Raw genomic sequence first — 84,151 nt, 5'->3', positions numbered from 1 at the left:
GCTCCATCTTAAGATTGGCGTTCTCGGCCCGAAGGCGGCTGATCTCGCTTTCCAGGTCGGTGGCTGGCCTGCGAGCCTCAGAGGTCAACGACCGGCCAGCACGGACCGCGTCAAGCCAGTTTGCCAGCGTCTTGACCGACATCTCCAACTGACGGGCCGCTGCGGCAGGCCCGAGCGACTCGGCCAACTCGACGGCTTGGTGCTTGAACTCATCGGTGTAGCTACGACGGGTGATACGGGACATAAGGGACCTCCAAGTGCGATCAAAGTATCGCTTCTTGGCGTCCGCTGACGGGGGGGCAGATCAGTGAGCCGCATGGATGCGGCGACCGAGCTTACAGGGATGTACTTGCAGCGCCCCCCGCAATCTCGCCCCTCCCCGCCAAACCCTCAGACCCGCTGTTGCCGTTGCCGTTGCTCCGGCTTCAAAGGCGGGTGCAGGGCCGCAGGCCCTGCAATCCCTTTACTTACCCCGCAGGCGGCTGTGCCTGAAACCGTAGCAGAAATAGATCACGAAACCGACGAACGTCCACACCCCCATCAGCATCCAGTTGTGCATCGTCATCGCCGACAGCAGGGCAAGGCAACTCAGCACGCCCAGGCTGCAGATCAGCCACGCCATCGGCATGCGGAACGGCCTCGGCAGGTCCGGTTGGGTACGGCGCAGGATCAGCACGCCGGCGCACACCGCCGCGAAGGCGATCAGCGTGCCCATCGAGGTCAGCTCGCCCAGGATGTCCAGCGGGAACAGCGCCGCCAGCAGCGCGATGCCGATGCCGGTGATCACGGTGTTGATGTGCGGGGTACGGTACTTCGGGTGGATCCTGGTGAACACCGGCGGCAGCAGGCCGTCGCGACCCATGATCATGAAGATGCGCGGCTGGCCGATGATCATCACCAGCACCACCGAGGACAGGCCGACCAGCGCGCCGACCTCGACCACCCAGCGCAGCCAGCCCAGCTGCGGATGCGCGGCCACGGCAGTCACCACCGGCTCGTCGGTGCCGAGCAGCTGGAACGGCACCAGGCCGGTCATCACCGCGGCCATCGCGATGTAGAGCACGGTGCAGATCACCAGCGACAACATCATGCCGAACGGCATGTCACGCTGCGGATTCTTCGATTCCTGCGCCGCCACCGACACCGCTTCGAAACCGATGTAGGCGAAGAACACCATCGCCGCGCCACGCAGCACGCCTTCCATGCCGTACTTGCCGGGGCCTTCGTTGGCCGGGATGAAGGGCGTCCAGTTGCTGGTGTCCACGTACTTCCAGCCGACCACGATGACCAGCAGGATCAGGCCGGTCTTCAGCACGACCATTGCCATGTTCATCGCCGAGGACTTGCTGATGCCGACGTAGCACAGCCAGGTCAGCAGCAGTACCAGCGCAGCGGCCGGCAGGTTGGCGATCGCGCCGGTGGGGCGCAGCTGTGCATCGAGTGGGGCGCTGACCAGCGCCGCCGGTAGATGGATGTCGAACTGGCTGAGCAGGCTGAGGAAATAGCCGGTCCAGCTGACCGCGACCGCCGAGGCGGAGACGCCGTACTCGAGCACCAGCATCCAGCCGATGAACCAGGCCGAGAGCTCGCCGAAGGTGGCGTAGGTGTAGGTGTAGGCGCTGCCGGAGACCGGCACCATCGAGGCGAACTCGGCATAGGCCAGTGCGCAGAAGGCGCAGCAGATGGCGGCCAGTACGAAGGACAGCATGATGGCCGGGCCGGCGTGGTTGGCGGCGGCCTGGCCGGTGATGACGAAGATGCCGCCGCCGATCACCGCGCCGATACCGAGGGCGGTCAGGCCCCAGGGGCCGAGGTGGCGGCGCAGGCTCAGGCCGTTGGCGTCTTCATGGGCGGCATGCGGGTGCTTGGTGGCCCACAGTTGCTTGAACATGTGTGGTGGTCTTGTCGAAGCGCGCCACGGGCGGCGCGCGGGGAAAACGGACGGGCCGGCGCGAGGCCGGCCCGTAGGCGGATCAGGGCGACTTGGCCAGCTTGCTGTTGCGGATGCCGTAGCCCAGGTAGATCAGCAGGCCGAGCAGGGTCCAGCCGACGAACAGGTGCCAGTGCACCACGAACGCCTGCCAGAACAGGAACAGGCAGGTGGCCGCGCCGAGCGGGCAGATGATCCACACCATCGGCACGCGGAACGGGCGGTGCAGGTCCGGCTTGGTATAGCGCAGCACCAGCACGCCGACGCAGACGGTGGCGAAGGCCAGCAGGGTCCCCATCGAGACGAGTTCGCCCAGCACGTTCAGTGGCACCAGGCCGGCCAGCGCGGCAGCGATCACGCCGACCACGATGGTGGCGACGTACGGGGTGCGGAAGCGGGCGTGGACCTTGCCGAAGAACTTCGGCAGCAGGCCGTCGCGGGAGATGGTGTAGGCGATGCGGGTCTGGCCCATCATCATCACCAGCACCACCGAGGACAGGCCGGCGATGGCGCCGATTTCCACGAACGTCTTCAGCCAGGACAGGGTCGGGTAGGGCTCCAGCGCGGTCGCCACCGGCTTGTCGGTGCCCAGCAGGTGGTACGGCATCATGCCGGTCAGCACCGCACAGACGATGATGTACACGATGGTGCACACCGCCAGCGAGCCGAGCAGGCCGATCGGCATGTTGCGCTGTGGGTCCTTGGTTTCGCCGGCGGCGGTGGAGACCGCGTCGAAGCCGATGTAGGCAAAGAACACGATGGTGGCGGCGCGGAAGATGCCGCTCCAGCCGAACTCACCCGGCACGCCGGTGTTTTCCGGGATGAACGGCTGCCAGTTGGCCGGGTCGATATGGGCCGCGCCGATGCCGATGAACAGGCAGATGACGGTGACCTTGATTGCCACGATGATGGCGTTGACGAAGGCCGACTGGGTCACGCCCACGTACAGCAGGCCGGACACCGCCGCCACGATCAGCACCGCCGGCAGGTTGAACAGCTTGCCGGAGGAGACGAACTCGCTGCCGGTCCAGGCGATGGGCGCGGCGCTGAGCAGGTCCGGGAACGGCATGTGCAAGGTGGTGGTGATGAAGCTGATCAGGTATGCCGACCAGCCCACCGCGACCGAGGCCGAGGCGAACAGGTATTCCAGCACCAGGCACCAGCCGATGAACCAGGCCATGCCTTCGCCCAGGGTGGCGTAGGAGTATGAATAGGCACTGCCGGAGACCGGCATCATCGCCGCGAATTCGGCGTAGCACAGGCCCGCCAGGGCACAGGCGAAACCGGCCAGCACGAACGAAAGCATCACCGCCGGGCCGGCATGGTTGGCCGCAGCCTGGCCGGTCAGCACGAAGATACCAGCGCCGATCACCGCACCCACGCCAAGCAGGATGAGGTGTTTAGCCGTGAGGGTCCGTTTCAACGTGGCTTCGCCGTCCAGGCTGCCTTCGATGGGTTCGCCGGCATCGACGTGCCCGGCCGGTTCAACCGGCTTGACCCTCAACAGAGCTTTCAGCATGCAGTACTTCCTAGTGATCGGATGGGGTGGGCCGCCGATACGTTGCCGGCAACCCTGGAATGGTGAAGGCCGCGCGAACGGCCCGCTGTACCTTAGCCAAAGCTGAAGCCAACGCACAAGCGCAATCGCAACAATGAACGGCGATAATGCGCGGTATTTTTCCAGACCGCCCCAATTCATGCGCCAGACCGCCGAAACCCTTGCCGTGCTTGACGATCGCCTGCGTGGCCTGCTGCGGGACTATGCCCGCCGTGAGCCTGCCCACGACGCACTGGCTGCCGAATTCGGCACATTGCTGGACGATCCGGAAGATCCGTTCCGCCGCGAGCGCCTGGCCGGCCACTTCACCGCCAGCTGCTGGCTGGTCAGTGCCGATGGCCAGCGCCTGCTGCTGACCCACCACCGCAAGCTGCAACGCTGGCTGCAGCTGGGCGGCCACGCCGACGGCGACCGTGACCTGGCCCAGGTCGCGCTGAAGGAGGCCGAAGAGGAGTCGGGCCTGAGCGGCCTGGTGCTGGAAGACCCGGCGATCTTCGATCTGGACAAGCACTGGATCCCGGAGCGCAAGGACGTGCCGGGGCACTGGCACTACGACGTGCGTTTCGTGATCCGCGCGCTGGGTGGCGAAGCCTTCGTGCTCAGCGAGGAGTCACTTGACCTGGCATGGCGGCCGGTGACCGAAGTCGCGTCCGATCCGGAATCGGACGAGTCCATGCAGCGCATGGCGCGACGCTGGCTGGCACGTTGAGGTAAAAAGGGGACGGAGGGGATTAAGTCGTTTATAGCGCATGTGCCGCAAACGACTTAATCCCCTCCGTCCCCTTTTTTCAATACAGGATGCGCGTCCGCAGCGTGCCCGGAATCGCGGCCAGTTCGTCGCGCACGGCGGCGGCCTGTGCCTCGCTGGCGGTGATGTCGATCACCACGTAACCCACCTTCGGGTCGGTGCGCAGGAACTGGCCGTCGATGTTGACGTTGTGTCGCGAGAAGATCTCGTTGACCTTGGACAGCACGCCCGGCACGTTCTGGTGGATGTGCAGCAGGCGCAGGCTGTCTTCGTGTTCGGGCAGGGTCACTTCCGGGAAGTTGACCGCCGACAGCGTGCTGCCGTTGTCGCTGTAGCGCACCAGCTTGGCCGCCACCTCCACGCCGATGTTGTCCTGCGCCTCCAGCGTGCTGCCGCCCACGTGCGGGGTCAGGATCACATTGTCGTGGCGGGTCAGCGGCGATTCGAAGATATCGCCATTGCCCTTCGGCTCGACCGGGAACACGTCCAGCGCGGCGCCACCGACGTGGCCGCTGGCCAGCGCCGCGTCCAGCGCATCGATGTCGACCACGGTGCCGCGCGCGGCGTTGATCAGGTGCGCGCCCTTGCGCATCTTCGCCAGCTCGGTGCTGCCGATCATCCACTGCGTGGCCGGGGTCTCCGGCACGTGCAGGGTGACGATGTCGGCGCGGGCCAGCAGGTCGTCCAGGCTGGCCGCAGCACGCGCATTGCCCAGCGCCAGCTTGGTTTCCACGTCGTGGAAGATCACCTGCATGCCCAGCGATTCGGCCAGCACGCCGACCTGGGTGCCGATGTGGCCATAGCCGATGATGCCCAGGGTCTTGCCACGCACCTCATGGCTGCCGCTGGCCGACTTCGACCAGCCGCCGCGATGGCACTCGGCATTCTTCTGCGGAATGCCACGGGTCAGCATGATGGCCTCGGCAATCACCAGCTCGGCCACGCTGCGGGTGTTGGAATAGGGCGCGTTGAACACCGGGATGCCGGCCAGCTCGGCCGCGTCCAGGTCGACCTGGTTGGTGCCGATGCAGAAGCAGCCCACCGCGATCAGGCGCTTGGCCTCGGCCAGCACCTCGGCGCTGAGCTGGGTGCGCGAACGGATGCCGACGATGTGCGCCTCGGCGATGCGCGCCTTCAGTTCGTCCTCGGGCAGTGCCTTGGTGTGCGCCTCGATCTGGCTGTAGCCGGCGGCGCTGAACACCTCCACGGCGGTCTGGCTGACCCCCTCCAGCAACAGCACGCGGATATCCTGCTTGGGGAACGAGGTCTTCTTCGGCGACATGGGGCGACACGGCCAGTGGGACAGGGGCTGACCACTATGCCAGATCGAAGCGCCCATGGTGCAGTGCGCAATTGGTTGCATCCGTAGCTATCTGCAGCGCGGCAGGGCTGGACGCTGGCGCGTACCGCTGGCACGCTTGCCCGTTCTTCACGCCCCGCGCTGGACCGTCATGACCGATTCCCGCATTGCCTCGCTGCAGCAGGCCTGTCCCGGCCTGAAGCTGAAGACCGACCCGGCCGACCTGGAGCATTACGGGCGCGACTGGACCCGGCGCTGGACGCCGGCGCCGTTGGCGATCGCACTGCCGGCCACGGTCGAGGAAGTGCAGGCGGTGATGCGCTGGAGTGCGGGCGAGGGCGTGGCCGTGGTGCCGTCCGGCGGCCGTACCGGCCTCTCCGGTGGCGCGGTGGCTGCCAACGGCGAGCTGGTGCTCAGCCTGGAACGGATGAACAAGGCGCTGGCCTACGACGCGGTCGATCGCACCCTGGTGGTGCAGGCCGGCATGCCGCTGGAAGCCGTGCACAACGCCGCGCTGGACCACGGCCTGATCTACCCGGTGGATTTCGCCGCGCGTGGTTCCTGCACGATCGGCGGCAACATCGCCACCAATGCCGGTGGCATCCGCGTGATCCGTTACGGCAACACCCGCGAGTGGATCGCCGGGCTGAAGGTGGTCACCGCCAGTGGCGAGTTGCTGGAGCTCAACAAGGGCCTGATCAAGAACTCCAGCGGCTATGACTTCCGCCAGCTGCTGATCGGTTCGGAAGGCACGCTGGGCGTGATCGTCGAAGCGACGGTGAAGCTGACCGATCCGCCGCCGGCCAGCAACGTGATGCTGCTGGCGCTGCCCAGCTTCGAAGTGCTGATGCAGGTATTCGCCGCGTTCCGCGCACGGCTGCAGCTGCAGGCCTTCGAATTCTTCACTGATCGCGCGCTGGAGCACGTGCTGGCGCATGGTGCGCAGGCACCGTTCGACGAGGTGCACCCGTATTACGTGGTCACCGAGTTCGCCGCCAACGACGAAGCGCAGGAAGCGGCGGCGATGGCGGCCTTCGAGGACTGCATGGGCAACGGCTGGGTCAGCGACGGCGTGATCAGTGCCAGCGATGCCCAGGCCGCCCAGTTGTGGCGCCTGCGCGAAGGCATCACCGAATCGCTGGCGCGCTACAAGCCCTACAAGAACGACGTCTCGGTGCGGATCTCGGCGATGCCGGCGTTCCTGGCCGAGACCCAGGCATTGATCGGGCAGGCCTACCCGCACTTCGATGTGGTGTGGTTCGGTCATATCGGTGACGGCAACCTGCACATCAACGTGCTCAAGCCCGATGACACCAGCGACGCCGATTTCGTGGCGCAGTGCGAGCATGTGACCAAGCTGCTGGCGCAGGTGCTGGCCCGGTTCGATGGCAGCATCTCGGCTGAACACGGCATCGGCCTGGTCAAGAAGGGCTACCTGGACAGCACCCGCGGCCCGGCCGAGATCGCGCTGATGAAGGCGGTCAAACGCGCGTTCGATCCCCAAGCGCGGCTGAATCCCGGCAAGCTGTTCGACGTTTGAGCCGGGCAAATCCTTCACGCACCCGTTACGCTCCACGCATCCTCACAACCGGCTTCGAACCGATGACCCGTCCGCTTCTGCTGCTCGCCCTGCTGTCCCTGCCGCTGGCCGGCTTCGCTTCCAGCTTCGCCGGCACCTCGGCCGGTTCCGCCACCGGTGCATCGTCGGGCTCTTCGGCCAGCAGCTCGGGCGACGACAAGGTGGTGCAGGCCGCACGCGACGATGCCGCCGCGTTCATCGCCAGCGACGGCCAGATCCGTGGCGCCCGCCTGCAGGCCGCGCTGGTCCACCTGCGTGAGCAGAGCGCTGCCGCGCAGCAGCAGAGCGACCTGGAACTGGCCCGCGCGCTGCTGGCGCGTTGATCCCGGGTAGTGCCGGCCGCTGGCTGGCAACGCCATGACATCTGCACGGAACGCAGCCAGGCATGGCCTGGCTCTACTGCTGGCCGTTCCGGCCGCACATGCCAGCAGCGACCTGCGCCTGGATCCGGAAGGGCTGAGCCCTGCACAGCAGCAGGTGGCGATGCAGACCCTGGCCGACGTGCAGTCCCTGCTGCCAGATGGCCTGCTGCGCTCACTGCCAGCACACGTGCAGGTGCGCTGGAGCGACCACCTGCCGGCCGATGTGCACGGTCGCGCTTTCGCCGGCCGCATCGACCTGCGTCGCGAGCTGCTGGATGATGCCGTGCCCGGCGCACGCCGTGCACGACGCAGCGCGCTGGTGCATGAACTGACCCATGTTGCAGACCGTAGCGGCGCGAACTGGTCGCGCAGTGCGCGCTGGCGCGACCTGGCCGGATGGCAGCGCAAGCCCTGGCATCTTGGCCGTGGTGGCAACGACTTGCGTGACCGTAGTCCGGATGCCTATGAGCTGAAGGACCCGGCCGAGTACCTGGCAGTGAACGCCGAGCATTTCGTGCTCGACAGCGAGTTTGCCTGCCGGCGCCCGGCGCTGGCGCAGTGGTACCAGGCCCATTTCGGAACCCCGCCATCGCTGCCGCAGTCGCACTGCGCGGCCACGTTGCCATTGCTGCAGGCCGAATCGGAAGAGGGTGCGGCATCGCTGCTGCAGCTCGATCCTTCGCGCGTCTACGCCGTGGACTACCTGTTCGCCGAAGGCAGTGCGCAGCCGATGAGCCGCTGGGGGCACAGCATGCTGCGGCTGGTGATCTGCCGGCCGGGCCGTGCGCCGGGGCCAGACTGCCGCCTGGACCTGGAGTACCACCGCGTGCTGTCGTTCCGCGCATTCGTAGGTGATGTGCAGATTTCCAACTGGCGTGGCCTGACCGGCGGCTATCCCTCGCGCCTGTTCGTGCTGCCGCTGCAGCAGGTGGTGGACGAGTACACCAAGGTGGAACTGCGTGGGTTGCAGTCGCTGCCGTTGCAGTTGTCGCCCGGCGAGATCGCCGGCCTGCTCGAGCGCACTGCACAGGTGCACTGGAGCTATGACGGGCGCTATTACTTCGTCAGCAACAACTGCGCGGTGGAAACTGCAAAGCTGCTGCAGGCGGGTGTGCCGCGCCTGGGGGCGGCCGGGCTGGCCCAGCTGAGTCCGCGCGGGTTGAAGCGTCGGCTGTCCCGGCTGCATGTGCTGGACGAGCAGGTGCTGACGGACCGCAATGCAGCGCAGGCGCAGGGCTACTACTTTGCCTCGGCGCGCGATCACTATCAGCAGTTGTTCGCGGTGGCGAGCTCACAGCTGGGGCTGCCGGTGCGCGATGTGCGCGCCTGGCTGAAGCTGCCCGCACAGCAGCGTGCGCCCTGGCTGCTGCAGGGTGACCTGCGTGCCAGCGCCGGGCTGCTGCTGCTGGAACAGGCTGCGCAACGCCGCGCTGAACTGCGCGCGCGCGATGTGCTGAAACGGCGCCTGCTGGCGGCACCGGACAGTGCCGAGACGCGCGGCCTGCGCCAGCTGCTGGAGCAGGGTGGGCAATGGCTGCGCCCGGGTACGCTGCTGGTCGACGATGGCTACGGGTTGCCGCTTGCCGATGAGCAGGCGGTGCTGGCCGAAGCGGTTGCCACTGCCAGCGCAGAGGCGGTGCCGGCCTGGCAGGCGCTGCGCGTACAGCTGCGCCAGCAGTTGCCGGCGGGCCAGCGCAACGAGATGGATGCGATCGATGCCAACCTCGCCGCGCTCGGCGCACGCCTGCGGGAACAGGCAGCCACGCCCGCTACTGGCGCGGAAGCTCGATGACGAAGCGGCTGCCGCCGGCGCTGCCGGGCGTGCAGTAGACGCGGCCGCCATGTGCATCGGCGATGGCCTTGACCACCGCCAGGCCCAGCCCGCTGCCGCCGCCCTGGCGCGAGCGCGAGCCGTCGGCGCGCATGAACGGAGTGAAGATGTCGGTGTGAAGTTCCGGGTCGATGCCCGGGCCTTCGTCCTCGATCGCCACCTGCACGTGCCCGGGCGTGTCGTGCACGGCAATCCGCACCTTGCCCGGGCTGGCGTAGCGGCGCGCGTTCTCCAGCAGTGCCAGCAGGGCCTGGCGCAAGCGTGTCGGGTCACAGTGCGCGTTGTGTTCCTCGCGGCTGGTTTCCAGCTCCAGCACGAAGCCGGCGGCGCGGAACTGCGGGTCGACCAGGGTCATCACCGAATGCACTTCGGCCACCACGTCGGTGCGTGCGCGGCGTACGTCCAACCGCGCGTTGTCGGACAGGCTCAACACGCGCAGATCCTCGATCAGGCGTGAGAGGCCTTCGACCTGTGCCAGCAGGCTGCGGAACTGGGATTCGTCTGGCTGGAACACGCCCTCGGCCAGCCCCTGCAGGCGACCACGCAGGATCGTCACCGGAGTCCGCAGTTCATGGGCAATGGCCGCATGCCACATCGCGCGCTCGCTCTCCATGTGCTGCAGGCGGCGCGCCATCGCATTGAAATCCTCGACCAGGGTGGCCACTTCGCCGGGCGAGTTTTCCTGGGCGCTGGCGCGCGCACCGAGGTCGCCGCCGGCAAGCGCGCGCACGCTGTCGACCAGCGAATTCAAGGGCGACAGGATGCGGTGGGCAAGGCGGAACGAGGCGGCGATGGCCAGTGCCAGGCCGGTCAGGATCACCCCGACCATCCATGCCAGCTCCGGCCCGGTCGGCAGCCAGCTTTCGGGCTCTTCGGCACTGCCGGGGAAGAACTCGACCAGCACCGCGTACAGCAGCCACGACGACAGGATCATCATCACGATGACGCCGATCACCATCAGCGACATCGAGACGATGATGTGGCGGCTGAGCCCGGAGCGGCGCAGGCGGGCCATCAGCGGTCGGCCATCAACCGGTAGCCGACACCGCGCACGCTGGCCGGAACATTGACCATGCCCACTTCATCCAGCTTGCGGCGCAGCTTGCTGACATGGCTGTCGACCGTGCGCTCCAGTGCCTCGCTTTCCGGCAGGCATTCGTGCATCAGTTCGCTGCGGCTGAAGATGCGGGTCGGCGCCAGCGCCATGCAGTGCAGCAGCTTGAACTCGGTGAGGGTGAGCAGCACTTCGTGGCTGTAGCCGTCGCCTTCCACATGCACGGCATGGGTGGCCGAGTCGATCAGCAACGGGCCCGCGCGCAGTGCGGTCGGTGCGTCCACGCGCGAGCCACGCAGCGTACGCCGCAGCACGGCGCGCACGCGCGCTGCCACTTCGGCCGGATTGAACGGCTTGACCACGTAGTCGTCGGCGCCCATGCGCAGCGCAGTCAGCTTGTCCAGGTCCTGGTCCAGCGCGGTCAGCATGATCACCGGCGTTTCGCCGCGCTGGCGTAGCTGGGTCAGTACGCTCCAGCCATCCAGCCGCGGCAGTTGTACGTCGAGCAGGACCAGGTCGGGGCGGGCGCTGCGGTGCAGGTCCAGTGCACTGTGGCCATCGGCGGCACGCAGGGTGCGTAGTCCTTCGCGTTCCAGGTAGGCGGTAAGAATATCGGCGATCTCGGCCTCATCCTCGACGATCAGGACGAGGGCGGCGAGGGCAGGGGAGGCATGCATGCAGGGGCGGGGCCTTAAGGTGCTTGCCTCCATCGTATCTCCACAGTTCCTCCATCGAAACCCCATCATCGCCCCGCAGACTGCACGCTTCAGAACCTATCAGCCGCCCGCGCGGCATTGTGCACAGCAATGAGAACCTTCAGGACTCCGGTCGCGTTGATCGCGGCCCTCGCCCTGGCCATGACGGCCTGCTCCGCCCCCGAAGCCACGCCCGAAGCGGCACCGCGCGTCAGCGTGGTCACCGTCGGCCCGCAGGTCGTGCAGCGCGATGACGAACTGCCTGGCCGCGTGGCCGCCGTACGCACCGCGCAGATCCGTGCCCAGGTGGGCGGCATCGTGCAGCGCCGGCTGTTTGAGCAGGGTGCGGAAGTGCGCGCCGGCCAGGCCCTGTTCCAGATCGATCCGGCGGCGTTCCGTGCCGATGTCGACTCGGCACTGGCCGCGCTGCAGCGCAGTGAGGCCGCCCTGGGCCGCAGCCGCGTGCAGTCGCAGCGCCTGCATGCGCTGGCGGCCGCGCAGGCGGTCAGCCAGCAGCACCGCGACGATGCCAGTGCCGAGTACGAACAGGCCCGTGCCGCGGTGAACGAGGCGCGCGCGATCCTGGCCCGCCGCCAGCTCGACCTGCGCTATGCAACGGTCAGTGCACCGATTGCCGGTCGCATCGACCAGGCCCTGGTGACCGAAGGTGCACTGGTCGGCGTGGCCGATGCCGAGCCGATGGCGGTGGTGCAGCAGATCGACCAGGTCTACGTCGATGTGCGCCAGCCAGCGGCGCAGCTCGAGTCGCTGCAACGCAGTGCCGGTGGCGGCGAGCTGCCGGTGACGATCATCGGTGCGGCCGGCAAGCCGCTGCCCGAACGTGGCCAGATGCTGTTCTCCGGTATCAATGTCGATGCGCGCACCGGCGATGTGATCCTGCGCATCCTGGTCGACAACCCGCAGCGCCAGCTGCTGCCCGGCATGTACGTGCGCGCGAAGGTGCCGCGGGGTGCGCCGGCCAGCGCACTGACCGTGCCGCAGCAGGCCGTGCTGCGCAGTGCCGGTGGCCAGGCCTATGCCTGGGTGATCGGTGGCGATGGCAAGGCGGTGATCCGCACGCTGGAAGTGGACGGTAGTGTCGATCGCCAATGGCTGGTGCGCACCGGCCTGAAGGCGGGCGAAAAGGTGGTGGTCGAAGGCCAGGAACGCCTGCAGGAAGGCGTGGTGGTCGATGCGCGCGACTGGCAGATGCCGGTCGCCAGCGCCGGCGCGGTGCAGGCCGGCAGCAAGGGCTGAGCCTCTACCGGGCCGGTCCCTCCAGGAAAATCCAACATGGCACGTTTCTTCATCGATCGCCCGGTGTTCGCCTGGGTGCTGGCGATCTTCATCATCCTGGCCGGTGTGCTGGCGATCCCGCGGCTGGCGGTGGAGCGCTATCCGGCGGTTGCCCCGCCCAGCGTCAGCATCTATGCCAGTTACCCGGGTGCGAGCCCGCAGACGCTGAATGACGCGGTGGTCGGCCTGATCGAGCGCGAGCTGTCCAGCGTCAAGCACCTGCTGTACTTCGAGTCGTCGGTGGACACCTCCGGCGAAGCCTCCATCACTGCGACCTTCAAGCCGGGTACCAACCCGGAGCTGGCGCAGGTGGACGTGCAGAACCGGATCAAGGCGATCGAGCCGCGCCTGCCGCGCAGCGTGCGCCAGAACGGCCTGTTCGTGGAGGCCGCCGATTCCGGCTTCCTGATGCTGGTCGGCCTGCGTTCGCCGGATGCCAGCGTCAGCGAGGCCGCACTGGGCGACTTCATGGCGCGCAACATCATCGAGGAGCTGCGCCGCATCGATGGCGTCGGCCGCGTGCAGCTGTTCGGTGCGGAGCAGGCGATGCGCGTGTGGCTGGACCCGACCCGGCTGACCGGTTACGGCCTGACCATGGGCGATGTGGCCACCGCCATCGAGCAGCAGAACCTGGAGATCTCGCCGGGACGCATTGGTGATTCGCCGGGTGTTCCAGGCCAGCGCATCACCGTGCCGCTGAGTGCCGATGGCCAGCTGTCCACGCCGGAGCAGTTCGCTGCCATCGTGCTGCGCGCCGGGGCCGACGGCTCGCGGGTGGTGCTGGGCGATGTCGCCCGCGTCGAGCTGGGCGCGCAGAGCTATGCCTGGGGCACCCGCGAGGATGGCCATCCGGCCACCGCCGCCGGCGTGCAGCTGCGTCCTGGCGCGAACGCGGTGCGTACCGCGTCGGCGGTGCGTGAGCGCATGGCCGAACTGGCGCCGCTGCTGCCGCGCGGCGTGGAATCGAGCATTCCGTTCGACACCGCGCCGTTCGTCAAGATCTCGATCCAGAAGGTGGTGCAGACGCTGCTGGAGGCGATGCTGCTGGTGTTCGCAGTGATGTACCTGTTTCTGCAGAACTGGCGCTACACGCTGATTCCGGCACTGGTCGCACCGATCGCGCTGCTGGGCACCTTCGCGGTGATGCTGGCGCTGGGCTTCTCGATCAACGTGCTGACCATGTTCGGCATGGTGCTGGCGATCGGCATCATCGTCGACGACGCCATCGTGGTGGTCGAGGGCGTGGAACGGATCATGGCCGAGGAAGGCCTGCCGCCGCGCGAGGCCACCATCAAGGCGATGCGCGAACTGACCGGTGCGGTGATCGGCATCACCCTGGTGCTGACCGCGGTGTTCATTCCGATGGCGCTGGCCAGCGGCTCGGTGGGCGCGATCTACCGCCAGTTCACCGTGGCGATGGCGGTGTCGATCCTGTTCTCGGCGCTGCTGGCATTGAGCCTGACGCCGGCGCTGTGCGCGACCCTGCTGCGCCCGAACACCCATGGCCACCATGGTCGGGGCGGTCTGTTCGGCGCATTCAACCGCGGCTTCGAGCGGATGACCGGGCGTTACCAGCGTGGCGTGGCGTCGGTGCTGCAGCGGAGCGGGCGGGTCATGGGCGTGTTCGCCGCGCTGGTGGCGGCGCTGCTGCTGGGCCTGCACTGGCTGCCGGGCGCCTTCCTGCCGGAAGAGGACCAGGGCTACTTCATGACCTCGATCCAGCTGCCGGCCGAAGCCACCGCCGAACGCACGCTGGCCGTGGTCGAAGCCTACGAACGGCACGTGGCGTCACGCCCGGGCATCGGCTCCAACCAGTCGATCCTCGGCTACAGCTTCTCCGGTTCCGGCCCGAGCGCGGCGCTGACCTACACCATGCTGAAGGATTGGGGCGAGCGTGCAGGGGCTACCGCGGCCGGCGAAGTGGAGGCCGCGCAGAAGGCGATGGCGACGATTGCCGAGGGCGAGGTGATGAGCGTGATGCCGCCGGCCATCGACAGCCTGGGGCGTTCGTCCGGTTTCTCGCTGGCCCTGCAGGCGCGCACCGGGCAGAGCCAGGCAGAGCTGCGTGCGGCCCTGCAGCAGCTGCTGAAGCTGGCCGAGGCCAGCCCGCTGCTGTCGGAGGTGCATGCCGATGGCCTGCCGGCAGGTACCAGCGTGCGGCTGGACATCGACCGCGCCAAGGCCGAGGCGATGGGCGTGGGGTTCGAGCAGATCAGCAGCACGCTGTCGGCGGCGATGGGCTCGCAGTACGTCAACGACTTCCCCAACAAGGGGCGGCTGCAGCAGGTGATCCTGCAGGCCGATGCACCCCACCGGATGGAGCTGGAGGACGTGCTGAGGCTGTACGTGCGCAACAGCGAAGGCGGCATGGTGGCGTTGTCGGAGCTGGTGACGCCGCACTGGACCGAGGCGCCGCTGCAGCTGCAGCGCTATCTCGGCTTCCCGGCGCTGAACCTGTCCGGCGCACCGGCCTCCGGCGTGTCGACCGGCCAGGCCATGGCGGAGATGGAGCGGTTGGCGGAGAAGCTGCCGTCCGGTTTTGCCCTGCAGTGGACCAGCCAGTCGCTGCAGGAGCGGGAGTCCGGTGCGCAGGCGCCGTGGTTGCTGCTGTTGTCGATGCTGGTGGTGTTCCTGGTGCTGGCGGCGCTGTACGAGAGCTGGTCGATCCCGCTGGCGGTGATGCTGGTGGTGCCGCTGGGCCTGCTCGGTGCGGTTGCTGCGGTGCTGTTGCGGGGCATGCCCAACGACGTGTTCTTCAAGGTCGGCATGATCACCGTGATCGGGCTGTCGGCGAAGAACGCGATCCTCATCGTCGAGTTCGCGCGCCAGCTGCAGCAGCAGGGTCGCGGCCTGGTTGAAGCGGCGCTGGAGGCGGCGCGGCTGCGCCTGCGGCCGATCGTGATGACCTCGTTGGCATTCGCGCTGGGCGTGGTGCCGCTGATGCTGGCGCAGGGCGCGTCGAAGGAAACCCAGCAGGCGATTGGAACCGGTGTGTTCGGCGGCATGGTCAGTGCGACGGTGCTGGCGGTGTTCTTCGTGCCGGTCTTCTATGTAGTGGTGCAGGGTACGCGGCAGTGGATCGCGCAACGCCTGCGCAGGCGCCGGCCGATGCCGGAAGGATCCGTGGATGGAACGGGACATCGTTGAAGACCTGCATGAGCGGCAGTTGGCAGCGCTGGAACAGCGCCTGCGGCAGGCATTGCTGGATGACGACCACGATGCGCTGACCGCGCTGGTATCGCCGGCATTGTTCATGATGGACGGGCAGGGCGGACGCTTGCTCGACCTGCCGTGGCTGGGCGACTGGCTGGCCGGAAACCTGCACGTGCGCAGCCTGCAGTCGTACGCGGTGGAAACGCTGCTGTGCGGACGCCTGGCATTGTTGTCCAGCGACGTGCGCTTGTCGGTGCGCGGGCAGGGCCAGGAGCGCGAGCTGAAACTGCGCCTGCTGCGGGTGTGGACCTGCAGTTCCGGCGAAAGCGGCGCGCAGCTGTTGTCGATGGCGGTACTGGCCGCATGAGTGCGGTCAGGCCGCTTTCAGGCCCCGCTCACCGACAGGTGGTAGGGTCGAGCCTCTCTGTAGTGTCGACAAGGAGTCGAGCCATGCGTGTAGTTCCCAGTCTGTTGGCAGCCTCCCTCGGGTTGGTGCTGGCCGCGTGCCAGCCGGCCCAGCCGCCCGCCGCAGGCGGCAATGACGCCCCGCCTGCCGCGCCGCAGCCGAGCGCCAGCACCGAAGGTGGCAGCGAGACCACGTACCAGTGTGGTGATCTGAGCGTGCGCGCGACCTTCAATGGCGAGGATGCGGCCACGGTGGTGATCGGCGAACGCACCTTCGCCATGACCTCCGAACGCGCGGCATCCGGCGCCAGGTATGGCGATGGCAAGGGCAACAGCTTCTGGACCAAGGGCAGCGATGACGGCCTGTTGAGCCTGAAGGGCGAAGCCGATCGCGAGTGCCATGCGGTCGAAGCCACTGAAGGCGATGGCAGTGCCGGCAATGCCGCATTCCGTGCCACCGGCAATGAGCCCGGCTGGCTGGCGGTTGTCGACGGCGACACGCCGGGCCTGCAGGTGGAAGTGGATTACGGTGAGCGTCGTTTCGATGTCGCCCAGCCCACCGCAGGTGCTGACGGCTGGAGTGGCAAGGCGTCCGATGGCACCGACGTCAAGCTCAGCTTCCAGCGCACGACCTGCCAGGACGACATGAGTGGCGAGGCGTTCGATGCCAAGGTGAACCTGACCATCGGCACCCGCCAGTACCACGGCTGCGGCAACTTCGGCGCGAAGCAGCCGTAAGCTACCTGTAGAGCCGAGCCACGCTCGGCTGCAGTCCCTGTCCAACGCACAGCAGCCGTGGGTGGGCTCGTTGCTACCCGACTGCTACATCCGATGGCCTGCCTGCGGCGAACGCGCCGCAGGCAGGGACAGGCAGCCGATCAGCGCGAGGCGCTTAGTCGGCACGGCCCGCGAATTCGCCGGTGGCGGTGTTCACCAGCACGCGTTCGCCGTTGACGATGTACTCCGGCACCATGATCTCGATGCCGGTGTTGAGCTTGGCCGGCTTCGGGCGCTTGGTGGCGGTGCCACCCTTCAGTTCCGGCGGCGTCTCGATCACTTCCAGCACCACCGAGGCCGGCAGCTGGATCGCCACCGGCTGCTCGTCGATCACCTGCACGTAGATGCCGGTCAGGCCGTCGGTGATGTAGCCGGCGTCATCGCCGATCACGTCCGCGTCCAGGGTGTAGGGGGTGTAGTCCTCGTCATCGAGGAACACGAACGCGTCGCCGTCCTTGTACGAATAGGTGGACTGGCGGCGCAGCAGTTCGACCTCGACCAGGTTGTCGTCGGCATCGAAGCTGGCATCGAGCTTGTTGCCGCCCGGCACGCTGTACATGATGAAGCGGAAGCGGACGTTGCCGCCGCGACCCTGCGGCGAGCTGCGCTCGATGTCGCGGATCTGGTACACGCCGTTGTTGTACTCGACGACGTTGCCCTTCTTGATGTCGTTGGCTTTCATGGTGATCTAGGTCGTTGGGGGAGGGCGCCGTCCCGGCGCCCGTGGGGAATCACTTCGGAGCGAGGCGGGTAGCGCCGTCCAGGCGGATGGTCTCGCCGTTGAGGTAGGTGTTGCCGAGGATGAAGCCGACCAGGCTGGCGAAGTCTTCCGGCTTGCCCAGGCGTGACGGGAACGGAATCGAGGCCGCCAGCGACTGCTGCACGGCTTCGGGCATGCCGTCGACCATCGGCGTCCAGAACACGCCGGGAGCAATCGTATTGACGCGGATGCCGAAGCGCGACAGTTCGCGTGCCATCGGCAGCGTCATCGAGACCACGCCGCCCTTGCTGGCGGCATACGCGGCCTGGCCGATCTGGCCTTCATAGGCGGCGATGCTGGCGGTGTTGATGATCACGCCGCGCTCGCCGTCAGTGCCGGCCTCGTTGTGCTGCATGCGGTTGGCCGCGGCCTTGGCCACGTTGAAGCTGCCGACCAGGTTCACCATCACCGTGCCCTGGAAGCCGGCCAGCGCCATCGGGCCTTCCTTGCCCAGCACGCGGCCGGCGCCGAGGATGCCGGCGCAGTTCATCGCCACGTTCAGGCCGCCGAGGAAATCGTGGGCCTGGTCGATGGCCGCGGTCACCGCCGCCTCATCGCTGACGTTGACGTTGAAATAGCGGGCCTTGTCGGCACCCAGCCCGGCAATGGCGGCAGCGCCCTTGTCGTCGTTGAGGTCGAACAGGGCCACCTTGCCGCCCTGGGCGACGAGGTGCTGGGCCACGGCCAGGCCGAGGCCGGAGACGCCGCCAGTGATCACGGCACGTACGGAAGACAGCTGCATTGAACGGTCCTGCAGGTTCGAGAACCGCCGATTCTAACGGAAGCCGCGACCGCCGCTGTTGTGCACTGCGCCGCCTTTGCGGGGCGGCGCAGTGCGGCGGTCAACCGGCGGCGGCCAGCGCTTGCCCGGTGCGGCTGGCGGTGGCGCGGCCGAGCAGGCCGGCCAACCAGCGGCCGGTCTCGGCCAGTGCCGGCAGGTCCACGCCGCTGTCCAGGCCGAGGCCCTGCAGCAGGTAGACCACGTCTTCGCTGGCGACGTTGCCGCTGGCGCCCTTGGCATACGGGCAGCCACCGGCACCCGACACCGCACTGTCGACCACGCGCACGCCTGCTTCCAGGCAGGTGGCGATGTTGGCGATGGCCTGGCCGTACGTATCGTGGAAGTGCACGGCCAGTGCTTCCATCGGAATCTCGGCAGCGACCGCCTGCAGCATCGCCCGTGCCTTGCGTGGGGTGCCGACGCCGATGGTGTCGCCCAGCGAGATTTCGTAACAGCCCATCTGGTGCAGGGCGCGAGCAACGCGCACCACATCAGCCAGCGGCACTTCGCCCTGGTAGGGGCAGCCGAGCACGGTGGAGACGTAGCCGCGCACGCGCACGCCATCGGCGGCGGCGCGGCGCAGGATCGGCTCAAAGCGGGCCAGCGACTCGTCGATGCCGGCATTGGTGTTGGTGCGGTTGAACGCCTCGGACGCGGCGGTGAACACCGCCACTTCCTCGACGCCCACCGCACGGGCGCGGTCGTAGCCCTGTTCGTTCGGCACCAGTACCGGGTAGTGGATGCCGGGCCGGCGCTGGATGCCGGCGTAGACCTCGGCGGCATCGGCCAGCTGCGGGATCCACTTCGGGCTGACGAAGCTGGTCGCCTCGATGCTGCGCAGGCCGGTGGCCGACAGGCGGTTGATCAGTTCGATCTTGTCGCCGGTGGAGACCGACTGCTTTTCGTTCTGCAGGCCGTCACGCGGCCCGACCTCGACGATGCGGACGTAGTCGCTCATGCGGTTGCCCCATTGGCAGGGCGGTGGCAGACCGCCTCGATGTTGTTGCCATCCGGGTCCAGCACGAAGGCGCCGTAATAGTCCGGGTGATACCACGGGCGCAGGCCCGGGGCGCCGTTGTCGCGGCCACCGGCGGCGAGGGCGGCAGCATGGAAGGCGTCCACCTGGTCGCGGCTGGCGCAGGCGAAGGCCACGTGCACGCCATGGCTGGCGGTGCCGCCATTGCCAAGCCAGAAGAACGGCTTGCCGTCGCTGCCGAAGCCGATGTGGTCGTGCGCGCCGGTCTGTTCGGCGGTCACTTCCATCACCACGCCGATCTGCAGCGGCGCCAGTGACTGCAGGAAGAAGGCCTTGCTGCGCGCCAGGTCGGCGCTGGTCAAACCAAGATGATCGAGCATGTTCAGGCTTCCGTGACCCAGTGGGGCGCGCGCTTGTCGAGGAAGGCGCCCAGGCCTTCCTGGCCCTCGGCCGACACCCGCAGGCGCGCGATCAGGGCGGCATTATCGCGATCCAGGGTGTCGCGGTCATGGCTGTCGCGGACCTGGCGGACCAGTTGCTTGGCGGTGGACGAGGCGATCGGGCCGGCCTTGTCCAGCAGGGCCAGCTGGCGTTGCACGGCCTCGTCCAGGCGTTCGGGCTCGACCAGCTGGTGGACCAGGCCGATGCGCAGCGCGGTGTCGGCGTCGAAATGCTCGCCGGTGGCGAACCAGCGACGGGCCTGGCGTGGGCCGATGGCTTCGATCACATAGGGCGAGATCACCGCCGGCAGCAGGCCGAGGCGGCTTTCGGTCAGGCCGAAACGGGCCGAGGTGCTGGCGATGGCAATGTCGCAGCAGGCGACCAGGCCGACGCCGCCACCGAAGGCCGCGCCGTGGACCCGGGCCAGGGTCGGCTTGGGCAGCTCGTCCAGGGTGCGCATCAGCCGGGCCAGGGCCAGCGAGTCCTCGCGGTTATCGGCTTCGCTGGCTGCCGCCATGCCGCGCATCCACTGCATGTCGGCACCGGCCGAGAAGGAGGCGCCGTGGCCGGCCAGCACCACCGCGCGCACCGAAGCATCGTGGCCGGCGGCCTCCAGTGCGGCGGTCAGCCGGGCGATAAGCCCGGCGTCAAAGGCGTTGTGCAGCTCCGGCCGGTTCAGCCAGAGGGTGAGGACGGCGCCGCTGCGCTCGATCTGCAAAGCATCGTTCATGGGATTCCAGGGTCACTCCATACCTGTATGGATCATAGCGGGCCATTGGTCATGGGCCATGACGCGACGCGGGAATGTTAGAATCGAGAACCATTTACATCCAGCAGAGAACACGCTAGATGACGCTGTCCGAACTGCCGCTGCACACCTCGGCCGTGGTCGAGTCCGTGCAGGACCTGCATGCCAACGATGCCGTCGCCCGTCGCCTGCGCGAGCTGGGTTTCGTGAAGGGCGAGGAAGTGCGCCTGGTGGCCAAGGGTCCGGTGGGGGGAGAGCCGCTGCTGGTGCAGGTCGGGTTCACCCGTTTCGCGCTGCGGATCAGTGAAGCCAAGCGGGTCGTGGTCGACGCCGCCAGCCAGGAACGACGCGCATGACTGCTACTGCCACTACCGCCCCCCTGCGCGTTGCGCTGGTTGGTAACCCCAACAGCGGCAAGACCGCACTGTTCAACCAGCTGACCGGCAGCCGGCAGAAGGTTGCCAACTACACTGGCGTCACCGTCGAGCGCAAGGAAGGCCGTCTGCGTGCGCCGTCCGGCCGCGAGTTCGCGGTACTCGACCTTCCGGGCGCCTACAGCCTGCATCCGGCCAGCCTGGACGAGGCGATCACCCGTGACCTGTGCCGGGGCTTCTACCCGGGCGAAGCCGCGCCGGATGTGCTGCTGTGCGTGATCGACGCCACCAACCTGCGCCTGCACCTGCGCTTCGCGCTGGAACTGCGCGAGCTGGGCAAGCCGATGGTGGTGGCGCTGAACATGGTTGATGCGGCCCAGCGCCGTGGCATCCAGGTGGACGTGGCCGCGCTGGAGCGCGAGCTGGGCGTGCCGGTAGTGGAGACCGTGGCGGTGCGCAAGCAGGGCGCCAAGGCCCTGGTCGAACGCCTGGATGCGATGGTCCCGCACCTGGATGCACCGGTGCCGGGCCCGGAAGGTGGCATCGATTACCACGCCAAGGTGCGCGAGATCCTGTCGGTGGCCGTGCGCATGCCGGCGCGGACCGCGAAGATCGACGACGCGCTGGACCGCTGGCTGCTGCACCCGGTGTTCGGCCTGGTCAGCCTGGCGGTGGTGATGTTCCTGATCTTCCAGGCGGTGTACGCCTGGGCGACGCCGCTGATGGACGCCATCGAGGCCGGTTTCGCCTGGCTCGGCGCCTTCGTCGGCAGCGTGCTGCCGGAAGGCCCGCTGGCCAGCCTGCTGACCGACGGCATCATCGCCGGTGTCGGTGGCGTGGTGGTGTTCCTGCCGCAGATCCTGATCCTGTTCTTCTTCATCCTGGTGCTGGAGGAATCCGGCTACCTGCCGCGTGCGGCGTTCCTGCTCGACCGCATGATGGCCGCCGCCGGGCTGTCCGGCCGCTCGTTCATCCCGCTGCTGTCCAGCTTCGCCTGCGCGGTGCCGGGCATCATGTCCACCCGCAGCATCCAGGACCCGCGTGACCGCCTGGCCACGATCCTGGTGGCGCCGCTGATGACCTGTTCCGCACGCCTGCCGGTGTACGCGCTGCTGATCGGTGCGTTCATTCCGCAGAAGACGGTGTGGGGCGTGTTCAACCAGCAGGGCCTGGTGCTGTTCGGCCTGTACGCGGCCGGCATCCTCAGCGCGCTGGCGATGTCGTGGATCATGAAGAAGTGGCGCCGCGACAAGAGCGAGCATCCGCTGATGCTGGAACTGCCGTCGTACCGCCTGCCGCACGTGCGTGACCTGGCGGTCGGCCTGTACGAGCGCGGCATGATCTTCCTCAAGCGCGTTGGCGGCATCATCCTGGCGCTGACCATCCTGCTGTGGGTGCTGTTGTCGTTCCCGGCAGCGCCGGCGGGGGCCACCATGCCCGCGATCGATTACAGCTACGCCGGCCAGATCGGCCATGCGATGGCGGCGTTCTTCGCGCCGCTGGGCTTCAACTGGCAGATCTGCATCGCGCTGATCCCGGGCCTGGCCGCGCGTGAAGTGGCGGTGTCTTCGCTGGCCACCGTGTATGCGCTGTCGGCAGCCGATGACGATGCCGCCAGCCAGGCACTGACCCCGCTGATCAGCGATGGCTGGTCGCTGGCCACCGCACTGTCGCTGCTGGTCTGGTACATCTACGCCCCGATGTGCATCTCGACGCTGGCCACCATCAAGCGCGAGACCAACTCGTGGAAGCAGATGGGCTTTGCTGCGTTCTACCTGTTCGCGGCGGCCTACGTGGCCGCGCTGATCACCTACCAGGTGACCAGGGCGCTGGGAGGCGGCTGATGGATGCCGGCCTGCTGGTCCAGTACCTGATCATCGCGGTGGCCGTGCTGGTCAGTGCCTGGGTGGTGTTGAAGAAGCAGTTCCCCGGTACCGTGCGCAAGCTGCGCGGTGCGTTGGCGCTGGCCCTGCTGAAGCCGGGCCGTGCTGCCTGGCTGCAGGCGCTGGGGCGGAAGGTCGCGCCGCCGGCAAGCGGAAGTGGCGGTGCCTGTGGCGGTTGCGACAGCTGCGGGCCGACTCCGCCGAAGCGGCACTGACGCTGCTTCTCCTGCGCTGGTGGGTGCGAACCTTGGTTCGCACGCTTCCGGGGTTCAGACCTCTCTGCGGATGATCGCCCGGAAGCGTCCATCCCGATTCAATCGCCGCACCGACTCCCGGTTCCCATGGGTTGCCGCGAAGCCGGCCACGTCGGCAAGGGCATCGAGCAGCAGGGCTTTCAGTCCGTCGCGATTACCAGCCTGCAGCAGGTCTTCAAGATCCTGCTGGATGAAGGCCCGGCGCAGGCCTGGTGTCTCTTCGATCCGCCAGTCGACATGGGGCGTGGGAATGCTGGAGCGGTACCTGAAAGCCGTTTCAAGATCGTCAGGTGCGAGGGGATGCTTGAGCAGCTCTGGAAAATAGAGTCCAGCATTCACATAGAAACCCCGGCTTTCGCTGGCACGCTGGTGATTCACGACAAGCAGGGCGTCATCCAGCAAGCGGTAGCGGGTAGTCGTGGTCCCGGCAAAGCCGGTCTTCCTGGCGCACTTGCTGAAGACAGTCGAGGATTTCATGGGCTTTGCCCGGGCCGGAACAGGGGGCCACAGCCTTGAGGCGCGGTGCCTGGCGGTCAATTGGCAAACGCGACACCCGCAACGAGCGCCCCAGGTGCGTGCGAACGCCCCGGGTGGGTGCGAACCTTGGTTCGCACGCTCTTCTGGCTAGTTGGCCCGTGAGCCCAGCTCCGCTGCCAGCGCCAGCCACCGGTTGCGTTGCTCCGGCGAGCTGTTGCGCACCGCGCCCACGCGGCTGACACGCACCGGGCGGATGCCGCAGAACTGCAGGATGGTGGCGCGGATCTGGGCGATGCCCGGGTCGCGGTAGATCCAGCGGTAGTACCAGGGCGGCGTATCCAGCGTGGTGATCACCCGCGCGCTGCGCCCGGCCAGCAGCCGGTCCCACCACACCGAATCGCGCCGGTAGCGGAAGGCGTACCCCGGCAGCAGCACGCGATCGAAGAAGCCCTTCAGCAGTGCCGGCATCGCGCCCCACCAGGTGGGGTAGACCAGCACCAGGTGATCGCAGGCCTCGATCGCTTCCGCGGCGTCCTGCAGGTCGGCTTCCAGCGGCTGGATCTGACGGTAGCCGTGGCGCAGTACCGGGTCGAACTGGAGGTCACCCAGCGCGATCAGACGCACCCGGTGGCCAGCATTCTCGGCGGCGGTGGCATAGCGCTGGGCGAGGGCGCCGCACAGGCTGTCACGGTCAGGATGGCCGAGCAGGATCAGGATGGAACGGGACACGGCAACCTCGCGCAATGGAAAGTGCGCGAGGTTGGGGTCTGCCCCAGGGGCAGAGTCAAACCGGGGTGGTGCAGCCGCTGGGTTGCAGGATGCAGTCGCCGCTGCCGGAGTGCAGCCACTGCTGCAGTTCGTCGCTGACCAGCTGCAGGTCGCGCTCGACCTGTGCCAGCCGCATCCGCTCGTCGGCAATGCGGCCGCGCTGCTGCTCCAGCAAGGCCAGTACCGCTGGCCAGTCGAGCCGTCCATCGCGGCCCTGCAGGCGTGAGATCGCGGCCAGGGTGATGCCCAGCCCCAGTGCCTGGCGGATCAGCTGCACCCAGGCCACGTCCTGTTCGCTGTAGTCGCGATAGCGGTTCAGGCGTGGCACCGGCGGCAGCAGTCCGCGCGCCTCGTACAGGCGGATGGCCTTGGCACTGGCGCCGGTCAGGCGGCTGACTTCGGAGATGCGCATCGACTCAGTCCCGCACCAGCCCGCCATCGACCACCAGGTTCTGACCGGTCACCGCGCGCGACCAGGGGCTGGCGAAGAACAGCGCGGCATCGGCGAACTCGGCCGGCGTGGTGACGCTACGCAGTGGCGTGTTGGCGGCGATGTAGTCGAACACTGCTTCCGGCGTGGCGGCGCTGGCATCGGTGGTGCGCAGCAGGCCCCCGGACAACATGTTCACGGTGATGCCATGCGGGCCGAGGTCGCCGGCCAGGGTGCGGGTCAGCGACAGCAGTGCGGCCTTGGCGGCGGTGTAGTCGTGATAGGGCACCACGGGATTCTGGAACAGGTTGGTGCCGATGTTGATCACCCGACCGAAGCGACGGGCCTGCATGCCGGGCAGGGCGGCCTGCACGGTGTTCAGCGCGCCGCGCACGCTGCCCTCGAACTGCGCCTGGAACGCCGGCCAGCCGATGCCGGCGGCGCCGTCGCGGGCATCACCATTGAACGAGAACGCTGCCAGTGCGTTGTTGACTACGGTGGTGACGCCCTGGCCGAAGTGGGTCAGGGCGTGCTGCAGCATTGCATCGACCTCGGCGCGCTCAGTGACATCGGCCGGCAGCGCGATCGCCTGTCCGCCCAGCTCGGCAGCCAGAGCACGCGCGGCGCCTTCGCTGCGGTGGTAGTTGATGATGACGCGCGCGCCCTGGGTGGCGAAGGCGCGGGCGATGTGCTGGCCAAGTCCGCGCCCGGCACCGGTGACCAGCACCAGCTGTTCGCTGATCTGCATGAGGGAACTGCCATCCATTGCATGAAAGGGCATGCAGCGTAGCAGCGATGGCGCTTGCCGGAGCGGGCGTGCTGCCGCTAGCCTGCAGGCATGAACCAGACTCCCCTGCGATTGCTCATCCACGGTGCCTCCGGGCGCATGGGCCAGGCCCTGCTGCGGCTGGCCGCCGAACATCCCGAAACCCTGCAGATCGCCGCTGCGGTGACGGGTCGTGCGCCGGCCCAGCGCGTGGTCGATGGCGTACCGTTCTTCGCGGCCAGCGAGCTGCCCGGTGCGCCGGCATTCGACGTGGCGATCGACTTCAGCCTGCCGGAGGGTTTCGACCCGATGCTGGCACTGTGCGTGGAACGTGGTGCGGGGCTGGTCTCGGGCACTACCGGCATCTCCAGCACGCAGCGGCAGGCGCTGGAGGCGGCGGCGGCGAGGATCCCGCTGGTCTGGGCCTCGAACTTCAGTCTGGGCGTGGCGGTGCTGGACGAGCTGGTCGAGCGCGCGGCGCAGGCGCTGGCCGGCTGGGACTGTGACATCGTCGAGTCTCACCACACCCGGAAGAAGGACGCGCCGTCGGGCACTGCACTGACCCTGGGTGCGGCTGCGCAGCGGGGCGGGGCGGAGCCGCACTATGCCAGCCTGCGAGCTGGTGACATCGTCGGCGAGCATCTGGTCCAGTTCACCGGGCTGGGCGAGCGTATCGAGCTGGTGCACCGGGCCACCAACCGCGACATCTTCGCCCGCGGCGCCCTGTTCGCCGCCCGCCAGCTGCAGGGCCGGGCCCCGGGCAGCTACCGGGTACGGGACCTGCTGCAGTAGGGCGGTAGTGCCGGTCGCTGGCCGGCAGCTTCCGGGCGCCCGAAGGCGTGGGGATTGCCGGCCAGCGGCCGGCACTACCAGGCGGCGGACCGCGCATACGCCGCCGGATTGAAATGAATGCGCAATCGCCCGTTCATGAAGCGCGATAACCGCTGGCGCGAGCGCCCCGGCAGCGCTACAATTCGCACTCGCCGAATCACGAAAGCCGGACCGGTCCCAGACCGCACGTCCGCGCTTTTTTGCAACCGGATTTCCGTGAAGCGCAGGCGTGACTTCGGCAGCCCCCTCGGTAGCCAAAGTGAGATTCCCGTGACCCAAGCCGCAATCCTCGTCCTCGAAGACGGCACCGTATTCGAGGGCGAATCCGTAGGCGCGCCCGGCCTGTCCGTCGGTGAGGTGGTGTTCAACACCGCCATGACCGGCTACCAGGAAGTGCTGACCGACCCGTCCTACGCCCGGCAGATGGTCACGCTGACCTATCCGCATATCGGCAACACCGGCATGACCGACCAGGACAATGAAGCGTCCAAGGTGTGGTCGGCCGGCCTGATCGTGCGCGATGTTCCGCGTCGCCCCAGCAACTGGCGCAGCCAGGTGTCGCTGCAGGACTGGCTGATCCAGCGTGGCGTGGTTGCCATCGCCGGCATCGACACCCGCAAGCTGACCCGCATCCTGCGCGAGAAGGGCGCGCAGAACGGTGCGCTGATGGCCGGCGACATCGACGTGGAAAAGGCACTGGAAGCCGCCCGCAAGTTCCCGGGGCTGAAGGGCATGGATCTGGCCAAGGTCGTCACTACCGAGAAGACCTACACCTGGACCGAGGGCCAGCTGGACCTGGATGCCAATGCCTTCGTCAGCGTGCCGGCCAAGTACAAGGTCGTGGCCTACGATTTCGGCGTGAAGACCAACATCCTGCGCATGCTGGCCGAGCGCGGCTGCGAAGTGACCGTGGTGCCGGCGCAGACCCCGGCCGCCGAAGTGCTGGCGCTGAAGCCGGATGGCGTGTTCCTGTCCAACGGCCCGGGTGACCCGGAGCCGTGCGACTACGCCATCGAAGCGATCAAGACCTTCATCGACGTGAAGATCCCGACCTTCGGCATCTGCCTGGGCCACCAGCTGCTGGGCCTGGCCTCGGGCGCGCAGACCATGAAGATGGGCCATGGCCACCACGGTGCCAACCACCCGGTGCAGGACCTGGACAGCGGCCGGGTGATGATCACCTCGCAGAACCACGGCTTCGCGATCGATGAAGCGACCCTGCCGCCGACCCTGCGCGTGACCCACCGCTCGCTGTTCGATGGCACCAACCAGGGCGTGGCCCGCACCGACGTGCCGGCGTTCTCGTTCCAGGGCCATCCGGAAGCGTCGCCGGGCCCGACCGATGTCGGCCCGCTGTTCGACCGCTTCGTGGTGCTGATGGAGCAGGCCAAGGCGTGATCAGTACGCCGCCGGCCCCCCGGTGGCGTCGCGATGGACCGTAAACCCCGCATCGCTGCTGCCCCTGGCGCGGCGCTGCGGATCAAGATTCCTGATCGACAGCGTGCGATCACCCCCCTTGTCACGCTGTACTGACTTAGAGAAGAAAATGCCCAAGCGCACTGACCTCAAGACCATCCTCATCATCGGTGCTGGCCCGATCGTCATCGGCCAGGCCTGCGAGTTCGACTACTCCGGCGCCCAGGCCTGCAAGGCCCTGCGTGACGAGGGTTACCGCGTGGTGCTGGTCAACAGCAACCCGGCCACGATCATGACCGACCCGGAGATGGCCGACGCCGTCTACATCGAGCCGATCAACTGGCAGACGGTCGAGAAGATCATCGCCAAGGAAAAGCCCGACGCGCTGCTGCCGACCATGGGTGGCCAGACCGCGCTGAACTGCGCGCTGGACCTGGCCGACAATGGCGTGCTGGAGAAGTACAACGTCGAACTGATCGGCGCCAAGCGCGAAGCGATCCGCATGGCCGAAGACCGCGAGCTGTTCCGCGTGGCCATGGGTGAGATCGGCCTGGAATGCCCGACCGCCGCCGTCGCCCACACCCTGGACGAAGCGCTGGAGATCCAGACCCGCGTCGGCTACCCGACCATCATCCGCCCCAGCTTCACCCTGGGCGGCAGCGGTGGCGGCATCGCCTACAACCGCGAAGAGCTGGTCGAGATCGTCAGCCGTGGCCTGGAACTGTCGCCGACCACCGAAGTGCTGGTGGAAGAGTCGGTGCTGGGCTGGAAGGAGTTCGAGATGGAAGTTGTCCGCGATACCGCGGACAACTGCATCATCGTCTGCTCGATCGAAAACCTCGACCCGATGGGCGTGCATACCGGTGACTCGATCACCGTGGCGCCTGCGCAGACCCTGACCGACAAGGAATACCAGCGCCTGCGCGATGCCTCCATCGCCGTGCTGCGCAAGATCGGCGTCGATACCGGTGGCTCGAACGTGCAGTTCGGCATCAACCCGAAGACCGGCCGCGTGGTCGTCATCGAGATGAACCCGCGCGTGTCGCGTTCCTCGGCGCTGGCGTCCAAGGCCACCGGCTTCCCGATCGCCAAGGTCGCCGCCAAGCTGGCCGTGGGTTACACCCTGGACGAACTGAAGAACGAGATCACCGGTGGCCTGACCCCGGCCTCGTTCGAGCCGTCGATCGACTACGTCGTCACCAAGATCCCGCGTTTCGCCTTCGAGAAGTTCCCGGCCGCCGACGCTCGCCTGACCACCCAGATGAAGTCGGTGGGCGAGGTGATGGCGATGGGCCGTACCTTCCAGGAGTCGGTGCAGAAGGCCCTGCGTGGCCTGGAAACCGGCAAGGTCGGCTTCGACCCGACCGGCCTGGACCTGGGCAACGAAGACGACCTGCAGACCCTGCGCCGCGAACTGAAGGCACCGGGTCCGGAGCGCCTGTTCTTCGTCGCCGATGCATTCCGCGCCGGCATGAGCGTGGACGAGATCTACGCGCTGTCGTTCATCGACCACTGGTTCCTGGACCAGATCGAGGAAATCATTGCTGCCGAAGCTGACGTCGCCGCCGGTGGCATCGACGCACTGGACGCCGCACGCCTGCGCAAGCTGAAGCGCGCTGGCTTCTCCGACGCACGCCTGGCGCAGCTGACCGGCACCAACGAAGCCGCCATCCGCGCGCTGCGTCGTGCGCACAAGGTGCGCCCGGTCTACAAGCGCGTGGACTCCTGTGCCGGTGAATTCTCCACCGGTACCGCCTACCTCTACTCGACCTACGAGGACGAGTGCGAGGCCGCGCCGAGCAACCGCGACAAGATCATGATCCTGGGCGGTGGCCCGAACCGCATCGGCCAGGGCATCGAGTTCGACTACTGCTGCGTGCACGCGGCACTGGCGCTGCGCGAGGATGGCTATGAAACCATCATGGTCAACTGCAACCCGGAAACCGTGTCGACCGACTATGACACCTCCGACCGCCTGTACTTCGAACCGCTGACCCTGGAAGACGTGCTGGAGATCGTCGAACTGGAACAGCCGAAGGGCGTGATCGTGCAGTACGGCGGCCAGACCCCGCTGAAGCTGGCGCGCGCGCTGGAAGCCAATGGCGTGCCGGTGATCGGCACCAGCCCGGACTCGATCGACCTGGCCGAAGACCGCGAGCGCTTCCAGCAGCTGGTCGACACGCTGGGCCTGAAGCAGCCGCCGAACCGCATCGCCCGCAACGACCAGGAAGCCCTGCTGCTGGCCCGCGAGATCGGCTACCCGCTGGTGGTGCGCCCGAGCTACGTGCTGGGCGGCCGTGCGATGGAAATCGTCTACGGCGAAGCCGACCTGGCCCGCTACGTGCGCGACGCGGTGAAGGTGTCCAACGATTCGCCGGTGCTGCTGGACCGCTTCCTCGACAACGCCGTGGAGTGCGACGTCGACATCATTGCCGATGCCCAGGGCAACGTCCTGATCGGTGGCGTGATGGAGCACATCGAAGAAGCCGGCGTGCACTCGGGCGATTCCTCGTGCTCGCTGCCGCCGTACTCGCTGTCGGCTGAAACCCAGGCCGAGCTGCGCCGCCAGGTGGTGGAGCTGGCCAAGGCCCTGAACGTGGTCGGCCTGATGAACACCCAGTTCGCGATCCAGACCAGCGACGAGGGTGCCGACACCATCTACCTGCTGGAAGTGAACCCGCGTGCCTCGCGCACCGTGCCGTTCGTGTCTAAGGCCACCGGCATGCCGCTGGCCAAGATCGCCGCCCGCTGCATGGCCGGCAAGACGCTGGCCGAGCAGGGCGCGACCAAGGAAATCGTGCCGGACTACTACTCGGTGAAGGAAGCGATCTTCCCGTTCGCCAAGTTCCAGGGCGTCGACCCGATCCTCGGGCCGGAGATGCGCTCCACCGGTGAGGTGATGGGCGTGGGCCGCACCTTCAACGCCGCCTTCGCGCGGGCGCAGGAAGCCGGCGGCATCAAGGCCCCGCCGGTTGGCAAGGCCTTCGTCTCGGTGCGTGATCCGGACAAGAAGCGCGTGCTGCCGGTGGCCAAGGCGCTGCTGGCGCGTGGCTACAGCCTGGTCGCCACCCGTGGCACCGCCGCCTGGCTGCAGCAGCACGGCATGGACTGCGAGATCATCAACAAGGTGGTCGAAGGCCGTCCGCACATCGTCGACTCGATCAAGAACGGCGAGATCGTCTACATCGTCAACACGACCGAAGGTCGTTCGGCGATCAACGACTCGTTCTCGATCCGTCGCGAGGCGCTGCAGCATCGCGTCACCTACTCGACCACCATTGCCGGCGCCAAGGCGCTGGTGGATTCACTGGAATTCCGCGGCACCGGCCCCGTCTGGTCGCTGCAGGAGCTGCACAAGGAGTTGAATGCATGAGAGCCCCCATCACCATGAAGGGCGCGCAGAAGCTGCGCGACGAACTGGATCACCTGAAGTCGGTCAAGCGCCCGAAGGTCATCGCCGCCATCGCCGAAGCGCGTGAGCATGGCGACCTGAAGGAGAATGCCGAGTACCACGCCGCGCGCGAGGAACAGGGCTTCATCGAAGGCCGCATCAAGCAGCTGGAAGGCGAGCTGTCGCACGCCGAGATCATCGACGTGAGCAAGCTCAACGCCGGCTCCAAGGTGGTGTTCGGCGCCAGCGTGACGCTGGCCGACGTGGAAACCGACGAAGAGAAGAAGTACCAGATCGTCGGTGACCTGGAAGCGGACATCAAGCTGGGCCTGATCGCGATTTCCTCGCCGGTGGCGCGCGCGATGATCGGCAAGCTGGAAGGTGATTCGATCGTGATCGACGCCCCGGCTGGCCAACGCGAGTACGAGATCGTCAGCGTCAGCTACGTGGACTGACACGGTGGCAACGGCGACCCTGCTGTTGCCGGCCCGCAGCCGCTTTGCCGCGGCTGCGTTGCCGGACGATGTGGCACGTGCGCTCGGCCGTGCCACGACCGTGCAGGTCGCGCCGGGCGAACGCGCGCAGCTGACGCGCCATTTTGCGGTTGCCGCGCCGCACTGGCCGGTGGCCGCGTTGACCCGCCAGCGCGACGTCGGCGATGCGGCCGGCGCCAGCTGGCTGCGTGCCGATCCAGCCTGCATGGTGCCGGACATGCACGGGGCGCGGATGATGGCCTACGGCGAAACGCTGCGGCCGACCCTGGCCGACAGCCTGGCGTTGCTGCCGGTGCTGCAGCCGTTGTTCGCCGATGCCGGATTCGTGCTCGACGCACCCGATCCCTCGCGTTGGTACCTGCGGCTTCCGATCGACCTGGCCCTGCCGGATTTCGACAGTCCGGACGAGGTCCTCGGCGATGACCTGTTCTCGCACCTGCCGGAAGGCGAGGGCGGCCGTCGCTGGCGGGCGCTGATGACCGAGGCGCAGGTGCTGCTGCACAACCATTCCTGGAACCAGCAGCGCGCCGCGCAGAGGCAACAGCCGATCAATTCGCTGTGGTTCTGGGGCGGTGGCGTGATGCCGGTTTCGGTCAGCACGCCGCACGCACAGGTGCGCAGCCGCGATGCCCTGCTGCAGGGCCTGGCCCTGGCGGCTGGCGTAGCCGTCGATGGCGAGCAGGCGGTGGATGCACTGGTCGACCTGCGCCAGCTGCGTTCCCTGCAGCAGCTCGGCAACGATGCGATCCGTCCGCTGCTGGCCGCGCTGAAGCGCGGCGAGCTGCAGCGGCTGGTGCTGGATTTCGAGGACGGCCTGCAGTTCCAGCTGGATCGCGGACAGCGCTGGCAGTTCTGGAAGAAGCCGCGCCAGCTTCACGACTGATCGGGGCTCGGCCGATCGGGGTCGGATCCGTTTTCCATCGGAAAACGGCTCTGACCCCATTTTGTCTATCGATATCTGAAAGATGTGTCGACCAAGGTCGACACCTACCAGCAGCGGCGTGAACCTGTCGAAGGTGGGGCGGTGTCGGATTGCGGGGTGTCAGCCGCATGGATGCGGCTGCCAAGCCTACAGGGACGTACTTGCGGCGTCCCCGCAATCCGACACCGCCCCGCCAACCCACGGACTCCCCGCTGTTGCTGTTGCTTCGGATGTTGCTTCGGCAGGTGCAGGGCGCAGCCCTGCAAACAATCACCTCACCGTGCTGACCACGGTCGGCAGCTGCCAATGCCCTCCCGCCACGCCGCGGCACTGCCCGGTGGTGAACTCGCCGCTCTTCACGAATCGCGCGCCATCCCAGGCCCAGTCGTGGCCGGAGAAGCAGTCACCGATGCCGCGTCCACGGAAGCGCCCGCGCAGCGTCGCGTCATCGCGATCAAAGTCCTCCGCGTTGGAGGTCACGAACTTCGCCTGGTACGGCGCCTTGTCCTGCACTACCCAGTAGCCGCTGCTGAAGTTGTAGGCACCCACGAAGCAACTGGTGCTTGCCAGTACATGCTGGGCGTCCAGTCGCTGGATCTCGATCTCATCTGTCCCGCCATCGCTCAGGCGGCCGCACTCATCCGGCTTCGGCAGGCTGGCGATCAGCGCCTTGCGCAGGCCCGGTGCCTTGGCCAGCGCCGCGTCCGAGGCGCGCGGTGCCATCAGCGTGCCGCGCACGATCACTGGTACCGGCAACGCCGCAGGCACGCTCGCTTCGGGCTTGTCGCCACGCCGCACCAGCGCACCGGGCGTGCCCAGCCGGCCCTGGGCCTCGTCCATCTTCAGCAGTACGGCCGCTGCGCCGCTGTCGGAGATCGGCCACGCCTTGCCCTTGCCGTCGATGATCTCGATGCGTGCCTGGCGCGGCAGTGCGGCGACCAGTGCATCGGTCTGTGCCTGCTGCAACAACACGTTGTCCCCGTCGCCGGTGTCGTGCACCGGGCCCAGGTCCTTGCCGTTCAGGCGCAGGCGCAGCGCCCCGGTCGGCGTCGGGCTTTCGCCATCCTCGCCATTGCGCAGCCGCGCGAGCACCTTCGTAGCCGGGCCGCCCGCGCGTTCCAGCATCAGGCTGAGCAGATTGCCGGGTTCTTCCGGGCTGTAGCCGGCGGCGCGGCAGGTGCGGGTGTTGTCACAGGCCAGCGACCAGTCGTTGTGCTGGAACTGCACGCCGGCCTTCGGTTCGGGTGTGGCGGCGTGGGCGGCCGGGGCCAGGGCGAGGCCCAGCAGCGCGGGAAGCAGCGTGCGATGCATGCGTTGAAGTCCATTTCAGGGCCGACAAGCATGGAAGATATGCTGGCAGATTCCAAATGCTCGCGATCAGGGGGGGGAGCCTCCTGCGGGCAGAGAGATCCGACCCCGCGCTATCATGGGGATGTCTTCCGCAACCCGGCGATGCCGATGTCCCTTGCCGCCGATGCTGTGCAGCCATTCCCTGATACGCCGACGATCCGCCGCCGCGATGCGGTTGCGCCCGGCAGCTGGCCGGAGGGCACGCTGCCGCTGCTGGCGCGTCTCTATGCCAACCGGGGCGCGGGTACACCGGAGTTGGCGCAGCCGAAACTGGGCAATCTGCACGCCCCCGAGCTGCTGACCGGCATCGATGATGCGGTGGGCCTGCTGATCGAGGCCATCGCCAATGACAAGCGCATCCTGGTGGTCGGCGATTTCGATTGCGATGGCGCCACCGCCTGTGCGGTCGGCGTGCGTGGCCTGCGCATGCTCGGCGCGCAGCATGTCTTCCACGCGGTGCCGAACCGAATGGTGCACGGCTACGGCCTGTCACCTTCTCTGGTGGAGGAGCTGGCCGAGCTGCAGCCGGACCTGCTGGTCACGGTCGACCACGGCATCGCCTGCCATGCGGGCGTGATCGCGGCCAAGGCGCGGGGCTGGCAGGTGCTGGTCACCGACCATCACCTACCCGGGCCGCAGTTGCCGCCGGCCGATGTCATCGTCGATCCCAATCTCGACGGTGATGCGTTCCCCAGCAAGTCGCTGGCCGGTGTCGGTGTGATCTTCTACGTGCTGATGGCGCTGCGCCGGCACATGCGCGAGGCCGGCGTCTTCGCCGATGGCAAGGGGCCGGACCTGACCACGCTGCTGGACCTGGTGGCGGTCGGCACTGTCGCCGACCTGGTGGCGCTGGATCCGAACAACCGGGCGCTGGTCAGTGCGGGCCTGCGCCGTCTGCGCGCAGGGCAGGGCTGTGTCGGCCTGCGTGCACTGATCGAAGCCAGCGGCCGTGACGCGGCGCGGCTGACCGCCACCGACATCGGCTTCGCACTCGGCCCGCGCCTGAATGCCGCGGGCCGGCTGGAAGACATGGCGCTGGGCATCGCGCTGTTGCTGACCGAAGACCCGCGCCAGGCGCGGGAGATCGCGCAGACGCTGGAGCAGATCAACTCGGAACGCCGCGCGGTGCAGCAGGCGATGACCGATGACGCCGAGCAGGCGTTGACCCGCGTGGTGCTGGACATGGCCGGTCAGCGACCGGTCGCGGCCTGCCTGTTCGATGCCGACTGGCATCCAGGCGTGGTCGGCCTGGTCGCATCGAAAATGAAGGATCGCCTGCATCGCCCGGTGATCGCCTTCGCCCCGGCCGAACCCGGCGCCGACACCCTGCGAGGCTCGGCGCGCTCCATTCCCGGCCTGCACATCCGTGACGCGCTGGCGTTGGTCGATGCACGCCATCCGGGCCTGATCGAGCGCTTCGGTGGGCATGCCATGGCGGCCGGCCTCAGCCTGCGGCTTGATCACGTTGATTCCTTCAAGGCCGCCTTCGTTGCCGTGGTGCTGGAAATGCTCGACCCGGCCGCATTGCAGCAGCAGGTGCTCAGTGACGGCGAACTGGCGGCGGACGAGCTGGACCATCGCCACGCCGATGCGCTGCGCCTGGCCGGGCCGTGGGGCCAGGGTTTCCCCGAGCCACTGTTCGACGGCCACTTCGAAGTGGCCAACTGGCGCGTGCTGAAGGAGCGTCACCTGAAGCTGGAACTGCGCCTGCCCGGCGTACCCGGCACCATCAACGCCATCCATTTCGGCGGCTGGCACGGCAACGCGCCCGGTCGCCATGTGCATCTCGCCTATCGCCTCGCCTGCGACGACTATCGCGGCGGCAGCGCCATCCAGCTGATCGTGGAGCACTGCCTGCCCGCATAGAAAAAGGGGACGGAGGGGATTAAGTCGCTTGTGCCTCGTTTGCCAATTGCGACTTAATCCCCTCCGTCCCCTTTTTGGGGGCGCCAACCCCGTTACGGTTGCTGGTGCGTTCAAAGGTTCACGATCCCACTGGAGTCCGGTCATGGTCTTCGCCCGTTGCTGCACCGTATTGCTGCTGGCCGTTGCGGCCTGGCCCGCTGGCGCGCAGTCGCCGCCGATCTCCCGGCCGCAGGCCAGCATGCCTCTGCTGATTGCCCCGGCCGCCGAGCAGGCGGTGCAGCTGCGACACGCCCGCATCGAAGGCGAAGTCCAGGCCGGCATCGCCCAGACCCGGATCACACTGGAATTCCACAACCCGAACCGGCGCGTGCTGGAGGGCGAGCTGCAGTTCCCGCTGGCCGACGGTCAGCAGATCAGCGGCTTCGCGCTGGACATCAACGGCGAGATGCGTGACGCGGTGCCGGTGCCCAAGGACCGCGGCCGCCAGGTGTTCGAGGAGATCGCCCGCCGCGGCGTCGACCCGGGCCTGCTGGAACAGACCGCTGGCAACCAGTTCCGGTTGCGCATCTACCCGCTGCCGGCCGGCGGTAGCCGGCGCGTGGAGCTGGTGATTCGCGAGCCGTTGGCCTTCGCCGGCCAAGGCTGGCAGTGGACGCTGCCGCTGCAGTTCGCCGCCGGTGCAGCCTCGGTTGAACTGAAACTGCAGGCCCCCGGCGCGACTACTGCGGGTACGGCACCCTTCCGCATCAGCGCGGGCCAGCTGCAGTGGCAGGGCAAGGGTGCGCAGCTGCCGAAGCAACTCCAGTGGAACCTGCCGGCAGCCCGCCACGCACAGTTGCAGGTGGCGCCCTGGCAGGATGGGCACTACCTGTTGGCACAGCTGCCGGTGGCGGCCAGCAGTACACCCCGCACGTTGCCCAGCGAGATCGGCCTGCTGTGGGACGGCTCCGGTTCGGCGGGGCAGCGCGATCGCACGCGTGAGTTCGCCCTGCTGGATCGCTATTTCGCCGCGCTGGGTGACGGCACCGTGGCCTTGACCGTACTGCGCGATCGCGCCGAGCCGGTGCGTCGATTCCGTATCCGCGCCGGCAACTGGAACGAGCTGCGCGCAGCGTTGCAGGCGGTGCGCCCTGACGGTGCCAGCGCGCTGGCGCAGTGGCAGCCGCAGCCGGGCGTGAAGGAGTACCTGCTGGTCAGCGATGGCCTGCTGACCTATGGGCCGGAACAGCTGCCGGCGATGGCGCCGGATCAACGCCTGTTTGCGGTAAGCAGCGCCGGTGCGCGCACCGATGCCGTGCGACTGCGTGGTTGGAGCGAAGCGCGTGGCGGCCGCTTCGTTGCGCTGGGCGAGGATGTCGATGCGGCGGCGCGCGAGCTGCTGTCGTCGTCGCTGGATGTGCAGGTCGATGCGGGGCGCGGCGTGCAGGACGTGGTGATCGATCGTCGCAGTGAAGCCCAGGGCTGGCTGTGGCTGCACGCACGACTGGCGGCCGATGGAGTGCCGATGCGGGTGCGCGTGGGTGGCGGCGAATGGCAGGCGCTGCCGGCCACGCAGAAGAGTGAAGACGGCGAGCTGCTGGCCGGCTTGTGGGCGCAGGCGCGCCTGCAGCAGCTGGCTGCCGACCGCCGTGGCAACCGCGAGGCGATGCAGCGGCTGTCGCAGCAGTTTGGCCTGGTCGGCCCGGACACCTCGCTGATCGTGCTGGAGACGTTGGAGGACTACCTGCGCTATGCGATTCGCCCTTCGGGCACGCTGCGCGCCGGGTACGACGCCAGGTTTGCAGTGCAGGTAAGAGATCGCGCCGCTGCTGATCGCCAGCGCCTGGATGAGGTGGCGGCACGCTGGAAGGAGCGCCAGCAGTGGTGGAGCCGCAGCTGGCCGAAGGGTGTGCCACCGCAGGCGAAGGGCGGGGCACTGGAAGTGGCCTCGGCGGACTACGCGATGGAATCGGCGCCGGTGGCAATGCTCGCCGCGCCGGCCCCTGCGGCACCGCCCGCCCCGGCACCGATGGCCGCCGCCGAGCAGCGCATGGAAGCCAGCAGCGCGCGTGCACGTCGCTCGGCGCCTGCATCGAACAAGGCCCTGGATTCAATTACGGTCACTGGTGGCCGTGTCGCTGCGCCCGCTGCCGCCAACGAGGGCGAGCTCGGCATCCAGCTGGCGGCCTGGCAGTCGGATTCGGCCATCGCCCGGCGCCTGCGCCAGGGCCCGGCGTCGCAACTGTATGACCGCTACCTGGCCGAGCGCGATGCGCATGCCGACAGCAGCGCGTTCTTCCTCGACGTGGCCGACCTGCTGCTGGAGCAGGGTCAGCGCGACCTGGCACTGCGTGTGCTGTCGAACCTGGCCGAGATGGATCTGGACAACCGCCACCTGCTGCGCGTGCTCGGTTACCGGCTGATGCAGGCTGATGCCCCCGCACTGGCGGTGCCGGTGTTCGAGCAGGTCCTGGCGATGGGCCAGGAAGAACCGCAGAGCTTCCGCGACCTGGGCCTGGCACTGGCCGCGGCCGGCAAGCCGCAGCAGGCGCTGGCGCCGCTGTACCAGGTGGTGGTGCGGCCGTGGGACAGCCGCTTCGATGGCATCGCCCTGATCGCACTGGATGAACTGACCAACCTGGTGGCCCGCAGCACGCCCCGGCTGGATACCACCAGTATCGACCCGCGCCTGCTGCAGGCGATGCCGCTGGACCTGCGCGTGGTGCTGTCGTGGGATGCCGACAACAGCGACATGGATCTGTGGGTGACCGACCCGAACGGCGAGCGCGCGTACTACGGCAACCGCCTGACGTACCAGGGTGGGCAGATGTCGCAGGACTTCACCGGCGGCTATGGCCCCGAGCAGTTCTCTCTGCGCAACGCCAAGCCAGGCAAGTACAAGGTGGAAGCGAACTACTTCGGAAGCCGCCAGCAGCTGGTGACCGGCGCGACGACCCTGATGCTGCACCTGACCACCCATTGGGGCACGGCCAAGCAGAAGGACCAGATGGTGACGATGCGCCTGAAGGACCGCGCCGAGACCGTGCTGGTGGGCGAGTTCGAGGTGCGTTGACCGCTCGGACGTCCGCGTAGCGTCGAGCTTGCTCGACTGCTTTGATGTAGAGCCGGGGCCATGCCCGGCTCACGGCACAGGCAGCCGAGCCTCGGCGCGGCGCTACAACGCCACGGTGCGCGCCTTTGACGCCGCTGGCGGATCGGCACGCAGGCCGAACAGGGGCCGCAGCCAACGCACGCGACGGATCAGCAACTCATGGATCAGCAGGCAGCCGCCGACAGTACCGGCCAGCAGCAGCGCCGGTTCCAGCCATGGGCCCAGCTGCAGCGGCCTGAGCCAGAACAGCAGGGCGATGATCAGGCTCTGGTGCAGCATGTACCACGGATAGATCGCCTCGGTGCAGTACGGCAGCCAGCGGAACGGGCGATCGAGGAAGACCTTTCCCCAGCCGAGGATGGCCAGCAGCGCGGTCCAGACGTAAAGCGACTGGCTGGCCCGGCCCTGCAGGTCCCAGAACGGTTCGGGCCATCGCCGCAGCGGGGAGTCGGCGGGCAGCACCTGGCCGAGGATGCGCAACCCCAGATACCAGCCAACGGCAGCAAGCGCCAGCCACAGCGTGGTGCGGCGCAGGGCGACCACGCGTTGCCAGAACACCGGCTCACGACCCAGCAGGTAGCCGGCCAGGAATACCGTTGCGTACTTCGCGTGCTGGTACCAGTCGCTGAGCAGGGCATTGGTGGACGGGTAGATCGGCTCCAGCCAGATCACCCAGGCCAGCAGCAGGGCGGACGGAAGGCCGATCAGCAGCATCGGCGATGCTGCGCAGAACGCCACCGCGCGGCGCACCACCGCCGTTCCCAGCAACGGCATCAACAGGGCCAGGGCCAGCGTGTAGTTCCAGAGATACGCCAGGTACCACAGATGGTTCCAGGTGATGCCGTACTGCCAACCGGCGAAGCTCCCTTCCGGCCACGGCCGCACCTGCCAATAGCGCAGCAGGAAGTGGCCGAAGCCGGGTGCCACGTGGCCGTTGGCCACGCCTTCGCAGTAGGGCTGGATCGGCACGATCACGAACATGCCGAACAGCAGCGGCAGCAGCAGCCGCCAGGTGCGCAGGCCGGCGAAGCGCAGCAACCTGCCTTCCGGCCGCATCAGCGCGATGGCGATACCCGAGATCAGGAACAGCAGCGACATCCGCCAGCGGTTGACGAACAGCATCGGCCACTGCAGCCATTCGGCGGTATGCACGCTCTTGAGGTGAAAGCCCCAGTCGTCCACGTAGGCCATGGCGGTGTGGTAGAGGATCAGCAGGGCGAAGGCGAACACGCGCAGGGCGTCGATGTCGTAGCGTCGGGTCATGGTGGTGGTGTGCCGGAGAGTCGAGCCAAGGTGACGCCGTCCGGTCCGTGCGGCGACCGGCAAGGGGCCGCTGGAACCGACGCAGTGACCAATGGCGGGGGTGGTGGGACCAATGGAGCCGCTACCCTTTGTCCCTTGAGGCAGGCTGGAGCACCGCAACGACATGGATGCAGCAATGACCCAGGGCCGACCATCGCGCTGGCGTACTTCAACCCGCCTGCTGGTATGGGCGGCGATCCTGTCGGCCTCGGCAGTGACCAATGCGCTGGTGGAAGTGATGGACGCCAGTCGCCGCGGCGCCGATCTCGGGCTGTGGGAGCCGATGATCTGGGAGTTCAGCAGCCTCGCCCTGATCCTGTTGACCCTGCCGTTGCTGTGGTGGGGCTGCGAGCGCTGGCCGCTGCATGCTGATACCTGGAGGCGGCGGTTGCCGCTGTATCTGCTGGCCAGCGTCGGCTGGTCGCTGCTGCACGTGGTGGGGATGATGCTGCTGCGGCATCTGGCCTACGCGTCGCTGGGCTACCGCTACCAGGACGATGCCGGCTGGCTGGAGCGTTTTGCCTACGAATACCTGAAGGATGTGCGCACGTTCGCGATGTTCGTGGCCCTCGAGCACTTTGCCAGCTGGTTCGGCAGGCGCAGGCAGGGCGAAGCGAGCCTGCTGGCCGAGCCCGACGTCGGCCCGCCGGTGGAGCCGGTCGAGCGCCCCCGGCATTTCCTCGTCCGCAAGCTGGGCAAGGAGTTCCTGGTTGCCACGGCCGACGTGGAGTACGCGCAGTCGGCGGGGAACTACGTGAACCTGCGGGTACGCGGCCACGACTACCCGCTGCGCATCACCATGGCGGTGCTGGAGCAGCGGCTGGACCCGGGCGAGTTCCTGCGCCCGCATCGCAGCTGGCTGATCAATCGCGGCCAGTTGCGCTCGATCGAGCCGCTGGACGGAGGCGAGGCCCTGCTGCACATGGCCGACGGGGCGAAAGTGCCGTGCAGCCGGCGCCAGCTGCCGCTGCTGCGGCAGGCGCTGGGGGCAGGGTGAGGCCCTCATTCCGGGCACCCGCCGCCTGCGGTATCATTACCAGTCATCTTTTGAATGCATAACCGCCGACATGATCGAACTGAATCCTGTCCGCCAGCGCATCACCGATCTGACCGATCGCGTGCTGTCGCTTCGGGGGTATCTTTGACTACGACGCCAAGAAAGAGCGTCTTGAAGAAGTAACGCGCGAGCTGGAAAGCCCCGACGTCTGGAACAACGCCGAGTACGCCCAGAACCTGGGCCGCGAACGTTCCAGCCTGGAAAAGACCGTGGGCGGCATCGCCTCGGTGCTCGATGGCCTGAACGATGCCACCGAGCTGCTGGAGCTGGCCGAGTCCGAGCAGGACGAGGACACCGCCCTGGCCGTGGTCGCCGACCTGGACAAGCACCAGGCCCACGTGGAGAAGCTGGAGTTCCAGCGCATGTTCTCCGGCGAGATGGACAATGCGGCGGCGTTCGTCGACATCCAGGCCGGTGCCGGCGGCACCGAAGCCCAGGACTGGGCCGAGATCCTGCTGCGCATGTACCTGCGCTGGTGCGAGTCGCGCGGCTGGAAGACCGAACTGATGGAAGTGTCCGGTGGCGACGTTGCCGGCATCAAGTCGGCCACGCTGCGCGTGGAAGGCGACTATGCCTATGGCTGGCTGAAGACCGAGACCGGCGTGCACCGCCTGGTGCGCAAGTCGCCGTTCGACTCGGACAACCGCCGCCACACCAGCTTCACCTCGGTGTTCGTGTCGCCGGAAATCGACGACAACATCGACATCACCATCAACCCGGCCGACCTGCGTACCGACGTGTACCGTTCGTCCGGTGCCGGTGGCCAGCACGTGAACAAGACCGAGTCGGCGGTGCGCATCACCCACATCCCGACCAACATCGTCGTGGCCTGCCAGACCGGCCGCAGCCAGCACCAGAACCGCGACAACGCGATGAAGATGCTGGCCGCCAAGCTGTATGAACTGGAGATCCAGAAGCGCAACGCCGAGAAGGACGCCGTGGAAGCCACCAAGTCCGACATCGGCTGGGGCAGCCAGATCCGCAACTACGTGCTCGACCAGAGCCGCATCAAGGACCTGCGCACCGGCATCGAACGGTCGGACACGCAGAAGGTGCTGGACGGCGACCTGGACGAGTTCGTCGAGGCCAGCCTGAAGGCCGGCCTGGCCGTGGGCTCCAAGCGCGTCGATGCCTGATCGGCGCGCCTGCGCGGATATCGTCACCCTCGTGCGCAACGCCGAGGGTGGCTGATCACGCTTCCGATGTGGGGCCGAGCCCATGCTCGGCTGCTGTTGGCGCAGTAGCAGATGCGTCGAGCATGGCTCGACGCTACAACGGGTACGGCGGTAGCGATGATGCGCAGCGAAAGTGAACGCAAGGAACTTGGCGGCTTCCTCAAGGCCTGCCGCGCCCGTGTCGACCCCGCCACGCTCGGCCTGCCGGCCGGGCGGCGGCGCACCCCGGGCCTGAAGCGCGAGGAAGTGGCGCTGGCGATCGGGGTCAGCGTGAGCTGGTACACCTGGATCGAGCAGGGCCGCGAAGTGCGTGCCTCGCCCGAGGTGCTCGAGCGCCTGGCACAGGTGCTGCGCATGAGCGACGACGAACGCGCCTATGCCTTCGCGCTGTCCGGCTACGGCGTGCCGCTGGAATCACCGGACGAGAGCGTGACCGACGGCCTGCGCCAGCTGGTGGAGGCGATGCAGCCGATCCCGGCGTACGTGCGCAACACCCGCTTCGACATCCTGGCCTGGAACCCGGCCATCGCCGAGCTGTTCGTGGACTACAGCCAGCTGGCACCGCATGAGCGCAACACGCTGCGGCTGATGTTCCTGTACCCGCCGTACCGCACGCTGATCCTCAACTGGGAAGAAATGACCCGCGGCCTGCTGGCAGGCTTCCGCGCGGCGATGGCGCAGGCGCCGGACAAGGCCCCGTTCCTGGCGCTGGTGGAGGACATCGCCGCGCACAGCGAGGAGTTCCGCCAGTGGTGGCCGGAGCACGATGTGCGCCGGTTCGATGAAGGTGCGAAGAAGTTGAACCACCCCACGCGCGGGTTGCTGGACCTGCAGTACGTGGCGCTGGTGCCGGAGAGCCGGCATGACCTTTCCTTGGTGACCTACCTGCCGCGGAAGTAGGGGGTGTTCGGCAGGGCTTGCAGCCCTGCACCTGCTCAATGCAACGGCCAAAGCCAGAGCCAGAGCCAGAGCTAGGTTCCGTGGTTTGGCGGGGCGGTGTCGGCGTGCGGGGACGCCGCAAGTACGTCCGTGTAGGCTTGGCAGCCGCATCCATGCGGCTGACACCCCGCACGCCGACACCGCCCCACCTTCGACAGGTTCACGCGGCTGTTGGCAACTGCGGCTTTGTTCCGCGCGGCTGTTGGTAGGTGTCGACCTTGGTCGACACGATTTTTCTTCAGATATCGAATGAGTCATCCACGCATGGCGTGGATCTACTGTGTCGACCAAGGTCGACACCCACCAACAGCAACGCACAGCGCCGTCCCGACAGATCGCGGGAAATTGTCGAAGGCGGGATGGGTCCGGTTGCGGGAGTGTCCGCGGCATGGATGCCGCGGCCAAGCCCCCAAGGACGGGTTTACGGCGTCTCCCGCAACCGGACCCACCCCGCCAACCCACGGAATGCCAGCTTCTGCCGTTGCCGTTGCCGTTGCCTTGGCTTGAAGCCTCTGCGGGTGCAGGGCGCAGCCCTGCCGATAACCCCATTCAGGCAGGTAAGTGCAGGTCACAGGATAAGCAGACGCCTTGTTGCCTCCGCCAATCGGGTCCACATTCCTGTGCAGGAGACGGGCCACCGCCCGTTGTCGAGACAACAGGAGCCCTGCATGTCCGCTGCCCCCACCACCGCCATTTCCCGCGATCCGGCCACCGGCCAGCAGATCGCCAGCCATCCCTTCGCCACCGACGCCGAGCTGGAAACAATCCTGGATCGCGGCCAGGTCGGCTTTGCAGCCTGGAGCGTCAAGAGCCTCGAACAGCGCGCAGACGTGCTGCGTGCGATGGCCGCGGTACTACGCCGTGACCGTGAAAAGCTGGCCGCGCTGGCTACCGCCGAAATGGGCAAGGTCCAGGCCGAAGCGCTGGCCGAAATCGAGAAGTGTGCTGTGCTGTGCGACTGGTACGCCGACAACGGTGCGCAGTTCCTGCGCGACGAACCGACCCAGGTGCCCGACGACAAGGCCTACGTGTCATACCTGCCGCTGGGCGTGGTGCTGGGCATCATGCCGTGGAACTTCCCGTACTGGCAGGTGATGCGTGCGGCGGTGCCGATCCTGATGGGCGGCAACGGCTTCCTGCTGAAGCCGGCCGAGAACATCGTCGGTACCGCGCAGCTGCTCGACGCCGCCTGGCGCGATGCCGGCTTGCCGGAGGGCACCTTCATCGCGGCCAACATCAGCCGCGAGGGCACCAGCCGCGCGATCGCCGATGACCGCATCGCGGCGGTGACCCTGACCGGCAGTGTGGCCGCCGGCCGCAGCATTGCTGCCCAGGCCGGGCAGGCGCTGAAGAAGGTGGTGCTGGAACTGGGCGGTTCCGATCCGTTCATCGTCCTGGCCGACGCCGATCTTGATGCGGCCGTCGATGCGGCGGTGGCCTCGCGCTTCCAGAACACCGGGCAGGTCTGCATCGCCGGCAAGCGCATCATCGTCGAAGACGCGGTCTACGATCGTTTCGTGGCGCAGTTCTGCCAGAAGGTGCAGGCACTGACCATTGGCGACGGCCGCGACCCGGCGAACCGCATCGGCCCGATGGCGCGCCAGGATCTGCTGGAGCAGCTCGACGCGCAGGTACGTGCTTCGGTCGACGCCGGTGCGCAGCTGCTGGTCGGCGGTCACCAGCTGGATCGTCCGGGTGCGTTCTATGCACCCACCGTGCTGGCCGGGGTTGAGCCGGGCATGCAGGCCTTCGACACCGAAACGTTCGGGCCGGTGGCCTCGATCAGCCGCGCCCGCGACGCCGACCATGCGGTGGAACTGGCCAACCAGAGCGAGTTCGGCCTCAGCGGCAACCTGTGGAGCGGCGACCGCGCCCGTGCAATGCAGCTGGCGCGCCGGCTGCAGACCGGCGGCGTGTTCGTCAACGGCTTCTCCGCGTCCGATCCGCGCGTGCCGATCGGCGGCGTGAAGAAGAGCGGCTTCGGCCGTGAGCTCTCGCACTTCGGCATCCGCGAATTCGTCAACGCGCAGACGGTGTGGTTCGACAAGCGTTGACGCGCAGCTTCCATCCTCCCTGCAACGATCCACCATCAGTCCAGCGAAAAGGACGGCATTCCAATGTCCAAGGGTTCAGATCTGCTTGTCGCCGCACTTGAGAACGAAGGCGTCGAGCGCATTTTCGGCATTCCCGGCGAAGAAAATCTCGACGTGGTCGAGTCGCTGCGCCATTCCAGCATCGAGCTGGTCATCACCCGCCACGAGCAGGCGGCGGTGTTCATGGCGGCTACCTATGGCCGCCTGACCGGCAAGCCGGGCGTGTGCCTGGCCACGCTCGGCCCCGGCGCGCTGAATTTCACCACCGGCGCCGCGTATGCGCTGCTTGGCGCATGGCCGGTCATCATGATCACCGGGCAGAAGGGCATCGTCGCCAGCAAGCAGGCGCGCTTCCAGATCGTCGACATCGTCAGCACGATGAAGCCGCTGACCAAGCTGGCGCGTCAGATCGTCTCGGCGCGCACCATCCCGACCATCGTCCGCGAGGCGTTCCGTGTCGCCCAGGAAGAGCGCCCGGGCCCGGTGCTGCTGGAGCTGCCCGAAGATATCGCGGCCGATGAGGTCGAGGGCGTGGCGCTGATTCCGCCGCACGCGGTGGATCGTCCCATTGCCAGTCCGGAGGCGCTGGATCGGGCGGCGGAGATCATCCGCAACGCCAAGCGCCCCCTGCTGATGATCGCCTCGGCGGCGTCGCGGCCGCAGTCCAGCGAAGCGCTGTCGGCGTTCGTGTTGCGCGCCGGCATTCCGTTCTTCACCACGCAGATGGGCAAGGGCGCGGTGGCCGGTGGTTCGGGCCTGTACATGGGCACCGCGGCGCTGACCGAGCGCGATTACGTGCACATGGCGATCGACCAGGCCGACGTGATCGTGACCATCGGCCACGAGGTCACCGAGAAGCCGCCGTTCGTGATGCGCCCGGGTGGGCCGACCGTGATCCATATCGGCTACTCGCAGGCGGCCGTGGAGCAGGTGTACTTCCCGCAGGTGGAAGTGATCGGTGACATCGGTCGTTCGCTGACCCAGTTGGCCGATCGTATCGAAGGCGCGGTGCCGAACGCTGACGCGCTGCTGCCGCTGCGCGCGACCATTCTGGAACACCTGGCTGACCGAGCCGAGGAGGCTGGATTCACGCCTCAGCGGCTGGTGCACGACGTGCGCCAGGTGATGCCGCCGGACGGCATCGTGGCGCTGGACAACGGCATGTACAAGATCTGGTTCGCGCGCAATTACCGCACCCAGGTGGCCAATACGCTGCTGCTGGACAATGCGCTGGCGACCATGGGCGCGGGCCTGCCGTCGGCGATCATGGCTTCGATCCTGTACCCGCAGCGGCGGGTGCTGGCGGTGTGCGGCGATGGCGGGTTCATGATGAACAGCCAGGAGCTGGAGACCGCGCGTCGGCTGGGCCTGAACCTGGTGGTGCTGATCCTCAACGACGGCGCCTACGGCATGATCCGCTGGAAGCAGGCGGTAGATGGCTTCACCGACTACGGCATGACCTTCAGCAACCCGGATTTCGTGAAGTACGCGGAAGCCTACGGCTGCAAGGGCCACGAGGTGACCGCCATCGAGCAGTTCATCCCGACGCTGGAGGCGGCCTTCAACGAGGGCGGGGTGCACCTGGTGTCGGTGCCGGTTGATTACTCGGAGAACCAGCGGGTGCTGGTGGACGAGCTGCGGCAGGCGTTCCCTGGGAACGGTTGACCGGGGCGTCGTTCCCCGGAATCCGGTAGGTGTCGACCTTGGTCGACACACGGACCGCCAACCAAGGTTGGCGGCCATCTGGGCGGGCCCGGCCCAAGGCCGGGGCAGGGCGGTTTTGGTATGCTGGGCAACCGGCTGTGCCGGGTGCAACATCCCCCCTCACTACACGATTCCCGCAGATCCATGAGCGAAGCTACCGATACCCCCCCCGTTGACGAAAACAAGTTGATCGCCGAGCGCCGCGAGAAACTCAAAACGCTGCGTGGGCAGGGCATCGCGTACCCGAACGACTTCCGTCGCGAGGACTTCGCCGGCCGCCTGCAGGAAGAATTCGCCGATGCCGATACCTGGACCGCCGAGGCGCTGGAAGGCAACGGTCGCCAGGTGAAGATGGCCGGCCGCCTGATGGCCAAGCGCATCATGGGCAAGGCCAGCTTCGCGCAGATCCAGGACGAGTCCGGCCGCATCCAGCTGTTCCTGCAGGGCGCGGTGCTGGGCGATGCCTACACGGCCTTCAAGGGCTGGGACGTGGGCGACATCATCGCCGTCGAAGGCGGCCTGACCCGTACCAAGACCGGCGAACTGTCGGTCAAGGCCGAGTCGATCCGCCTGCTGACCAAGTCGCTGCGCCCGCTGCCGGACAAGTGGCACGGCCTGGCCGACGTCGAGCAGCGCTACCGCCAGCGTTACGTCGACCTGATCGTGACCCCGGAGTCGCGCGCGGTGTTCATCAAGCGCTCGAAGATCATCCGCGCCATGCGCGCGTGGCTGGACAACCGCGACTTCCTGGAAGTCGAGACGCCGATGATGCATTACATCCCCGGCGGCGCGGCGGCCAAGCCGTTCACCACCCATCACAACGCGCTGGACCTGGACCTGTACCTGCGCGTGGCGCCGGAGCTGTACCTCAAGCGCCTGACCGTGGGTGGCCTGGAGCGCGTGTACGAGATCAACCGCAACTTCCGCAATGAAGGCGTCAGCACCCGCCACAATCCGGAATTCACCATGATGGAACTGTACGAGGCCTACGCCACGTACAACGAAATCATGGACCTGACCGAGGGTGTGATCCGTGATGTGGCCAAGGCCGTGAACGGTGGCACCGAAGTGGAATGGGACGGCGCGAAGATCGACCTGGGTCCGGCGTTCCGTCGTTGGCGCATGGATGAGGCAGTGCGCCACCACAACCCGGAAATCTCGGCCGCTGATTGCACTGACCGCGATGCGCTGCTGCGCCATTGCGAGCGCTTGAACATCCGCGTCAAGCCGTCCTACGGCTGGGGCAAGCTGTTGCTGGAAATCTTCGAGGCCACGGTCGAGCACACCCTGATCCAGCCGACCTTCATCACCGACCATCCGGTCGAGGTCTCGCCGCTGGCCCGTGCCAATGACAACGACCCGGGCTACACGGATCGCTTCGAGCTGTTCGTCAACGGCAAGGAGCTGGCCAACGGCTTCTCCGAACTGAACGACCCGGAAGACCAGGCCCAGCGTTTCCAGGCCCAGGTGGCCGCGAAGGAAGGCGGCGACGACGAGGCGATGCACTACGACGCCGACTACATCCGTGCGCTGGAGTACGGCATGGCCCCGACCGGCGGCCTCGGCATCGGCGTTGATCGCCTGGTGATGCTGCTGACCGGCAGCAGCTCGATCCGTGACGTGCTGCTGTTCCCGTACATGCGTCCGGAGCAGTAAGTCGTCTTTTTGACTCCCGTTTGTGCGCGCCGTCGCGAAATGAGACGGCGCGATTGACGCCTCCCGCGCTCGGCGTATCGTTAATGCACTACCTTGACGTCTGTTATGGCTTGATCGGCGCCAGGGGGAGTGCGCATTGTGGAGAGTCCGCTTCACAATGTGATGACGATCATGAACCGGGACGCATGACACGGGAGTCGGGCCGATGCAGGGTGCGAGCGTTCGCAGCAGCAGGGTATCCTCGCCTGCTGATGATCCAGCATGGTCGAGAAACCAGGCGGAGTACGCGTTGAACATCGTCATTGTTGACGACCAGACGTCCGCGCGGACGATGCTGCGTCACGTCATCGAAGACATCGCGCCGGAACTGAGCGTGTATGACTTCGGTGATCCGCTGACCGCATTGGCCTGGTGCGAGGCGCACCCGGTCGACCTGCTGCTGCTCGATTACCGCATGCCGGAGATGGACGGGCTGGAGTTCGCCCGTCGATTCCGTCGCCTGCCCAAGCACCGCGATATCCCGGTGATCCTGATCACCGTGGTCGGCGACGAGCCGATCCGCCAGGCGGCGCTGGAAGCGGGGGTCATCGACTTCCTGGTCAAGCCGATCCGCCCGCGTGAACTGCGCGCGCGCTGCTACAACCTGCTGCAACTGCGCCAGCAGACCGAGAACGTGAAGCAACGTGCGTTGTCGCTGGAGCAGCGCCTGCTGGCCAGCATGCACGAGGTCGAGGAACGCGAACGCGAGACCCTGTCGCGATTGGCGCGGGCGATCGAGTTCCGTGATGCCGGCACCAGTGCCTATCTCGAACGCATGGCGCGCGTTGCGGGGCTGATCGCCGAGCAGCTTGGCCTGCCCGAAGACGACGTGCGCCTGATCGAGATGGCGGCGCCGCTGCATGACATGGGCAAGATCGCCATTCCCGACGCGGTGCTGCTCAAGCAGGGCAAGCTCAATGACGAGGAGCTGGCGATCATGCGCCGGCACCCACGCATCGGCCACGAGCTGCTGAGTGGCAGCCAGAACCGTTTCATCCAGGTGGGCGCGCTCATCGCGCTGCGCCATCACGAACGTTACGACGGCAGCGGCTATCCCGACGGCCTGGTCGGCGAAGCGATCCCGCTGGAAGCGCGGATCGTTGCTGTCGCCGACGTCTTCGATGCGCTGATCTCGCCCCGTCCGTACAAGGAAGCATGGACCATGGAAGCCACACTGGCTTATCTGTACGCCCAGCGTGGGCGACTGTTCGATCCGCGTTGCGTGGATGCGCTGATGCGCGGCCACCAGCAGTTGATGGATATCTGCGCCCAGCACTCGACGGCATCGACGCGACCGGGTGGGTGACATGCAGGACCTGTTCGCACGCGTGAGGCGTCGGCTGGCGCAGCGTCCGGATTCGGAACATGGCCAGGCGATCGTGCGGGTGGTGCTGATCTCGCTGATCCTGGTCTATGTTCTGTTGTCCGGCGCCCGCCTGCACCGGCTGGATCAGTACCAGGGCGCGCTGGCAACGGCGGTGACCGGGCTGGGCCTGTCGCTGCTGTTGTTCGGCTGGCTGCTGTGGAAGCCGCAGCGCTCGGACCCGCGGCGGGTGGCCGGGATGCTGGCCGATTACGGCCTGATCGCGATCGGCATGATCCAGATGGGTGAGCCGCTGGCGTGGGTGTATGCGGTGGTGATGTGGGTCACGGTGGGCAACGGCCTGCGCTTCGGGCCGCGTTACCTGACCGCTGCCATCGTGCTGGCGATGATCAGTTTCGGCACTACCGTGCTGTTGACTCCCTATTGGCAGGCCAACCTGGGGCTGGCCATTTCCCTGTGGTTGGGGTTGCTGGCAGTACCGTTGTGCTGCTCCTCCCTGCTGCGCCGAAGGATGCGACATCCGACCATGGATACGACGCCCGCCGCTGGATCCGACAAGCGCTCGCTGTTGGCCCGCTTCAAGCAGCGCCTGTCCGGGCGCGAGGACAGCGAGCACGCGCAGAACCTGATCCGCATCATCATCACCGCACTGTTCATCAGCTATCTCGGCTGGCGCTCGCTGAGCGGCGGCGGTGAGGCGCTGACGGCGACGTGGCTGATCCTCGCCTTCGAGCTGACCATTTCCGCCGGCCTGCTGACCGCGATCCTGGTCAATCCGGGCGTGTCGCATGTGCGCCGGGTGATCGGCATGCTGACCGATTACACCTGCATGGCCTGGATCATGACCATCCAGGGCGAGCCGGCCGCACCGCTGTATGCGGTGATGCTGTGGGTGACGATCGGCAACGGCATGCGCTACGGCAGCACCTACCTGCGCGTGGCCACGGCCATGGGCTGCCTGGCCTTCCTGTGCACGGTGATGCTGTCGCCGTACTGGCGCGGTCACGATTATCTGGGCTGGGGCCTGTTGCTGGGCCTGGGCGCGATTCCGCTGTACTTCGATTCGCTGCTGCATGCCTTGACCCGGGCGGTGGCCGAGGCGCGGCAGGCCAACGAAGCCAAGAGCCGCTTCCTGGCCAACATGAGCCATGAGTTCCGCACGCCGTTGAACGGGCTGGCCGGCATGACCGAAGTGCTGGCCACCACCCGCCTGGACGACGAACAGCGCGAGTGCCTGAACACCATCCAGGCCTCGACCCGCAGCCTGCTGGCGCTGGTGGAAGAGGTGCTGGACATCTCCGCGATCGAAGCTGGCAAGGTGCGCGTGGAGTGGCACGAGTTCGCGCTGGCCGACGTGCTGCAGGCGATCAACCTGATCCTGACCCCGCAGACCCGCTCCAAATCGCTGGATTATCGCGTGCAGGTGGACGACAACGTGCCGCCGCGCCTGCTCGGGGATGCCGGGCACCTGCAGCAGATCCTGCTGAACCTGATGGGCAACGCGGTCAAGTTCACCGACAGTGGCTACGTGCATCTGCGCGTGTCCAGCCCCGATGCGCTGGGCAGCGAGCGGATGCGCCTGCGATTCGAGATCGTCGATACCGGCATCGGCGTGCCGGTGGCGTTGCGCGGACGCCTGTTCAATGCCTTCGAGCAGGGCGATGTCGGCCTGGCCCGTCGCCATGAAGGCACCGGTCTGGGCACCGCCATTGCCAAGGGCCTGGTCGAGTCGATGGGCGGGCAGGTCGGCTATGCGCCGAACAGCCCGCGCGGCAGCGTGTTCTGGGTCGAGATCACGCTGGACGTCGCAGACACCTCATCAGCCCCGGCGGTTCCGTCCGAGGTGGCTGAAGCCGGCAATGTCATCGCGTTTTCCAATCCCTTCCTGCGCCATCGCGCACGGGTGCGGAGCCTGCGGGTTCTGGTCGCCGACGACCACGAAGCCAACCGCATGGTGCTGCAGCGGTTGCTGGAGAAGGCCGGCCACAAGGTCACCTGCGTCAACGGCGGCGCCGAAGTGCTCGATGCGTTGGAGCAGGCCAGTTACGACGCAGCGATCGTCGACCTGCACATGCCTGGCATGAGCGGACTGGATCTGCTCAAGCAGTTGCGGGTGATGCAGGCCAGCGGCATGCCTTACGTTCCGGTCATGGTGCTGAGCGCAGACGTCACCCCCGAGTCCATCCTGCGTTGTGAGCAGGCCGGCGCCCGCGCCTTCCTTGCCAAGCCCGTGGTGGCCACCCGCCTGCTGGAAGTGCTGGCCGATGTCGCCGCCAACACCCGCTCAGAACCCGGCATCCAGTCGGTGCCTGCATTGCCGGTCGGCGATGGCGTGCTCGATACCGCGGTCCTGGACGAGTTGGCGTCGCTGGGCATGGGCGATGGCTTCGAACGCAAGTTCATCGACCAGTGCCTGGCGGACGTCGACGCGAGCATGGGCCAGCTCCAAGGCTGCGGCGAGCGCCAGGCCTGGGAGGATTTCCGCGAGCACGCCCACGCGCTGCGCGGCGTGGCAAGCAACCTGGGGCTTGTCCAGGTTGCCGCCTCCAGTGGCGAAATCATGCGCATGGCGGACTGGCAGCTGAAGGGTGAATGGAGCTCCCGCCTCGGCAACCTGGCGACCGCTCTGCGCAACGGCAGGAATGCGTTGGCTGCCCGTAGTGCGGGGGCACCGCACCGCGATGATAGCGAGCGCAGCCCGTCCTGACCCGCCAGACGATCAGGCCGGGTCGCCATTGCGCCGGGCCTGCGCCCGTACCAGCCGATCCATGGTGCGCAGGGACTTCTCGCCGAGCTGCATCGCAGTGTCTACCCAGATCTCGGTGATCCGCATCATTTCATGCAGCGGCACCATGGTGGCGATCTCGTTGACCTCACGCATCGCCGCCCAGGCGTGCGGGATGCGTCGGCTTTCCTTGATCACCTGTTCGACTGCGGCAACACCTTCGCCCACCGGCACCACGATGTCGACCAGGCCCATTTCCTTCAGCTGGCTGGCGGTGTAGAGGTTGCCTTCCAGCATGATCTTCTCCGCCAGCCGCGGACTGATCCGCTGGCACAGGAAGGAGTAGGCGCCCATGCCGGGGAACAGGTCGAACAGCACCTCCGGCAGGCCCATCAACACGCCTTCCTCGGCGACGATGGTGTGGCAGCTCAGTGCGGCCTCGAAGCCGCCCCCCAGTGCATTGCCCTGGACCAGGGCGATGCTGTGGGCACGGGTGCCCAGGCCGGCATGGAAGGCATGCACGCCGCGCACGCAGCGCTGGGCATAGTCGAGCAGGCGGGCGCGGTCGCCCTCGCGGATCAGGCGGCAGAACAGTTCGAGATCGCCGCCCAGGTTGAACACGTCGCTGTCCGAGGCAAGTACGACATGGGGTGACAGAGCGTGCGAGGCGCTGAGGCGATCGCCCAGTTCGCGCTGGTAGTCGACGATGTCATCGACCAGGCGCGAGGCGAAGCACGGCCGGCCTGGCTGGTTGACCAGGTTGGCGTGCATATGGATCCAGTAAACATCCCGCTCGGGTTCTTCGGTGATACGCAGGGTAGGGTGCTGCGAGGGACGGGTAATGATGGGGCGTACTGCAGACATGGGAGTTCTCCGTGTGACCGTCCGGCCAACCGCAGAGCGGACGGAGAGGAGTGGGGGGGCGAGCTGAACATGCGGCGGCGACTGATTCTATGCACCCGTCGTGAACCGCCCGCAAGGGCCGGGCCGGCCATGTTCCGGCAATAAAAAGACCCCGCCGTCTCCGGCGGGGTCCCCTGTACTGTCGTGTTGCCCGGAAACCCTTACTGGGTGGGCGTATCACGCAGCTCGCGACGGAGAATCTTGCCGACGTTGGTCTTCGGCAGCTCCTTTCGGAATTCTACGATTCTGGGGTGCTTGTAACCGGTCAGGTTGGCCCGGGCATGTTCCTTGACCATTTCCGCGGTCAGGTTCGGGTCCTTCTTCACGATCACGACCTTCACGACCTCGCCGGACTTCTCGTCCGGGACACCGACCGCAGCCACTTCCAACACGCCGGGCATCATCGCGATGACGTCCTCGACCTCGTTCGGGTACACGTTGAAGCCGGACACCAGGATCATGTCCTTCTTGCGGTCGACGATGTAGAAGAAGCCCTGTTCGTCCATCTTCGCCATGTCGCCGGTGTGCAGCCAGCCGTCGGCGTCGATGGCGGTGGCGGTTTCCTCCGGGCGCTGCCAGTAGCCCTTCATCACCTGCGGGCCCTTGATGCACAGCTCGCCCACTTCGCCCAGCGCCAGGATGTTGCCGTTGTCGTCCTTGATGCACGCATCGGTGGACGGGATCGGCAGGCCGATGGCGCCGTTGTACTCGGGCAGGGTGAGCGGGTTGATGCAGGCTGCCGGCGAGGTCTCGGTCAGGCCATAGGCTTCGACCAGGGTCACCCCGGTGACCTTCTTCCAGCGTTCGGCCACGGCACGTTGTACCGCCATGCCGCCGCCGAGGGTGAACTTGACCGAAGAGAAGTCGATCTCGTCGAAGCCGGGCGTGTTGAGCAGGCCGTTGAACAGCGTGTTGACGCCGGTGATGGCGGTGAAGCGGGTGCCCTTGAGCTCCTTGACGAAACCCTTCATGTCGCGCGGGTTGGTGATCAGGTGGTTGCAGCCACCGAACTTCATGAAGACCAGGCCGTTCGCGGTCAACGCGAAGATGTGGTACAGCGGCAGGGCAGTGATGATCACTTCCTTGCCCGGCTCGATGCCCGAGGTGGACAGCCACGCCGACGCCTGCTGCATGTTGGCGATCAGGTTGCGGTTGGTCAGCATCGCGCCCTTGGCCACGCCGGTGGTACCGCCGGTGTACTGCAGGAAAGCGATGTCGTCGTGGTCGATCTCGACAGGCGGAAGTGCGTGGTGGCTGCCCAGCTTGAGCGCCTGCCTGAAGCGGACGGCGCCCTTGATGTGGTAGTTGGGCACCATCTTCTTGACGTACTTCAGTACGAAGTTGACGATCGCGCCCTTGGCGCCGAGCAGGTCGCCCAGGCCGGTGGTGACCACGTGCTTGACCGGCGTATCGGCGATGACCTGTTCGACGGTGTCGCCGAAGTTGTCGACCACCACCAGCGCACTGACGCCCGCGTCGACCAGCTGGTGCTTGAGTTCGCGCGCGGTGTACAGCGGGTTGACGTTGACCACGGTCAGTCCGGCGCGCAGCACGCCGAAGGTGGCCACCGGGTACTGCAGGCAGTTGGGCATCATCAGGGCGACGCGGTCACCCTTCTTGAGCTTGAGCTCACCCAGCAGGTAGGCGGCGAACTGGGTGACCAGCGCATCGGTCTCACCGTAGGTGAGCACTTTGCCGAAGCTGGAGTAGGCCGGACGGTCGCGGAATTTCGCGACGGAAGCGTCGAAGACCGAAGCTACCGAATGGAACTCGTTGACGTCGATTTCGGCGGGAACGCCTTTCGGATAGCTCTGCAGCCAGGGACGATCCAGACTCATATTCCCCCTCCAGGAATCGTGATGTATTAGGTTCCGGCCCTGAGCGTAGCGACAATGGCCGTTCATTGCAGCATACCCCGCCGTAGGGAAAACGCGAAGAGGCCCCGAAGGGCCTCTTTGCTTGGTCGTGCCGGCCGCTGGCCGGCGTCTGCGCTCGATCGGGATTCCGGTGGATGCCGGCCAGCGGCCGGCACGACCGTGTCGCCAAGCGGGGCGCTTGCGTCAGTCCTGCTTGCGCACCGGTGCACCGTTGGCCTTGTAGTACGGCGCGGTGCTGCGGGCCAGCGGGGTGCGGCCGCGGATCACGTCGGCCAGCTTCTCGGCCATCATGATGGTCGGCGCGTTGAGGTTGCCGGTCACCACCTGCGGCATGATCGAGGCATCGACGATGCGCAGGCCTTCCAGCCCGTGCACGCGGCCCTGGCCGTCGACCACCGCCATCGGGTCATCGGCGTGGCCCATCTTGTTCGAGCACGACGGGTGGTAGGCGGTCTCGGCATGTTCGCGGACGAACGCATCGATCTGCGCATCGGTCTGCAGCGCGCTGCCCGGGGAAATCTCGCGGCCGCTGTACGGTGCCAGCGCCGGCTGCGCGAAGATCTCGCGGGTGATGCGGATCGCCGCGCGGAACTCGCGCCAGTCCTGCTCATGCGACATGTAGTTGAAGAGGATGCTCGGATGTTCGCGCGGATCCTTCGAACGCACGTGGATGCGGCCGCGGCTGGGCGAGCGCATCGAACCGACGTGCATCTGGAAGCTGTGCGCCTTGATCGGGTTGGAGCCGTTGTAATTGATCGCCACTGGCAGGAAGTGGTACTGCAGGTTCGGCCAGTCGAATTCGGCGTCGCTGCGGATGAAGCCGCCGGCCTCGAACTGGTTGCTGGCGCCGATGCCGGTGCCCAGGAACAGCCACTCGGCGCCGATGGCCGGCTGGTTGTACAGCTTCAGTGCCGGTGCCAGCGAGACCGGCTTCTTGCACTCGTACTGCAGGTACATCTCCAGGTGGTCCTGCAGGTTGGCGCCGACGCCCGGCAGGTGGTGCACCAGGTCGATGTCCAGGCTGCGCAGCAGGTCGGCCGGGCCGACGCCCGAACGCTGCAGGATCTGCGGCGAGGCGATGGCGCCGCCACACAGCAGCACTTCGCGGCGCGCGGTGGCACGCTGCGGCTGGTCGTTGTGCAGCCACTGCACGCCCACCGCACGCTTGCCCGAGAACAGGATGCGGTCGGTAAGCGCGTGGGTGACGATGGTCAGGTTCGGGCGCGGCTTGGCCAGGTCCAGGTAACCACGGGCGGTGCTGGAGCGACGGCCCTTCGGGGTCACCGTGCGGTCCATCGGGCCGAAGCCTTCCTGCTGGTAGCCGTTGAGGTCGTCGGTGCGCGGGTAGCCGGCCTGCACGCCGGCTTCGACCATCGCAGCGAACAGCTCGTTGTTACCGGCCTTCGGCGTGGTCACCCGCAGCGGGCCGTCGCCACCGTGGTAGTCGTTGGGGCCGATGTCACGGGTTTCCGCCTTGCGGAAGTACGGCAGGCAGTCCAGGTAGGTCCAGTCTTCCAGGCCCGGCATGCTGGCCCAGTTGTCGTAATCCATCGCGTTGCCGCGGATGTAGCACATGCCGTTGATCAGCGACGAGCCGCCCAGGCCCTTGCCGCGGCCGCAGTCCATGCGGCGGTTGTTCATGAAGGGCTCGGGATCGGTCTTGTACGCCCAGTTGTAGCGCTTGCCCTGCAGTGGGAAGGCCAGTGCCGCCGGCATCTGGGTACGGAAGTCGAGCCGGTAGTCCGGGCCACCGGCTTCCAGCAGCAGCACGCTGACATCGGCATCTTCGGTGAGGCGGGTAGCCAGCACGTTGCCGGCCGAACCGGCGCCGATGATGATGTAGTCGTACTCGTTATGGGTGCTCATGGGTGTCTCCTGCAGACCGGGGCGCGCTGCATGCAGGCGTCCCGGCGGAATGTCGGATCGGCGCGGTGGCCGGACGAGGGTGCGCGCTCGGGGCGCGCCGGTCAGAACACGCTGGCGTAGTCGCCCAGTTCCACCTGCACCGACTTGATGCGGGTGTAGTGGCCGAGGGTGGAGATGCCGTTCTCGCGGCCGACGCCGGATTCCTTGTAGCCACCGACCGGCATTTCGGCCGGCGACTCACCCCACGTATTGATCCAGCAGATGCCGGCTTCCAGGCGGTGGATGATGCGGTGGGCGCGGCTGATGTCCTTGCTGACCACGCCGGCGGCCAGACCGAAGGTGGTGTCGTTGGCGCGACGCACCACTTCGTCTTCGTCGTCGTAGGCGAGGATGCTCATGACCGGCCCGAAGATCTCTTCCCGGACAATCGTCATGTCATCGCGGCAGTCGGAGAACACGGTCGGCAGCACGTAGGCGCCATTGGCCAGCGCGCCTTCGGTGGCACGGCCACCGCCGGTCAGCAGGCGGGCGCCTTCGGCCTTGCCGCTTTCGATGTAGCGCAGCACGTTTTCCATGTGCGGGAAGCTGGTCAGCGGGCCGAAGTTGGTTTCGGCGGCCATCGGGTCGCCGATGCGGATGCGCTTGACACGCTCGACCACGGCGGCCTCGAATGCGGCGAGCATGCTGCGCGGCACGAACACGCGGGTGCCGTTGGTGCAGACCTGGCCGGAGCTGAAGAAGTTGGCCATCACCGCGATGTCGGCGGCGCGATCCAGGTCGGCGTCATCGCAGATCACCAGCGGCGACTTGCCGCCCAGCTCCATGGTCACTTCCTTCAGCGAGGAGGACGCGGCGCTGGCCATGACCTTCTTGCCGGTGGCGACGCCGCCGGTGAAGGAAATCTTCTCGATCACCGGGTGCTCGGTCAGCCACTGGCCGATCTCGCGGCCCGGGCCCTGCACGACGTTGAACACGCCGGCCGGCACGCCGGCTTCGGTGTAGATCTCGGCCAGCCGGATCGCGGTCAGCGGGGTCACTTCCGAAGGCTTGAACACCATCGCGTTGCCGGCAGCCAGCGCCGGGGCCGACTTCCACATGGCGATCTGGATCGGGTAGTTCCAGGCGCCGATGCCGGCGACCACGCCCAGCGGCTCGCGACGGGTGTAGAAGAAGCTCGATTCGCGCAGCGGAAGCTGGATGCCTTCGATGGCGGTGGCCAGGCCGGCGTAGTACTCGACCACGTCGGCGCCGGTGACGATGTCCACGGTGGTGGTTTCGGCCAGCGCCTTGCCGGTGTCCAGGGTTTCCAGGTGGGCCAGTTCGTCGTTGCGCTCACGCAGGATCTCGACGGCGCGGCGCAGGATGCGCGAGCGTTCCATCGCGGTCATCGCGGCCCACACCTTCTGGCCTTCGGACGCGCTCTGCACGGCACGCTCGACGTCGGCCTGGCTGGCAACCTGCACTTCGGCGATTACCTCACCGGTGGCCGGGTTGACGGTCTTGAAGGTCTTGCCGCTGGTGGCATCGACGCGCTGGCCGTGGATGTAGAGCTGTTGGACGGGCAGGGTGGTCATGGGGCGTACTCCTTGGAAGGGGGCGGGTGCTGAAGCGCTTATAGCGCGACAGCCTGCAACTGGAAGTCGATGTAGCCGTAAGCGATGCGCCGGGACTTCTCGGCGTTGAACTGGCCGCCGACCAGGCTGCCGCGCAGCCACAGGCCATCGATCATCGCGGCCAGCCCGCGGGCGGCCAGGCGGGCCTGCGGGTGGGGCAGCAGGCGGTTGAACTGGTGGCACAGGTTGGAGAACAGGCGCTGGTCGTTGGCGCGCTGCAGCCGGGCCAGTTCCGGCTGGTGCATGCTCGCGGCCCAGAAGGTGAGCCAGACGCGCATCGCGGTGCCGTTGATCTGGCTGTCGTCGAAGTTGCCGTCGACGATGGCGCGCAGCTGCTCGCGCGGGTCGTCGCTGGCGTCGGCGCGGTAGCGGGCGACCGCGTCCTTCAGCTCGCGCAGGATCTGCCGCATTGCAGCATTGAGCAGGCCGTCCTTGTCGCCGAAGTAGTGGGCGACGATGCCGCTGGACAGCCCTGCCTTCTTCGCGATGGTGGCGACGGTCGCATCGGCCATGCCGATCTCGTCGATGGTCTGGAAAGTGGCCCGGATCAGCTGTTCGCGCCGTACCGGTTCCACGCCTTTCTTCGGCATTGTCTCTCCACGGATTGCGACCCGAAGGATCGGGCTGCCCGCCATTATGCTTTTTATTGATTGAACGTTCAATCAATAAACCCTAGGATGCGCTCGCGCCCCACGCCATGGGCCCGGTTTACCGGTCCGGCCCCGCCCATGTGCTCCCTCGGACTTGATGAGACGACCCCATGTCTTCCCTGGCTCATCCCAAGCGTTCGCCCCTGCGCTTGAACCGTTTTGTCTTCTTCAGCTCCTCGGTGTCGATCGGCATCCTCGGGCTGCTCACCGTTCTCTATCCCGAAGGCAGCGAGCACTGGCTGCAATGGGCGCAGGCCGAGGTGTCGGCCGCGTTCGGCTGGTGGTACATGCTGCTGATCGTGCTGTGCCTGGGCTTCGTGCTGTGGCTGGCGTTCTCGCCGTATGGCCGCATCCGCCTGGGTCACAACGAGGAATCGCCGGCCTTCGGCTACGTCGCCTGGGTCTCGATGCTGTTCTCGGCCGGCATCGGCATCGCGCTGCTGTACTACGGCGCCTACGAGCCGCTGGACCACTTCCTGCATCCGCCCGGGCAACCCGGCGGCACCGTGGCCGCCGGCCGCGAGGCGATGGTGCTGACCTTCCTGCACTGGGGCCTGCACGGCTGGGCGCTGTATGCGCTGGTCGGCGTGGCACTGGGCTATTTCGCCTACCGCCGTGACCTGCCGCTGGCGCTGCGCTCGGCGCTGTACCCGATCTTCGGTGAGCGCATCCATGGTCGCATCGGCGACATGGTCGATGGCTTCGGCATCCTCGCCACGCTGATCTCGATGGTCACCAACCTCGGCATCGGCGCGCTGGTGGTGCAGTCCGGCCTGGTCTACCTGTTCCACATCCCGGATACGCCGCAGGTGCTGGTGGCGATCGTGCTGGTGATGATGGTGGTGGCCACCATCGGCGTGGTCGCCGGTGTGGAGAAGGGCATTGCCTGGTTGTCCAACCTCAACGTGCGCCTGCTGTGCGGCCTGCTGCTGTTCGTGCTGGTCACCGGCCCGACCCTGCACCTGTTCGATGGCCTGATCCAGAACACCGGCGATTACCTCGGTGCGTTCGTGCGCAAGAGTTTCGACATGTACCTCAACGACCCGAAGGGCCGTGAGTGGATGGGCTCGTGGACGCTGTTCTACTGGGCCTGGTGGATCGCCTGGGCGCCGTTCGTCGGCCTTTTCGTGGCACGCATCTCGCGTGGCCGCACCATCCGCGAAGTGATCATGGGCGTGCTGCTGATCCCGCTCGGCTTCACCCTGGCCTGGCTGTCGATCTTCGGCAACACCGCCATCGACCTGGTGCTCAACCATGGCCAGGCGATCCTGGGTGACGTGGCCCAGCACGATGCGGCGATGACGCTGTTCAAGCTGCTGGAATACCTGCCCGCCGCGCCGTACGTGGCCGGTGCCGCAGTGGTGATCGGCTTCGTGCTGTTCCTGACCCCAGTCGATTCGGGCACGCTGATGATCGCCAACCTGTGTACCCGTCGCGTTGACGATGGGGTGGAAGACGGCCATGACGCGCCGATCTGGCTGCGCGTGTTCTGGGCCGTCGGCATCACCGTGGCCAGCGTCGGGCTGCTGCTGGCCGGCAATTTCAGCGCGATGCAGACGGCGGTGGTGCTGTGCGGCCTGCCGTTCTCGTTCACCCTGGCGTTCTACATGTGGGGCCTGCTGAAGGCGCTGCGCACCGACCCGGACGCGCCGCGCCGCTGAGCGCGCACCTGGCGCCCATCCCGGTGCCGCCGGAGATGCGGTAGATCCAGGCCATGCCTGGCTGCAGAGAAACAGGAAGGGCCGGATCCGCGAGGATCCGGCCCTTTTGTCGGGTAGTCGACCAGCAGTCGACTCTACCGAGAGCGGAACGTTACTTGCTGGCCAACTGGCGCAGCACGTACTGCAGCAGGCCACCATGACGGAAGTACTCGACTTCCTTCGGGGTCAGCAGCATCACCGACACCTCGAAGGTCTTCTTCGTGCCGTCGGCCTTGGTCGCGGTGACCGTGGCGCGCTTGCTGGCACCGTCCTGCAGGCCGGTGATGTCGATCACTTCCGAGCCGTCCAGGCCCAGGCTCTGCGCGTTCTCGCCGTTGCGGAACTGCAGCGGCAGCACGCCCATGCCGACCAGGTTGGAGCGGTGGATGCGCTCGAAGCTTTCGGCGATGACCGCCTTCACCCCCAGCAGCAGGGTGCCCTTGGCAGCCCAGTCACGCGACGAACCGGTGCCGTATTCCTTGCCGGCCAGCACCACCAGCGGCACCTTGTCGGCCTTGTACTTCATGGCCGCATCGTAAATCGCCAGCTTTTCCGGCTGGCCGCCACCGGCCGGGTAGTACAGGGTGTTGCCGCCTTCCTCGCCACCGAACATCAGGTTCTTGATGCGGATGTTGGCGAAGGTGCCGCGGACCATCACGTCATCATTGCCGCGGCGGCTGCCGTAGCTGTTGAAGTCGGCCGGCTGCACGCCACGTTCCTGCAGGAAGCGGCCCGCCGGCGAGTCCTTCTTGATGTTGCCGGCCGGGGAGATGTGGTCGGTGGTGATCGAATCGCCGAACAGGCCCATCACGCGCGCGCCGTGCACGTCGTCGATGCTGCCGGTCTGCATGGTCATGCCATCGAAGTACGGCGGGTTCTTGATGTAGGTGGAGGCATCGCTCCACGCGTACAGGTTGCCGTCCGGCGAGGCGATGGTGTTCCAGCGGGTATCACCCTTGAACACGTCGGCGTAGTTCTGCTTGAACATCTCCGGGCCGATGGTGGCGGCGATGACGTCACCGATTTCCTTGTTGCTCGGCCAGATGTCGCGCAGGAACACCGGCTGGCCATCGCTGCCGGTACCCAGCGGCTGGGTGGTCAGGTCGATGTCGGTGGTGCCGGCGATGGCGTAGGCCACCACCAGCGGCGGGCTGGCCAGGTAGTTCATCTTCACTTCGGGGTGCACGCGGCCCTCGAAGTTGCGATTGCCCGACAGCACCGAGGTGACCACCAGGTCGCCGGTGGCGATGCCGGCGCTGACTTCGGTCGGCAGCGGGCCGGAGTTGCCGATGCAGGTGGTGCAGCCGTAGCCGACCACGTAGAAGCCGATCTTTTCCAGCTCCTTCAGCACACCGGCCTTTTCCAGGTAATCGGTGACCACGCGCGAGCCCGGCCCGAGCGAGGTCTTCACCCACGGCTGGCGGTTCAGGCCCTTGGCGGCCGCATTGCGGGCCAGCAGGCCGGCGCCGATCATCACCGCCGGGTTGGAGGTATTGGTGCACGAAGTAATGGCAGCGATGACCACCGCGCCGTCCTTCAGGCGGACCTTGCGGCCTTCGATCTCGATGTCGGCGAAGCCCTTGGCCAGCTGCTCGTTGCCGACCGCGGCGCCGCCGCCTTCGTTGACGAACGAGGAGACGTCGTCGCTGCGCTTGTCACGGTTGGCGGTCATGCCGACCAGGGCTTCACGGTAGTTCTTCTGCACGTCTTCCAGCAGCACGCGGTCCTGCGGGCGCTTCGGGCCGGCCAGCGACGGCTTCACCGTGCCCATGTCCAGTTCCAGCGTGGTGCTGTACTGGGCGTGCGGGCTGCCCGGCTCGTGCCACAGGCCCTGCGCCTTGGCGTAGGCCTCGACCAGGTTGATCTGCTCTTCGCTGCGGCCGGACAGGCGCAGGTAGTTCAGCGACTCGGCGTCGATCGGGAAGATGCCACAGGTGGCGCCGTATTCCGGGGCCATGTTGCCGATGGTGGCGCGGTCGGCCAGCGGCAGGTGCTGCAGGCCGTCACCGTAGAACTCGACGAACTTGCCGACCACGCCCAGCTTGCGCAGCATCTGGGTGACGGTCAGCACCAGGTCGGTGGCGGTGGCACCCTCGGGCAGCTTGCCGGTCAGCTTGAAGCCGACCACCTGCGGGATCAGCATCGACGATGGCTGGCCGAGCATGGCGGCCTCCGCTTCGATGCCGCCCACGCCCCAGCCCAGCACGCCGATGCCGTTGATCATCGTGGTGTGGCTGTCGGTACCGAACACGGTATCGGGATAGGCCACGGCCTTGCCATCCTTGTCCGCGGTCATCACCACGCGGGCGAGGTTTTCCAGGTTCACCTGGTGGACGATGCCGGTGTTCGGCGGCACCACCTTGAAGTTGTCGAAGGCCTTCTGGCCCCAGCGCAGGAAGCCGTAGCGTTCCTGGTTGCGCTGGAATTCGATCTTGCCGTTGAGGTCCAGTGCGTCCGGCTTGCCGAACACATCGACCTGCACCGAGTGGTCGATGACCAGCTCGGAAGGAATCTGCGGGTTGATCTGCTCCGGCGAGCCGCCGAGCTTGACCACCGCATCGCGCATCGCGGCCAGGTCGACCACGCAGGGCACGCCGGTGAAGTCCTGCAGGACCACGCGCGCCGGCATGAAGGCGATCTCGGTATCCGGTTCGGCCGCCGGATTCCAGCGGGCCACGGCTTCGATGTGGTCCTTGCCGACGGTGATGCCGCCGTCCTCGTGCCGGAGCAGGTTCTCCAGCAGGATCTTCATCGAGTAGGGCAGGTGGGAGATATCGAAGCGCTGGCCCAGCGTGGGCAGGCTGAAGTAGTCGTAGGTCTTGCCGCCGACGTTCAGCTGGCTGCGGGTGGAGAACGAATCGCTCATGCGGGGTAACTCCTTCTTGCGGATGGCTTGCTCTGGCCCGTGCGTGCAGGGGCCTGCTTGCGGTCGCCGGTGGCATTCCGGCCCCGGATCCTGCCCAGTATCGGCGATCCAGCGCCCGGCAATGACCCGGCTGGCTTGGAACGCAAGGTTACAGCGGTGTGTGTAGCCTTCGTGTCAGCGCGTGCGGTCGTCGCCCGCTGGCCCGAACGCAGACGGGACGCCCATGGGCGTCCCGTCCGGAAGTGCGTGTCGAGCAGGACTTACTTGCCGTTGGCGGCATCCAGCAGCGGATTGCCGGTCTTGCCAACAGCGTTGCTCTTGGACTTGGCCGTCAGCACACCCTGCTTGTTGAATTCCAGGACGGTCGCTTCCTGGATGTTCTTGCCGAAGGTCTTGATCTTCACGTAGTCGTAGTACCAGACCTGCGTGTCGCCCAGCTGTTCGCGGCGGCCGGGTGCGCCGAACTTCTCACGGACCTGGTCCTGGCTGGTCTTGCCGACTTCCAGGGTGTCCATCTGCTGTTGGGTGATCTCGACGCCGGTGGTGTAGGCGCCGAACGGATTGGCGTGGGCTGCCGTCGTCGAAAGGGCCAGCGGGGCAGCCAGCATCAGGGCAAGGGTCAAGGCGCGCATGGAACATCCTTTTATGGCGGGTAGGTGCGGGCGGCACGCGGTGCGTCCAGCCCGGGGCCGCAGCAGGTCGCTGCGGAGCCAGTCTAACCCCCGGATGCGACCAGCGCAGGATCGCGGTCACGGATTGGCCGGGTTTGTTCCAGATACTGCAAGTATGTATAATTCATGCATACTTTTTGAGGCGTACCCCATGGAAGCCACCGTTGCTGAACGCGGACAGATCACCCTGCCCAAGGCGGTGCGTGATGCCCTCGGCCTGACCAAGGGCACGCTGCTGAAGGTCGAGCTGGACGGCAGCCGCATCATCCTGCGCAAGAGTGTTGACGATGCCATCTCACGGGCGCGCGGCAAGTTCGCGCTGGACGGCTTCGAATCGTCCGACGCGGCGGTGCGCGCGGTGCGTGACGAGGAGTAAGCCGTGATGATCGCCGTCGATTCACCGGTGCTGGTCGAGCTGCTCAGCAATGGTCCGCAGGCCGATGCCGTGGAAGCCATCCTCAGGCAGAGCCTGGTCGGCGGCCGCGTGGTGGTCTGTGGCGCGACGTTGGCCGAAGTCTGCGCTTCGCTGCGCGGCGGTGCCGAAGTGCTCGAAGCGCTGGAAGAGATGGGCGTGCATTTCAACCCGATGGAAGCCAAGTCGGCACTGCGCGCCGGCGAGATGCACCGCCGTCATCGCCAGCGCGGCGGCAGCCGCCGCAGCCTGGACGAATTCATGGTCGGCGCCCACGCACTGCTGCAGTGCGACGGCCTGATCACCTGGAACGACACGTTTTACCGCGACTACTTCAAGGGCCTGAAGCTGATCGTGCCGCAAGCCTGAGCCCACTTTGTTTTTTCAACCTACGCATTACCCGGGAGTTGTCATGTTGGAAGCCTACCGCCACCACGTCGCCGAGCGCGCTGCGCTTGGCATCCCGCCGCTGCCGCTGAGCGCGCAGCAGACGGCCGATGTCATCGAACTGCTGAAGAACCCGCCGCAGGGCGAGGCCGAGTTCCTGCTCGACCTGCTGACCCACCGCGTGCCGGCCGGCGTCGATGACGCAGCCAAGGTCAAGGCCTCGTACTTGGCCGCGATCGCGCTGGGCAGCGAGCAGAACCCGCTGATCAGCCGCGAGCGCGCCACCGAACTGCTGGGCACCATGCTCGGCGGTTACAACGTTGCGCCGCTGGTGCAGCTGCTGGACGACACCAGCGTCGGCACCATTGCCGCCAATGGCCTGAAGAAGACCCTGCTGGTGTTCGACGCGTTCCACGACGTGCAGGAAAAGGCCAAGGCCGGCAACGCCAACGCCCAGGCCGTGCTGCAGAGCTGGGCCGATGCCGAGTGGTTCACCAGCAACCCGGAAGTGCCGCAGAGCCTGACCGTCACCGTGTTCAAGGTGCCTGGCGAGACCAACACCGACGACCTGTCGCCGGCACCGGATGCGACGACCCGCCCGGACATCCCGATGCACGCTCTGGCGATGCTGAAGAACAAGCGCGACGACGCGCCGTTCACCCCGGAAGAAGACGGCAAGCGCGGCCCGATCCAGCAGATCCTCGACCTGAAGGACAAGGGCCACCTGGTTGCCTATGTCGGCGACGTGGTCGGTACCGGCTCCTCGCGCAAGTCGGCCACCAACAGCGTGCTGTGGTGGACCGGTGATGACATTCCGTTCATCCCGAACAAGCGCGCCGGTGGCGTCTGCCTGGGTTCGAAGATCGCCCCGATCTTCTACAACACCATGGAAGATGCCGGCGCACTGCCGATCGAGCTGGACGTGTCGAAGATGGAGCACGGCGATGTGGTCGAACTGCGTCCGTACGAAGGCAAGGCGCTGAAGAACGGTGAAGTGATCGCCGAGTTCCAGGTCAAGTCCGAAGTGCTGTTCGACGAAGTGCGTGCCGGTGGCCGCATTCCGCTGATCATCGGCCGTGGCCTGACCGGCAAGGCGCGCGAAGCGCTGGGCCTGGCCCCGACCAACCTGTTCCGCCTGCCGGTGCAGCCGGCTGACACCGGCAAGGGCTTCTCGCTGGCACAGAAGATGGTCGGCCGCGCCTGTGGCCTGCCGGAAGGCCAGGGCATGCGCCCGGGCACCTACTGCGAACCGAAGATGACCTCGGTCGGCTCGCAGGACACCACCGGCCCGATGACCCGTGACGAGCTGAAGGACCTGGCCTGCCTGGGCTTCTCGGCCGACCTGGTGATGCAGTCGTTCTGCCACACCGCCGCCTACCCGAAGCCGGTGGACGTGAAGACCCACCACACCCTGCCGGAGTTCATCTCCACCCGTGGCGGCGTTTCGCTGCGCCCGGGCGACGGCGTGATCCACAGCTGGCTCAACCGCATGCTGCTGCCGGACACCGTGGGTACCGGTGGTGACTCGCACACCCGCTTCCCGGTGGGCATTTCGTTCCCGGCCGGTTCGGGCCTAGTCGCCTTCGCTGCGGCCACCGGCGTGATGCCGCTGGACATGCCGGAGTCGGTGCTGGTGCGCTTCAAGGGCAAGATGCAGCCGGGCGTGACCCTGCGTGACCTGGTCAACGCGATCCCGCTGTACGCGATCAAGTCGGGCCTGCTGACCGTGGCCAAGGCTGGCAAGAAGAACATCTTCTCCGGCCGCATCCTGGAAATCGAAGGCCTGCCGGAGCTGAAGGTCGAACAGGCGTTCGAACTGTCCGACGCCTCGGCCGAGCGTTCGGCGGCCGGTTGCTCGGTGCGCCTGAACAAGGAACCGATCATCGAGTACCTGACCAGCAACATCACGCTGCTGAAGTGGATGATTGCCGAGGGCTACCAGGATCCGCGTTCGCTGCAGCGTCGCATCGAGAAGATGGAGGCGTGGCTGGCCAACCCGCAGCTGCTGGAGCCGGATGCCGATGCCGAGTACGCCGCCGTCATCGAGATCGACCTGGCCGACATCCACGAGCCGATCGTGGCCTGCCCGAACGATCCGGACGACGTGAAGACCCTGTCCGAAGTCGCTGGCGCCAAGATCGACGAAGTGTTCATCGGTTCGTGCATGACCAACATCGGCCACTTCCGTGCCGCTGCCAAGCTGCTGGAAGGCAAGCGTGACCTGCCGACCCGCCTGTGGGTGGCCCCGCCGACCAAGATGGACGCCTCGGAGCTGACCAAGGAAGGCGTGTACGGCACCTTCGGCGCCACCGGCGCCCGCATGGAAATGCCGGGCTGCTCGCTGTGCATGGGCAACCAGGCGCAGATCCGCGAAGGCTCCACCGCGATGTCGACCTCGACCCGCAACTTCCCGAACCGCCTGGGCCGCAATACCAACGTGTACCTGGGTTCGGCCGAACTGGCCGCGATCTGCTCGCGTCTGGGCCGCATCCCGACCAAGGAGGAGTACATGGCGGACATCGGCGTGATCAACGCCAATGGTGCGGAGATCTACCGCTACATGAACTTCGACCAGATCGAGGAATACCAGGACGTGGCCAACACGGTCGCTGCCTGATGCGGTAGTGCCGGCCGCTGGCCGGCACGCCGTTGAAACGAAGAACCCCCGGTGAGAGCCGGGGGTTCTTCGTTTGGGGGCGTACCCAGGTTCAGGCCTGGGTAACGGCCGCCGCTTCCTCGGTCACGGCCGGCGTTTCCGCCGGAAGCTCGGCTTCCACCGCAGGCTGCGGCAGAGCGCCATGGTCGGGGAACAGGCGGGGCAGCTCAGCCACGAAACGCGCGATGCAGGCCTCGGCGAACTCACGCGACGCCGCCTTGGCCTTCGCATAGTCGTCTGCCTGCCATTCCTGCAGCGGGGCAACCCGTGCTTCGTCCCGGCAGTGCACGCCCTGGCCGCCACTGGCGCTGCGGAACAGCTTGCGCACCACCGGGAAGCCGATGGTTACATCGTGGCGCAGCTCGTAGGGGGTCTCTGCATCGCTGAGCTTCTGGTACACCAGCGACCACTGGCCGGCGCTGGCTTCCACGGTGCGCTCGTCGCTGGGAATGGCGCCGGGGTGGGCCGCGAAATAGAGTGCCAGCTGCTCGCGGATCATGCCGGGCAATGCGCCGAAGGCCGGGCTGGGCACAGAGTTGATGTCCTCGCCACGGACGTTGTTCTTGCTGAAGCTGTTGCTGGTGCCGATGTCACCCACGCCAGTGACGAACGCCAGAGCAGACAGGCCGACCTTGGCCGCGGTGACGGCAGCGGTGTCGGCACGCATCACCAGGCGCAGCACGTGATCGCCCACGCGATTACCGTTGGGGCCTGCACCCAGTCCGGAAGTGACCTTGATGTGCTGCAGGCTGCTGTAGTCGACAGGAGGTGCCACGGCGGCTGTGACATTCCCGATGGCCGGATCGGCCGCGGTGGGGGCGTGCGCCGCGTCTGGCGCGGTCGCCGCATCCGTTGCTGGATCGAACGTTGATTCGCTGGTGACTGCGGAATCCACGGCAGGCGTGGGTGTGGGTGCTTCGTCGTTGGCGTAGGCCGACGGCGCCAGCAGCAGGGTGGCCGCGATCGCGGCGGCGAGGCAGGTTGGGCGTAATGCCACGGTAGTACTCCTTTGGGAAACGAAAATGAGGCGCTGTGCGCGCTCTGGTGGTTGATGCCCGGCGAAGGCCGAAGGTAGGGGAGCGATTGCTCAGTGCGGCGCGAATTCCCTGATCGGGAACGCATTGCAATGGGCGATCGCAGCGGCGATGTCGACCGGAGCATCGGCGGCGGCACTGCGGCGCCTGTTCACCGTGGCCGCCTCTTCCCACAGGCTGGGCAATACCTGCGGTGCGTCCAGTACGCGTTCGCGCACGGCATCGTGAAGGGCGCTGCTGTAATCGGTAGCCGGTACCACCACGCACAGGCGTGTGCCGGGATTGCTGCTGGCCTGCTGCAGCATCTTCCGCAGTGCCTCGGTGCTGCCCGCGTCGTCGGTCAACCGTTCCGGTGCGCTGCCCTGGCTGGCATCCTGGATCTGCAGCTGGCCTGGGCTGAACAGCAGGACCTGCATGTCCTGCCGCGGTTCAACGCGCACCGGCGCACGCGTGCCCTCACAGATGCTGGGGGTCTTGCGCGCAACCTGTGGCGTCGTGCTGCCATCGGCGTGTACCTGGCGCAGATGCAGGCGGCACATCTTGTCGGCCACTTCCATTTCCACTTCGTAGTCCTGCCCGGGCCTCGCCACGAACTGACCCGACAACTGCCCGTCGCAGTACATGCGGCTTGATGCGTCGAAGCGCGCTTCGACAATCAGCGGCTTGCCGCCGGCGACTTCGTACTCCTGGTAGCTGAGCATGGAGAACCGCTCGTTCTCCTTGCTGCGCAGGGTTTCCGTGGCGGGGATGCCGAGCACGCCCTTGTCACCGGCGTTGTTGTACTTGACGTCGATCCTGTCGCGGTAGTCCTCGCGGCAGGCGGCGTCGGTGTACAGGGTGGTGGTCCGCCCCAGGCTGGCATAGATGCGCACCCGTGCCGGCGGCACGGCACTGCCCGCGTAGGCCGTGAGATCTTCAGCAGCAAGCGGGCGAGGGTACATCGCCGGTATTCGCTTGATGAGCTGCTCGGTGCACTTCATCGTGATCACCTGGGCGGCAATCTTGAGCCTGGCGTAGTCATTGGCCTGCCACTCGCCCAGGGTCGCCCGGTCGTCGCTGTCACTGCATCTGATGATCTCAGCCAGGGTGCCATCGGCACGGCGTTGCTCGATGGTGCTGACGTGGTTGAGGCGGTAAAGGGGATCCTTCCGCGTGTTGCCCTGGTGCACCAGCGCCCAGGTGTCTGCACTGAAACGCAGGGTGCTGCTCTGGTTGGGCAGCGCGTCGGGCGCATAGCTGAAGTAGCCACCCACCAGCGCCCTGGCTACGTTGGGCATCAGCGTGGTGGCGGGGCTGGCCTGGCTCTCGACGATGCTGCCGGGCAGGGTGTTGCGCCGGAAGTAGTCCGGCTCATTGCCGCTGAAGAGCAGTGCGAGGCCCTTTGGCGTGAGCGACTCGCTGTCATCGGGGGTGACGATGCGCAACGCCACGTCGGGTGCGTGGAGGCGCTTCGATGCGGTATCCGGACCACTCTGGATGTGGACGCGATCGGTCCAGGCGGTGCCCTTCGCGACGGGGGCGGGAGGAAGGCCCGGGGTGGCCTGCGGCGGTGCCGGCACGCCGGCAGCGGTGGCTGCCAGCGGAGCCAGCAGAGCGGCCGCCAGCAGTGACGGTTGGTAACGGAAGAGACGCAGGGCCATGGTCAAACTCCTTGGAAAACACGACAGCCGTGCCGGCCCTTCCGGGGCCGGCATCTGAAAGAGGGAATCAGGCGGTGCGATGCCGCGGACGATCAGCCGCGGGCGAGCGCCAACAGTCGTTCGGCGATCCGTTCCAATGGCACCTGTTCTTCGGCCGCTCCCAGTTTGAAGGCAGCACCGGGCATGCCCCAGACCACGCTGGTGGCTTCATCCTGGACCAGCGTCGGCGCGCCGGCCTGGCGCATTTCCAGCAGGCCGCGCGCGCCATCGTCACCCATGCCGGTGAGGATGGCGCCGATGGCGTTACCGCCCGCGCTCTGCGCGACCGAACGGAACAGCACGTCCACCGCGGGCTTGTGACGGTTCACTGCAGGGCCATCATCGACGCGGCATCGCCAGCGCGCACCGTCGCGGATGATCCGCAGGTGCTTGCCGCCCGGTGGCAGGTAAGCATGGCCAGGCAGCACTGCCTCGCCGTCGCTGGCCTCACGCACGGCCATCGCGGAATGCCGGTCCAGGCGTTCGGCGAAGGCGCTGCTGAAGCTGGCAGGCAGGTGCTGGGTCATCACCACGGCAGGCGCATCGGCCGGCATGCCTTCCAGCACCACGCGCAGCGCCTCGGTGCCGCCGGCCGAAGAACCAATCGCGATCAGGCGGTCGGTGGTGCGGAACTGCGGTGCAGCCGGGCGCATTGCAGGAGCTGCTTCCAGCAGGAGTTTCGGAGCGGCAGCACGCACCAGCGGGCGCACCCGCGAGCGCGCCGCCATCTTCACCTTGGCGATGATCTCGTCGGCGTAGCCCTGCAGGCCGCGTGCGACGTCCAGCTTGGGCTTGGAGACGAAGTCCACGGCGCCCAGTGCCAGTGCCTGCAGCGTGGTATCGGCGCCGCGCTCGGTCAACGAGGAAATCATCACCACAGGCAGTGGGTGCAGCCGCATCAGGTTTTCCAGGAAGGCGAGGCCGTCCATGCGTGGCATTTCCACGTCCAGCGTGATCACGTCCGGGGCCAGACGCTTGATCTTCTCGCGCGCCAGCAGCGGGTCGGCAGCGGTGCCGACCACGTCGATGGCCGGATCGCTGGACAGGATTTCCGTGAGCATCTGGCGCACGACGGCGGAGTCGTCGACGATCAGGACCCGGCAGGGGGCGTTGCCGGTCAGGGTCATTCGAACAACTCCACGCCACCGGTGACCGGGGCCTTGGACAGGCGCGCACGCACTGCCGATTCGGTGGCAGCCACTTCGGCTTCGTGGGCATGCGGCAGGCGCTGCACCACCACGCGGCCGGTGTCGGCGAAGAACCAGATCTTGCGCGGATGGATGCCGCACAGGTCCTCGGCGATGATCGGAATATGCTCGGCCTGCAGGTACTGGCGCACGAACTCGGCGTTACGGGTACCGACCGGATTGCTGGTGAAGCCCTTCAGTACGTTGGCGCCGCCGAACACCTTGGCCTCGATGCGCTTGCGGTGCGCGCCGCGCTTGAGCATGTCGTTGATCAGCAGTTCCATCGCATAGCTGCCGTAACGCGCGGGCGCGCCGTCGCCAGCGTTGCCCTCCGGGAGCAGGAAGTGGTTCATGCCGCCGATCTTCAGCACCGGGTCGCGCAGGCAGGCGGCCACGCACGAACCCAGGGTGGTGGTCAGCGCGGTGGTGTCATCGACCACCAGGTACTGGGTGGGCAGCAGCTTGGCGGCAAGGGTCTGGAAGCGCGCGTCCTGGTAGCGCATCACGTCGTCGGTACGCAGTGAGGCGTTCATGCGCCGGCCTTTGCCGCGCGGCGGTACAGGGTGCGCCCGCAGGGCTGGATCAGGTCGGCGGCGTGCAGGTAGTTCTCCGAGTGTCCGGTGTAGAGCAGGCCATCGTCGGCCAGGTGCTGCACCAGGCGGCCGAGGATGGCGCGCTGGGTCGGCTTGTCGAAGTAGATCATCACATTGCGGCAGAACAGCGCGTCGAACGGGCCGCCGACGTCGTAGCGCGGGGCGAGCAGGTTCAGTGGACGGAACTCGATCAGCTCGCGCAGCGCCGGCAGCACGCGGCACTGGCCCTCGTTGGGACCGCTGCCACGCTGGAAGTAGCGGCGGCGCAGGTCCGGGTCGAGATTGGCGACACGGTCAATGTTGTAGACGCCGCGGCCGGCGGTGGCCAGTACCTGGGTATCGACGTCGGTAGCGATGATGCGCACCGGCGGCTTCAGCGTACCGAAGGCCTCGCAGGCGGTGATCGCCATCGAATAGGGTTCCTCACCGGTGGACGCCGCGCACGACCACAGCAGCAGCGGCGAACGGCTGGAACGCTGCTGCAGTTCTTCGCGTAGCTTGTCGAAGTGGTGCGGCTCGCGGAAGAACGAGGTCAGGTTGGTGGTCAGTGCGTTGGTGAACGCCTGCCACTCGTCACCGTCTTCCTGCTCAAGATGGTCCAGGTACTGCTGGAAGCTGCGCATGCCCAGCGTGCGCAGGCGGCGCGACAGGCGGCCATAGACCATGTCGCGCTTGGCCGGTGCGAGGGCGATGCCCACGCGCTGGTAGATCAGGTCGCAGACGCGGCGGAAATCACGGTCGGCGAACTCGAATTCGCGCGGGCCGGTGACGATGGGAGTAGGACTTTGCACGGGGGACGTGTCCATCGGCAGAGGCGGCGGCCGAAGCCGCCGCGGGTGGGTCTCAGAATTCCTGCCAGTCGCTGTCGCTGGCGGCGAAGGTGCTGGCGTTGCTGCTGCGACGTACCGGCGTGGGCGTGCTGGTCGGCTGCGGACGTGCCACGGTGGTGATGCGCGCCGGTTCGACGCGTTCGGCGACAGCCTTCACTGCGGCGGAGACCTGGTTGTCGAGGCGGAAGATCGCCACGGCGTCGGCCAGCTGCGCGGCCTGGTCTTCCATCGCACGTGCGGCGGCGGTGGCTTCTTCCACCAGTGCAGCATTCTGCTGGGTGGTCTCGTCCATCTGCACCACGGTCTGGTTGACCTGCTCGATGCCGGCCGACTGTTCCTGCGAGGCGGCGGAGATCTCGGCCATGATGTCGGTCACGCGCTGCACCGAGGCGACGATCTCGCCCATGGTGCTGCCGGCCTGGTGCACCAGGCTGGAGCCTTCGGCGACCTTGCCGACCGAATCATCGATCAGGCCCTTGATCTCCTTGGCCGCCGCAGCCGAACGCTGGGCGAGGGTACGCACTTCGCTGGCGACCACGGCGAAGCCGCGGCCCTGCTCACCGGCACGCGCGGCTTCCACTGCGGCGTTCAGCGCCAGGATGTTGGTCTGGAAAGCGATGCCGTCGATGACGCTGATGATCTCGGCGATCTTCTTCGACGAGGCTTCGATGGCCGACATGGTGGTGACCACCTGGCCGACCACCTCGCCGCCCTGCGAAGCGACACCGTGCGCGCCGATGGCGAGCTGGTTGGCCTGGCGGGCGTGCTCGGCGTTCTGGCGCACGGTGGAGGTCAGTTCCTCCATCGAGGCGGCGGTCTCTTCCAGGTTGGCGGCCTGCTGCTCGGTACGGCGCGACAGGTCGCTGTTGCCGGACGCGATCTCGCCAGCGGCGAGGGTGATGCTGGAGGCACTGGCCTGGATCTGGCCAACGATCTGGGTCAGCTGCGTAACGGTGGTGTTGGCGTCGTCGCGCATGCGTGCGAACACGCCCTGATAGTCGCCGTGCATGCGTGCGGTCAGGTCGCCTTCGGCGATGGCCGACAGCAACTGCGAGAGCTTGCCGAGGTTGTCATCGCTGACCGCCATCATTGCGTTGAGGTTTTCCAGCATCAGGCGGAAATCGTGATCAAAGCGCTGCGCATCACCGCGCTGGCTGAAGTCGCCGGCGGCGGCGGCACTGGCCAGCTGCTTGATCTCGGCATTGATGCGGCCGAGGTTGGCCTTGACGGTGTCGACGGTGGTGGTCATCGCCGCCTTTTCGCCGGGGTAGCGGGCGATGTCGCGGCTCAGGTCGCCGACTGCGTACTGCTGTACCACGTCCAGCACGTCATGCAGGGTCTGCACATGGCTGCCGACCAGGGTGTTGGTCTCCTGCACCATCAGCCCGTACTCGCCAGGGAAGACACTGGCGTCGATGCGATAGCTCAGTTCGCCGGCATCGTGACGGCGGGCCATTTCGCGCTGGCCGCCGATGACCGCATGCAGCTGCTGCTGCATGCCGGACATGGCCTCCAGCAGGCGACCGGGTTCGTCATGCGGCTGCGGGCCGATATGGCTGTCCAGCTTGCCATTGGCGATGCCTTCGGCGACGGCGGTAGCCTGCTTCAGCGGGCGCGCGATACGGTTGCCGATGACCCAGCTCAGGGCCAGCACGATCAGCACCAGCACACCACCGGAGATCGCCATGATGGCGGTGAACACCAGCGCCTGCCGCTGCACGTCGTCCATGTAGACGCCGCTGCTGACCACCCAGTTCCACGGCGCGAACAGGCCGGCGTAGGCGACCTTCTCGACCTCGCCCTTGCTGCCCGGCTTGGCCCATCGATAGTTGACGAAGCCACCGCCGGCCTTGGCCGCTTCGACCTGGTCGTAATAGATGCGCACGCCGTCGTCGGTGCGGAAGTCCTTCATGTCCTTGCCGACCAGGTCCTTGCGGAACGGGTGCATCAGCAGGCGGTAGCCGGTGTCGTAGATGTTGAAGTAGTACGTATCGTTCTCGGCACGCATCACTTCCAGGGCCTGCAACGCGGCGCTCTTCGCGGCGTCCTCGCTGAGTTCGCCGGTGCCGGCCAGACGGTGGTAGTGCTGGAGGATGCCGTAGCTGAGTTCGACCTGGGTCTTCAGCGCGGTCTTACGGGTCTCGGTGAGGTCCAGGTACTGCATGCGGGCGGCGATCACCGAGAGCGCGATCACGCCGAGCGCGATGAGCAGCGTCAGCAGGTTGAGCTTGCGCCGGACGGAGAGATTGCTGAAGTAGTGTTGCCAGCGATGCAGGAGATTCATCGAGCAGGACCAGGTCGAAACGGGCGGGCGGCGCCGAGCCGGTCAGCAGCGGGATACGCCGTGACAACCCCGTTATCGGCCGCTGGGGCGGGGGATTGAGGTGCGGTGTCCGAACGTATTCAGGTTTTCTTGCAGCGGCGGCTGCGGCGCTGCCTGCGGCAGGCTTTTGAAGCAACGGCAACAGCAACAGCAACAGCAACAGCGGTTGGTCGGCGCTGGATTGTCAGTAAGTGGCTGGGCCGGCGTGGGCAGGCAGGACACGCCGTAAATCCGTTCGTGGGGGCTCGATGGCGCCATCCATGGCGCCAACGGTCCTGCCTACCCACCCCGGCCCAGCCCTCTCGGCATTTCGGTGTCGGACGGAAAGAGCGTTTGGTTTCCAAGTGGAAAGAGGGGTCAGATCCGTTTTCCTGCGGAAAACGGATCTGACCCCGGAAGCAATGCGGCTGTTGCTATTGCTCTTCTTTCTTCAATCCGGGGTGGACGCGCACGGAAACTGTCCGTGGCCGGGAGGGTGGGTTGCGCAGGGGCGTGAGCCGCATGGATGCGGCGACCGAGCTTACATGGACGTACTTGCAGCGGCCCCTGCGCAGCCCACCCTCCCGGCCAACCCTCGCTAGCCAAGCGCTTTTCGCGACCCACCCCGAGGGGCTTCGCCGTTGGCTGGATAATCAGATACCCCGTAAAAAAAACGCCCCAGCACAGGGCCAGGGCGTTCTCGTAACTCAGGTCAGGCAGGCATCAGAACTCCTGCCAGTCCCCGTCGGCCAGTTCGGTGGCCATCGGGCGACCACCCGCCGTGCGGCGGGCAGCCGGGGCAGCCGGGGCCGGGGCAGCCGGTGCAGCGGCGCGCGGCGCCGGGGCGGTGACGCGCGGGGCGGCGACGACCTCGGCTTCGTCGACCACGAAGATCGACACGGCCTCGCTGAGCTGACCAGCCTGTTCTTCCATCGCACGCGCGGCAGCAGTGGCTTCTTCCACCAGCGCGGCATTCTGCTGGGTGGTTTCGTCCATCTGCACCACGGTCTGGTTGACCTGCTCGATGCCGGCCGACTGCTCCTGCGAGGCGGCGGAGATCTCGGCCATGATGTCGGTCACGCGCTGCACCGAGGCGACGATCTCGCCCATGGTCGCGCCGGCCTTGTGTACCAGCGCCGAGCCGTCGTTGACCTTGCCGACCGAATCGTCGATCAGGCCCTTGATCTCCTTGGCGGCAGCGGCCGAACGCTGGGCGAGGGTACGCACTTCGCTGGCGACCACGGCGAAACCACGGCCCTGTTCACCGGCACGTGCGGCTTCCACCGCAGCGTTCAGCGCCAGGATGTTGGTCTGGAAAGCGATGCCGTCGATGACGGAGATGATCTCGGCGATCTTCTTCGACGAGGCTTCGATGGCCGACATGGTGGTGACCACCTGGCCGACCACCTCGCCGCCCTGCGAAGCGACACCGTGCGCGCCGATGGCGAGCTGGTTGGCCTGGCGGGCGTGCTCGGCGTTCTGGCGCACGGTGGAGGTCAGTTCCTCCATCGAGGCAGCGGTCTCTTCCAGGTTGGCGGCCTGCTGCTCGGTACGGCGCGACAGGTCGCTGTTGCCCGAGGCGATCTCGCCGGCGGCCGAGCTGATCGCGCGGCTGGACTGCTTGATGCGGGTGACGATTTCACTCAGCTGCGCGGCGGTGGCGTTGGCGTCGTCGCGCATGCGGGCGAACACGCCCTGGTAGTCGCCGTGCATGCGCACGGTCAGGTCACCCTGCGACAGCGCGGCAAGCAGGCCGGAGATCTGTTCGATGCTGCCGGCATTGGCGTCCAGCAGGCCGTTGATCTGCTGGGCCAGCTGCAGGAAGAAGCCTTCCTTGTCGCTGGCGTCGATGCGGCCGGACAGGTCGCCGGCGGCGGCCTGGGCGATCACGCGCGCCACTTCGGCTTCGACCAGTGCTTCCTGGGTGCGGTCGCGCCATTCCACCACGTAGCCGACGGTGTCGCCGCCTTCGTTGCGGATGGTCGACACCACCTGCGCGAACTGGGCATCGCCGTACTGCATCGGGCGACGGGCGACGCCGTGGGCCTTCAGGTTGCCCAACAGCGTCTGGTCCATCTCGCCGCGGTGTTCCAGCACGGTGACCGGCTTGCCGATCAACGAGGCCTGGGCGTCGAAGTCCGGCAGGTCGCGGCGTACTTCATCCTGGTACTGGCTGAGGGTCTGCTGCAGGGCGCGGTTGCTGTAGACGATGGTGTTGCTGGTATCGGTCAGGTAGACACCGGTCGAGCTGTAGTCCAGCGCGGTGCGGATGCGCAGGTTCTCGCGGGCAACGGCCTGGTCGGTTTCGATGCGTTCGCGCAGGTCGCGCTGCATGCGCTGCATGGCCTGCATCAGCTCGCCCACTTCGTCCTGGCGGCTGACGTCGATGTGGCCGTCGAGCTTGCCGCCGGCCACGTCGTTGGCAACCGACACGGCGCCACGCACGCTGCCGACCAGGGCGCGCGCGAACAGCCAGACCAGCACCAGGCCGAGCGCGGCGCCGCCCAGCAGGGCGATCACGGTCAGCACGGCGGAGGCGGAATAGGTGGACGCGGCCTCTTCGCGCGAGGCGCGGGCGAGGCGGTTGTCTTCGGCGATCAGCGCTTCCAGCGCGGATGCAGCCTTGCGGTGCTTGGTGCGGGTCTCGCCCACGAAGGTATCGATGGCATCGTCCGGCAGGTCCAGCTCCAGCATCTCGGTGACGCTGTCGTAGGAGGCCAGGGCGTCCTTCCATTCCTTGGCGAAGGTATCGAACAGCTTCTTCTGCTGCGCGTTGTCGACCAGCTTCGGGTATTCCTTGATCGACGTGTCCATGCTGGTGCGCAGGTCGACGGCCTGCTTGCGCGCGTCGGACTTGACGTCATCGCTGGCGCGGATCAGCTGCTGGTAGGCGGCATTGCGGTACTCGCCCAGCATGCCGCGCATCTCGCCGGCCATGCGGATGCTTTCCATGCGCGAACCGGCCAACTCGGTGGTGACGTTGTTCAGCGAATGCAGTCCGCGATAGGCGACGATGCCCTGCAGCAGCATCACCAGCAGGAGGACGCCGAAGGTCAACAGCAGCTTCGGCATCAGTTTCAGGTTGTTGATCCACGGCATGGGCGTTGCGATCTCCTAAGGCAGACGCGTCCGGGCGTCGGGCCCGGTTGCAGCAGAAACCACGCCGGCACAAGCTCCGGCGTGGTTCGACGGACAGCGGATTACTTGATGTTGGCCAGCTTCAGGCCGGCCGGCGAGCTGACTTCGATTTCCGCGCGCGAGGCGTCGCGCTGGATCTTGCCGATCACGCACACGGTCTTGCCTTCCAGGGTCTCCAGCGGGAAGGAGAACTTGCCGCGGTTCTCGCCGGCGATGCGGGCCGAGAAGGTGTGGCGCGGGAAGGCACCGCCCATGTACAGGAAGGTCGGCTGGCCTTCGGAACCTTCTGCGTAGCGGGCCTTTTCGACCTTGCCACAGACCATGCCGTCCTTGCCGACCGAACGCGGGGCCAGTTCCGGCGGGATCATGTCGGCCGCCTGGGCGAACGCGGAGGAAGCGGTGGTGGCCAGGACAGCGGCCGAAACGAACGCAAGCAGGGACTTCATCGAGGTGTATCTCCGGGGATGGTGATGGTCGTTCCGGTTCCGCGCGCTCCTGCGCGACCGGCTTCTGTCCCCCTATCGGCACTGCTGGGGGGAACTGAAGGGTTTTGTGACCAGAACGTGAAGCAGGTCCGATGGATCAGGCGGCAGCGTCTTCGGCGAGGGAGGCCTGGCCCATGTCGGCGCTGTCGAGCAGGGTCTCGATGTCCAGCAGGATCAGCATGCGGTCGTCGTGGGTGCCGATGCCGGAGATGAAGCGGGTGTCGACTGCAGCGCCGAACTCCGGGGTCGGGCGGATCTGCTCGGCCGACAGCGGGATCACGTCCGACACGCTGTCGACCACGATGCCGACCACGCGGTCATCGACGTTGAGCACGATCATCACGGTGAAAGCGTCGTAGCGGGCGTTGTCCAGGCGCAGCTTCAAGCGCAGGTCGATGACCGGCACGATGGTGCCGCGCAGGTTGATCACACCCTTGATGTAATCCGGGGCGTCCGGCACGCGGGTGACCGCATCGTAGCCACGGATCTCCTGCACCTTGAGGATGTCCACGCCGTAGTGCTCGGCGCCGAGGGTGAAGCTGAGGAATTCGCCACCGGCGCTGGCGGCGGAGCTGGTCTTGTCGTTCATCGAGGGGTCCTGGTTCTGCCGGAAGTCCCGGTGTCAGGCTCGATATCGGCCCCGCGTGGGGGGACTTTAGGTGCCGGGGGAGAGGCATCCACGCATGGCGTGGATCTACCGCGGCGCGGCCGGCACGCGCATATGGCGTGGATCCGCCGAAGATCGGTAGTGCCGGCCGCTGGCCGGCACGAACGGTCGAACGGGCCTCAGAGCTCGCCGTTGCGGCGCGCCTTGCGCTGGCGGTCGATGCGGAAGATGTAGCGCTGGATGGCGCTGTCGCCGCCGCGCGGCAGGCTGTCAAAGCGCATTCCCACGCGCTTGACCTCGATGCCATTGGGCTGTCGCTGTGGCAGCAGGTTGCAGACCACCAGTTCGATGTCCAGGTCGGGGCCATCGGGCAGCGACAGCTGCGCCGGGTAGCGCTTCTGCAGGCCGAATACGGCGCAGTCGTTGGGAACCACTACGGCCAGGCCGCCACCGCTGATGTCCACCACCCGCATCGACAGCGCTTCGGCACGTGCTTCGCCGGGTGGCAGCAGCAGATGCGGCGAGTCGGTGACCGGGGTCTCCAGCCGGTACAGCTCGCGGCGCTGCAGATGCACCAGTTCGTCCGGCAACGGGGCGCGGAAGGCGACGTGGCCATCGTTGTCCACGCGCTGCAGTTCGTGCAGGCGGAACCGCACAAGGACACGTTCAAGCTGGGCGAAGCAGAGCAGGTGGTCGGCCTGCTCGGCGGCACGGTTCGATGCCTCCTGCGGGCTGCCGTCGAGCAGCAGGTAGTCTTCGTCCTCGTCGAGATCAAGCAGGGCGGTCGGGAAGGAACGATCCCGGCCGTCGATATGCGCGTTGATCAGTGATCGCTGGTCGATCAGCGAGCGCAGCAGCTGCCGCAGCTGGCGGGGGTTGCGGACCAGGAAGCGTTCGTCCGCGGCGTCGGCCGCGTGGACATCATGCAGTTCAGTGTCGTGGCCGTCGGACATGGAGTCTGTGATCAGGGGCGGGCGCCAGCACGCGTTGGTGCAGGCTCGATGGGTATATCGGCCTCTTCATTGGATTATGAAGTGAGATTTGCATCACTTTCCATGCATAAGGGGTCAGATCCCTTTCCCGTGGGAATGGGATCTGACCCCGTGGCCCGCCATGCTGGTGCATCCACCCCATGGGCGGATGCTTTCTGCGTGGGGTCAGAACTCCTGCCAATCACCCTCGGCAGCCAGCGCCGGCTGGGCGGCCGACGCCCGCAGCGGCCGTGTCGGTACTGCCTTGGTGACGGGCAGGGCGGCCGCGACCTGACGTGGCTGCGGTGCATTTGCCAGGCGTGCCGGCGCAGCGGCGACGCCCTGCGATGCCAGCCGGAAGCGCGCCACGGCTTCGCCCAGCTGCACGGCCTGGTCTTCCATGGCGCGCGCCGCAGCAGTCGCTTCCTCCACCAGCGCGGCGTTCTGCTGGGTGGTCTCGTCCATCTGCACCACGGTCTGGTTGACCTGGTCGATGCCGGCCGACTGTTCCTGCGAAGCGGCGGAGATCTCGGCCATGATGTCGGTCACGCGCTGCACCGAGGCGACGATCTCGCCCATGGTGCTGCCGGCCTGGTGGACCAGGCTGGAGCCTTCGGCGACCTTGCCGACCGAATCATCGATCAGGCCCTTGATCTCCTTGGCCGCTGCAGCCGAACGCTGGGCGAGGGTACGCACTTCGCTGGCGACCACGGCGAAACCACGGCCCTGTTCACCGGCACGCGCGGCTTCCACTGCGGCGTTCAGCGCCAGGATGTTGGTCTGGAACGCGATGCCGTCGATGACGCTGATGATCTCGGCGATCTTCTTCGACGAGGCTTCGATGGCCGACATGGTGGTGACCACCTGGCCGACCACCTCGCCGCCCTGCGAAGCCACGCCATGCGCGCCGATGGCGAGCTGGTTGGCTTGGCGGGCGTGCTCGGCGTTCTGGCGCACGGTGGAGGTCAGTTCCTCCATCGAGGCAGCGGTTTCTTCCAGGTTGGCGGCCTGCTGCTCGGTACGGCGCGACAGGTCGCTGTTGCCGGACGCGATCTCGCCAGCGGCGAGGGTGATGCTGGAGGCGCTGGCCTGGATCTGGCCGACGATCTGGGTCAGCTGTGCGACGGTGGTGTTGGCGTCGTCACGCATGCGCGCGAACACCCCGTTGAACTGGCCGTCCATGCGTGCGGTCAGGTCGCCGGCGGCGATCGACTGCAGCAGCTGCGAGAGCTGGCCGAGGTTGCCGTCGGCCACCTGCATCATGCTGTTGAGCTGCTCGATCATCACGCGGAAATCGTGATCGAAACGCTGCGCATCACCGCGCTGGCTGAAGTCGCCGGCGGCGGCGGCCGAGGCCAGCTGCTGGATCTGCGTGTTGATGGCCAGCAGGCTGGCCTTGGCCGCGTCCATCGACTCGTGCAGGATCGCGCGGCTGCCAGGCAGGCGGCGGGCGTCCGGGGCGAGGTTGCCGATGGCGTACTGGTTGAGTACTTCAATGGCATCGACGATTGCATCGAGGTGTTCGAAGATCACCGTGTTGATGCCGCTGGCCAGCTGGCCGTAGACGCCCGGGAAGTCTTCCGGAATGCGGTGGCTGATGTCCGGGCCGGCATGCATCTGTGCCATCAACTGGGTCTGTTCGCTGAAGCGGCGCAGCATCGCGGTCATGTCGGCGGTAGCCGCCAGCATGCGGCCAGCCTCGTCCTTGCCGGTGCTCTGGGTGGTGACGCTGAGGTCGCCGCGTGCGACGGCCTGGATGGCGTTCACGGCCTTGCCCAGGGGGCCGGTCACGGCGCGCGAGATGACCACCGCCAGTGTTGCGGCGACCACAACCAGCAATACGACGGCGGCAATGATCGCCAGCATGCTGTTGCGGTGGGTGGCATTGGCGTTGTCGATCTTGCCCTGCATCAGCGAGCTGCTGTACGCGCCCAGTGCCTTGAGGTCTTCAAAGGCCTTGCGGCGCAGCGGGCGCGACTGGTCGTCGGAGATCTGCCGTGCGACGACGCCATCGCCGGCGGTGGCCGCTTCGCGCAGCTTGGCATTGGCTGCGAAGTAGCCATCGACGTCGGCCTGCACGGCGCGGTAGAGCTCGCGTTCCTTGGCGCCGGCCGGCAGCTTGGCGTATGCGGCCAGCTGTTCGCGCACGACGGCGGCGGTGTCATCCATGCGCTTGTTGTAGTCGGCCACCTTCTCGGGCTGGTCCAGCATGCTCAGCTGGGCCAGCTCATAGGTGCGGAACTCACCCAGCTGCGAGCGCACTTCGCCGAGGTACTGCACGGACGGAATATCGTTGGAGGCCATCGCGCTCAACTGCGCGTTGGCCTCGGACAGGCGGACCAGGGCGAAGGCGCCCAGTACGACGGTCATCAAGGTGGTGAGGGTGAACCCCACGGCCAGCTTGCGGGCGATGGGCAGATCTTGGAACCACTTCATGCAGGGTGCTCCAGGTGGGCAGAGTGCCGGCGTCTGTGCGCCGGTTCGGGGGTGGTTGCAGAGCGAACGGGGGTGCCCGGTGGGGTTCGGTGACGACCGTCATTGCGAAATAACGGCGCCGTCCGCGTGGACTTTATGGACGCAGATCACATTCGGTTGCGTAGGGATGACAGCGCGAAAGCGTTGCAGCGGCGTGCTTTCGCTTGGATGAAGTAGCTGCGCCCGCAACCATCATGGCGACGGAGTTCACAGAAGGGATGGGGTCAGAGCTCTTTCCTGCGGAAAGGGATCCGACCCCCTTGGCAGAGCGCGCACAAACAAAAACCGCCGCCCCGAAGGGCGGCGGTCCAGTACACGCATGCAGCGTGGATCAGGCGGCCTGCGGCATCCGCAACGAGCGCACCAGTCCGCCGATGTCGACGATCAACGCGACGCGGCCGTCGCCAAGGATGGTGGCACCGGACACCCCGCCGATACGGCGGTAGTTGTTCTCGATGTTCTTCACCACCACCTGTTGCTGGCCAACCAGTTCGTCCACTTCCAGTGCGATCTTCTGGCCATCGCCTT

The 84,151-nt window shown here is 67.0% G+C and carries 66 protein-coding genes (1 of these 66 cut by a window edge); 30 read left to right on the top strand and 36 right to left on the bottom strand.

Features of this window, described 5'->3' with window-relative positions; translation table 11 throughout:
- From JLDANKMP_RS22040 to JLDANKMP_RS22030, 3 genes are all read right to left on the bottom strand, one after another.
- The coding region (locus tag JLDANKMP_RS22040; protein ID WP_141401647.1) for a transposase at positions 1 to 244 on the bottom strand (244 nt) is incomplete at its 3' end.
- A gap of 219 nt (positions 245 to 463) precedes the next feature.
- On the bottom strand, positions 464 to 1,891 hold the full coding sequence (locus JLDANKMP_RS22035; RefSeq protein WP_065183667.1) for an amino acid permease: 1,428 nt from the start codon (positions 1,889 to 1,891) through the stop codon (positions 464 to 466).
- An 82-nt stretch (positions 1,892 to 1,973) separates the two neighbouring features.
- Positions 1,974 to 3,449 (bottom strand): amino acid permease, encoded by a 1,476-nt coding sequence (locus JLDANKMP_RS22030; protein ID WP_005409456.1) that lies wholly within the window; start codon positions 3,447 to 3,449, stop codon positions 1,974 to 1,976.
- 133 nt (positions 3,450 to 3,582) lie between these two features.
- On the opposite strand from JLDANKMP_RS22030, the gene JLDANKMP_RS22025 reads away from it, so the two are divergent.
- Positions 3,583 to 4,197, top strand: a complete 615-nt coding sequence (locus JLDANKMP_RS22025; protein ID WP_212562101.1) for an NUDIX hydrolase — start codon at positions 3,583 to 3,585, stop codon at positions 4,195 to 4,197.
- A 79-nt stretch (positions 4,198 to 4,276) separates the two neighbouring features.
- On the opposite strand, the gene serA is transcribed toward JLDANKMP_RS22025, so the two are convergent.
- Positions 4,277 to 5,518, bottom strand: coding sequence for a phosphoglycerate dehydrogenase (gene serA, locus JLDANKMP_RS22020; protein ID WP_005409458.1), 1,242 nt, complete (start codon positions 5,516 to 5,518; stop codon positions 4,277 to 4,279).
- A 169-nt stretch (positions 5,519 to 5,687) separates the two neighbouring features.
- On the opposite strand from serA, the gene JLDANKMP_RS22015 reads away from it, so the two are divergent.
- The 3 genes from JLDANKMP_RS22015 (at position 5,688) to JLDANKMP_RS22005 (ending at position 9,269) form a co-directional block, all read left to right on the top strand.
- Positions 5,688 to 7,076: an FAD-binding oxidoreductase gene (locus JLDANKMP_RS22015; RefSeq protein WP_024958330.1), complete on the top strand. Its 1,389-nt coding sequence runs from the start codon at positions 5,688 to 5,690 to the stop codon at positions 7,074 to 7,076.
- A gap of 62 nt (positions 7,077 to 7,138) precedes the next feature.
- Complete coding sequence (locus tag JLDANKMP_RS22010; protein WP_005409460.1) at positions 7,139 to 7,438, top strand: DUF2388 domain-containing protein; 300 nt, start codon at positions 7,139 to 7,141, stop codon at positions 7,436 to 7,438.
- A gap of 34 nt (positions 7,439 to 7,472) precedes the next feature.
- The gene (locus JLDANKMP_RS22005; protein ID WP_212562100.1) at positions 7,473 to 9,269 is read left to right on the top strand and encodes a DUF4105 domain-containing protein; all 1,797 of its coding nucleotides are present in this window, start codon (positions 7,473 to 7,475) and stop codon (positions 9,267 to 9,269) included.
- On the opposite strand, the gene JLDANKMP_RS22000 is transcribed toward JLDANKMP_RS22005, so the two are convergent.
- A complete protein-coding gene (locus tag JLDANKMP_RS22000) occupies positions 9,247 to 10,323 on the bottom strand; it encodes an ATP-binding protein (protein WP_005409462.1) in 1,077 nt (358 codons plus the stop codon). The genes JLDANKMP_RS22005 and JLDANKMP_RS22000 overlap by 23 nt on opposite strands.
- Positions 10,323 to 11,039 (bottom strand): response regulator, encoded by a 717-nt coding sequence (locus JLDANKMP_RS21995; protein WP_005413196.1) that lies wholly within the window; start codon positions 11,037 to 11,039, stop codon positions 10,323 to 10,325. Before JLDANKMP_RS21995 ends, JLDANKMP_RS22000 begins: the two co-directional genes overlap by 1 nt.
- Positions 11,040 to 11,168: 129 nt before the next feature.
- Between JLDANKMP_RS21995 and JLDANKMP_RS21990 the strand changes: the two genes are divergently transcribed.
- The 4 genes from JLDANKMP_RS21990 (at position 11,169) to JLDANKMP_RS21975 (ending at position 16,649) form a co-directional block, all read left to right on the top strand.
- Positions 11,169 to 12,314, top strand: a complete 1,146-nt coding sequence (locus tag JLDANKMP_RS21990) for an efflux RND transporter periplasmic adaptor subunit (RefSeq protein WP_024958332.1) — start codon at positions 11,169 to 11,171, stop codon at positions 12,312 to 12,314.
- A 36-nt stretch (positions 12,315 to 12,350) separates the two neighbouring features.
- Entirely contained in the window at positions 12,351 to 15,500 is a 3,150-nt protein-coding gene (locus JLDANKMP_RS21985) for a multidrug efflux RND transporter permease subunit (RefSeq protein WP_212562099.1), read from the top strand.
- The gene (locus tag JLDANKMP_RS21980) at positions 15,481 to 15,873 is read left to right on the top strand and encodes a nuclear transport factor 2 family protein (protein WP_005413199.1); all 393 of its coding nucleotides are present in this window, start codon (positions 15,481 to 15,483) and stop codon (positions 15,871 to 15,873) included. Before JLDANKMP_RS21985 ends, JLDANKMP_RS21980 begins: the two co-directional genes overlap by 20 nt.
- An 83-nt stretch (positions 15,874 to 15,956) precedes the next feature.
- Entirely contained in the window at positions 15,957 to 16,649 is a 693-nt protein-coding gene (locus JLDANKMP_RS21975; RefSeq protein ID WP_212562098.1) for an MliC family protein, read from the top strand.
- Between the two features lie 154 nt (positions 16,650 to 16,803).
- On the opposite strand, the gene yeiP is transcribed toward JLDANKMP_RS21975, so the two are convergent.
- The 5 genes from yeiP to JLDANKMP_RS21950 all read right to left on the bottom strand — a co-directional run bounded on the left by yeiP (position 16,804) and on the right by JLDANKMP_RS21950 (position 20,376).
- Positions 16,804 to 17,370 (bottom strand): elongation factor P-like protein YeiP, encoded by a 567-nt coding sequence (gene yeiP / locus JLDANKMP_RS21970; protein ID WP_005409468.1) that lies wholly within the window; start codon positions 17,368 to 17,370, stop codon positions 16,804 to 16,806.
- 49 nt (positions 17,371 to 17,419) lie between these two features.
- Complete coding sequence (locus JLDANKMP_RS21965) at positions 17,420 to 18,190, bottom strand: SDR family NAD(P)-dependent oxidoreductase (protein ID WP_212562097.1); 771 nt, start codon at positions 18,188 to 18,190, stop codon at positions 17,420 to 17,422.
- 100 nt (positions 18,191 to 18,290) lie between these two features.
- Positions 18,291 to 19,187: a hydroxymethylglutaryl-CoA lyase gene (locus tag JLDANKMP_RS21960; protein WP_012480063.1), complete on the bottom strand. Its 897-nt coding sequence runs from the start codon at positions 19,185 to 19,187 to the stop codon at positions 18,291 to 18,293.
- Positions 19,184 to 19,585 carry a VOC family protein gene (locus tag JLDANKMP_RS21955; RefSeq protein ID WP_212562096.1) on the bottom strand — a complete coding sequence of 134 codons (402 nt, stop codon included), beginning with the start codon at positions 19,583 to 19,585 and terminating at the stop codon, positions 19,184 to 19,186. The genes JLDANKMP_RS21960 and JLDANKMP_RS21955 overlap by 4 nt, the downstream gene beginning before the upstream one ends.
- Before the next feature lie 2 nt (positions 19,586 to 19,587).
- Positions 19,588 to 20,376 (bottom strand): enoyl-CoA hydratase/isomerase family protein, encoded by a 789-nt coding sequence (locus JLDANKMP_RS21950; RefSeq protein WP_005409472.1) that lies wholly within the window; start codon positions 20,374 to 20,376, stop codon positions 19,588 to 19,590.
- 119 nt (positions 20,377 to 20,495) lie between these two features.
- Here JLDANKMP_RS21950 and JLDANKMP_RS21945 point away from each other — a divergent pair, with 119 nt between their 5' ends.
- From JLDANKMP_RS21945 to JLDANKMP_RS21935, 3 genes are read left to right on the top strand one after another with little or no spacing between them, the layout of a single operon-like run.
- On the top strand, positions 20,496 to 20,750 hold the full coding sequence (locus JLDANKMP_RS21945; RefSeq protein WP_212562095.1) for a FeoA family protein: 255 nt from the start codon (positions 20,496 to 20,498) through the stop codon (positions 20,748 to 20,750).
- Positions 20,747 to 22,612: a ferrous iron transport protein B gene (feoB, locus tag JLDANKMP_RS21940; protein WP_005413205.1), complete on the top strand. Its 1,866-nt coding sequence runs from the start codon at positions 20,747 to 20,749 to the stop codon at positions 22,610 to 22,612. Before JLDANKMP_RS21945 ends, feoB begins: the two co-directional genes overlap by 4 nt.
- Positions 22,612 to 22,866, top strand: a complete 255-nt coding sequence (locus JLDANKMP_RS21935; RefSeq protein WP_033833455.1) for a DUF6587 family protein — start codon at positions 22,612 to 22,614, stop codon at positions 22,864 to 22,866. The genes feoB and JLDANKMP_RS21935 overlap by 1 nt, the downstream gene beginning before the upstream one ends.
- Before the next feature lie 54 nt (positions 22,867 to 22,920).
- Here JLDANKMP_RS21935 and JLDANKMP_RS21930 read toward each other — a convergent pair whose 3' ends face one another.
- The 4 genes from JLDANKMP_RS21930 to JLDANKMP_RS21915 form a co-directional block, all read right to left on the bottom strand.
- Complete coding sequence (locus JLDANKMP_RS21930) at positions 22,921 to 23,382, bottom strand: DUF4304 domain-containing protein (RefSeq protein ID WP_049431942.1); 462 nt, start codon at positions 23,380 to 23,382, stop codon at positions 22,921 to 22,923.
- Between the two features lie 147 nt (positions 23,383 to 23,529).
- Positions 23,530 to 24,111, bottom strand: coding sequence for an NAD(P)H-dependent oxidoreductase (locus JLDANKMP_RS21925; RefSeq protein ID WP_099529657.1), 582 nt, complete (start codon positions 24,109 to 24,111; stop codon positions 23,530 to 23,532).
- A 55-nt stretch (positions 24,112 to 24,166) separates the two neighbouring features.
- Positions 24,167 to 24,562: a MerR family transcriptional regulator gene (locus JLDANKMP_RS21920; protein WP_043035390.1), complete on the bottom strand. Its 396-nt coding sequence runs from the start codon at positions 24,560 to 24,562 to the stop codon at positions 24,167 to 24,169.
- Positions 24,563 to 24,566: 4 nt separating this feature from the next.
- Entirely contained in the window at positions 24,567 to 25,346 is a 780-nt protein-coding gene (locus JLDANKMP_RS21915) for a 3-oxoacyl-ACP reductase (protein WP_212562108.1), read from the bottom strand.
- 120 nt (positions 25,347 to 25,466) lie between these two features.
- On the opposite strand from JLDANKMP_RS21915, the gene JLDANKMP_RS21910 reads away from it, so the two are divergent.
- The 5 genes from JLDANKMP_RS21910 to JLDANKMP_RS21890 all read left to right on the top strand — a co-directional run bounded on the left by JLDANKMP_RS21910 (position 25,467) and on the right by JLDANKMP_RS21890 (position 32,361).
- The gene (locus JLDANKMP_RS21910; RefSeq protein WP_249337046.1) at positions 25,467 to 26,138 is read left to right on the top strand and encodes a 4-hydroxy-tetrahydrodipicolinate reductase; all 672 of its coding nucleotides are present in this window, start codon (positions 25,467 to 25,469) and stop codon (positions 26,136 to 26,138) included.
- Between the two features lie 309 nt (positions 26,139 to 26,447).
- Positions 26,448 to 27,575 (top strand): glutamine-hydrolyzing carbamoyl-phosphate synthase small subunit, encoded by a 1,128-nt coding sequence (gene carA / locus JLDANKMP_RS21905; protein ID WP_005413213.1) that lies wholly within the window; start codon positions 26,448 to 26,450, stop codon positions 27,573 to 27,575.
- A gap of 148 nt (positions 27,576 to 27,723) precedes the next feature.
- Positions 27,724 to 30,966, top strand: coding sequence for a carbamoyl-phosphate synthase large subunit (gene carB, locus JLDANKMP_RS21900; RefSeq protein ID WP_212562093.1), 3,243 nt, complete (start codon positions 27,724 to 27,726; stop codon positions 30,964 to 30,966).
- Positions 30,967 to 30,974: 8 nt separating this feature from the next.
- Positions 30,975 to 31,439: a transcription elongation factor GreA gene (greA, locus tag JLDANKMP_RS21895; RefSeq protein WP_026347191.1), complete on the top strand. Its 465-nt coding sequence runs from the start codon at positions 30,975 to 30,977 to the stop codon at positions 31,437 to 31,439.
- Positions 31,440 to 31,443: 4 nt separating this feature from the next.
- The gene (locus JLDANKMP_RS21890) at positions 31,444 to 32,361 is read left to right on the top strand and encodes a phosphoglycerate mutase (protein WP_212562092.1); all 918 of its coding nucleotides are present in this window, start codon (positions 31,444 to 31,446) and stop codon (positions 32,359 to 32,361) included.
- Positions 32,362 to 32,670: 309 nt separating this feature from the next.
- On the opposite strand, the gene JLDANKMP_RS21885 is transcribed toward JLDANKMP_RS21890, so the two are convergent.
- On the bottom strand, positions 32,671 to 33,711 hold the full coding sequence (locus JLDANKMP_RS21885; protein ID WP_212562091.1) for a DUF1176 domain-containing protein: 1,041 nt from the start codon (positions 33,709 to 33,711) through the stop codon (positions 32,671 to 32,673).
- Positions 33,712 to 33,858: 147 nt separating this feature from the next.
- Between JLDANKMP_RS21885 and recJ the strand changes: the two genes are divergently transcribed.
- Positions 33,859 to 35,616 carry a single-stranded-DNA-specific exonuclease RecJ gene (gene recJ, locus JLDANKMP_RS21880; protein ID WP_212562107.1) on the top strand — a complete coding sequence of 586 codons (1,758 nt, stop codon included), beginning with the start codon at positions 33,859 to 33,861 and terminating at the stop codon, positions 35,614 to 35,616.
- Positions 35,617 to 35,758: 142 nt separating this feature from the next.
- Positions 35,759 to 38,668: a VIT domain-containing protein gene (locus JLDANKMP_RS21875; RefSeq protein WP_212562090.1), complete on the top strand. Its 2,910-nt coding sequence runs from the start codon at positions 35,759 to 35,761 to the stop codon at positions 38,666 to 38,668.
- A 102-nt stretch (positions 38,669 to 38,770) separates the two neighbouring features.
- Here JLDANKMP_RS21875 and JLDANKMP_RS21870 read toward each other — a convergent pair whose 3' ends face one another.
- Positions 38,771 to 39,970 (bottom strand): acyltransferase family protein, encoded by a 1,200-nt coding sequence (locus JLDANKMP_RS21870; RefSeq protein WP_212562089.1) that lies wholly within the window; start codon positions 39,968 to 39,970, stop codon positions 38,771 to 38,773.
- Positions 39,971 to 40,145: 175 nt separating this feature from the next.
- Between JLDANKMP_RS21870 and JLDANKMP_RS21865 the strand changes: the two genes are divergently transcribed.
- The 8 genes from JLDANKMP_RS21865 (at position 40,146) to JLDANKMP_RS21825 (ending at position 52,703) form a co-directional block, all read left to right on the top strand.
- Positions 40,146 to 41,006: a LytTR family DNA-binding domain-containing protein gene (locus tag JLDANKMP_RS21865; RefSeq protein ID WP_212562088.1), complete on the top strand. Its 861-nt coding sequence runs from the start codon at positions 40,146 to 40,148 to the stop codon at positions 41,004 to 41,006.
- A gap of 70 nt (positions 41,007 to 41,076) precedes the next feature.
- Positions 41,077 to 42,202, top strand: a protein-coding gene (prfB, locus tag JLDANKMP_RS21860; RefSeq protein ID WP_014037064.1) for a peptide chain release factor 2 whose coding sequence is annotated in 2 segments (ribosomal slippage) — positions 41,077 to 41,151 and positions 41,153 to 42,202 — 1,125 coding nt in all. Because the reading frame shifts where the segments join, the coding sequence is not laid out codon by codon here.
- 156 nt (positions 42,203 to 42,358) lie between these two features.
- The gene (locus tag JLDANKMP_RS21855; RefSeq protein WP_008267447.1) at positions 42,359 to 43,141 is read left to right on the top strand and encodes a helix-turn-helix transcriptional regulator; all 783 of its coding nucleotides are present in this window, start codon (positions 42,359 to 42,361) and stop codon (positions 43,139 to 43,141) included.
- 707 nt (positions 43,142 to 43,848) lie between these two features.
- Positions 43,849 to 45,234 carry an NAD-dependent succinate-semialdehyde dehydrogenase gene (locus JLDANKMP_RS21850; RefSeq protein WP_005413223.1) on the top strand — a complete coding sequence of 462 codons (1,386 nt, stop codon included), beginning with the start codon at positions 43,849 to 43,851 and terminating at the stop codon, positions 45,232 to 45,234.
- 63 nt (positions 45,235 to 45,297) lie between these two features.
- Positions 45,298 to 46,938, top strand: coding sequence for an acetolactate synthase large subunit (locus JLDANKMP_RS21845; protein WP_005409493.1), 1,641 nt, complete (start codon positions 45,298 to 45,300; stop codon positions 46,936 to 46,938).
- 183 nt (positions 46,939 to 47,121) lie between these two features.
- Positions 47,122 to 48,633 (top strand): lysine--tRNA ligase, encoded by a 1,512-nt coding sequence (lysS, locus tag JLDANKMP_RS21840; protein ID WP_212562087.1) that lies wholly within the window; start codon positions 47,122 to 47,124, stop codon positions 48,631 to 48,633.
- 205 nt (positions 48,634 to 48,838) lie between these two features.
- Positions 48,839 to 49,978, top strand: coding sequence for a two-component system response regulator (locus JLDANKMP_RS21835; protein WP_005409495.1), 1,140 nt, complete (start codon positions 48,839 to 48,841; stop codon positions 49,976 to 49,978).
- A gap of 1 nt (position 49,979) precedes the next feature.
- Positions 49,980 to 52,703, top strand: a complete 2,724-nt coding sequence (locus JLDANKMP_RS21825) for a response regulator (RefSeq protein ID WP_249337035.1) — start codon at positions 49,980 to 49,982, stop codon at positions 52,701 to 52,703.
- A gap of 12 nt (positions 52,704 to 52,715) precedes the next feature.
- Here the strand turns inward: JLDANKMP_RS21825 and JLDANKMP_RS21820 are convergent, their stop codons facing one another.
- From JLDANKMP_RS21820 to betI, 5 genes are all read right to left on the bottom strand, one after another.
- Entirely contained in the window at positions 52,716 to 53,585 is an 870-nt protein-coding gene (locus JLDANKMP_RS21820; RefSeq protein ID WP_012480080.1) for a crotonase/enoyl-CoA hydratase family protein, read from the bottom strand.
- A gap of 200 nt (positions 53,586 to 53,785) precedes the next feature.
- Entirely contained in the window at positions 53,786 to 55,462 is a 1,677-nt protein-coding gene (locus tag JLDANKMP_RS21815; protein WP_212562086.1) for a long-chain fatty acid--CoA ligase, read from the bottom strand.
- Positions 55,463 to 55,684: 222 nt separating this feature from the next.
- Complete coding sequence (gene betA / locus JLDANKMP_RS21810; RefSeq protein WP_005409499.1) at positions 55,685 to 57,367, bottom strand: choline dehydrogenase; 1,683 nt, start codon at positions 57,365 to 57,367, stop codon at positions 55,685 to 55,687.
- 101 nt (positions 57,368 to 57,468) lie between these two features.
- The gene (betB, locus tag JLDANKMP_RS21805; protein ID WP_133050614.1) at positions 57,469 to 58,941 is read right to left on the bottom strand and encodes a betaine-aldehyde dehydrogenase; all 1,473 of its coding nucleotides are present in this window, start codon (positions 58,939 to 58,941) and stop codon (positions 57,469 to 57,471) included.
- A 38-nt stretch (positions 58,942 to 58,979) separates the two neighbouring features.
- On the bottom strand, positions 58,980 to 59,570 hold the full coding sequence (gene betI / locus JLDANKMP_RS21800) for a transcriptional regulator BetI (protein WP_005409501.1): 591 nt from the start codon (positions 59,568 to 59,570) through the stop codon (positions 58,980 to 58,982).
- 170 nt (positions 59,571 to 59,740) lie between these two features.
- On the opposite strand from betI, the gene JLDANKMP_RS21795 reads away from it, so the two are divergent.
- Entirely contained in the window at positions 59,741 to 61,291 is a 1,551-nt protein-coding gene (locus JLDANKMP_RS21795; RefSeq protein WP_005409502.1) for a BCCT family transporter, read from the top strand.
- A 151-nt stretch (positions 61,292 to 61,442) separates the two neighbouring features.
- Here JLDANKMP_RS21795 and acnA read toward each other — a convergent pair whose 3' ends face one another.
- On the bottom strand, positions 61,443 to 64,196 hold the full coding sequence (acnA, locus tag JLDANKMP_RS21790) for an aconitate hydratase AcnA (RefSeq protein WP_043035398.1): 2,754 nt from the start codon (positions 64,194 to 64,196) through the stop codon (positions 61,443 to 61,445).
- Between the two features lie 260 nt (positions 64,197 to 64,456).
- Positions 64,457 to 64,828: an outer membrane protein assembly factor BamE gene (gene bamE / locus JLDANKMP_RS21785; RefSeq protein WP_005409504.1), complete on the bottom strand. Its 372-nt coding sequence runs from the start codon at positions 64,826 to 64,828 to the stop codon at positions 64,457 to 64,459.
- Positions 64,829 to 65,018: 190 nt separating this feature from the next.
- Here bamE and JLDANKMP_RS21780 point away from each other — a divergent pair, with 190 nt between their 5' ends.
- Genes JLDANKMP_RS21780 through acnB form a run of 3 tightly spaced genes read left to right on the top strand, consistent with a single transcriptional unit; the run spans position 65,019 to position 68,283 of the window.
- Positions 65,019 to 65,243, top strand: coding sequence for an AbrB/MazE/SpoVT family DNA-binding domain-containing protein (locus JLDANKMP_RS21780; protein ID WP_005409505.1), 225 nt, complete (start codon positions 65,019 to 65,021; stop codon positions 65,241 to 65,243).
- A gap of 6 nt (positions 65,244 to 65,249) precedes the next feature.
- Entirely contained in the window at positions 65,250 to 65,648 is a 399-nt protein-coding gene (locus tag JLDANKMP_RS21775) for a type II toxin-antitoxin system VapC family toxin (RefSeq protein WP_005409506.1), read from the top strand.
- A gap of 43 nt (positions 65,649 to 65,691) precedes the next feature.
- The gene (acnB, locus tag JLDANKMP_RS21770; RefSeq protein ID WP_005409507.1) at positions 65,692 to 68,283 is read left to right on the top strand and encodes a bifunctional aconitate hydratase 2/2-methylisocitrate dehydratase; all 2,592 of its coding nucleotides are present in this window, start codon (positions 65,692 to 65,694) and stop codon (positions 68,281 to 68,283) included.
- Positions 68,284 to 68,374: 91 nt separating this feature from the next.
- Here acnB and JLDANKMP_RS21765 read toward each other — a convergent pair whose 3' ends face one another.
- The 12 genes from JLDANKMP_RS21765 to JLDANKMP_RS21710 form a co-directional block, all read right to left on the bottom strand.
- Positions 68,375 to 69,319 (bottom strand): hypothetical protein, encoded by a 945-nt coding sequence (locus JLDANKMP_RS21765; RefSeq protein WP_212562085.1) that lies wholly within the window; start codon positions 69,317 to 69,319, stop codon positions 68,375 to 68,377.
- A gap of 90 nt (positions 69,320 to 69,409) precedes the next feature.
- Positions 69,410 to 70,996: a hypothetical protein gene (locus JLDANKMP_RS21760; RefSeq protein WP_212562084.1), complete on the bottom strand. Its 1,587-nt coding sequence runs from the start codon at positions 70,994 to 70,996 to the stop codon at positions 69,410 to 69,412.
- Between the two features lie 92 nt (positions 70,997 to 71,088).
- The gene (locus JLDANKMP_RS21755; protein WP_005409510.1) at positions 71,089 to 72,162 is read right to left on the bottom strand and encodes a chemotaxis response regulator protein-glutamate methylesterase; all 1,074 of its coding nucleotides are present in this window, start codon (positions 72,160 to 72,162) and stop codon (positions 71,089 to 71,091) included.
- Positions 72,159 to 72,755 (bottom strand): chemoreceptor glutamine deamidase CheD, encoded by a 597-nt coding sequence (gene cheD / locus JLDANKMP_RS21750; protein WP_005409511.1) that lies wholly within the window; start codon positions 72,753 to 72,755, stop codon positions 72,159 to 72,161. Before cheD ends, JLDANKMP_RS21755 begins: the two co-directional genes overlap by 4 nt.
- Complete coding sequence (locus JLDANKMP_RS21745) at positions 72,752 to 73,621, bottom strand: CheR family methyltransferase (protein ID WP_049402309.1); 870 nt, start codon at positions 73,619 to 73,621, stop codon at positions 72,752 to 72,754. Before JLDANKMP_RS21745 ends, cheD begins: the two co-directional genes overlap by 4 nt.
- A gap of 37 nt (positions 73,622 to 73,658) precedes the next feature.
- Positions 73,659 to 75,929, bottom strand: a complete 2,271-nt coding sequence (locus JLDANKMP_RS21740; protein WP_099484320.1) for a methyl-accepting chemotaxis protein — start codon at positions 75,927 to 75,929, stop codon at positions 73,659 to 73,661.
- Positions 75,930 to 76,670: 741 nt separating this feature from the next.
- The gene (locus tag JLDANKMP_RS21735) at positions 76,671 to 79,046 is read right to left on the bottom strand and encodes a methyl-accepting chemotaxis protein (RefSeq protein ID WP_212562083.1); all 2,376 of its coding nucleotides are present in this window, start codon (positions 79,044 to 79,046) and stop codon (positions 76,671 to 76,673) included.
- A 101-nt stretch (positions 79,047 to 79,147) separates the two neighbouring features.
- Positions 79,148 to 79,531, bottom strand: a complete 384-nt coding sequence (locus JLDANKMP_RS21730) for a hypothetical protein (protein ID WP_005409515.1) — start codon at positions 79,529 to 79,531, stop codon at positions 79,148 to 79,150.
- A gap of 136 nt (positions 79,532 to 79,667) precedes the next feature.
- On the bottom strand, positions 79,668 to 80,159 hold the full coding sequence (locus JLDANKMP_RS21725) for a chemotaxis protein CheW (RefSeq protein WP_099529693.1): 492 nt from the start codon (positions 80,157 to 80,159) through the stop codon (positions 79,668 to 79,670).
- A gap of 197 nt (positions 80,160 to 80,356) precedes the next feature.
- Positions 80,357 to 81,130: a flagellar brake protein gene (locus tag JLDANKMP_RS21720; protein ID WP_005413239.1), complete on the bottom strand. Its 774-nt coding sequence runs from the start codon at positions 81,128 to 81,130 to the stop codon at positions 80,357 to 80,359.
- A 204-nt stretch (positions 81,131 to 81,334) separates the two neighbouring features.
- Positions 81,335 to 83,584 carry a methyl-accepting chemotaxis protein gene (locus JLDANKMP_RS21715; protein ID WP_212562082.1) on the bottom strand — a complete coding sequence of 750 codons (2,250 nt, stop codon included), beginning with the start codon at positions 83,582 to 83,584 and terminating at the stop codon, positions 81,335 to 81,337.
- Between the two features lie 370 nt (positions 83,585 to 83,954).
- A protein-coding gene (locus JLDANKMP_RS21710) for a chemotaxis protein CheA (protein WP_005409520.1) crosses the window boundary here: on the bottom strand, positions 83,955 to 84,151 show its end. It continues 1,795 nt past the right edge of the window; 197 of the gene's 1,992 nt are visible here — the last part of the coding sequence; its start codon lies beyond the right edge, outside the window; it ends in the stop codon at positions 83,955 to 83,957.

This window comes from Stenotrophomonas sp. PE591 (assembly GCF_018320795.1).
GTDB classification, from domain to species: Bacteria; Pseudomonadota; Gammaproteobacteria; order Xanthomonadales; family Xanthomonadaceae; genus Stenotrophomonas; species Stenotrophomonas maltophilia.
The sequence above is the reverse complement of the archived record's forward strand: the minus strand, read 5'-3'. Positions and strand labels throughout refer to the sequence as shown.

Excerpts from the sequence above, each read along its gene's own strand:
- JLDANKMP_RS22035 (WP_065183667.1), bottom strand. The coding sequence starts at position 1,891 with ATGTTCAAGCAACTGTGGGCCACCAAGCACCCGCATGCCGCCCATGAA.
- JLDANKMP_RS22030 (WP_005409456.1), bottom strand. The coding sequence starts at position 3,449 with ATGCTGAAAGCTCTGTTGAGGGTCAAGCCGGTTGAACCGGCCGGGCAC.
- JLDANKMP_RS22025 (WP_212562101.1), top strand. The coding sequence starts at position 3,583 with ATGAACGGCGATAATGCGCGGTATTTTTCCAGACCGCCCCAATTCATG.
- serA (WP_005409458.1), bottom strand. The coding sequence starts at position 5,518 with ATGTCGCCGAAGAAGACCTCGTTCCCCAAGCAGGATATCCGCGTGCTG.
- JLDANKMP_RS22015 (WP_024958330.1), top strand. The coding sequence starts at position 5,688 with ATGACCGATTCCCGCATTGCCTCGCTGCAGCAGGCCTGTCCCGGCCTG.
- JLDANKMP_RS22010 (WP_005409460.1), top strand. The coding sequence starts at position 7,139 with ATGACCCGTCCGCTTCTGCTGCTCGCCCTGCTGTCCCTGCCGCTGGCC.
- JLDANKMP_RS22005 (WP_212562100.1), top strand. The coding sequence starts at position 7,473 with ATGACATCTGCACGGAACGCAGCCAGGCATGGCCTGGCTCTACTGCTG.
- JLDANKMP_RS22000 (WP_005409462.1), bottom strand. The coding sequence starts at position 10,323 with ATGGCCCGCCTGCGCCGCTCCGGGCTCAGCCGCCACATCATCGTCTCG.
- JLDANKMP_RS21995 (WP_005413196.1), bottom strand. The coding sequence starts at position 11,039 with ATGCATGCCTCCCCTGCCCTCGCCGCCCTCGTCCTGATCGTCGAGGAT.
- JLDANKMP_RS21990 (WP_024958332.1), top strand. The coding sequence starts at position 11,169 with ATGAGAACCTTCAGGACTCCGGTCGCGTTGATCGCGGCCCTCGCCCTG.
- JLDANKMP_RS21985 (WP_212562099.1), top strand. The coding sequence starts at position 12,351 with ATGGCACGTTTCTTCATCGATCGCCCGGTGTTCGCCTGGGTGCTGGCG.
- JLDANKMP_RS21980 (WP_005413199.1), top strand. The coding sequence starts at position 15,481 with ATGGAACGGGACATCGTTGAAGACCTGCATGAGCGGCAGTTGGCAGCG.
- JLDANKMP_RS21975 (WP_212562098.1), top strand. The coding sequence starts at position 15,957 with ATGCGTGTAGTTCCCAGTCTGTTGGCAGCCTCCCTCGGGTTGGTGCTG.
- yeiP (WP_005409468.1), bottom strand. The coding sequence starts at position 17,370 with ATGAAAGCCAACGACATCAAGAAGGGCAACGTCGTCGAGTACAACAAC.
- JLDANKMP_RS21965 (WP_212562097.1), bottom strand. The coding sequence starts at position 18,190 with ATGCAGCTGTCTTCCGTACGTGCCGTGATCACTGGCGGCGTCTCCGGC.
- JLDANKMP_RS21960 (WP_012480063.1), bottom strand. The coding sequence starts at position 19,187 with ATGAGCGACTACGTCCGCATCGTCGAGGTCGGGCCGCGTGACGGCCTG.
- JLDANKMP_RS21955 (WP_212562096.1), bottom strand. The coding sequence starts at position 19,585 with ATGCTCGATCATCTTGGTTTGACCAGCGCCGACCTGGCGCGCAGCAAG.
- JLDANKMP_RS21950 (WP_005409472.1), bottom strand. The coding sequence starts at position 20,376 with ATGAACGATGCTTTGCAGATCGAGCGCAGCGGCGCCGTCCTCACCCTC.
- JLDANKMP_RS21945 (WP_212562095.1), top strand. The coding sequence starts at position 20,496 with ATGACGCTGTCCGAACTGCCGCTGCACACCTCGGCCGTGGTCGAGTCC.
- feoB (WP_005413205.1), top strand. The coding sequence starts at position 20,747 with ATGACTGCTACTGCCACTACCGCCCCCCTGCGCGTTGCGCTGGTTGGT.
- JLDANKMP_RS21935 (WP_033833455.1), top strand. The coding sequence starts at position 22,612 with ATGGATGCCGGCCTGCTGGTCCAGTACCTGATCATCGCGGTGGCCGTG.
- JLDANKMP_RS21930 (WP_049431942.1), bottom strand. The coding sequence starts at position 23,382 with ATGAAATCCTCGACTGTCTTCAGCAAGTGCGCCAGGAAGACCGGCTTT.
- JLDANKMP_RS21920 (WP_043035390.1), bottom strand. The coding sequence starts at position 24,562 with ATGCGCATCTCCGAAGTCAGCCGCCTGACCGGCGCCAGTGCCAAGGCC.
- JLDANKMP_RS21915 (WP_212562108.1), bottom strand. The coding sequence starts at position 25,346 with ATGGATGGCAGTTCCCTCATGCAGATCAGCGAACAGCTGGTGCTGGTC.
- JLDANKMP_RS21910 (WP_249337046.1), top strand. The coding sequence starts at position 25,467 with ATGGGCCAGGCCCTGCTGCGGCTGGCCGCCGAACATCCCGAAACCCTG.
- carB (WP_212562093.1), top strand. The coding sequence starts at position 27,724 with ATGCCCAAGCGCACTGACCTCAAGACCATCCTCATCATCGGTGCTGGC.
- JLDANKMP_RS21885 (WP_212562091.1), bottom strand. The coding sequence starts at position 33,711 with ATGCATCGCACGCTGCTTCCCGCGCTGCTGGGCCTCGCCCTGGCCCCG.
- recJ (WP_212562107.1), top strand. The coding sequence starts at position 33,859 with ATGTCCCTTGCCGCCGATGCTGTGCAGCCATTCCCTGATACGCCGACG.
- JLDANKMP_RS21875 (WP_212562090.1), top strand. The coding sequence starts at position 35,759 with ATGGTCTTCGCCCGTTGCTGCACCGTATTGCTGCTGGCCGTTGCGGCC.
- JLDANKMP_RS21870 (WP_212562089.1), bottom strand. The coding sequence starts at position 39,970 with ATGACCCGACGCTACGACATCGACGCCCTGCGCGTGTTCGCCTTCGCC.
- JLDANKMP_RS21865 (WP_212562088.1), top strand. The coding sequence starts at position 40,146 with ATGACCCAGGGCCGACCATCGCGCTGGCGTACTTCAACCCGCCTGCTG.
- JLDANKMP_RS21855 (WP_008267447.1), top strand. The coding sequence starts at position 42,359 with ATGATGCGCAGCGAAAGTGAACGCAAGGAACTTGGCGGCTTCCTCAAG.
- JLDANKMP_RS21850 (WP_005413223.1), top strand. The coding sequence starts at position 43,849 with ATGTCCGCTGCCCCCACCACCGCCATTTCCCGCGATCCGGCCACCGGC.
- JLDANKMP_RS21845 (WP_005409493.1), top strand. The coding sequence starts at position 45,298 with ATGTCCAAGGGTTCAGATCTGCTTGTCGCCGCACTTGAGAACGAAGGC.
- lysS (WP_212562087.1), top strand. The coding sequence starts at position 47,122 with ATGAGCGAAGCTACCGATACCCCCCCCGTTGACGAAAACAAGTTGATC.
- JLDANKMP_RS21835 (WP_005409495.1), top strand. The coding sequence starts at position 48,839 with ATGCAGGGTGCGAGCGTTCGCAGCAGCAGGGTATCCTCGCCTGCTGAT.
- JLDANKMP_RS21825 (WP_249337035.1), top strand. The coding sequence starts at position 49,980 with ATGCAGGACCTGTTCGCACGCGTGAGGCGTCGGCTGGCGCAGCGTCCG.
- JLDANKMP_RS21820 (WP_012480080.1), bottom strand. The coding sequence starts at position 53,585 with ATGTCTGCAGTACGCCCCATCATTACCCGTCCCTCGCAGCACCCTACC.
- JLDANKMP_RS21815 (WP_212562086.1), bottom strand. The coding sequence starts at position 55,462 with ATGAGTCTGGATCGTCCCTGGCTGCAGAGCTATCCGAAAGGCGTTCCC.
- betA (WP_005409499.1), bottom strand. The coding sequence starts at position 57,367 with ATGAGCACCCATAACGAGTACGACTACATCATCATCGGCGCCGGTTCG.
- betB (WP_133050614.1), bottom strand. The coding sequence starts at position 58,941 with ATGACCACCCTGCCCGTCCAACAGCTCTACATCCACGGCCAGCGCGTC.
- betI (WP_005409501.1), bottom strand. The coding sequence starts at position 59,570 with ATGCCGAAGAAAGGCGTGGAACCGGTACGGCGCGAACAGCTGATCCGG.
- JLDANKMP_RS21795 (WP_005409502.1), top strand. The coding sequence starts at position 59,741 with ATGTCTTCCCTGGCTCATCCCAAGCGTTCGCCCCTGCGCTTGAACCGT.
- acnA (WP_043035398.1), bottom strand. The coding sequence starts at position 64,196 with ATGAGCGATTCGTTCTCCACCCGCAGCCAGCTGAACGTCGGCGGCAAG.
- bamE (WP_005409504.1), bottom strand. The coding sequence starts at position 64,828 with ATGCGCGCCTTGACCCTTGCCCTGATGCTGGCTGCCCCGCTGGCCCTT.
- JLDANKMP_RS21780 (WP_005409505.1), top strand. The coding sequence starts at position 65,019 with ATGGAAGCCACCGTTGCTGAACGCGGACAGATCACCCTGCCCAAGGCG.
- JLDANKMP_RS21775 (WP_005409506.1), top strand. The coding sequence starts at position 65,250 with ATGATCGCCGTCGATTCACCGGTGCTGGTCGAGCTGCTCAGCAATGGT.
- acnB (WP_005409507.1), top strand. The coding sequence starts at position 65,692 with ATGTTGGAAGCCTACCGCCACCACGTCGCCGAGCGCGCTGCGCTTGGC.
- JLDANKMP_RS21760 (WP_212562084.1), bottom strand. The coding sequence starts at position 70,996 with ATGGCCCTGCGTCTCTTCCGTTACCAACCGTCACTGCTGGCGGCCGCT.
- JLDANKMP_RS21755 (WP_005409510.1), bottom strand. The coding sequence starts at position 72,162 with ATGACCCTGACCGGCAACGCCCCCTGCCGGGTCCTGATCGTCGACGAC.
- cheD (WP_005409511.1), bottom strand. The coding sequence starts at position 72,755 with ATGAACGCCTCACTGCGTACCGACGACGTGATGCGCTACCAGGACGCG.
- JLDANKMP_RS21745 (WP_049402309.1), bottom strand. The coding sequence starts at position 73,621 with ATGGACACGTCCCCCGTGCAAAGTCCTACTCCCATCGTCACCGGCCCG.
- JLDANKMP_RS21740 (WP_099484320.1), bottom strand. The coding sequence starts at position 75,929 with ATGAATCTCCTGCATCGCTGGCAACACTACTTCAGCAATCTCTCCGTC.
- JLDANKMP_RS21735 (WP_212562083.1), bottom strand. The coding sequence starts at position 79,046 with ATGCCGTGGATCAACAACCTGAAACTGATGCCGAAGCTGCTGTTGACC.
- JLDANKMP_RS21730 (WP_005409515.1), bottom strand. The coding sequence starts at position 79,531 with ATGAAGTCCCTGCTTGCGTTCGTTTCGGCCGCTGTCCTGGCCACCACC.
- JLDANKMP_RS21725 (WP_099529693.1), bottom strand. The coding sequence starts at position 80,159 with ATGAACGACAAGACCAGCTCCGCCGCCAGCGCCGGTGGCGAATTCCTC.
- JLDANKMP_RS21720 (WP_005413239.1), bottom strand. The coding sequence starts at position 81,130 with ATGTCCGACGGCCACGACACTGAACTGCATGATGTCCACGCGGCCGAC.
- JLDANKMP_RS21715 (WP_212562082.1), bottom strand. The coding sequence starts at position 83,584 with ATGAAGTGGTTCCAAGATCTGCCCATCGCCCGCAAGCTGGCCGTGGGG.